The 87,061-nt window shown below is 62.3% G+C and carries 71 protein-coding genes and 1 other RNA gene; 30 read left to right on the forward strand and 42 right to left on the reverse strand.

Annotated elements, in window-relative coordinates:
• Positions 1-156: 156 nt before the first annotated feature.
• From G5134_RS17325 to G5134_RS17340, 4 genes are all read right to left on the reverse strand, one after another.
• Entirely contained in the window at positions 157-1,227 is a 1,071-nt protein-coding gene (locus G5134_RS17325) for a hypothetical protein (RefSeq protein ID WP_156559881.1), read from the reverse strand.
• Between the two features lie 68 nt (positions 1,228-1,295).
• Positions 1,296-1,670: a hypothetical protein gene (locus tag G5134_RS17330; protein ID WP_156559878.1), complete on the reverse strand. Its 375-nt coding sequence runs from the start codon at positions 1,668-1,670 to the stop codon at positions 1,296-1,298.
• Between the two features lie 245 nt (positions 1,671-1,915).
• Entirely contained in the window at positions 1,916-2,482 is a 567-nt protein-coding gene (locus G5134_RS17335; protein ID WP_156559875.1) for a hypothetical protein, read from the reverse strand.
• A gap of 378 nt (positions 2,483-2,860) precedes the next feature.
• Positions 2,861-4,264, reverse strand: coding sequence for a GumC family protein (locus G5134_RS17340; RefSeq protein ID WP_065018126.1), 1,404 nt, complete (start codon positions 4,262-4,264; stop codon positions 2,861-2,863).
• 160 nt (positions 4,265-4,424) lie between these two features.
• Between G5134_RS17340 and G5134_RS17345 the strand changes: the two genes are divergently transcribed.
• The 3 genes from G5134_RS17345 to G5134_RS17355 are packed head-to-tail and all read left to right on the forward strand — an operon-like array spanning position 4,425 to position 7,395.
• The gene (locus G5134_RS17345) at positions 4,425-5,525 is read left to right on the forward strand and encodes a glycosyltransferase (protein ID WP_065018125.1); all 1,101 of its coding nucleotides are present in this window, start codon (positions 4,425-4,427) and stop codon (positions 5,523-5,525) included.
• A gap of 44 nt (positions 5,526-5,569) precedes the next feature.
• Positions 5,570-6,763: a glycosyltransferase family 2 protein gene (locus G5134_RS17350; RefSeq protein ID WP_065018124.1), complete on the forward strand. Its 1,194-nt coding sequence runs from the start codon at positions 5,570-5,572 to the stop codon at positions 6,761-6,763.
• Positions 6,760-7,395: a sugar transferase gene (locus G5134_RS17355; RefSeq protein WP_005301410.1), complete on the forward strand. Its 636-nt coding sequence runs from the start codon at positions 6,760-6,762 to the stop codon at positions 7,393-7,395. The genes G5134_RS17350 and G5134_RS17355 overlap by 4 nt, the downstream gene beginning before the upstream one ends.
• Before the next feature lie 491 nt (positions 7,396-7,886).
• On the opposite strand, the gene G5134_RS17360 is transcribed toward G5134_RS17355, so the two are convergent.
• The 6 genes from G5134_RS17360 to G5134_RS17385 all read right to left on the reverse strand — a co-directional run bounded on the left by G5134_RS17360 (position 7,887) and on the right by G5134_RS17385 (position 14,015).
• Positions 7,887-8,888 (reverse strand): glycosyltransferase family 4 protein, encoded by a 1,002-nt coding sequence (locus G5134_RS17360; RefSeq protein ID WP_065018123.1) that lies wholly within the window; start codon positions 8,886-8,888, stop codon positions 7,887-7,889.
• 75 nt (positions 8,889-8,963) lie between these two features.
• Positions 8,964-10,451 (reverse strand): SpoIIE family protein phosphatase, encoded by a 1,488-nt coding sequence (locus G5134_RS17365; RefSeq protein WP_421232094.1) that lies wholly within the window; start codon positions 10,449-10,451, stop codon positions 8,964-8,966.
• Positions 10,452-10,461: 10 nt separating this feature from the next.
• Positions 10,462-11,130: a CpsD/CapB family tyrosine-protein kinase gene (locus G5134_RS17370; protein WP_005301417.1), complete on the reverse strand. Its 669-nt coding sequence runs from the start codon at positions 11,128-11,130 to the stop codon at positions 10,462-10,464.
• Position 11,131: 1 nt separating this feature from the next.
• A complete protein-coding gene (locus G5134_RS17375; RefSeq protein ID WP_010633833.1) occupies positions 11,132-13,237 on the reverse strand; it encodes an SLBB domain-containing protein in 2,106 nt (701 codons plus the stop codon).
• Positions 13,238-13,254: 17 nt separating this feature from the next.
• Entirely contained in the window at positions 13,255-13,671 is a 417-nt protein-coding gene (locus G5134_RS17380; protein ID WP_010633832.1) for a hypothetical protein, read from the reverse strand.
• A complete protein-coding gene (locus tag G5134_RS17385) occupies positions 13,668-14,015 on the reverse strand; it encodes an STAS domain-containing protein (protein ID WP_005301420.1) in 348 nt (115 codons plus the stop codon). Before G5134_RS17385 ends, G5134_RS17380 begins: the two co-directional genes overlap by 4 nt.
• 341 nt (positions 14,016-14,356) lie before the next feature.
• Between G5134_RS17385 and G5134_RS17390 the strand changes: the two genes are divergently transcribed.
• Positions 14,357-14,848 carry a molybdopterin-dependent oxidoreductase gene (locus G5134_RS17390; protein WP_005301421.1) on the forward strand — a complete coding sequence of 164 codons (492 nt, stop codon included), beginning with the start codon at positions 14,357-14,359 and terminating at the stop codon, positions 14,846-14,848.
• A gap of 8 nt (positions 14,849-14,856) precedes the next feature.
• Entirely contained in the window at positions 14,857-16,680 is a 1,824-nt protein-coding gene (locus G5134_RS17395) for an ATP-binding protein (RefSeq protein WP_242441267.1), read from the forward strand.
• A 108-nt stretch (positions 16,681-16,788) separates the two neighbouring features.
• Here G5134_RS17395 and G5134_RS17400 read toward each other — a convergent pair whose 3' ends face one another.
• Positions 16,789-17,817 (reverse strand): MBL fold metallo-hydrolase, encoded by a 1,029-nt coding sequence (locus G5134_RS17400; RefSeq protein ID WP_231939790.1) that lies wholly within the window; start codon positions 17,815-17,817, stop codon positions 16,789-16,791.
• Between the two features lie 119 nt (positions 17,818-17,936).
• Positions 17,937-18,920: an aldo/keto reductase gene (locus G5134_RS17405; RefSeq protein ID WP_065018120.1), complete on the reverse strand. Its 984-nt coding sequence runs from the start codon at positions 18,918-18,920 to the stop codon at positions 17,937-17,939.
• Between the two features lie 193 nt (positions 18,921-19,113).
• Between G5134_RS17405 and G5134_RS17410 the strand changes: the two genes are divergently transcribed.
• Positions 19,114-20,094: a LysR family transcriptional regulator gene (locus tag G5134_RS17410; RefSeq protein ID WP_082970103.1), complete on the forward strand. Its 981-nt coding sequence runs from the start codon at positions 19,114-19,116 to the stop codon at positions 20,092-20,094.
• Between the two features lie 48 nt (positions 20,095-20,142).
• On the opposite strand, the gene G5134_RS17415 is transcribed toward G5134_RS17410, so the two are convergent.
• From G5134_RS17415 to G5134_RS17425, 3 genes are read right to left on the reverse strand one after another with little or no spacing between them, the layout of a single operon-like run.
• On the reverse strand, positions 20,143-20,781 hold the full coding sequence (locus G5134_RS17415) for an SDR family oxidoreductase (RefSeq protein ID WP_065018119.1): 639 nt from the start codon (positions 20,779-20,781) through the stop codon (positions 20,143-20,145).
• Positions 20,782-20,830: 49 nt separating this feature from the next.
• Positions 20,831-21,760, reverse strand: coding sequence for an alpha/beta hydrolase (locus tag G5134_RS17420; RefSeq protein ID WP_065018118.1), 930 nt, complete (start codon positions 21,758-21,760; stop codon positions 20,831-20,833).
• A 49-nt stretch (positions 21,761-21,809) separates the two neighbouring features.
• A complete protein-coding gene (locus G5134_RS17425) occupies positions 21,810-22,727 on the reverse strand; it encodes an alpha/beta hydrolase (RefSeq protein ID WP_421232095.1) in 918 nt (305 codons plus the stop codon).
• 123 nt (positions 22,728-22,850) lie between these two features.
• Between G5134_RS17425 and G5134_RS17430 the strand changes: the two genes are divergently transcribed.
• Positions 22,851-23,771 carry a LysR family transcriptional regulator gene (locus G5134_RS17430; protein ID WP_065018116.1) on the forward strand — a complete coding sequence of 307 codons (921 nt, stop codon included), beginning with the start codon at positions 22,851-22,853 and terminating at the stop codon, positions 23,769-23,771.
• Between the two features lie 389 nt (positions 23,772-24,160).
• Here G5134_RS17430 and ffs read toward each other — a convergent pair.
• The 9 genes from ffs to G5134_RS17475 all read right to left on the reverse strand — a co-directional run bounded on the left by ffs (position 24,161) and on the right by G5134_RS17475 (position 33,707).
• Positions 24,161-24,257, reverse strand: an RNA gene (gene ffs, locus G5134_RS17435) — signal recognition particle sRNA small type.
• A 102-nt stretch (positions 24,258-24,359) separates the two neighbouring features.
• On the reverse strand, positions 24,360-25,148 hold the full coding sequence (locus G5134_RS17440) for a sulfite exporter TauE/SafE family protein (protein WP_017779682.1): 789 nt from the start codon (positions 25,146-25,148) through the stop codon (positions 24,360-24,362).
• Positions 25,149-25,239: 91 nt separating this feature from the next.
• Positions 25,240-26,676, reverse strand: a complete 1,437-nt coding sequence (gene arcD, locus G5134_RS17445; protein ID WP_065018115.1) for an arginine-ornithine antiporter — start codon at positions 26,674-26,676, stop codon at positions 25,240-25,242.
• 389 nt (positions 26,677-27,065) lie between these two features.
• Positions 27,066-27,827 carry an SDR family oxidoreductase gene (locus G5134_RS17450; protein ID WP_065018114.1) on the reverse strand — a complete coding sequence of 254 codons (762 nt, stop codon included), beginning with the start codon at positions 27,825-27,827 and terminating at the stop codon, positions 27,066-27,068.
• A 71-nt stretch (positions 27,828-27,898) separates the two neighbouring features.
• Positions 27,899-28,819, reverse strand: coding sequence for a 3-hydroxyisobutyrate dehydrogenase (mmsB, locus tag G5134_RS17455; RefSeq protein WP_065018113.1), 921 nt, complete (start codon positions 28,817-28,819; stop codon positions 27,899-27,901).
• Between the two features lie 27 nt (positions 28,820-28,846).
• The gene (locus tag G5134_RS17460; protein WP_065018112.1) at positions 28,847-29,950 is read right to left on the reverse strand and encodes an enoyl-CoA hydratase/isomerase family protein; all 1,104 of its coding nucleotides are present in this window, start codon (positions 29,948-29,950) and stop codon (positions 28,847-28,849) included.
• A 70-nt stretch (positions 29,951-30,020) separates the two neighbouring features.
• Positions 30,021-30,818: an enoyl-CoA hydratase gene (locus tag G5134_RS17465; RefSeq protein ID WP_005301473.1), complete on the reverse strand. Its 798-nt coding sequence runs from the start codon at positions 30,816-30,818 to the stop codon at positions 30,021-30,023.
• Between the two features lie 139 nt (positions 30,819-30,957).
• Positions 30,958-32,115, reverse strand: coding sequence for an acyl-CoA dehydrogenase family protein (locus tag G5134_RS17470; protein ID WP_054544797.1), 1,158 nt, complete (start codon positions 32,113-32,115; stop codon positions 30,958-30,960).
• An 80-nt stretch (positions 32,116-32,195) separates the two neighbouring features.
• On the reverse strand, positions 32,196-33,707 hold the full coding sequence (locus tag G5134_RS17475; protein ID WP_065018111.1) for a CoA-acylating methylmalonate-semialdehyde dehydrogenase: 1,512 nt from the start codon (positions 33,705-33,707) through the stop codon (positions 32,196-32,198).
• A 246-nt stretch (positions 33,708-33,953) separates the two neighbouring features.
• Here G5134_RS17475 and G5134_RS17480 point away from each other — a divergent pair, with 246 nt between their 5' ends.
• The 9 genes from G5134_RS17480 to G5134_RS17520 all read left to right on the forward strand — a co-directional run bounded on the left by G5134_RS17480 (position 33,954) and on the right by G5134_RS17520 (position 46,030).
• Positions 33,954-35,102 (forward strand): isovaleryl-CoA dehydrogenase, encoded by a 1,149-nt coding sequence (locus G5134_RS17480; RefSeq protein ID WP_065018110.1) that lies wholly within the window; start codon positions 33,954-33,956, stop codon positions 35,100-35,102.
• Entirely contained in the window at positions 35,099-36,700 is a 1,602-nt protein-coding gene (locus G5134_RS17485; RefSeq protein WP_065018109.1) for a carboxyl transferase domain-containing protein, read from the forward strand. Before G5134_RS17480 ends, G5134_RS17485 begins: the two co-directional genes overlap by 4 nt.
• Positions 36,701-36,709: 9 nt before the next feature.
• Positions 36,710-37,549, forward strand: a complete 840-nt coding sequence (locus G5134_RS17490) for an enoyl-CoA hydratase-related protein (protein WP_065018108.1) — start codon at positions 36,710-36,712, stop codon at positions 37,547-37,549.
• 109 nt (positions 37,550-37,658) lie between these two features.
• Positions 37,659-39,623 (forward strand): acetyl/propionyl/methylcrotonyl-CoA carboxylase subunit alpha, encoded by a 1,965-nt coding sequence (locus G5134_RS17495; protein WP_065018107.1) that lies wholly within the window; start codon positions 37,659-37,661, stop codon positions 39,621-39,623.
• Positions 39,620-40,588 carry a hydroxymethylglutaryl-CoA lyase gene (locus tag G5134_RS17500; RefSeq protein ID WP_017786943.1) on the forward strand — a complete coding sequence of 323 codons (969 nt, stop codon included), beginning with the start codon at positions 39,620-39,622 and terminating at the stop codon, positions 40,586-40,588. The genes G5134_RS17495 and G5134_RS17500 overlap by 4 nt, the downstream gene beginning before the upstream one ends.
• An 11-nt stretch (positions 40,589-40,599) precedes the next feature.
• Positions 40,600-41,022, forward strand: coding sequence for a MerR family transcriptional regulator (locus tag G5134_RS17505; RefSeq protein WP_005301493.1), 423 nt, complete (start codon positions 40,600-40,602; stop codon positions 41,020-41,022).
• 38 nt (positions 41,023-41,060) lie between these two features.
• Complete coding sequence (locus G5134_RS17510; protein WP_065018106.1) at positions 41,061-41,822, forward strand: substrate-binding periplasmic protein; 762 nt, start codon at positions 41,061-41,063, stop codon at positions 41,820-41,822.
• Between the two features lie 48 nt (positions 41,823-41,870).
• The gene (locus G5134_RS17515) at positions 41,871-44,771 is read left to right on the forward strand and encodes a DUF748 domain-containing protein (RefSeq protein ID WP_065018131.1); all 2,901 of its coding nucleotides are present in this window, start codon (positions 41,871-41,873) and stop codon (positions 44,769-44,771) included.
• A gap of 662 nt (positions 44,772-45,433) precedes the next feature.
• A complete protein-coding gene (locus tag G5134_RS17520; protein WP_010633807.1) occupies positions 45,434-46,030 on the forward strand; it encodes an acetate uptake transporter in 597 nt (198 codons plus the stop codon).
• 82 nt (positions 46,031-46,112) lie between these two features.
• Here G5134_RS17520 and G5134_RS17525 read toward each other — a convergent pair whose 3' ends face one another.
• Positions 46,113-46,922 (reverse strand): zinc-dependent peptidase, encoded by an 810-nt coding sequence (locus G5134_RS17525; RefSeq protein WP_065018105.1) that lies wholly within the window; start codon positions 46,920-46,922, stop codon positions 46,113-46,115.
• A gap of 18 nt (positions 46,923-46,940) precedes the next feature.
• Positions 46,941-47,378: a GNAT family N-acetyltransferase gene (locus G5134_RS17530; protein ID WP_065018104.1), complete on the reverse strand. Its 438-nt coding sequence runs from the start codon at positions 47,376-47,378 to the stop codon at positions 46,941-46,943.
• Between the two features lie 316 nt (positions 47,379-47,694).
• Here G5134_RS17530 and G5134_RS17535 point away from each other — a divergent pair, with 316 nt between their 5' ends.
• The gene (locus tag G5134_RS17535; RefSeq protein WP_017764317.1) at positions 47,695-49,194 is read left to right on the forward strand and encodes an alanine/glycine:cation symporter family protein; all 1,500 of its coding nucleotides are present in this window, start codon (positions 47,695-47,697) and stop codon (positions 49,192-49,194) included.
• 63 nt (positions 49,195-49,257) lie between these two features.
• Here G5134_RS17535 and G5134_RS17540 read toward each other — a convergent pair whose 3' ends face one another.
• Positions 49,258-50,064 carry a crotonase/enoyl-CoA hydratase family protein gene (locus tag G5134_RS17540; protein WP_065018103.1) on the reverse strand — a complete coding sequence of 269 codons (807 nt, stop codon included), beginning with the start codon at positions 50,062-50,064 and terminating at the stop codon, positions 49,258-49,260.
• Between the two features lie 167 nt (positions 50,065-50,231).
• On the opposite strand from G5134_RS17540, the gene G5134_RS17545 reads away from it, so the two are divergent.
• The 5 genes from G5134_RS17545 (at position 50,232) to G5134_RS17565 (ending at position 56,548) form a co-directional block, all read left to right on the forward strand.
• Positions 50,232-52,019, forward strand: a complete 1,788-nt coding sequence (locus G5134_RS17545; protein WP_065018102.1) for a putative nucleotidyltransferase substrate binding domain-containing protein — start codon at positions 50,232-50,234, stop codon at positions 52,017-52,019.
• 1 nt (position 52,020) lies between these two features.
• Entirely contained in the window at positions 52,021-52,647 is a 627-nt protein-coding gene (locus G5134_RS17550; RefSeq protein ID WP_065018101.1) for a 3'-5' exonuclease, read from the forward strand.
• A 109-nt stretch (positions 52,648-52,756) separates the two neighbouring features.
• Positions 52,757-53,068, forward strand: coding sequence for a DUF485 domain-containing protein (locus G5134_RS17555; protein ID WP_005301514.1), 312 nt, complete (start codon positions 52,757-52,759; stop codon positions 53,066-53,068).
• Positions 53,065-54,720, forward strand: coding sequence for a cation acetate symporter (locus G5134_RS17560; RefSeq protein WP_017779662.1), 1,656 nt, complete (start codon positions 53,065-53,067; stop codon positions 54,718-54,720). Before G5134_RS17555 ends, G5134_RS17560 begins: the two co-directional genes overlap by 4 nt.
• Before the next feature lie 235 nt (positions 54,721-54,955).
• On the forward strand, positions 54,956-56,548 hold the full coding sequence (locus tag G5134_RS17565) for an ABC-F family ATPase (RefSeq protein ID WP_010633798.1): 1,593 nt from the start codon (positions 54,956-54,958) through the stop codon (positions 56,546-56,548).
• Positions 56,549-56,798: 250 nt separating this feature from the next.
• Here the strand turns inward: G5134_RS17565 and ppiD are convergent, their stop codons facing one another.
• The 6 genes from ppiD to tig all read right to left on the reverse strand — a co-directional run bounded on the left by ppiD (position 56,799) and on the right by tig (position 65,314).
• The gene (gene ppiD, locus G5134_RS17570; protein ID WP_065018100.1) at positions 56,799-58,712 is read right to left on the reverse strand and encodes a peptidylprolyl isomerase; all 1,914 of its coding nucleotides are present in this window, start codon (positions 58,710-58,712) and stop codon (positions 56,799-56,801) included.
• A 151-nt stretch (positions 58,713-58,863) separates the two neighbouring features.
• The gene (hupB, locus tag G5134_RS17575; RefSeq protein WP_005315375.1) at positions 58,864-59,136 is read right to left on the reverse strand and encodes a nucleoid-associated protein HU-beta; all 273 of its coding nucleotides are present in this window, start codon (positions 59,134-59,136) and stop codon (positions 58,864-58,866) included.
• Positions 59,137-59,376: 240 nt separating this feature from the next.
• Positions 59,377-61,731 carry an endopeptidase La gene (gene lon / locus G5134_RS17580; RefSeq protein WP_065018099.1) on the reverse strand — a complete coding sequence of 785 codons (2,355 nt, stop codon included), beginning with the start codon at positions 61,729-61,731 and terminating at the stop codon, positions 59,377-59,379.
• A 141-nt stretch (positions 61,732-61,872) separates the two neighbouring features.
• Entirely contained in the window at positions 61,873-63,147 is a 1,275-nt protein-coding gene (gene clpX / locus G5134_RS17585; protein ID WP_005301524.1) for an ATP-dependent protease ATP-binding subunit ClpX, read from the reverse strand.
• A 146-nt stretch (positions 63,148-63,293) separates the two neighbouring features.
• A complete protein-coding gene (clpP, locus tag G5134_RS17590) occupies positions 63,294-63,917 on the reverse strand; it encodes an ATP-dependent Clp endopeptidase proteolytic subunit ClpP (protein ID WP_005301526.1) in 624 nt (207 codons plus the stop codon).
• Positions 63,918-64,003: 86 nt separating this feature from the next.
• Positions 64,004-65,314 (reverse strand): trigger factor, encoded by a 1,311-nt coding sequence (tig, locus tag G5134_RS17595; protein WP_065018098.1) that lies wholly within the window; start codon positions 65,312-65,314, stop codon positions 64,004-64,006.
• 428 nt (positions 65,315-65,742) lie between these two features.
• Here tig and G5134_RS17600 point away from each other — a divergent pair, with 428 nt between their 5' ends.
• Positions 65,743-66,177: a YccF domain-containing protein gene (locus tag G5134_RS17600; RefSeq protein WP_005301529.1), complete on the forward strand. Its 435-nt coding sequence runs from the start codon at positions 65,743-65,745 to the stop codon at positions 66,175-66,177.
• A 73-nt stretch (positions 66,178-66,250) separates the two neighbouring features.
• Positions 66,251-66,841 carry a 5'-deoxynucleotidase gene (gene yfbR, locus G5134_RS17605; RefSeq protein WP_065018097.1) on the forward strand — a complete coding sequence of 197 codons (591 nt, stop codon included), beginning with the start codon at positions 66,251-66,253 and terminating at the stop codon, positions 66,839-66,841.
• Positions 66,842-66,923: 82 nt separating this feature from the next.
• On the opposite strand, the gene lolE is transcribed toward yfbR, so the two are convergent.
• The 3 genes from lolE to G5134_RS17620 are packed head-to-tail and all read right to left on the reverse strand — an operon-like array spanning position 66,924 to position 70,139.
• The gene (gene lolE / locus G5134_RS17610; RefSeq protein ID WP_005301531.1) at positions 66,924-68,165 is read right to left on the reverse strand and encodes a lipoprotein-releasing ABC transporter permease subunit LolE; all 1,242 of its coding nucleotides are present in this window, start codon (positions 68,163-68,165) and stop codon (positions 66,924-66,926) included.
• Positions 68,165-68,863, reverse strand: a complete 699-nt coding sequence (gene lolD / locus G5134_RS17615; protein WP_065018096.1) for a lipoprotein-releasing ABC transporter ATP-binding protein LolD — start codon at positions 68,861-68,863, stop codon at positions 68,165-68,167. The genes lolE and lolD overlap by 1 nt, the downstream gene beginning before the upstream one ends.
• Before the next feature lie 40 nt (positions 68,864-68,903).
• Complete coding sequence (locus G5134_RS17620; protein ID WP_065018095.1) at positions 68,904-70,139, reverse strand: lipoprotein-releasing ABC transporter permease subunit; 1,236 nt, start codon at positions 70,137-70,139, stop codon at positions 68,904-68,906.
• 76 nt (positions 70,140-70,215) lie between these two features.
• On the opposite strand from G5134_RS17620, the gene G5134_RS17625 reads away from it, so the two are divergent.
• Together G5134_RS17625 and mfd are read left to right on the forward strand one after the other, a co-directional pair.
• Positions 70,216-70,791 carry a hypothetical protein gene (locus G5134_RS17625; RefSeq protein ID WP_010633791.1) on the forward strand — a complete coding sequence of 192 codons (576 nt, stop codon included), beginning with the start codon at positions 70,216-70,218 and terminating at the stop codon, positions 70,789-70,791.
• A gap of 9 nt (positions 70,792-70,800) precedes the next feature.
• Positions 70,801-74,265 (forward strand): transcription-repair coupling factor, encoded by a 3,465-nt coding sequence (mfd, locus tag G5134_RS17630; RefSeq protein WP_421232096.1) that lies wholly within the window; start codon positions 70,801-70,803, stop codon positions 74,263-74,265.
• 86 nt (positions 74,266-74,351) lie between these two features.
• Here mfd and fbp read toward each other — a convergent pair whose 3' ends face one another.
• Positions 74,352-75,386: a class 1 fructose-bisphosphatase gene (gene fbp / locus G5134_RS17635; RefSeq protein WP_017764306.1), complete on the reverse strand. Its 1,035-nt coding sequence runs from the start codon at positions 75,384-75,386 to the stop codon at positions 74,352-74,354.
• Positions 75,387-75,770: 384 nt separating this feature from the next.
• On the opposite strand from fbp, the gene G5134_RS17640 reads away from it, so the two are divergent.
• Positions 75,771-77,387 carry a peptide ABC transporter substrate-binding protein gene (locus tag G5134_RS17640; protein WP_065018093.1) on the forward strand — a complete coding sequence of 539 codons (1,617 nt, stop codon included), beginning with the start codon at positions 75,771-75,773 and terminating at the stop codon, positions 77,385-77,387.
• A gap of 48 nt (positions 77,388-77,435) precedes the next feature.
• Here G5134_RS17640 and G5134_RS17645 read toward each other — a convergent pair whose 3' ends face one another.
• From G5134_RS17645 to sixA, 3 genes are all read right to left on the reverse strand, one after another.
• A complete protein-coding gene (locus tag G5134_RS17645; protein WP_065018092.1) occupies positions 77,436-78,353 on the reverse strand; it encodes a DMT family transporter in 918 nt (305 codons plus the stop codon).
• Positions 78,354-78,554: 201 nt separating this feature from the next.
• Positions 78,555-78,761, reverse strand: coding sequence for a DUF1107 domain-containing protein (locus G5134_RS17650; RefSeq protein WP_005301545.1), 207 nt, complete (start codon positions 78,759-78,761; stop codon positions 78,555-78,557).
• Positions 78,762-78,894: 133 nt separating this feature from the next.
• Positions 78,895-79,362: a phosphohistidine phosphatase SixA gene (gene sixA / locus G5134_RS17655; RefSeq protein ID WP_065018091.1), complete on the reverse strand. Its 468-nt coding sequence runs from the start codon at positions 79,360-79,362 to the stop codon at positions 78,895-78,897.
• Between the two features lie 162 nt (positions 79,363-79,524).
• Between sixA and G5134_RS17660 the strand changes: the two genes are divergently transcribed.
• Complete coding sequence (locus tag G5134_RS17660) at positions 79,525-82,299, forward strand: insulinase family protein (RefSeq protein ID WP_065018090.1); 2,775 nt, start codon at positions 79,525-79,527, stop codon at positions 82,297-82,299.
• A gap of 306 nt (positions 82,300-82,605) precedes the next feature.
• On the opposite strand, the gene G5134_RS17665 is transcribed toward G5134_RS17660, so the two are convergent.
• The gene (locus tag G5134_RS17665; protein ID WP_065018089.1) at positions 82,606-83,259 is read right to left on the reverse strand and encodes a thiopurine S-methyltransferase; all 654 of its coding nucleotides are present in this window, start codon (positions 83,257-83,259) and stop codon (positions 82,606-82,608) included.
• A 216-nt stretch (positions 83,260-83,475) separates the two neighbouring features.
• The gene (locus tag G5134_RS17670) at positions 83,476-84,825 is read right to left on the reverse strand and encodes a leucine-rich repeat-containing protein kinase family protein (protein ID WP_065018088.1); all 1,350 of its coding nucleotides are present in this window, start codon (positions 84,823-84,825) and stop codon (positions 83,476-83,478) included.
• Between the two features lie 301 nt (positions 84,826-85,126).
• Here G5134_RS17670 and G5134_RS17675 point away from each other — a divergent pair, with 301 nt between their 5' ends.
• Together G5134_RS17675 and G5134_RS17680 are read left to right on the forward strand one after the other, a co-directional pair.
• Entirely contained in the window at positions 85,127-85,891 is a 765-nt protein-coding gene (locus tag G5134_RS17675; protein WP_065018087.1) for an SDR family oxidoreductase, read from the forward strand.
• 51 nt (positions 85,892-85,942) lie between these two features.
• Positions 85,943-86,770, forward strand: a complete 828-nt coding sequence (locus G5134_RS17680; RefSeq protein ID WP_065018086.1) for a bifunctional transcriptional activator/DNA repair enzyme AdaA — start codon at positions 85,943-85,945, stop codon at positions 86,768-86,770.
• Positions 86,771-87,061 lie beyond the last annotated feature (291 nt).

Here is an 87,061-nt window from a genome sequence, read left to right on the forward strand (position 1 = left end):
GAAGGAAGTGCGCACTAAAGTAGCGTAAACAAGACACCGGTTTGAGGCCGGTGTCAGGTGATAACTAGATCTGTACAATTAGGGAGCCATGGCTCCCTGATTTTTTATCTGTACGTATATTTTTCCTACAGCATCAGATTTGATCGTTTAATTGACTCATTTTTCTCCACTGTACTTTATATCAGTTAGTGATTCATATTTTCTGATTAACTCATCTCTATATGAAGGAGACCACTCCTTCGAATGATAGGCTCTTTCAAAATATTTATTTGGCTGAAGAGTGATTTTCTCCAAATAAAGAACTATATCTTGTGGGAGGAAATTCATAAAACTATCTAAGCAACCCGTTTGTTGTACCTTAATTGAGTTTCTTAGCACTGAATTGAATGCTTTATCACCACTAGCAAACATACCCTCTTGCTCGGATTCTCGTTCAGTCCACATTCTGAAGTAACGATTTAAATTATATAAGTCCCATGTCATATTAAATGCACTGCGTTGTTTTGAATATGGGTCATCTGACACTTTATATTTCATCATTCGCTTCATGGGTGTTTCACTGAAATAAATAGCCGCAAAAGTAATACCCACAAGAGATAACATAAACTCGGTAATCATCCACTCAACCACTTTTTTTAGCTTATCCAGTCGGCTAATATTTGGAATGTGAGATACATAGATAATATACAAAACAATTAAATATAGTGAATCCCACTCACGTAGGCGCCTATATTTAATGAGATTGCTCCTGATAAAGGGTGCATCCATAGCATAATAATCTGCAGGAGTTATTGTGTCTATCTCACCCAATGCAAAATCTATTATTGATGAGTTATTTATATTGTTAATGCGGTGAAACAATTCCAAGTCAGATAAAACTTCATCAAGAACTTCATCATCATTTCTATAGTTTATTTTTTCATATACGGCATAAGTTGGGTCTAACTCGATCTCGGCACATTGACAAAAAGCAACAAGTGCAATTGCGTCACGAAACTCTTGCTTAGGCTTATTTTTCTTAAATGCATTCAAAATAAATTGATAGACATTTAAATCAAGATGTATAGTGTAAGTAACAGAATTAATTTGCTTATTATATAGATAGTTAGAGACGTTATATACATCTGAGTCATCAACCAAGTTGAAATTATGAACAATCCAGTCTCTATCAATCAAATTATTGATGATGCTATCTAAATATTCAGGGAAAGTATATAAAACTTTCATTCTCACACATCCACTTAATCAAATAATACCCAAAGCCGTAGGATCGACTAGCGAAATCGTAATATAACCTACGAACTTACAACATGGAATATTACCCCATCAGGATTCATAGGCTGAATCTCACAAGAGAAGTTATACTTTTTTTCATAGTCAATTTCTATGCACCAACTTTTAATTTTGGCCTTATTAGTCTTTACGAAAGATGATATACCTTTCCGAATGTGTTCATCTATAAAGGAAAAACATTCTACATTTTTAAAACTTTGCTTCTTACAACCAACAGCATCTAAAATCTGATTTTCACTTGCGGGCTTTAGCTTTGCTCTAAAAATAGCCACACCCTCTTTAAGTTCTACTTCTGCCGCTTCGGCACCGATCGTGTCTGCACCGTATTCATGGTTTAGCTCTAAGTGAAAATATCCTTTCCTGAGACTTTTTTTCATGACTTACCTTTAATATTAAGTGTGAAAGTTAGGGCCATAGTTTCGATTAGCGAAGCGTAAGCAGACATTCGCAATCTCTCTGTAAAATATTCTTTTAACTCGCCACTATCCAACCACTTTGCCCCCCAAAAACACTTTAACTAACAGGAAATTAAAAGAACTTGACAGAACGTACTTACTACATTGGTGGTTAGTTTCATCGTGAGCACCAATTACACCCATCGGCTAATCGAACCTACAAGCTCTCACTTCTGAAATAAGTATAAAAGCCTTAACCAATAGTATTTTATTTTAGCCTTAATTTTAGAGTCAAAATCATACCTTTTCTCCATGCCAAAAGTTTGTGTTTTACCAGTCATATCCACTATTATAATTTTGTTACACCAAGTTCGATGATAACCATGCGAAGTTTGGATAGAGAACAACAGCTTTTTTATCTCCTTGGATAAATTCTTCCCAGAAATACGAATATCGGTATGACCATTTGCGCCTATCTCAAAAGTATCATTATTAATAAATAAGCTATCTGAAAGGGATAATGTATCCATATATTCTGGTTTTTGATTATTCTTTTTCTCAACTTTGTATGAAGCTTTAACATAACAAGATGTCGACTTTATTTTTACCGGATATGCTTTCCTGTTTTTTATAACAATAATATATGTACTTTCACTTTCTTTATTGTGGATAACTAATCTTTCAATTGTTAAAGGCATTTGAGAATTCTTAAACCAACTCCACAAGACAGTAATTATTGCGATTAATGCTGCTGTAGAAGATAATGCATCTACGAAATATTTATAATTATCCATACATATCCTTGAGAGCCAACATTAATTAGTTGAAAGACATAACTAACGCTTTAATATAGTCTTCCATCTAAATCCGGCCTAGCGCTCGTCATCACAACCAATAAATCATTTTAAAACCATTGTGTTGGCAACTGATTTATATCCTTGTTATCAACACCCTATACAAGATTCACTTGTACCACTGGATAAAACCACAGTCAATAAGCGAAATAAGAAACTGCCACCAGCCCTTAGCTTTATCACATCCCAATTCGATGCAAACCATAGTCGTTGGTCAAGGGGCTCTCTGAGTGACATAAAAAAGGCCTCATTACGAGGCCTTGCTTGGAAATATTCAGGTTCAGAGTGGTGGCCTGCCTTGATGGCCATGGGTGAATATCAACCCGGCACCTCTACCAGTGACGGCTGGGCATGGGCTGCCTGGCCGCTGTGGGCATGCACCGGTTCGCAATAGGGAATGCGACTGAGCACCGGCGCCTTGATAAGCGCTGCCAGCTGATCGGTGCGGCGCAGGCTGGTATCCGCCAGTTCAATGAGCAGCGCCAGACCGCAGCCGAGCCCGAAGCCCCCCACCATGCCGGCGATCAGAAACAGCCAGAGCGGGTAGTTGCTGGGCTTGCTCGGGGCGAAGGGCCTGTCGATCACCTTGATCCGCTCGCCAGGCTCAAAACTGCCGAGCGCCCCGGTCACCTTGGCCTTTTCGTAGCGCAGCAGCAGATCCTGATAGAGGGAGCGCTTGACCTCGAGATCGCGCTCCAGCTCCGCCAGCTGGCTCTCCGTTTCACCCTGGGAGGCCACCACCTTGTTCAGATCGTCGAGCTGGGCCTGCAGCGCGGCGGTATTCTGCTCGGCCTCGGCCAGCTGGGCCCTGGCCTGATCCCATTCGGGCCCGACTGCCACGCCGGGTTGGCTCTTCTGCTGTTCCAGCTCCTGTTGCAACTGCTCAATCTGGTAGCGCAGGCTCTGCACCTCGCTGTGCTGATCGCTGTAGCGCACCCGCAGCAGGGCCAGCTCGGTTTGCATCTGCTGCAACTTCTCCTCCAGGCTGCGGGTCGTGGCCCCCTCCTGGCCGTGGGAGAGCTGCTCGACCCGGGTCTTGGCCTGCTGCAACTGAAGCAGGCTCTCGGCGTGGCGATCTTTCAGGCCGTAGAGCCGGGCGGCGTTGGCATTTTGCTGATCCGGCAGGGCGCTGGCATGCTCGCGCTTGAAATCCGCCAGCAGCTGTTCGGCCCCCTGCAGCTCGCTGCGCCGGCTGTCGAGCTGGCTTTGCAGGAATCGCTCGGAGGACTCGGCCGACTGGCGCCCCTTGTTCAAGAGGTTGAAGAAGAAGCGACGCGAGACGGCCTCCAGCAGGCCGGCACTGCTCTCGGCCGAATCGGCCTTCACCTTCAGCTCGATCACCTCGTCCCCGATGAGACGGATGGAGACGGACGCCGAGAGCCAGTCCATGATGGCGTCGCGCTTGGCGGGCGGGGTGTTGTCATCCACCAGCTTGCGGTCCCGCGCCACCCCGTCCATCACGTAGCGGCTGCGCAGCATGGCCTCCAGCACCGCGAAGCGATCCTTGAGGCTCTCCTGGGTGATCAGATCCTTGAGGGTCGGCGTCTGGTTGGAATCCTGCGGCACCATGAAGGTGGTGCGGCTCTCGTACACCTTGGGGCTGAGCACACCAATCCCCACCCCCACCAGCGGCATGACCAGGGCCGGCATCAGGATGAGATAACGGCGCCGCCAGGCGGCGAAGAGGATGATGTAGAGGTTGTAGTAGAACTGGACCGGCATGGCGTCACTCCCCTCAAGACAGGTATGGCATTCCACGAATGGAGGAGGAAATGCAAGGGTAATGCCAGCAAGCGGGCCAACATGGCAGACGTTGTGGTACAGGATTCGCATAGTCCCGCCAAGGGGCCCAGGAAGGGCCGACAACTGTGAGGAGAGCGCCATGCCCATCACCGCCCGGTCAGCCAGCACCGCCATCGTGCAAATCGTCCAGCACCTGCAGCCAGGGGGGCTGGAGACCATGGTGCTCAACCTCAGCCAGGCCAACGAGTGCCACCAACCCATGCACATCGTCTCGCTGGAGGGGAGCAAGGAGGCGCTGCTCGCCGCCTGGCCCGCCCTGGGGCTGTTCGCCTCGCGGATCCACTGTCTGGACAAGCCCGCCGGCTGGTCGCTGGCCACCCTCTATCGCCTCATCCGCCTGCTGCGCCAACTGCGGCCGGCAGCGGTGCACACCCACCATCTGGGCCCGCTGCTCTATGGCGGGCTGGCTGCCAGGCTGGCCCGGGTGGCGAGCCTTATCCACACCGAGCATGACGCCTGGTATCTCGATGATCCCCGCCAGCGCCAGCTGGCCGGGCTGGGGCTGCGCACCTTGCGGCCCACCCTGGTGGCAGACGCCACCCCGGTGGCGCACCAGCTGCAGGCGAGGCTCGGCGCCATCCAGGCCCAGGTGATCCCCAACGGCATCGACGAGGGGCGCTTCGTTCCGGGCCCTGCCGAGCTGGCGCGCCAGGCGCTGGGCTTGCCCCTCGGGGTGAGGCTCATCGGTTGCGCCGCCCGTCTTGAGACGGTCAAGGGTCATCACCTGCTGCTGGAGGCTGTGGCGCGGCTCTCCCCCGAGGTGCATCTTGCACTGGCCGGGGTGGGCAGTTTGCAAAATGCGTTGCAGCAACAGTGCCGACTGCTGGGGATTGCCCATCGGGTGCACTTTCTCGGCCTGGTGGAGCTGATGCCCCGCTTCTATCAGGGGCTGGATCTCTTCTGCCTGCCGTCGCTGGCGGAGGGGATGCCCCTGTGCGTGCTGGAGGCCCAGGCCTGCGGCGTGCCGGTGGTGATGAGCGCGGTGGGCGCCGCCGCCGATATCGTCTGCCCGGCCAGCGGTCAGCTGCTGGAGACGCGAGATCCGGCTCTGCTGGCGCAACTTCTGGCACAGGGGTTGCTCAACTCTCGTGGCCTGCGCACCGTCACCCGTGAATTTGTCTGTGAACAGGGCAGCCTGAGCCGGATGGCTCAAGCCTATCAGGCGCTGTACGCCCGCTGAGGCGATGCCACCGACACGCGAAGAGACAGCAAAAGGAGCCTCCCATGGAATGGATCATGATCGTGTTCTGGCTGTGTGCAGCCCTGGTGGTGTACCACCATGTGGGTTACCCCCTGCTGCTCAAATGGGTCGGCAAACGGGCCTGCTCACGCCAGCACCAACCGACCCCGCACCAACGGGGTTTTCGGGAAGAGGTCGGCGATGAGCAGCTCCCCGCCATCACCTTGGTGATGCCCATCTACAACGAGGCAACCACCCTGGCGGCCAAGCTGCAGAATCTGGCCAGCCTCGACTACCCGGCCGACAAGCTGGCGGTGCACCTGCATTTTGATGGCTGCACCGACGACAGCTATGCCATTGCCCTCTGCCAGCTCGGGGATCCCGCCCTGCTGCAGCTGCAGATCCGGCTGTTCGAGCACCCACGAAATCGCGGCAAGGTGGCCGTGCTCAACGAGGCGATGACCCATATCGACACGCCCCTGGTGGCCTTCAGCGATGTGTCGGCCCTGCTGCCCATCGACAGCCTGCTGCTGGCCGCTGCCCACTTTCAGGATCCTGCCGTCGGCGTGGTGGGCGAAGCCTATCGCTTCTGGCAGCCAGGCTCCCAGGGTGAGGCCAGCTACTGGCGCTATCAGAGCCAGATCAAGCTGTGCGAATCCGCCCTTGGCAGCATGCTGGGGGCCCACGGCGCCTTCTATGTGATGCGCAGTGACTGCCTGGCTCCGCTGCCATCAGACACCATCAACGACGACTTCATCCTGCCGATGCAGGCCATCGCCAGGGGCTACAAGGCGGTCTATGACAATCGCTGCGCCGCCCTTGAGCTGGAAGTTTCCGATGCCCTGCTGGAGTCCAAGCGCCGCAAGCGCATCGGTGCCGGCAACACCCAGCAGTTGCTGCGTCTGCTGCCGCTGCTGCACCCCAGATTCGGCTGGGTGGCGTTCAACTTCGCCAGCGGCAAGGGCTTGCGGGTGCTGATGCCCCTCTGCCTGACCCTGCTGTGGCTGTGCGCCATTCCGCTGGCCATCCACTCGCCCCTGTTCGTGGCGCTGCTGGCCGGTCAACTGCTGGGCTATGCCCTGGTGCTGCTGATCCAGCTCACCCCGCTGCACAACTGGCCCGGTCTGTTTCGCAAGATCCACTATCTGGTACTCGGACACTGGTACAACGGCATCGGCTCCCTGCGCTACGGCCTGCGGATGCTGACCCGCCCCACCACACAGGAGAGAGCAGCATGAAACACCCCATCCCCAAAGCGACCCTGGTGCTCAAGCGCATCATGGATCTGGCCGGTGCCAGCCTCGGCCTGCTGCTGACCCTGCCCCTGTGGCCGCTCATCATGTTGGCCATACGGCTCGACAGCCCAGGCCCGGTGTTCTTTCGCCAGCTGCGCATTGGCCGCAGCCACGCCAGCCACACCGAGCTCTTCTTCATGATCAAGTTTCGCACCATGCGCGCCGATGCCGAGGCGGGCACCGGGCCGGTCTGGTGCGGCAAGGCCGACAGCCGGATCACCCGCAGCGGCAACTTCCTGCGCAAGACCCGGCTCGACGAGCTGCCCCAGTTCCTCAATGTGCTCAAGGGGGAGATGTCGCTCATCGGGCCGCGGCCGGAGCGCCCCGGCATCGCCAACCGGCTGGAAGATGCGGTGCCCTTCTTCATCGAGCGCACCTATGAAATAGCCCCCGGCATCACAGGGCTGGCCCAGGTCAATCAGGGCTACGACGAGTCGCTTGACGATGTGCGCAGCAAGCTCGCCTTCGATCTCGCCTACTCGGTGACCCTGCTCCACCCCTGGCGCTGGCTGCTGCAGGACATGCAGATCATCGGCAAGACGGTCGCCATCATGGTGGGCAAGAAGGGGCGCTGAGTCGCCCCTGCTGCCGGTTCTCGGGCCACTGCCTTGGCGGTGGCCCGATGCTTTTCACCTTCAGCCACGCCAGCCTGTCGGGCCTACATCCCCATTTCATCTCATTGCTGACAGCGAGCCACGCCAACGCGGCCCTCACTCGCATCTCTTACCAGAGCGACGCCCCTCGCCATCCCGAGCGGTTTGCGCCGCCCCCTTTCCCCGGCCCCTGCAGTGGCTCACTGCCAAGGGGAGCCAGAGGTCGCGGCCTGCTTCTTTAGTGAAGTGTTCGTGGGCAAGCGGCTTGGCGCTGCCTGCGCTGTGCCACCTCGTCAGGCGCCTGGCGGACTGAGGCATCCAGCCGCACCATCTGGCCGGCGCCAGATAGGCAGAGCAGAGAGCGCGAGGCTGACAGGGAGAAGGGTTGACCGAAGGTGCGTCGCACAGCCATAAAAAAAGCGAGTGGCCTGGCCACTCGCTGCGCTTGCTGGCTGTGTGCCGGCGGCCCGGGATCAGCCGCCATAGACCGCCAGGATATCGCTCACCCTGTGGTTGACGCTGTAACCCCGGGCGATGGTCTGGCGGGCAGCCCGGCTCATGGCGCCCCGCGCCTGCTCGTCGCGGCTCAGCCAGTAGTTGACGATGGCCGCCATGTCCTGCACCTGGCCCGGCTCCACCAGCCAGCCGTTGGACTTGTGGTCAATCAGCGACACCAGCCCCCCCACCGCAAAGGCGCAGACCGGAATGCCGTGGGCCATGGCCTCCAGCGCCACCAGCGGCAGCCCCTCGAAGCGGGAGGTGATGCAGAGCAGATCGATATGCTGCCACTCGTCGGCCATCCGGCGAAAACCGTGAAACTCGACCCGATCTCCATACTGCATGCTGAGATCCCCCATCAGCGGCCCCTCACCATAGAGGTGAAAGCTCCCCTCCGGGCAAAAGGCGGCCAGCTGACAAAACGCCTGCGGCCCCTTCTCGGCGGAGAGGCGACCGACGAAGGCGATGCGATTGCCCGCCACCGCCACCGGGGCGGCAGGCATGGGGACAAAATTGCTGATGACGGTGCTCGGCACAGGCAATCTGCGGGCGATGGGCTCGCTCACTGCGATGCACTTCGCAAAGCGTGCCGTGAACCGATCGAGCCAACTGTAGAGTTTCAGCAAGCCCTCCCCGTCATCCCCGCTGTGAAAGGTGGAGACCACGGGCTTGCCGCTGCACCAGGCGGTGAGGCGCCCCAGGATCCCGGCCTTGTAGCCGTGGGTGTGCAGCAGCACGAAGCCGGGCTGGCCTGCCAGCACCCGGACGAAGTCACGGCTGTTGCGACAGACCCGGTATGGCAGCCCCTGTTGCCTCAGCAGAGTGACAAAGGGGGTCATACCGTGATCCGCCACCAGCACTATGGTGGTGTTCAGACCCCGCGCCAGCAGATCGCGGGCAAGGTGGGTTATGTGGATCTCTATCCCGCCGACCTGGCGGGCATCAATGGCGAGCCAGACCTGATGTGTTGGCAACATGGGCAACCTCCTCTGGTGGCGTCGGGCCACCTGCAGCGGGGGTTTTGCATAGAGTGTGCCAGCAGTTTTGGCGCCTCAGTCGGCAGGAAATGCCACCAGCAGCAGGGTCATGTCATCCGGGGCCTTGTCGGCCCGCTCGTCAAACCAGGTGGCGATGGCCAGGGCCAGCTGCTCCAAGCCGGGTGCGGGAGTGAGACAGATCTGCTGCAGCTGCGCCTCCCACAACTGACGCTCGGCGGGATCCCGGCTCTCCAGCAGGCCATCGGTCCAGAACAGCAGGCGCTCGCCCGGCTGCAACTGATGCTCGCAGGTCTCGAAGTGGGGATCCGGTCGCAGACCGGGCAAGGGGCCGGTGACGCCGAGCGGGTGCATTCCGTCCGCCCCGATGAGCCAGGGGGCCGGGTGCCCGGCGCTGGCCCAGCGAACGCGGCCCGCCTCCCCCAGCTCGATGCAGAGGGTGGTGAGCAGGGTCGCCCCCAGCAGGGGATCGCTGTGCACGGCGGTGGAGAGGGTGGTCAGCAGGCTGGCAGGGGATCGCTGCTCGCTCTGGGCAGTCAGCAGACCGCACAGATAGCCCGCGTAGGCGTGGGCGAAGAACTTGGCCTCGGCATCGTGCCCCATCACGTCCCCGAGCCACAGCACCCGCTCCTTCACCAACAGGAAATCCCCGCCCCCCACGGCGGCGGCGCGGGTCTGCAGCGCCAGCTGATAGCCATGCAGCTGGTTGGCCGGCAGCAGGGGGCGCAGGGCCGAGGTCATCCGCTGATCCAGCTGATCCCCCCACTGGGCCTTGAGCTGGGCCGACCGCTTGAGCACCCGGGCGACCGCCAGCTGCAGCGCCTGCTTGGTGATGGGCTTGATCAGAAAATCATCGATGCCAAGGGCGCCGGCCCGGCTCTGGGTCCATTGATCATGGTGGCCGGTCAGAAAGATGAAGGGGACCCCGCGCATCTTGGGATCCTTCATCAGCTGCTGGCGCAGGGCGAAGCCGTCGATCCCCTCCATCTCGATGTCGGAGAGCACCAGATCCGGCGGCTGGCGTCCCAGCGCCTGCAGAGCCGCCAGGGGATCGGCAAAGCTGTCGACCTGATAGTGGTCGTGCAGATAGCCGGTGAGCAAGGTGCGCATCACCTTGTCATCGTCGATCACCGCCACCATGGGCATCCGCCGGGGAGCGTGCCGGGCCCGCAGGATCACCCGGTTGCGCCCCTGCTGGTGGCTGAAGCTCACTTCCTCAAACAGGCTGTGCACCAGCGCCAGACCATAGCCCCCCTCCTGCGGCTCTGCCGGCAGGGGGTTGGCCGCCAGCGTTGGCTGGGGCCCGCCGTCATCATCCAGTTGCAGACTCAGGCCCGACTCATCCTGCTGCAGGGTGAGCCAGAGCTGGCTCGCCGGCGGCTCCCCATGACGCACGATATTGGTGGCGAGCTCGCTAAAGCAGAGCAGCCAGTTGGCCTGCTCCTCGGGGGCCACCTGAAACAGCGCCAACCCTTGCGCCAGACGGCCGCGCAGCTCGCGTACCGACTGCAGGGTGGCGGGGGCGGATCGCAACCACTCTTTCATATCGTCTCCCTCAGATCCGGAAGTTGAGCAGCATACTGCGCCGGCACCAGCGTTTGAGCCACTCGGTCAGCCGGTTGCTCGGCAGCCGGTTGAGTTCGCGCAGGATCTCGCTGGCCAGCCCCGGATTGACCCTGTCGTTGAACACGGCCCCCAGCAGATTGGCCTCGGCCCGGGTCAGCTTCTCCACCGCGCTCTGCACCATGGTGGTCGGCGTCACGCCGGCCAGCACCACCAGCAGAGCCCCCTCGCAGGCGGCGCACACCTGATCCGCCGGGATATTGCCCCGGTTGAGGGCGTTGAGGGGGGAGGTATCGAACAGCACAACATCATAGTGCTCGAGCCAGCGTACCAGCAGGGCGCGCAGGGTCTCCTTGTTGCGAAAGGCCATCAGATCCTTGCCCGGCGCCGGCAGCACCGCCAGGGCGTGACCCTGGTGCTGGGGCTCGGGCACGTCGTTGGGCCCCCAGGCCTGGCCGGCGGGCCGGCCCGGGTGATAGAGGTTGAGATCCACCAGCAGGGTCTTGAGGCCGTCAGCCTCGGCGCGCCGGGCCAGCGCCTCGCAGATGGTGCTGACCCCCTCCCCCCCCTCGGCCGAGGTGACCGCCAGGGAGCGGATCCCCCGCGCCAGGGTCGAGGCGTAGAGCGACTCCAGTTCCAGGTACTGGATCGGGATGCTCACGTTACAGGGTTCCCACCAGAGCGACCACCGAGATGGTGGTGAGAATGTCGCGCATCCCATCCATGAAGATGGCCCAGTTGCTGCTCTTGCTGTCGGGGATGAAGACGGTGTCCCCTGCCCTGAGCACCGGCAGCTTGCTGAAATCAGGCTCCTTGGCAAAGCCGTCCAGATCGAAGGTACGCGCCTGATCCCCCTGGCCGCTGACGGCCATGTTGATCACCACGATCTTCTTGATGTAGGCCGAGCTGGTGGGCCCGCCGGCTTCTGCCAGCAGATCCAGCAGGGTCATGGAGGAGTTGAAGCGATAGCGGCCCGGCCGGGCGATGGCCCCCAGCACCCGTATGGTGTTCTCCTTGGGCTCATCGAGCCAGGGGCGGTTCTTCTCCGGCAGGTAGATGGAGTCCCCCGGCAGCACCTTGGGCAAGAGTGTTTCGTCGCCGGTCTCGAAGTAGAGGGAGAGATCCAGCTTGCTCACCCGCGCCGTGCTGCCGTTGCGATGGGCGATGCGCACGTTGCGCAGGTCCGCCGCCTGGGTCGGGCCGTCTGCCGCCGAGAGGATGTCGATGAAGCCCATCTCCTCGTTGAAGGCGTAGCGACCGGGGGCGCCGACCTGGCCGAAGATGTAGATGGAGCTGTCCGGCGACTGGCGTACCCACTGGGACTTGTTGTCGCTGGGATCGGTGGGCAGCTCGGGGATCATGATGGTGAAGCCGGCGTGGATCCTGGGCAGGCTGCCAAGGGCCCCCCCCTGATGGAGAAACTTGTCGAGATCGAAGATGGTCGGGGTCGCCATGCCCCCCTCCGAGGTCAGGATCTGTACCTTGGCGATGTCGGCCCGCTCGTTGGGGCCGCCGGCATGGGCGATGAGATCGAGCAGAGACATCTCGTCAGACCATTCATAGCGGCCGGGAATGCGCACCGCCCCCATCACCATCACCGCCCGCCCCGGCGCCACCTTGAGCCAAGACTTTTCGTTGATGTCGGTCTTCTCCGGCACGAAGATGGCGTCACCCGGCCTTATCTGCGGCAGGTTTTTCTGCATGCCCTCGGTATAGGCCTGCAGATCGATGGGTTCGACCGCGCCATTGGTGCGCAGCAAGCGGATCTGGCGGCTCTCGGCATAGCGGGTCGGCCCGCCGGCGTTGGCCAGGATGTCGAGGAAGGTATCCCCCTCCCGTCCCTCGTAGGCGCCGGGCTTGAACACCTCCCCCATGATGTAGATGGTGCGCGCCCCGCGCTTGATCTGCTCCTCGTCCTTGGGCACGAAGATGGTGGCGCCGGGGGCCAGTGCCGGCAGCAGCTTGTTGTTGCCCGAATCGAGGTAGGCCTTGAGATCGAACAGCTCGGGGGCATCCCCGTTGATCACCCGGATCCGCTCCACCCCGGCAAAGCGGGTCACCCCGCCGGCCCGCATCAGCAGATCGACGATGGAGTTGCCACTCTTGAAGCTGAAGGCGCCCGGGCTGTTCACCTCGCCAAACACCTTGATTGCCTTGCCGGTGTCGCCATCCCCGCCGGCGGCCAGGGTGGCGGCATCAAAATCGATCTGGACGTTGCCGATGAGGGGGGATGCGGGCACGAAGACCACGTCGAGGGATTGCAGCGGGGGCAAGAGGCCGGCATCGCCGGTATCGAGATAGCGCTTGTAGTCGAAGCTGGAGACGGTGTCGCCGCGGCGCACCTGCATGTTGTTGAGCTGGGCCCCCGGCACCAGGCCGCCGGCCGCATCCAGCGCCATCTGCACGTTGCCATCGGGGGCCAGATCATAGCTGCCGGGCTTTTTGACATAGCCCATGACGCTGATGAGCAGCCGCTTTTCCAACAGGGTGATGGTCAGTTGAGAGAGGTTGTTGTAAACAGGCTTGAGGGCGGTGCGAATGATGGCGTCCGCCTCTGGGAGCGTCTTGCCGCCCACCACCACGGTACCCACCTCGGGCAGTTTGATTTCACCCTGCTTGTCGATCTGGAAGGGCTTGTCGAAGGCGGCCTCCCCCGGCTGCACGATTGAGAGCCGATCGCCCGGCGCCAGCAGGGTGCTTGCCAGCAGCGGACAGGTAAACAAAAACAGAACAACCGCGATAAATCCCTTGATAGCGCCCCGATCCATAGACATCCTTTTTATTGTTACGTTTGCCTCCACTGACGCAACGGAAGTCCAGACCAGCTCCGGCTACAACCCCCACTGGTGGTCTTTTCCAGCTGCAAACGCACCTGCTTCAACGACTCGGCCAGCATGGCCTGACGCCAGGCTACGTCGGCCCAGAGTCGGCCATGTACATCCCGTACTATATCAACTCGTTGAGATTGTAGCTGTTTTAGCCCAGCCGGCATGCAGTCGCGCAGACCCGCCTGCTGCAGGCTGACCAGTTGCTGATCGAGCTTCTGTTGACGCTCATCATAACCTGACAGCAGGCGTTGTTCATCCTCATTTAACGGTAACCAGGTGGGTCTCAGCTCGGCCATTCCCCCCTTGCCCTCGGATGGCCATTGCGCGCAACCCGCCATCAGCAGCGAGATCCCGAGCACAAGCCAGTGCTTCATGATGCCACCACCATGCCGGATGACTGCATATAGGCTTTCACGTTCTCATGACAGGGAATGACCCGGTTGATGTGCAGCATGTCCAGCAGATCGCGGGGCTGACCGGGACCACAGATGATCTCCAGATGATGCCCATTCATCACCAGCCGCTTGTGGAGAAACACCAGGGCACCGATCCCCGAGGAGTCGATGAAGTGCACGTCTCGCAGATCCGCCAGCACATCACCTGTGTACTCCGACAGCTTTTCAAATAAGGGGCGCAATTCACTGACGGCCATCGCATCAAACTCGCTTTCCAATGCCACAACCTGAGTGTCGTTAAGGGTGTAGGTCATGCTTTCCATGTTGAAGCTCCTTGTCTATGCCAGGACGGTTTCGTTCCATGCCATACCCAGTAAAGCAAGAGCCGTGCCTGGCAAGAAAAAGACCCAAAGAAACCCTGTTTTTCACCTTAACTAGAGAAGCACATCGGCCACGGCAAGGGGAGAATTCCTTGCCAATTTGCAACATGGCTCATCCTTCTCATTGCAAAATGCGATGAAAAGGCACTCTCACCCCCTCTTCACCCCCGTCTAAGCCACGCCAGCTGCCGCTTTCCACTATCAGGCACGCTTATTGCCTTGCCTCTATGCCAGGCCCGCCGTTGCCCTGGCATCTGCTTCTCACGGTTCCATGGAGGAAGGTTATGAGACTCAATTTTTATATGGCTCCCCTGCTGGCCATTCTTTGCGCTACCGCCCAGGCGACTCCCGATCCCGACAGCGCCCAGCTCAGGGTGGAAGGCGCCATTACCCAGCCCAACTACCAGCAGGACGCCCTGTGGGACACCGCCATGCTGGATCAACTGCCCGAGTACGAGATCAAGACTCACACCCCCTGGTATGACGAAGAGAAGACCTTCCGCGGCCCCCGTCTGAGCGATCTGCTGGCCAAGGTGGGCGCCAGCGGCAAGCAGCTGACCATCACGGCGCTCAACGACTACTCGATCCAGGTGCCCACCAGCGATGCCGCCCAGTATCAGGTGATCCTGGCCCGCAGCATCGATGGCAAGCCGCTGTCGGTGCGTGACAAGGGGCCCCTGTTCCTCATCTACCCGTTCGATCAATACCCCGAGCTTCGCAACAAGCTCTATTACGGCCGTGCCATCTGGCAGATCAACAAGATCAAGGTGGAGTGAACCGCATCATGCAATCCATGGCAGCCAGTCAGCGCTCCCTGTTCGTCGTGCTCTGCGTGCTGTTGCTGGCGTTTGCCGGTATCGGTACCGTCCAGTACCGGCAGTTCGAAGAGCTGCAGCACAGCACCAGTCAGGGTGAAGACAACGTCATGTGGAACTATTTCCAGCTCTACAACGAGGCGCTGCGCTTTCAAAATGCCCTGAAAAATGAGCCGCAGGTCAAGTTCCAGCTCAGATACGACATTCTGGTCAGCCGGATTGAGCTGGTGCTGGAGAGCAAGGATCGCAACCTGCTGCAACATACCCAGATTTATCAGCAGGCCAGCAAGGAGATGCGCCGCTTCATCGCCCTGGCCGATCTCTGGCTCGGGCCGGTCCAGCACAAGCCGCTGGATCAGGCGGCCCATCAGCAACTTGATCAACAGCTGACCTCCCTGCTCCCCCAGCTCCACCAGCTGACCCTGGAGGTCAACGAGCAGGCGACCCTGCTTGACGTCGCCCGCCGCGAGGGGGTTCGCCAGCAGATCATCACCACCAGCCTGATCGCGGCCCTGCAGTTTGCCCTGCTGTTCGTGCTGGCCCTGCTCATCTGGCGGCAGATGAATATCTCGTTCCTGCAGCACAAGCTGATGCAGCAGCTCAACGAGAAGCTGGTGCGGGCCAACCGCGAGGCCGAAGCGGGTCAGCGGGCGAAAAGCAGTTTTCTGGCCAACATGAGCCACGAGATCCGCACCCCCATGAACGGCATACTCGGCATGTTGTCGCTGCTGGCGGATCGCACCATGGCCCCCAGAGAGCGGGAGTACCTGGAAACGGCCCGGGAGTCAGCCAACCATCTGCTGGGGCTGCTCAACGACATTCTGGATATCTCGAAACTGGAAGAGGGTCGCATCGAGCTGCAACTCGTGCCCCACCATCTGCCCAAGCTGCTGGAGGACATCCGGGCCCTGATGCAGAGCAATTGCGATGCGAAAGGGATCAAGCTCAGCCTGACCCTGGCCCCCAACACGCCGGAATGGCTGATGATGGATCCCCTGCGGGTGCGCCAGATCCTGTTCAACCTGCTCAGCAACGCCATCAAGTTTACCCACCAGGGCGAGGTGAACATCAGGGTGGACAGCCAGCCGCTGGACAAGGAGCGTCATTCGATTCGGATCGCGATTCAGGACACCGGCATCGGCATGAGCAAGTACCAGATGGGCAACCTGTTCCAGCGCTTCTCCCAGGCCGACATCTCCATCACCCGCCAATATGGTGGCTCGGGGCTGGGCCTCGAGATCTCCCGCAACCTCGCCCGCCTGATGGGGGGCGACATCTCGGTCGAGAGCCACGAGGGATTCGGCAGCACCTTTACCTATCTCTGGCCTGCCCAGGCGACCACCCCGTCGATGACCAGCCTGCCCAGCAAGCCGATCAGTCAGGAGAGCTATCGCATCTTGCTGGTGGACGACAACGCCACCAATCGCAAGGTCATCGGTGCCATGCTCGCGTCTGCCGGCCATCGGGTGACGCTGGCACTGCAGGGGGAAGAAGCGCTGGCCAGACTGGCGCAAGAGACCTTCGACATCGTGCTGATGGATGTGCAGATGCCGGTGATGGACGGGCTGGCGGCCACCACCCATATCCGCGCCTCGCGCCAGAGCTGGGCCGACATTCCCATCATCGCCCTGACCGCGGATGCCATGCCCGAATCGAAGCAGTACTACCTGTCTCACGGCATGAACGGCTACATCACCAAGCCCATCAGCAAGGAGACGCTGCTGGGGGAGATCAACCGTCACCTGGTGCGCGAACAGCGCAAGCGCACCATGACCCTTGGCAATCAGGCTTGAAGCGGCGCCGTGCGCCCGAACGCAGCGGCGTGAAGGTAGCAGGCGCTGACTCGACGATGCGGGCGCCCGCCATGGGTGCCCGTTTTCACGCTTGAGCCAGGCCCAGGTTCACTCCCGCCACCAGGGGCTGCCACCATGGGGGGCCTGCAAGGTCAGCGGTTCCCCCATCATGGGGGTGGTCAGCGGGATCTGCTGCTCGGCCGCCAGCCGGGTGATCTGCTCCAGCGGCTCATCCCATGGGTGCATGGCGAGATCGAAGGTGCCGTTGTGGATGGGATAGAGCCAGGCTGCGCGCAGATCGTGAAACGCCTGCGCGGTCTGGGCCGGAAACATGTGCACATGGGCCCAGCGCTCGTTGTAGGCCCCCGTCTCGAGAAAGGCCATGTCAAACGGGCCATGGCGCTCCCCTATCTCCTTGAAGCCGGCGAAATAGCCGCTGTCGCCGCTGAAGAACAGGTTGAAATCATCGCTGCGGATGACCCAGGAGGCCCACAGAGTCAGGTTGCCATCGCTCAGGCCGCGGCCGGAGAAGTGCTGGGCCGGCGTGGCGATGAGCTCAATGCCATCGACCCGGGTCTGCTGCCACCAGTCCAGCTCCCTGATCTTGTGCGCCGGCACGCCCCAGGCGCGGAGCCTGGCCCCGACGCCGAGCGGGGTGATGAAGTGCGCAACCCGCCCCTGCAGCGCCACTATGGTGGCGTGATCCAAATGGTCATAGTGATCGTGTGAGAGGATCACCCCGGCCAGGGGCGGCAGATCCTCAAGGGCCATGGGCGGGGCGTGCCAGCGCCTGGGGCCCAGCCATGAGAGCGGTGAGGCGCGCTCGCTGAAGACGGGATCGGTCAACCAGAACTGGCCGCGCAATTTGAGCAGCAGGCTGGAGTGACCCAGCCGCCAGACGCTGAAATCCGGAGCCGCCATGACATCCGCAAGGGTCATGGCCTGCACCGGGATGGCGCGATCCGGCAGGGTGCCGGCGGGCTTGCCAAACAGGAAGTCACGCCAGATCCCGACCTCTTTCCAGACACTGCGCGCGGGGGGCGCCACCAGATTGTGAAACCGGCCTGCCCGATACTGGGTTGAGTCCTGGTGTTCGGGCAGACCCGATTGCAATACAGACGAGATAATACCGGCCATCGCGGCTCCTGTGAGTCATAACAACATAAGGGCCCCGGCGAACCGGGGTGACACGAGCGTAGCCAAGACTCGCGGCAGTGGCCGGGTGCCTTGCACGACTCGCTTTCAAACAGGGCGCCTCAGCGCCCCACCAGTTTTCCCAGGTGCGCCGGGTAGCGCCCCCCTTCCAGCTCGATGCCTGCCACGGCGGCGTCAATGTCGGTCAGCTCGCTGCTGCCGAGCCTGATGGCGGCGGCCCCCAGGTTCTCTTCCAGCCGGTGCAGCTTGGTGGTACCCGGAATGGGCACGATCCAGGGCCGCTGGGCCAGCAGCCAGGCAAGCGCAATCTGGGCCGGCGTCACCCCCTTGCTGGCGGCCAGATCCCCCAGCACCTCTACCAGGCGCAAGTTGGCGGCGCGGGCCTCCTCGGCAAAGCGCGGCACTATGCTGCGAAAATCGTTCGCCTCGAAGCGGGTATCGGCCTTGATGGCCCCGGTCAGAAAGCCCTTGCCAAGCGGGCTGAACGGCACGAAACCTATCCCCAGCTCGTCGAGCAGCGGCAGGATCTCCTGCTCGGGCTCACGCCACCAGAGGGAATATTCACTCTGCAGCGCCGCCACCGGCTGCACCTTGTGGGCACGGCGGATGGAATCGACGCCGGCCTCGGACAGACCGAAGTGGCGCACTTTCCCCTCGCGGATCAGGTCCTGTACTGTGCCGGCCACCTCTTCCATCGGCACCTCGGGATCGACGCGGTGCTGATAGAAGAGATCGATGACATCGGTGTTGAGCCGGCGCAAGGAGGCCTCGGCCACGGCGCGGATATTCTCCGGCCGGCTGTCCAGCCCATCGGGTACCTTGCCGTGCTTGAAGCCGAACTTGGTGGCGATCACCACCTTGTCGCGAAACGGGGCCAGCGCCTCCCCCAGCAGCAACTCGTTATCGCCCGGGCCATAGGCTTCGGCGGTATCGAAGAAGGTGACCCCGAGCTCATGGGCGCGCCGGATCAGGGTGATCGCCTCCGCCTTGTCGGTGGCGGGGCCATAACCAAAGCTCAAGCCCATGCAGCCCAGACCGATGGCGGATACCGTCAGCCCGCTGTGACCCAATTGACGTGTTTGCATGCTTGCTCCTTTTCTCACAATGCAGCCGAAACTGCCCTGGTAACCATGGATGCACGGCCCCTTGTCTCAACCAACCCGAAGGGGAGTCAAGCGCTAAAGGCTGGCGCGGTCGATGGACACACTATAGAGATGGGATAAACATCGAACTAGACGGTAAATGACGGAATCAGTTACAACCAAATGATGTAAATCCATGAGCCAGACCATGATCAACGAATTGCGCTCCATCACCACCTTCGTACACACGGCCGAGCTGGGCAGCCTCAGCAAGGCGGCCGAGGCCCAGCAGATCTCTCCCCAGGCCGCCAGCAAGGCGCTCGGGCAGCTGGAAAGCTATCTGGGGGTACGCCTGTTTCATCGCACCACCCGCAGCATGTCGCTGACCGAAGAGGGGCAACGATTTCTGGAGGCGGCGCAGCCTGCCCTGCTCGGCCTGCAGCAGGCCCTGACGGCGGCGCGCCAGACCCGTGAGGAGTTCGCCGGCCCGCTGCGAATAGTGGGCCCGCGCTCCGTGGTGCAGACGGTCATAGGGCCGCTGCTGGAGGAGTACTGCCGCAGCTATCCCGATGTGCAGCCGGATATCCGGCTCGATGACAGGGTCGGCAACTGGGTGGAGGAGCGGGTCGATGTGGGGCTGCGCATCGGCATCTCGCCCCAGGAGGGGCTGATCGCGCGCCGCCTGTTCCCCATGCAGCTCATCATCTGCGCCGCCCCCGCGTATCTGCGCAAATATGGCGTCCCCCTCACCCTGCACGATCTTGCCCTGCATCGCTGCAGTGCCTTTCGCCACGCGGGCAACGGGCGCCTGATCCCCTGGTACGTCAAGATGGGGGACGAACTGCAGGAGCATCCGGTGCGCCCGGCACTCTCCACCAACGACGAGATGGTGGAGCTGGGGGCCGTGCTGGCCGGCGATGTCATCGGCCAGCTGGCCGGGCCGACGGCGGCGGCGCATATCCGTGCCGGCCGCCTGGTTCCCTTGCTGCTCGAGCACATGACCCAGAGGCTCGGCCTGTTTCTCTACTACGGCAGTCGCGCCGCCCAGCCCGCCCGGGTACGCCACTTCATCGATCTGGCGATCGCCAGCCTCGCGGACAACCGCGCCTATGTGCTCGACCAGGATGAGCTGGAGCAGGCCCATCGGGCCGGCATGGCGTCGCTGCAAGCGACATGATGCCCGCGCCCCCGTTCCGGCACCACAGACCAGCGCCCTCGCCTCCCCCTACATGAAGTACGGCTTGTCGCCCTCGCTGCCGGGTTGGTGGATGCCAAGGTTCTCCCTCAGATGCAGTTCGGGCGAGACCAGGATCCGGGTGATGAGATCCCCCACGCTCCTGCGCGACACCACAGTGCCCAAGAAGGGCTGGCCCTTGGCGGTCAGCTCGTAATCCACTTCATCCTCATCGGTCAGCCAGGCCGGGCGCAAAATGGTGTAATCCAGCCCCGATGCCTCGATGGCGTCTGCGGCACGGCGGTAGGGTTTGAGCTCCTCGCCGATGATCCCGCGATTCCACTCGCCGAACTTGCCGGGCACCTCGTCGTAGATCCCAAGCGACAGCACGAAGACCAGGCGCTTCACTCCGGTGGCCTGCATGGCGGTGATGACCGCCTGGGCCTGCTTGTCCAGATTGTCGCCACTGAGGTTGGCGTAGACGATCTCTTGTCCTGCCATCGCCTCCTTGAGCAGCGGCTTGTCCAGCACGCTGCCGATCACCACCCTGGCGTTGGCCGGCTCACGGCCGCTCAACTTCGTTGGGTCGCGCAGCAGCAGGGTCTGGCGGATGTCGCCCTGCCCGGCGAGCCCCTTGACCACCCACCGGGCTATCTGGCCGCTGGCGCCGAGGATCAGTACGTTTCGCATATCGGTTTACCTTGTCGCTTGAATGGGTGGGGATGCCCCCACCGCGGGATCACAGGGTGCGCTGGAAGAAGGGCACCACGCTTGCCATGGCGATGGCCACCGGCTCGGCTTTGTCGTAGAGGTCGTAATGGGACCAACCTTCGGCCACGACAATGTGCTTGTCGGTGGAGGCGGCGCGGCCGTAGATCTCCCAACCATCCCGATAGGCGCCAAAGCCCCCCGCCTTGTCGCCGATGACCACCATCAGCGGCTGGGTCAGCAGCACCTCGGCATGGAGGAAGGCATCCCACCCCATGGCGGCGCCGGTGAAAGACATCAGCTGGCGGGTCGCGCCGTGAGGTTGCTGACCACGCGCCGTCTTGTAGTACTCGGTGGCCTCCAGCACGTCGATGTCGGTGATGCCTGCCGCGGTGGCCGCCGCCACGGACGCCGGCAGCAGATCGGCGGGTTCCGTAGCGTCACCTTGTGCCTGCGCCGTGCGCATCCGGGCGATGCCCTGGGCCAGCTCAAGAGGTTTGAACTGGGCGAAACCTTCGCGGATCAGGCGGCCATAGTTGACCCCTGTGATGGAGACCAGCGCCTTGAGGCGGTGATCCGTGATGCCCGCATGGATGGTGTAGGCGCCGCCGCCGCACACGCCGATGGCGCCGATGCGATCGCTGTCCACATAAGAGAGGGATTGCAGGTAGTCCACCGCGAAGCGGATGTCGGAGACCCGAATGGCCGGATCCTCGATAAAGCGCGGCTCACCGCCGCTGGCGCCCTGGAAGCTGGCGTCGGGCACCAGCACCACGAACCCCGCCGCGGCCAGCCCCTTGGCGTAGACATTGCCGGCGGTCTGCTCCTTACAGCTGCCGATGGGGTGGGTGCTGACGATGGCCGGGTAGCGCTTTTGCTCGTCGAAATCGGGCGGCAGGTAGAGGTCGGCCGCCGTCTGCCAGCCCAGGTTCTGATAGGTCAGGTTCAATACATGGCTCATGATGATGCTCCTCGATAAGCGAGAGGGGTCTCCCCCTCTCGCGGGCCGATTAGTTCAGGGTTCGCAGGAAGAAGGGGGCCAGCTTGGCGACGGCCTCGTCGACATAGCGGGGCACATCGTAGAGGGACATGTGGTTGGCCCCCTCCACCACATGCAGGGTCTTGTCTGTGCTCGCGGCGCGCGCCAGCAGGTCATCGCTCATCCACTTGCTGCCGGCCACACTTCCTGCCACCGCCAGAATGGGCTGGGTCAGGAAAGCCTCCGCCTTGTGATAGGCGTCGTAGGTGATGATCTGGTTCAGGTTGCGGGTCAGCGCAAAGCCCGGCGCGTTGGGGTGCTCGCAGCGCGGGGTGTGGTAGTACTCCCAGGCTTCGCGCAGCTCCTCGTTGGGGGCATCCTCTTCACGCAGGGGCGCCAAGGGGATGGTGGCGTAGGCGGTGCCGGTCGCATCTGCGGTGCGGGCCTGGGAGCCGAACGCCAGATAGCCGGTGGCATCGGCATCCTTGACGCTGTTGTCCCAGCCATTGCGGAACATCTGGCCGATGTTGACCGCGCTGACCATGCCGAGCGCCTTGATGCGGCGATCCTGGATGGCGGCATTGGCGCTGTAGCCGGCGCCGGCGCAGATGCCCATGGCCCCGATCCGGTTCTGATCGACATAGGGCAGCGTGGTCAGGTAGTCTACCACGGCGCTGACATCTTCGGTGCTGACGTGGGGATTCTCCAGCTGACGCGGCTCGCCCGAGCTCTCGCCCTGATAGGAGCGGTCAAAGGCGATGGCAACGAGGCCCTGCTCGGCCAGCTTGCTGGCGTACAGGCCCGCGGTCTGCTCCTTCACCCCGCCACCGGGGTGGGAAACCACGACCGCCGGGTACTGCTTGCGCTCATCGAAGTGCGGCGGGAAGTGAACGATGGCAGCCATGGTGATGCCTTGGCCGTTGCGATTGGGGAAGGTGACGTGGGACATGGTCGGGCTCTCCGTTAGGTTCAGGGGCGTCATGCTTGACGCGAGTTCGAGCTAATAGTAGTAAGTCTATTGAGCTAGATATACGCACCTATCAAGACATGACTGATTAGCCAGGCTAAACAAATGCCCATAGAACCTTCACTCGTCGCGTCACTGACGTGGTTTGCCCACATCGCCCGTCACCGCAGCTTCACCAAGGCCGCCACCGAGATGGGGGTGACCCGCGCCGCCCTCTCCCAGCACCTCAAGGGGCTGGAGCAGCAGCTGCAGGTGCGGCTGCTCAACCGCACTACCCGCGACATGTCGCTGACCGAGGAGGGGCAGCGCCTGCTGGATGTGCTGCAACCCTCCCTCACGGCCATCGAGCGGGTGGTGAGCGAGCTCAATGACTCCCACCTTGAGCCCTCGGGCCTTATTCGCATCAACAGTTCGCGCATCGCCGCCAGGCTGCTGCTCGAGCCGCACATGGGGGAGTTTCTGGCGCGCCATCCCAAGCTGCGGCTGGAGCTGGTGATGGCGGACGGGTTTTCCAACATCATCGCCGACGGGATGGATGCCGGTATTCGCCTGGGAGAGAGCCTGGATGAACACGTGGTGGCGGTGCCCATCACCCCGCCTTTGACCATGGCCATTGTCGGCTCACCCGACTATTTCAGGCAGCATGGCACGCCGCAGACCCCGGGCGACCTCACCCGGCACAACTGCCTGGCCTACCGCTTCACCTCCAGCAACACCATAGACCGCTGGTCGTTCACCTCCCCCGATGAGGAGCAGCACACCCAGATCGTCGATCCCAAGGGCAACGCCGTGTTCAACGACGACGACAGCATGCTGCAGGCGGCCCTGCAGGGGGTGGGGCTGGTCAAACACCTGGATCTGCGGGTGAGCCAGCACCTGAGTGACGGATCACTGGTGCGGGTGCTCTCCCCCTGGTGCCCCCCCTTCCCGGGGTTTTATCTCTATGTGCCGTCGCGGGCCCAGATGCCGGCCAAGATCCGGGCGCTGATGGATTTCCTGATCGAGAAGCGAGCGCAGCTGGCCTGATGTCACTGCGCCGGCCGTTGCCCGTCAGGCCAGCAAGTGCATGGGATTGCCGACGGTCTGGCGCCTCCAGCGCTTGCCGTAGGCGTACGGCAAGCCCTTCTCTTTCAAAAAGGGGTTGTAGCGTGGTGAGAACAAAGAGAATGCAAAGGCAATAGAGGCCACGGAAAGCGACTGAGGGAAACATGATCCCAAGGGAACTGCGTGGAAGATCAAGGGGGGGACGTTCGCGATGGGTTCCAGGATCACCTTGCGGTCGCACCTGATAGCTTGTGGCAGAGAATCGGAAATATGGGATGAAGACGCCAGACTCATCCACATCAAGTGGATGACCAAGAGCTCTGCAGAGGGGTATTAGCTGTAACTTATTGAATGGCAGAAACAAGTGGTGGCCCTACCAGCCACATCCCGGCACTCGAGTCCCCCGCCTTGGCTGCTACCTTCCGGTCCTGACCAGGTCGACGGGTTATCAATGCGAGAGGACCAATAGGACCACCGGCGAGGAGAATAGGCAAACTGGCCCCTCAATGCAACGGCTTTCTGCCCTCGCCCGTGCCGTTCGCCTTATTTTTCAACAATCTGGCCAAGGGTTCAGCTAAACAGCATAAATTTGGCCCCCACCAGCAGCATCAGCAGGGCGAACGCCTGCTTGAGCCGCTGGGGAGAGAGCCGGTGCGCCAGTTTGGCCCCCACCCGGGCAAACTGGGTACTGGTGAGCACTATGCCAAGCAGCGCCGGCAGATAGATATAACCCAGGCTCCACTCTGGCAGATCCGGGTTGCCCCAGCCGGCGTAGAGGTAGCTGAGGCTGCCCGCCAGGGCGATGGGCATGCTGCAGGCGGCGGAGGCCGCCACGGCGTTGCGCATCGGCACGCTGTTCCAGCTCAGATAAGGCACGGTCAGCGAGCCGCCACCGATGCCAAACAGTGCCGACATCCAGCCGATGAGGGTGCCGGCGATGCCGGTACCGAGCGCTCCCGGCAGATGACGCTCCGCCTTGGGCTTGAGGTTGAGCCCCATCTGCAGTGCCATGGTCCAGGCGAAGCAGCCGATGATGATGTTGAGGGTGCTGGCGCTGAGCAGATTGGCGGTCATGCCGCCGAGCCAGGCCCCGACCAGCATGCCGGCGCCGAGCCGGCGGATCATCACCCAGTCCACCGCCCCGGCCTCCTGGTGGGCGCGCAGGGAGCTGAAGCCGGTGAAGATCATGGTGGGCAGCGAGGTGCCGAGTGCCAGATGGGTAATGATGTCGGGGGCGACGCCCTGGGCATGAAAACTCAATACCAGCACGGGCACTATGATGAGACCGCCGCCGATGCCGAACAATCCCGCCAGCATGCCGGCGAATGCCCCCAGCAGCAGATAACCCATAAACAGCATAAAAATTCCTTCCGAGGCTCTGCCGCGCACCAAGTCGTGTGCAGCACATAAAAAAAGAGATGGCCCTTGGGCCATCTCTTTATTGTGCCGGTTAACTCAAGGGAATGGTACCGTCCATCACCTTGTAGAAGGCCAGCACGGCGCAACCGAGCAGGGCCGCCGTCATCCCCTGCTCCAGCCGGTTGAGGCCGCGCAGCCCATGGTGCTGGCGCGCCTTCCAGTAGATGAAGATGCCGGGGCTGTAGAGCAGCGCCACCAGCAGCAGGTACTCCACCCCGGCGGCATAGACCAGCCAGCAGCCGTAGACGGTCGCCACCAGCGCCAGGAAGAGGTCACGCTTGCGCTGATGAGGCTGGCCTGCGTAGGTCTCCCCTTTCAGCGCCAGCTTCAGCCCGTAGGCACCGGAGAAGACGTAGGGTACCAGCGCTGCCGAGGTGGCGATGTTGACCAGCGCCAGATAGGTGCTGCTCTGGAAATAGATGATGATGAGGAAGGTCTGTACCAGGCAGGTGGAGCACCAGAGCGACACCTGCGGCGAGCCGTTCTTGTTCTCCTTGGCGAACCAGCCGGGGAAGACGCCGGTCTTGCCCGCGATGTAGGGTACTTCCGCCGCCAGCACGGTCCAGCTCAGCAGGGCTCCCATCACAGAGATGACCAGGCCGATGTTGATGAGCCAGGCGCCCCAGGGGCCGACCACGGCTTCCAGGATCATGGCGGTGGAGGGGTTCTTGAGGGCCGCCAGTTGCGGCTGGTTCATGACCCCCAGCGAGAACAGGGTCACCATGACGTAGAGCGTCAGGGCCCCCAGCAGCGCCAGCACGGTGGCCCGGCCCACGTCCTTGCGATGGCGGGCACGGGCGGAGACCACCACGGCCCCCTCGATGCCGATGAAGACCCAGAGCGTCACCTTCATGGTGGACTTGACCTGATCCATCACGGAGCCCAGCTCAGGGGTACCCTGACCCCAGATATCCAGGGTGAAGGTCTCCATGTTGAAAGCGAGCAGGATGGCCACGCAGAAGACGATGAGGGGCACCATCTTGGCGATGGTGGTGACTATGTTCACCAGCGCCGCCACCTGAATGCCGCGCAGCACCAGGGCGTGCACCGACCAGATGAGGATGGAGGCGAGCGTGATGGCCACCGGCGTGTTGCCGTCACCGAAGATGACCTTGTCCGGCGTGTCGAAGAAGTAGCTCAGCGCACTGAACACCACGATGGCGTAGGAGACGTTGGCCAGCAGCTGACAGAGCCAGTAGCCCCAGGCGGCATTGAAGCCGATGAAATCGCCGAAACCGGCCTTGGCATAGCTGAAGATGCCGCCATCGAGATCCGGGCGACGCATGGAGAGGTTCTGATACACCAGAGCGAGGCAGATCATGCCGATACCTGTGATGGCCCATCCCAAAGCGACGGCCCCGGCACTGGCATGAGCGGCGATGTTTTGCGGCAGACTGAAGACCCCGGCACCGACCATGGAGCCGATCACCAGCGAGATGAGGGCGCCAAGCCCCAGTTTCTTGTCCATCTCAATCCTGTTTAATTAGGCGGCGGCAGAGCGTCCGTATTCATACTGCGCGCAATATGGGAGGGGCTAGAAATCCATACCCCGTGAAAAAGGCGGCAACTATATTGCATGACTATTCCGACCGCAATCCCTCGTACCGTCAATCATGCACCGCCTTGACCGCGCGCAATTTTACAGCACTGACCCCGGGGGCCTGTGAGCTGGTTCAAATTAAGAAAGACCCGTTGATATTTCACATTTTTCCATGACCTGAGCCCCCTTTTTGCGGATAAGACCTGCATGAGAATGCAGCTTGCAGCCGAGCTCGGCAAACCTGACTGCTGACAAACGTTTCAATAAAAATGCCCCTGCGCCGAGGGCCAGGGGCATCTGCAAAAGAGAGCCGGAATCTAGAGGCGCAAGCCGCCGTCCAGCTCGATCATCCGCCCCGACAGATAGTCATTGGCGAGAATAAAATGCACCGTCTGAGCCAGCTGCGCCGCCTGCCCGAGGGTACCTACCGGGATGGCCTGCTGCATGCGGGCCATGGCTTCGGGCTTCATCGCCGCCGTCATGTCGGTGGCAAACACCCCGGGGGCGATGCCCATCACCCGGATGCCGTGGCGGGCCAGCTCCTTCCCCCAGGTGACCACCAGCGAGGCCACCCCTGCCTTGCTGGCGGCATAGTTGCTCTGGCCCATGTTGCCGGCGCGGGCGATGGAGGAGATGTTGATGATGACGCCCCCCTCCCCGCCGGTGGCCATCAGCGCCGCCCCCTCACGCCCGCACAGGAAGGTGCCGGTGAGGTTGACGTCGATGACGCTCTGCCACTGGGCCAGGCTCATCTTCTCCGCAAGCAACCCCTCCTTCACCTTGATCAACATGCCGTCGCGCAGTATGCCGGCGCAGTTGACGAGGCCGTGCAGGGCACCGAACTGATCCTTGATGGCGGCGAAGGTCGCCTCGACCTCCGGCTCGCTCGCCACGTTGCAGACGAACAGGGCGCAGCGGCCGTCACGGCTGCGCACCTCCGCCTCGGTCACCTCCAGATCGGTGCGGTTGACGTCGATGAGCGCAAGCTGCGCCCCCTGCTCCGCCAGACTCAGGGCGATGGCGCGGCCCAGCCCCCTGCCCGCCCCCGTGATGGCGATGACTTTTTGTTTGATATCCATAAATGCTCCTGGTGAGATGGCCGGTGACTATCGAGTCAAAGACTATCGGGTAAAAAGGTAGATAGCGGCCCTTAACCCGGCTCTGTCTTGTCCAGATAGAGTTCGACGATGCTGGAAAAATCCCGGGCACCTTGCCCCTTGGTGGCGTGCAGGTTGAACAGGTTGCGCGCCAGCGCCCCCATGGGCACGGCGCTGTGGGCATGCTCGGCCAGGGCCATGGCCAATCCTAAGTCTTTGACCATCAACCGGGTCATGAAGCCCCCCTGATAGTTGCGCGACGCCGGCACGTTCTCCATCACCCCGGGCCAGGGGTTGTAGCGCTCCAGGCTCCAGTTGTTGCCCGAGCTCTTGCCCATGATAGTGGAGAGCACGGCCGGATCCAGCCCCTCCTTGACCCCGAGCGCCAGCGCCTCGGCGGTGCCCGCCATGTGGATGGCGAGCAGCATGTTGTTGCACATCTTGGCGATCTGGCCGGCGCCGAGCGCTCCGGCGTGAAACAGGTTCTGCCCCATGCAGGCGAGCACGGGTCTGGCCGCCTCAAAATCCGCCTGTTCGCCGCCGACGATGAAGGTGAGCGTGCCCGCCGCCGCGCCGGCCACCCCTCCCGACACCGGAGCATCGAGAAAACGGATGCCGCGCGCCTGCGCCGCCGCCCCCACCTGGCGGGCCGAGGCCACGTCTATGGTGGAGCAGTCGATGACCAGGGCGCCGAGCGGCAGGGCCGCCAGCAGATCCTGCCCGCCCCGCTCACCGGCGCTCTCGCCAAGCCAGAGGCTGCGCACATGCTCGCCCGCCGGCAGCATGCTGATCACCAGCTCGCAACCGCTCACCGCCTCGCGGGCATCGCCGGCGGCGATACAGCCGGCCTCGATGGCCCGGGTCAGGCTCTCGGCCACCAGATCAAACACCTGCACTGTGTGTCCCGCCCGGGCCAGGTTGGCGGCCATGGGGCCCCCCATGTTACCAAGCCCGATAAATCCAATCCTTGTCATGGTCTGTTCCTTGTGTGTTATCCCGCGTCAACGGGGGCGCAAAGGGTTGTCCCCCTCGGGCCAGCGATAGAAGGCATCCAGCCAGGCCTCGCCCCTCTGCGGGGCCTGCCAGCGGGGGGATTTGTCCTTGTCGATGAGCAGAGCCCGCACCCCTTCGACGAAGTCCCCTCTGAGCACGCAGTTGACCGAGAGGGTCAGCTCGTCGGCAAACACCTCGGCCAGCGACTGGCGCCGTGCCTGCCAGAACTGGCGCCAGAGAATGGCGCGGCTGATGGGGCTGCCGCTCTGGCAAGTCGCCCGTGCCTGGGCTAGCGCCGGTTCGTCCAGCTCGGCGCCCTCGAGGCGTGCCAACACCCTTTGCAGGGAGCGACCGGCCAACAGCGTATCGATGCGGGCCTGGTGGGGCAACAGCACGGGGGTCGGCAGCGTCTGGCCAAGGGATCGCTGCAAACCGGCCAGCAGCCCCTCGATCTGCTCGCTGGCATCGACAGCGCCGGACCAGTCGAGGGCGGCGAGGCGCGCCGGCAGCTCCGCCCGCTCGTGGCTCGCCATGGCGTGATCCGCCAGACCCAGACCGATGGCGTCCGCCCCGTTGAAGCGAGCCCCGGTGAGACCGAGCCAGAGCCCGAGCCGGCCCGGCATGCGGCTCAAAAACCAGCTGGCCCCCACATCGGGGTAGAGGCCTATGGTCACCTCCGGCATGGCAAACAGGCTCTTCTCGGTCACCACCCGAAAACCAGCCCCGGCAAAGAGGCCGATGCCGCCCCCCATGCAGATGCCGTCCGCCACGCAGATGAGAGGCTTGCTGTAGCAGTGGATGTGATGATCGAGCCGGTACTCCTGCTCAAAGAAGTCGCGAGCATAGCCAAACAGTGCAGACTCGCTCGCCTCCTGCTTGCGGTAATAAAAAGAGCGGATGTCGCCACCGGCGCAAAACGCCTTCTCGCCGGCCCCCTGCAGCAGCACGCAGACGATGGCCGGATCCCGCTCCCAGCGGGTCAACGCCCCTTGCAACAACTGGATCATCTCAAGGCTCAGGGCATTGAGGGAGGCGGGGCTGTCCAGGGTCAGCATCCCGATGTGGCGACCATCCTCCGTGGGGTGGGTTTCGATGCGCACAGGCTCACTCATGGCTGGCCTCCGCAGACCGGGTATCAGCCCCTGCGACACGGCGGGCCGCCATCATTACCTCGTTCATCCTTCACTCCCTTTTCAACGGCGTGGGTTGGTCATAGTGCCAGCGCGGGGCCCGCTTCTCGAGGAAGGCGGCCACCCCTTCGCGCTGGTTGGCATCGTCAAACAGGGTGAGAAAGAGGCTGCGCTCGAGCGGCAGCGCCGCGTCCCGATGGCCGCTGCGCCCCTGATTGATGAGGGTCTTGCAGGCGCGCAGGGCGCTCGGGCTCTGACGCTCCACCAGCTGGGCCATCTGGTGCGCCGCCTCCCAGGCGTGGCCCTCCTTCACCACCTCCTCCACCAGCCCCATCTCGTAGGCCAGGGTGGCGCTCACCTTCTCGCCGCAGAGGATCATCCGCTTGGCCCAGCCCGGTCCCACCAGTTCGGTGAGGCGCTGGGTGCCGCCGGCGCAGGGCAGCAAGCCTACCGAGGCCTCCGGCAGGCCCAGCTTGGCCTGCTGCTCGGCGATGCGGATGTCGCAGGCCAGCGCTACCTCCAGGCCCCCCCCCATGGCGTAGCCGTTGATGGCGGCGATGCTGACCCCGTGAAAGCGGGCCAGCGCCTCGAAGGCGCGGCCAAAGGCCTCGGCCACTTCGCGGGCGTGCTCCAGGTTGCCGTCGGCAAACATGTTGAGATCGGCGCCGGCGCAGAAGAACTTGTCCCCAGCGCCGCGGATCACCAGCGCCACCACGTCGGGGCGGCCGTCGAGCTCCACCATCATCTGCAAGAAGGCCTGCAGGCTGGCGAGCGTCCAGGTGTTGGCGGGAGGATGGTCGAGGGTGATGTAGGCCACGTGACCGTGATATTCGAGCCTGATCCTTGTCATTGCGTTGTCCTTGTCAAAAAACCTGCCCCATGATGACAGGGTTGAATGGAGCCGACCTGCGGCTGGCTCACAAAGCCTGACGACGAGTCACGCCAACCGCGTCGTCAGGGCGGGCTCCGAGCACGACGACCCCACCTCGCTACTCCAGCGCCAGACCGGGCTCGGCCAGCAGACGGCGGGCGATGATGAGCCGCATCACTTCATTCGTCCCCTCCAGAATGCGGTGGACCCGGGTATCGCGCAGGTAGCGCTCGAGCGGGTACTCGCGGATATAACCATAGCCGCCAAAGAGTTGCAGGGCGTCGTCGCAGATGCGGTGGCCCACATCGGTGGCAAAGCGCTTGGCCATGGCGCACCAGGCGCTCTTGTCCGGCGCCCCGGCATCGAGTCTCGCGGCCGCCTGACGTACCAGCAGCCGGGCGGCCGCGAGCTCGGTGGCCATGTCGGCCAGGCGAAACTGCACGCTCTGGAATTCGCTGATCGGGTGGCCAAATTGCTGGCGCTGCTGCACATGGGCCAGGGCATCGTCGAGGGCCTGCTGGGCGGTGCCGACCGAACAGGTGGCGATGTTGATGCGCCCGCCATCGAGCGCCTGCATGGCGAACTTGAACCCCTCGCCCTCCTGCCCCAGCCGGTAACGGGCGGGAATGCGCACGGCGCTGAAGTTCACCTCCCGGGTCGGCTGGCTGTTCCAGCCCATCTTCTCCTCCGCCTTGCCGTAACTCACGCCGAGGGTCTGGGCCGGTACCATGAAGGCGGAGATCCCCTTCGCCCCCTCGCCACCGGTGCGGGCCATCACCACCAGCACGTCAGTACTGCCGGCGCCCGAGATGAACACCTTGCTGCCGTCGATGACGTAATCCTCGCCATCGCGCACGGCACGGGTCTTGAGGGCCGCCGCATCGGAGCCGGCCCCCGGCTCGGTGAGGCAATAAGAACCCAGCAGCTCACCGCTGGCCAGCCTGGGTACCCACTCCTCAGCCACCTCGGCAGGCAACCAGCTGCCCAGCATCCAGCTCACCATGTTGTGGATGGTCAGATAGGCAGTGGTGGAGGTGCAGCCCATGGCGAGGCGCTCGAAGATGAGGCTGGCATCGAGCCTCGGCAGACCGAGGCCGCCGTACTGCTCCGGGGTGTAGAGGCCGCAAAAGCCGAGCGCCGCCGCCTGCTTGATGGTGGGGACGGGAAATTCATGCTCCTTGTCCCAGCGCGCGGCGTGGGGCTTGAGCGCCTCCTCGGCAAAGGCACTGGCAGCCTCCACATAGGCCTGCTGATCCGGGGTCAGGTTAAAATCCATCTTGTTTGCTTCCTTGTACTTGTTCGGTCGTTCCGTTGCTGTCAATGAGTGCGCCCGGACAACCCGGGCTGCATCCGCCGTCAGCGCAGCTGGATGGTCATGTTGGGGCCGGTCGGGATGTCTTCGTCGAACCAGCGTTCGGTCACCGTCTTGGTCTCGGTGTAAAAACGCACCGCCTGCTTGCCGTAGGCGTGCAGATCCCCGTAGAAGGAGCCACGCCAGCCGGTGAAGGAGAAAAACGGCAGCGGCACCGGGATGGGGACGTTGATCCCCACCTGGCCCACCGCCACCTCGTGACGGAACTTGCGGGCGGCGGCGCCGCAGCCGGTGAAGATGGAGGTGCCGTTGCCGTAGGGGTTGTCGTTGATGAGGGCGAGCGCCTCATCGAGGTTCGCCACCTCGAGGCAGGCCAGCACGGGCCCGAAGATCTCCTCCTGGTAGATGCGCATCTCGGGGGTCACGCCGCGAAACAGGGTCGGCCCCACCCAGTTGCCCACCGGGTAGCCGGGCACGTCGCAGAAGCGGCCGTCCAGCAGGCACTCGGCCCCCTCGGCGATCCCCGCCTCGATAAGCCCCTCCACCCTGACTTTCGCCTCCGGGCTGATGAGCGGGCCATAAGCCGCTTCAGGATCGTGCCAGACACCGGGCTTCACCTTGGCGAACTCGGCGGCGAGCTCGGGGATCCACTCCCGGGCAGTGCCCACGAACACCGCCACGCTGATGGCCATGCAGCGCTGACCGGCGGCGCCGACCCCGGCCCCCACCAGGTTGCTCAGCACCTGCGCCTTGTTGGCATCCGGCATGATCACCATGTGGTTCTTGGCACCGACAAAACACTGGGCCCGCTTGAGCTGGGAAGTGGCGCTGCGATAAACGTGGCCGCCGACCCGGGCCGAGCCGACGAAGCTGACCGCCTTGATGTCGGGATGGGCCAGCAGGGCATCCACCTGCTCGGCGCCGCCGTGCACCACCGACAGAATGCCCCGGGGGGCCCCCGCCTCGGCAAACAGCTCGGCCAGGCGCATGGGGGTGAGCGGATCCTGCTCGGAGGGCTTGAGCACGAAGCCGTTGCCGCAGGCCACCGCCAGCGGGAACATCCAGAGCGGGATCATGGCCGGAAAGTTGAAGGGGGTGATGCCAAGGCAGACCCCGAGCGGTTGCACCCAGGAGTGGCCGTCGACCCGGCGGGCCACGTTGCCCATGGTCTCCCCCAGGGTTTGGCTGGCGATGGCGCAGGCCTGCTCCACCACCTCGATGCCGCGCCACACATCCCCTTTGGCATCCGCCAGGTTCTTGCCGGTCTCCTGAGCCAGCAGGGCCGCCAGCTCGTCGTGATGCGTCTTCAACAGATGCTGGTAGTTGAACATCACCCGGGCCCGCTCGGAGGCCGGCACCTCTCGCCACAGAAGATAAGCGTCGTGGGCGGTGCGCACCGCCAGCTCAATTTCTGCCGAGGTGGCCTTTGGCACTCGCGCCAGCAGGCTCTGATCCGCCGGGTCGGTCACCTCGATCCACTGCTCGCTCGCGGAAGGGTACGCCTCCCCGCCGATGTGCAGCGGTACGTCACCGAACCGGGTCTGATGGTTGTTCATGGGCACTCTCTCCTTGCTGGCACATCATGGGCCGTTTGCGGGCGGGCCATGGGCACTCCTGTGACGGGGGACCATCACGACCGGGCAATCGCCCTTGCCGTCATGGCGCAACAAATTTACCTTAGACTAACAATCAATTTACGTTTACGCTAACGTAAACTTAAATCGCAAATGGACTGACCAGTTTGGCCCCCTGTTTCGGCTCGGCCGCCAGGCTGTCACCCCCTTCATATGAGGAGAGCAAGGATGCATGCAGTGATGGACGAGACCCTGTGCGCCCTGACCGAGCAGGTCGAGGCCTTCTGCCAGAAAGTGATCGCGCCGCGGGCCGGCGACATCGATCAGAGCAACGTCTTCCCCCGCGATCTCTGGCCCCGCATGGGTGAGCTGGGGCTGCACGGCATCACGGTGGCGGAGGAGTATGACGGGGTGAACCTCGGCTATCTGGCCCACGTGCTGGTGATGGAGCAGGTGAGCCGCGCCAGCGCCTCGGTCGGCCTCTCCTACGGCGCCCACTCCAACCTCTGCATCAACCAGATCCACCGCCACGGCACGGCGGAGCAGAAAGCGCGCTACCTGCCGCCGCTGGTGAGCGGCGAGCATGTGGGGGCGCTCGCCATGAGCGAGCCGGGCGCCGGCTCCGACGTGGTGAGCATGCGCCTCACCGCGGTGCGCGAGGGGGATCACTTCGTGCTGAACGGCAACAAGATGTGGATCACCAACGGACCCGATGCCGACACCTTCGTCATCTATGCCAAGACGGATCCCGCCGCTGGGCCCAAAGGGATTTCTGCCTTTATCGTCGAGGCGGGGACTCCCGGTTTCTCCACCGCCCAGAAGCTCGACAAGCTCGGCATGCGCGGCTCCAGCACCTGCGAGCTGGTGTTCGACAACTGCCGGGTGCCGCAGGAAAACCTGCTGGGCCCCCTGCACGGCGGGGTCAAGGTGTTGATGAGCGGTCTCGATTACGAGCGGGTAGTGCTGGCGGCCGGCCCGCTAGGCATCATGCAGGCCTGCATGGACGTGGTGCTGCCCTATGTGCGCGAGCGCAAGCAGTTCGGCCAGCCCATCGGTGAGTTCCAGCTGGTGCAGGGCAAGCTTGCCGACATGTATACCCGCCTCGCCAGCAGTCGGGCGCTGGTCTATTCGGTGGCGAGCGCCTGCGATCAGGGCCGCACCAGCCGCAAGGATTGCGCCGCCGCCATCCTGTTTGCCGCCGAAAATGCCACCCAGATGGCGCTCGATGCCATCCAGCTGCTTGGCGGCAACGGCTACATCAACGAATACCCCACCGGTCGATTGTTGCGGGACGCCAAGCTCTACGAGATAGGCGCCGGCACCTCGGAGATCCGCCGCTGGCTCATCGGCCGCGAGCTAATGGGAGAGAATGCATGAGCAGGCTCCACTCCCGTCTCGACACCGCCAGTCCCGACTACGAGGCCAATCGGGCCGCCATGCAGGCTCTGGTCGACGATCTCAATGCCCGCCTGGAGGCGATAGCCTTGGGCGGCGGCGCGGCCAACAACGCCCGCCATCAGGCCCGCGGCAAGCTGCTGCCCCGCGAGCGCATCAACCAGCTGCTGGACCCGGGCTCCCCCTTTCTCGAGCTCTCGGCGCTGGCCGGCTGGCAGGTCTATGACGAACCGGTGCCCGCTGCCAGCATCCTCACCGGCATCGGCAGGGTCTCGGGGCGCCTGTGCATGCTGGTGGTGAACGATGCCACCGTGAAGGGCGGCACCTACTACCCGCTCACGGTGAAAAAACACCTGCGCGCCCAGGCCATCGCCGAGCGACTGCGCCTCCCCTGCCTCTATCTGGTGGATTCCGGCGGCGCCTTTTTGCCGATGCAGGACGAGGTGTTCCCCGACCGGGATCACTTTGGCCGCATCTTCTACAACCAGGCCCGCATGTCGGCCCAGAACATCCCCCAGCTGGCGGTGGTGATGGGGCTCTGCACCGCCGGTGGCGCCTACGTGCCCGCCATGGCGGACGAGTCCATCATGGTCAGGGAGCAGGCCACCATCTTTCTGGCAGGCCCGCCGCTGGTCAAGGCGGCCACCGGCGAGGAGATCAGCGCCGAGGCCCTGGGCGGCGCCGAGGTACACTGCGCCCACTCCGGGGTGGCGGATCACATGGCCCGCGACGATGCCCACGCCCTGGCCATCGCCCGCACCCTGGTGACCCACCTGGGCAACGAGCCGGTAGAGACCAACCCCGGCTACGAGCCCCCCTGCTACCCCATCGAGGAGCTTTACGGCCTGGTGGGCACCAGTCTCAAGCGCCCCTATGACGCGCGGGAGCTGATCGCCCGGCTGGTGGATGGCTCTGACTTTGACGAATTCAAGGCGCTGTTCGGCACCACCCTGGTCACCGGCTTTGCCCGGATCTGCGGCATGCCGGTGGGGATCCTCGCCAACAATGGGGTACTGCACAGCGACAGCGCCCAGAAGGGGGCCCACTTCATCCAGCTCTGCAACCGGCGCGCCATCCCGCTGCTCTTTTTGCAGAACATCACCGGCTTTATGGTGGGCAGCTCGGCTGAGCGGGAGGGGATCGCCAAGCACGGCGCCAAGCTGGTCACCGCGGTGGCCTGCAGCCGGGTGCCCAAGATCACCCTGATCGTCGGCGGCAGCTTTGGTGCCGGCAACTACGGCATGTGCGGGCGCGCCTACGACCCCGATTTTCTGTTCAGCTGGCCCAACAGCCGTATCTCCGTCATGGGCGGCGAGCAGGCGGCCGGGGTACTGGTGCAGGTGCGCCGGGACAAGCTGGCCGCCGAGGGCAAGCCGTTGAGCGAGCAGGAGGCGGCCGCCATCCGCGCGCCGGTGATCGAGCAGTATGAGCGTCAGGGTCACCCCTATTACGCCAGCGCTCGCCTGTGGGATGACGGCGTCATCGACCCGGCCCAGAGTCGCACCGTGCTGGCGTTGGCGCTGGCGGCCTGTCAGGGGGCCGAGACAGGCCCGGAACAGTACGGCATCTTCCGGATGTAAGGAGTTCACATGTCCGATCCATTCAGTCACGACGTCCAGCCCGGTTTTCGGCTGGAGCGACACGGCCCGCTGGCCGAGCTGGTGCTGTCGCGCCCGGCCCGCCACAACGCCTTCGACGCCGACCTCATGCTGGGGCTGCTGGACTGCCTCGACGAGCTGGCCCACACCCACGGCCAGGCCCTCGCCGACCGCCCCCACGCCTTGCTGCTGCGCGCCGAAGGCAAGCATTTTTGCGCCGGCGCCGACCTCAACTGGATGCGCAACCAGGCCCACGCCGATTTCGAGCACAACCGGGAAGACGCCCGGGTGCTGGCCCGGCTGATGCAAACCCTGGACGAGCTTCCTTTCCCCACGGTGGCGCTGGTGCAGGGGGCCGCCTATGGCGGAGCGCTTGGCCTCGTCTGTGCCTGCGATCTGGTGCTGGCCGCCGATGACGCACGCTTCTGCCTCTCCGAGGTGAGCCTCGGGTTGGTGCCCGCGGTCATCAGCCCCTACGTGGTGCGCGCCATGGGAATGCGCCAGGCCCGTGCCCTGATGCTCTGTGCCGAACCATTCGATGCGGTCACTGCCTGCCGCCTCAACGTGGCGCACCGGCGCTGCCCGCCGGATCAGCTGCTGGCCGAAGGGCGCGCGCAGGCCCTGCGTCTGTGCCGCAACGGGCCGGAGGCGATGAAAGAGACCAAGCGGCTGCTGGCCGCCCTCGAGAGCCACAGCGCCAGCCTGCACGAAGAGAAAACCGTCGAGACCATCGCCCGGGTAAGGGTCGGTCTCGAAGCCCAGGAGGGGATGCAAGCCTTCTTCGACAAACGCTCCCCCAGCTGGCGTCCCCGTTTCAAGGATGAGACATGACTCAATGCCACCCCATCAAGCACCTGCTGATCGCCAGTTGTGGTCAATATAACTGGAGTGTGGATCAACACGCTTCGCACTTGTGCGCCTTGAACGACAGGGAGCCAGCATGATCCATTACACTCCAATTAAGCGCCTGCTGATCGCCAACCGCGGCGAAATCGCCGTGCGGATCATCAAGACCGCCCGGCGCCTCGGCATTCACACCATCGCCCTCTACTCGGACGCCGACGCCCACGCCATGCATGTGCGCGAAGCCGACGAAGCCTGGCATCTGGGGCCGGCTCCCGCCCGGGAGAGCTACCTTGATACCGGCAAGGTGCTGAAGATTGCCAAAGAGGCGAACGCCGACGCCATCCACCCGGGCTACGGTTTTCTCTCCGAGAACAGCGACTTTGCCGCCGCCTGCGAGCAGCGGGGCTTTCGCTTCATCGGCCCAAGTGGCGCCGCCATTCTCGCCATGGGCGACAAGTCCGGCGCCAAGGCGCTGATGCAGGCCGCCGGCGTGCCGGTGCTGCCCGGTTATCACGGCGCGGATCAGCACCTGGAGTTTTTGCGCGATCAGGCGAGCCTGGTGGGCTTTCCGCTCCTTATCAAGGCTGCCAGTGGCGGCGGTGGCAAGGGGATGCGCCGGGTCGATCAGCTGGTCGACTTTGACGACGCCCTGGCGGCGGTCAAGCGGGAGGCAAGCGCTGCCTTCGGTGACGACCATGTGCTGCTGGAGCGCTATCTCGCCCGCGCCCGCCACGTGGAGGTGCAGGTGTTTGCCGATACCCTCGGCAACGCCATCTATCTGGGGGATCGGGACTGCTCGTTGCAGCGGCGCCACCAGAAGGTGATCGAGGAGGCCCCCGCCCCCGACATTCCTCCGGCGCTGCGCCGTGCCATGGGCGAGGCGGCCGTCGCCGCCGCCCGCGCCATCAAGTATCGAGGAGCCGGCACCATCGAATTTCTGCTGTGCGGGGAGGAGTTCTTCTTCATGGAGATGAACACCCGGCTGCAGGTAGAGCACCCGGTCACCGAGGCCGTCACCGGCCAGGATCTGGTGGCCTGGCAGCTGGCAGTGGCCGAAGGCAAGCCGCTGCCGCTCACCCAGGATGAAGTGGTGCTGCGCGGCCACGCGGTGGAGGCGCGCCTCTACGCCGAGGACGTGGCCGCCGGTTTTCTGCCCGCCAGCGGCCCCATCCAGTGGCTCAGCTGGCCCAAGGGGGTACGCATCGATACCGGGGTCAGCGCCGGCGATGCGGTGAGCCCCTATTACGACCCCATGATCGCCAAGCTGATCGCCCATGCACCGAGCCGCAGCGAGGCCTTTGCCAGCCTGGCCGACGCGCTGGCGGCACTGGATCTCGGCCCCCTGGTACACAACGGTCCGCTCTTGCTGCGCCTGTGCGAAGAGCCAGAGGTGCTGGCGATGGGCCACCACACCCAGTGGCCCATTCCCACCGATACTCTGCCCGTTCCGGCGCTCGCCTGGCCGCTGGCCGCCCTCTGGCTCGCCAGTCGCCAGCGCGATGCCTCCCCCTGGCAGCAGGCAACAGGCTTTCGGCTCGGCCCCACCCGCAGCTTCAGCGCAGCGGTGCGCATCGACGAGGAGGCCCGGGTGTTGACCCTCACCGAGCGAACCGGCGCCTTGCTCTGGCAGGGCGAGCAGATCCCCTTCGAGCTTGGGCCGGATCACATACGCCTGCAGCAGGACGGCAACTGGCTGCGCTACCCGCTGCAGTCCCTCGGCGAGGGCGACTATCTGCTGCAACTGGCGGGCAGACGCATCCGCTTCTCGGCCGATGATCAGCATCATCAACTGCACCATGATCACCAGGTGGGCGGCGCCGCCGGCATCCTGGCCCCCATGCACGGCATCGTCGTGGCGCTGCAGGTCGAGGCCGGCCAACCGGTCAGCAAGGGGCAGCCCCTGCTGGTGCTGGAGGCCATGAAGATGGAGCACGTCCTCAAAGCCGACCGGGATGGGGTGATCGAGGCGCTGCAGTGTCGCCAGGGTGAACAGGTGAGCCAGGGCGCCGTGCTGGTGCGCTTTGCCGAAGAGCAGACCGAGCAGGAGGTGCGCTCATGAACCGAGCACAGGAGAACCGGGACGACAAGGTCAGCCTGGTGGAGATGGGGCCGCGGGACGGCCTGCAGAATGAGGCCGCGACCCTCTCGCTGGTGCAGCGGCTGGAGCTCATCGCCCGGCTGGCCGAGAGCGGGCTGCAGCGCATCGAGGTGGGCGCCTTCGTCTCCCCCAAAAAGGTGCCGCAGATGGCGGATTCCGCCGCACTGTTCAACGCCCTGCCGCGCAAGGTTGCAACCCGTTACGGCGCCCTGGTGCCCAATCTGCAGGGGCTGCAGGCCGCCATCGCCGCCCGCGCCGACGAGATAGGCCTCTTTACCGCCTGCTCGGACGGCTTTACCCGGGCCAACATCGGCATCAGCGTGGAGGAGTCGCTGGTGCGCTTCGCTCCCCTGGTGCAGGAGGCACGCAGCCTCGGCATCAAGGTGCGCGGCTACCTCTCCACCGTCATCGCCTGTCCGTTCGACGGCCCGACCAGGCCCAAGCGGGTCGCCGCCATGGCCGAGCGACTGCTGGATCTGGGCTGCCACGAGATATCCCTCGGCGACACCATAGGCGTCGGCACCCCGGGCACGGTGGCCCCCATGCTGGATGCGGTGCTGCACGAGATCCCGGCCGGCCGGCTGGCGGTCCATTTTCACGACACCTATGGCCAGGGGCTGGCCAACCTGCTGCCGGCGCTGGAGCGTGGCATCCGCACCATCGACAGCTCGGTGGCCGGACTCGGCGGCTGCCCCTATGCCCCCGGCGCCTCCGGCAACGTCGCCTCGGAGGAGGTGGTCTATCTGCTGCACGGCCTTGGCATGAGCACAGGTGTCGATCTCGACAAGCTGGCCGCCACCGGCCAGTGGGTGAGCGAGCAGCTCGGCCGCCCCAACGGCTCGCGAGTCGGCCGGGCCCTGCATGCCAACGCCGAGCGGCTGCGCACGCGGCTGTGCCAACCATCTCCGCACTCATCCCCGCACTAAGGAGCCCCGCCATGCCCAACACCCTCGCCCACGGACTCGCCGGCAAGGAGGTGACCTACAGCATCTCCGAGCTGGCTCACGAGTTTGACATCACCCCGCGCACCATCCGCTACTACGAGGACGAGGGGCTCATCACCCCGACCCGGGAGGGGCAGACCCGCATCTACAGCCACAAGGACAAGATCCGCCTGAAATTGACCCTGCGCGGCAAACGCCTCGGCTTCAGCCTGGCGGAGATCCGCGAGCTGTTCGACATGTATGACACCGACCGCTCCAGCAAGACCCAGCTCAACTCCATGATCCAGCTCATCGAAACCAAGCGCCACTCCCTGCGCCAGCAGCTGGAGGATATCCAGATGGTGATGGCCGAGCTGGAGGCGGCCGAGCAGCGCTGCGTAAATTCCCTTAACGGCTTGAAAACTGGCGCAGATTAACCGAATCTGGGGTTATTTACCCCCTTCCGGGAGCCCCGATGAAACGCTGGTGCTGGTTGTTGCTGCTGCTCTGCTGCGGGGCATGGGGCCACCCTGTGATCCGGGTCGGCGGCTACCCCTATGCCCCCTTTGTGATCAAGGATGCGAACGACGGCTATCACGGGCTGACCCTGGATCTTATCGCCCAGCTCAACGACATCCAGCGGGACGTGCGTTTCGTCTTCGTGCCCACCTCCGCCACTCACCGCTACCAGGCGCTGGCCCTCGGTCGTTTCTCCCTGATCCTGTTTGAAGACATCCATTGGGACTGGCATGCCGATGAGGTGCTGATGACCCGTCCGCTGCTGCTGGGTGGGGAGATCTATGTTGCGCTCAAGGCGCCGGGGCGGGATCAAACTTTCTTTGATCATCTGGAGCAACGCCAGCTGATCGGGGTCAGCGGCTATCACTACGGCATCGCCGACTTCGACGCGACACAGGGCAACATGAAGCGACGCTTCAACATCACCCTGGTCAAGGACAACGTCAGCGCCCTGCAGGGGCTGTTCAAGGGGCGCGGCGAGGTGGCCATCATCAACCTCTCCTACCTCAACCAGTTCGAGAAAGAACAGCCGGAACAGGCCGCACGCCTGCTGCGATCGGACAAATGGGATCAGCAATACGCGCTGCGAGCCCTGCTCAGCCCGGATGGCAGGGTCTCGGTGCAGCAGCTGGAGCTGTGGCTGGATGCGCTTGAAAAGAGCGGAAAACTGGCAAGCCTCTGGACAAGGTACGGCGTACAGAATCAAGTGGCGCCATGATAATGACCTGAAAGTTTGTTACCCTATGCGCATCAATTGGAGACCCTCATGCCCAAGCCCCTGCGTGCCCGCCTGCTGCGCTACGCTCTCTACTTCTGCGCCGCCCTGCTCTGTTCTCTGCTCATTCTGTTATGGCAAGCCCCCGCCCTCACCCAGCGCCACCTGCCGGCCTGGCTGGCCAAACACTACGGTCTGCACCTGACCCTGGGGGAGATTGACGTCGGCCTGCGCCACCCCTCCCTCGCCATCGGCCCCACCACCCTGTTTGATGACCAGCAGCAGCCCCTCGTCGCCTTCGATCGCCTGCAGCTCACCCCCCTGATAGGGGAAAGCTGGCGCCAGCGCGCCCTGATCCTCGATGAGGCACTGCTGGTCAAGCCGACGGTCAATCTGGTGCGACTGGCGGATCGCGGCCAAGACGTTCGCTTCAACCTGACCGAGGCGCTGGCCAGCCTGCTCGCGCCGGGTGACGCCGCGACCACCGACAGCAGCGCCCCCCTGCTGGTGCAGATCAACCGGCTGGCGGCCGAGCAGGGTCACATCACCTATCAGGACAGCCGCAAGCAGAGCAGCCCCGGCTGGGAGCCCACCCTGACCCTGAGCGGGCTCGACCTGCAACTGCCACGCTTTTCCACCGCCCCGGGCCGCGCCAACCCTTTTGTGCTAGGAGCCACCCTCAACGAGCAGAGTCCGCTCAAGGCGAGCGGCGAGCTCGACATCATGAGCGGCGCCGGCAAGGGCAAGATCAGCCTCGGCAAACTGGCGCTCGCCCCCTTCGCCCCGCTCTGGGCCCCCTATCTCGATATCAAGCTTGCCAGGGGCGAGGCCAACGCCGAGCTTGCCTACCAGATAGCCGAGGGCAAGCAGGGGCTAGGTTGGCAACTCACCAAGGGCAAGCTGACCCTCAATGACTGGCAACTCCAGCGCCGCAAGGGCGGCGAATTTGCCCGCTTCAAGCAGCTGGCGCTGACCGGCATCGCGCTCGACGGCAGCAAGCAGGCGCTGCAGATCGACCGGGTGACACTCCAGGCGCCGGCCGTCAGTGCCGTGCTCGATGCCAACCAGCAGCTGGATCTGGCGACCCTGCTGATCCCGCAGCCGCCGGTCAAAACCAGTAAAGCCGCCAAACCGGCCACCCCGGCCAAACCCTGGCGCTGGAGCCTCAAGCAGACCCGCATCGAGCAGGGCCAGCTCAAGCTGACCGAATCGAGCAGCGGCAAGCCGCTGCTGCGCGAGCTCTCCGCCCTGACGCTGACCCTGGGTCCGCTGGGCAGCCAGAGCGGACAGCGCAGCCCGCTCACCTTGAGCGGGGCACTCAACAACCAGGCGAAACTGGACTTTGACGGCGACCTCGCCCTGGCGCCCTTCAGCCTCAACGGCGAGATCAAGCAACAGGGTCTGCCGCTCAGCTGGGCCCAGCCCTACCTGCAAGATCTGCTACGCATCAGTGTGCGCGATGGCCAGCTTGCCAGCCGCACCAAGCTGGCCCTGGCCACCGATGCCAAGGGGGCATTGAGCAAGCTGGAGCTGAGCGGCGGGCTCGACATCGATCGGCTCAACGTGCTGGATCGGGCCGACAACCAGCGCCTGCTGCAAATTGAGCAACTACAACTAAGCGGCCTGCACTACGACGGCATCAGCCAGCAGGTGAAGATCGACGACATCCTGCTGCGCAAACCCTTCGCCCGCATCGAGATCAACGAGGACAGGGTCACCAACGTGCAGCAACTGCTGCTGCCGCAACCGGCCACGGCCAAGCCCGCCAGCAGCGGCCCGGCCCCCCGCGTCAGCATCGCCCAGGTGCGCACCGAGCAGGGCAACCTGCGCTTTGCCGATCGCAGCCTGAGCCCGGAATTCGTGGTGGACATCGCCTCCCTCAGCGGCCAGAGTCGCCACATCAGCAATATCCCGGGCCAGCGCTCCGAGCTGGCCTTCAACGGCAAGGTGGACCGCTATGCCCCGGTAACCATTCGCGGCGGCACCAACCTGCTGATCGAGCAGCCGGTGCTGGACGTGGCCGTCACCTTCAACAACCTGGAGCTCACCACCTTCACCCCCTACTCCAGCACCTACGCCGGTTACGCCATCGACAAGGGCCAGCTCTCCATGAAGCTCAACTACCAGTTGCACGGCAACCGGCTGGAGGGGGACAACGACATCACCATCAAGAAGCTGCAGCTGGGGGAAAAGGTCAAGAGCGAGCAAGCCAAGGATCTGCCGCTGGGGCTGGCGGTTGCCCTGCTGAGCGATGCCAACGGCGTCATCCAGATGAACCTGAAAGTGAAGGGCAATCTGGATCAGCCTGACTTCAGCCTCGGCAACATCTTCTGGGACGTGCTTGGCAACACCCTGCGCAAGGCGGTCACCTCCCCCTTCTCGCTGCTCGCCTCCCTGGCGGGTGGCAGCGAGGATCTGGACGAGCTGCCCTTCCTGCCCGGTGAGCCGGATCTCACTCCCACTCAGCAGGAGAAGCTGACCAAGCTGGCACAAGCCCTCAAGGACAGACCCAAGCTCAGCATGAACATTCGCGGCAAGGTCAACTTCAACGAGGAGCGCCCCATACTGCAGCGCCAGAAGCTCGAACGGGTGCTGGCCAAGATCACCGGCAACCCGGTGGATCTCGATCTGCTGGAGCAGGACCCCGCCATGCAATCGGCACTGGCAGAGGCCTATGAGGCGCGCTTCAACGAAGATCTCGGGGATCTGGCCGATCGGCTGAAGCTCGATGAGGCGAGTCCGGCCCTGCGCGCCCATGCGGTGCTCCTGCTGCGGGATCAGCAGCTCATCACCGCCAAGTCCCTGCGCAATCTGGCCATGCGCCGTGCCCAGAACACCAAGGAGTTTCTGGTGGACCGCCAGGGGATCGCGCCGGAGCGGCTGTTTGTGCTGGACAGCCAGGTCAGGGAGGCCGACAAGGAGGCCAAGGTGGTACTGACCCTGGACGATTGAGCCGGTGACATCAGCAGGATGAGGGGGATGCTATTCCCCCCCTCTTCTTTGGGATTGAGCCCTTCTTTCGAGGGCTGTTGCCGAGCACATGCCCGCGTTCCTTCTTTCCCCCTTCATCCGGCCAGCCCTCTCGGCTATCCAGCAACAATCTGCGTCACTGCATAAGGCCAACTGCAGAACCCAAGCTCGCGTTCAACACTTTATCACCCCCATCCTGACCCCTTGTTTCAGATATCCACCTCGTCAGCTCACTCGCCCGGCGCAATGCCCCTTGCTCAACCATGCCGAAGCCGCGGACAGGCAGTCAGGTCGTTTGTATTGAACCGGTCATTGACGCCTCTTGTCTGATGGCATATGAGCGTATTTTTTGGCCTCAGGTGTGCTCAGGTTTGGCGATGAAAATATGGTAGACAGCGCGGCTCAGCCCATCGCCTCGAGCTGTATGAAACTTTCAGAAATGTTCCGCTCAATACAATTTATCAACCTTGTCCGCACCATTCATTCACCAGCCATCTACCTGGATCGCACGAATGGTCAGCCGGGTAAAAAAATCCGTTATTTTTTTACTGTTTCGTCCCTTCCACCTCTTGCCCGACGCCTAGAGCCTGCCTAAAATCGCGCGTCTTTTATCAACCCCCACCTCTATTTTTGGAGAACGCCACGTGAGCGAAAAATTGGCCAACCCTGCCCCTCTGGGTCTGATGGGTTTCGGTATGACCACCATTCTGCTGAACATCCATAACGCAGGTTTCTTCCCCATCAGCGCCATGATCCTGGCCATGGGCCTGTGCTATGGCGGTCTGGCCCAGATCATCGCCGGTATCATGGAGTACAAGCGCGGCAACACCTTCGGTGTGACTGCCTTCATCTCCTACGGCACCTTCTGGTGGAGCCTGGTGTTCCTGCTGGTGATGCCGACCATGGGTCTGGCCGAAGCCACTCCGCACGCCTACATGGGCTGGTACCTGCTGATGTGGGGCATGTTCACCCTGTTCATGCTGATCGGGACCGTCAACTACCCGCGCGTGAAGCAGTTCGTGTTCGCCTCCCTGACCGTGCTGTTCTTCCTGCTGGCCGCCCGTGACTTCACCGGCAGCACCCTGATCGGCACCATCGCCGGTTTCGAAGGCATCATCTGCGGCGCCAGCGCCATCTACCTGGCCATGGCCACCGTGCTGAACGAGCAGTTCGGTCGCACCGTGCTGCCGATCGGCGATCACAAGAAAGCCGCCGCCGTTCAGCTCAAAGCCGCTGCCTAAACACCCGGCCGACACAGCTGTCACGAAAAAGGCACCCCGCGGGGTGCCTTTTTGTTGGGCGCGATTTGCCAGGTTCACCCGGCTAGCCGTGAAACTCGGGCTCCCCCGCCAGCAGTCGGGTCGCCGGAAAACGCGTCACCGGCTGCTGGCCGAAGAAGCGGGTAAACTGCTCGTACACCGCCGGATAGGTGTCGCGCAGGCGCAGCGGATCGGTAAAAAAGCACTCGCTGCACACTGCCAAGAACTCGGCCGGGTGCGAGGCGGCGTAAGGGTCGATGGCGGTGGGTTCGTGGCGATCCAGCTGCGCCTGCATGGCATCGAATGCTGCCTGCAGCGCACTCGTCCACTGGCGCGGATCCATTCCTGCCGGCAGCGGCGGCGCCCCGTCGGCCTCCCCTCCCAGCATGTCGAGCTTGTGGGTCAGCTCGTGGATCACCAGATTGAAACCGTCCCAGTCCCCGTCCTGCTGCAGCTCGCTCCAGGCCAGTACCAGCGGCCCCTGGGGCCAGGATTCGCCGGCGTTCTCCTCTTCCACCTCTCTCACCAGACCGAACTCGTCCTGTACCTGCTGGCGGCGTACCACAGGTTCGGGGATCAGGATGATCTCGTGAAAGCCCCGATACCAGTCGAGCCCCAGATGGAGAATGGGCAGCACCGCCTGCAAGGCCAGCACCGCCTGCTGGCGGGGGGTAAGCGTCACCCCGAGCTGGGTGAGGGTCTTGCGGGCCAGCAGCTGCTGCGCCAACCCGATCAGGGTCTGCTCCTCCTCCCGGGAAAAGCCCTGCAAAATGGGCACTGCGGCTAGGGCCTGCTGCCACTCCAGGGCATCCGGCCCCTGCTCATCTTGCCGGGACGCACCACCAAACACACTTCGTAAGCGAGACCAGAACACACAGACTCCTCTTGCTGATCAGACTGTTTTCACAAACCGTTTCGGACACTCGACATACCCCTGAGCCAGATAGAAGCGATGGGCCCCTTCCCGCTTGAGGCTGCTGGAAAGCTCCAGCTGGCTGCAACCCCGCGCCTGTGCATGGCTCTCTGCCACGGCCAACAGGGCGGCCCCCACGCCGCTTCCCCTTGCACCCTCATCGACAACCAGCGCCGAGATCAGGCCCCACTCTGGTGCAACGTGCAGCGGGTTCAGGCAGTGCCACACCAAGACGCCTGCGATCCCCTCATCGAGGCAGGCCACCAGCACCTCGCGGGCCGGATCCGGCGTCAGCCAGCGGTCTTCCAGCTCCTGTAGGCTGACCGGGTAGCCCAGCTGGCCGAGCAAGTCGGCCATGGCGGCCACATCCCCGGCGCAGGCCGGGCGGATCACCGCCGTCTCTCTCTCTGTTTGCATCCTTGGCCTCGATTTTGCTCTGCTTCTCCCCCACGGGCATGCCGATGAAAGAGGAGATGATACCGGGTTGACACCGCATTTTGTCCAACCACATCACGATTTGTTAATGTCAATTCACAAATTAACAAGGTGACAACATATTTCGCTAGGAAGCCCTTGCACAAATCGATATGTTAAAACCCGCGGACTGGCCAGTGGAAACTTCCGCCACCGACCGGTCCCCAATCATAACGAGTGACTCCAGGGTCACCTGAAATTTAAGGGAGCGGGGCAGAGACCCCGCCAACAAGACAGCACAACAAAGGAGTTGTTGTACATGAATGAGATCGTCAATGCCATCAATGGTGTGATTTGGAGCCCTGCGCTCATCTACCTGTGTCTGGGGGTAGGCCTCTACTTCTCCCTGCGCAGCCGCTTTTTGCAACTGCGTCACATCAAGGAGATGATCCGCTTGATGTTTGATGGCAAGAGCACGGATGCGGGGGTCTCCTCCTTCCAGGCGCTGGCCATGACCCTGGCCGGTCGCGTCGGCACCGGCAACATCGCCGGGGTCGCCACCGCCATCACCTTCGGTGGCCCGGGCGCCCTGTTCTGGATGTGGATGGTAGCCTTCCTCGGCGCCAGCTCCGCCTTCGTGGAGTCCACCCTGGGTCAGGTCTACAAGGAGAAGATCAACGGCGAATACCGCGGCGGCCCGGCCTTCTACATCGAGAAAGGGCTCGGCATGAAGTGGTACGCCTGGACCTTCGCCATTGCCACCGTGTTTGCCTGCGGCGTGCTGCTGCCAGGGGTGCAGGCCAACTCCATCGGCGCCAGCCTGCAAAACGCGTTTGATATCGATCCGAACGTCACCGCCGCCGCTCTGGCACTGCTGCTCGGCTTCATCATCTTCGGCGGCGTCAAGCGTATAGCCAGCTTCGCCAGTACCGTGGTGCCCTTCATGGCGCTGGGCTACATCATCGTCGCCTGCGTCATCATCGCCCTCAACATCCATGCGCTGCCGGGCGTGATCCTGCTGATCTGGAAGAGCGCGTTCGGGATGGATGCCGGCTTCGGTGCCATTCTGGGTCTGGCCATCATGTGGGGGGTCAAACGCGGGGTCTACTCCAACGAAGCAGGCCAGGGTACCGGTCCGCACGCCTCCTCCGCCGCCGCGGTAAGCCACCCGGCCAAGCAGGGCCTGGTGCAGGCGTTCTCCGTCTACATCGACACCCTGTTCGTCTGCTCCGCCACCGGCTTCATGCTGCTCATCACCGGCCTCTACAACGTGCAGGGGCCGGATGGCGCGGCCCTCTACACCGGCATTGCCGGCGTGGCTGCGGGCCCGGGCTATGTGCAGACCGCCATGGAGAGCATGATGCCTGGCTTTGGCAGCATGTTCGTGGCCATCGCGCTGTTCTTCTTCGCGTTCACCACCATCGTTGCCTACTACTACATCGCCGAGACCAACATCGCCTACATCAACCGCAAGATGAATCGCCCCTGGCTCACCTTCCTGCTGAAGATTGCCCTGATGGCCGCCACTGTCTACGGCACCGTCAAGACGGCCGATCTGGCCTGGGGCATGGGTGACATCGGGGTCGGCCTGATGGCCTGGCTCAACATCATCGCCATCCTGCTGCTGCAAAAGACCGCCTTCACCTGTCTGAAAGACTACGAGGCCCAGCAGGCCCAGGGGCTGGATCCGGTGTTCCACCCGGAGAAGCTCGGCATCAAGAACGCCGACTACTGGTCTGGTCACCGCTCCGAAGACAACCTGGAACAGGAGAAATCCGGTCACTCGTTCGAGCCGGATCAGGATCGCAAGATCTCCTGATCGCGCACCACTCCCCAATAAAAATGGCAGCCTCAGCTGCCATTTTTTGTTTATCCCTGCCTCTCAGAGCGCGTTGCGGCGCGGCCCGAACGGCAGGCGCCAGCGAAACAGGCTGTTGAGGGTGGCGCGCCACTGGTTGGGGCGTCCCAGGATCTGCTTTTGCAACCGGGTCTCTTCTTTGAGCATCGCCTCGTCGCTGCGGGCCCAGGCCTGGTTGTAGAGCTGCTTGATCCCCGCCAGCGCGTCGGGGGACTTGGTGATGAGGGTCCTCGCGAACTCCCGCGCCTGGGCCAGCGGATCGTCGCAGACCCGGCTCACCAGCCCGAGGGACTTGGCCTCCGGCGCCGCCAGCTCGCGTCCGCTCATGGCCAGCTCCATGGCGGTGTCCACCCCCATCAGATTGCGCAGGGTGACGCTGCCGCTCATGTCGGGGATGATGCCCCACTTGATCTCCATCACCGAGAAGCGGCAATCGGGGGTGCTGAACCTAAAGTCGGCGCCAAGGGCGATCTGCAGCCCGCCGCCAAAACAGACCCCCTGGGTCACGGCGATCACCGGCACCGGCAGTTGATGCCAGCCATAGGCCACCCGCTGGGCCAGGTTGGTGGCTTCGTCCGCCTCGCGTTTTAAAATCTCGAGCGCCGCCACCGGCTGCTTGAGCATGGATTTCACATCCAACCCGGCGCAAAAGGCCCGCCCCTCTCCATGCAGGATCACCGCCCGCAACCCCTTGTGCTGGCGCAACTGCTCGAGCACCTCGTCGATGGCGCTGAACATGGCCCTGTCCAGCGCATTGAGCTTGTCACCCCGCGCCAGCATCACCTCGGCGATGCCGTCCCGGATCTCGCATTTGACCCTTGGTTTTTCCATTTTCCCCTGTCCTCTCCTGAGCTCACACTGGTCATACCACCACGTTATCAGAGTGTTATCATCAGGTACAGCGGCCCATGGGATCGGCTGGCCGTGCGACTAAAGTCGGCTGGCCGGCAGCACGCCGCTTTGTCAGACTGATTTGACGCCACCGGCCAAGGATTGCCATGACCACTCTGTTCAACTTTGCCCGTCCGCCGTTTGACTGCCTGAGCGAGCCTGAGCGCCAACAACTGGGGCAGGCCCTCTCCATCTGCTACTTTCGCGCCGGCCAGCCTGTGCTCAAGGCGGGCGATGTGCCCCCCGGCCTCTACCTCGTCATCAAGGGGGCGGTGGAGGAGTCGACCCCCCACCATCAGTTCGGCGACTACGGCGAGGGGGACATGTTCGACGTGCGCGCCCAGTTCGACGGCCACTGTCGCCACCAGTTCAACGCGCTGGAAGATCTGCTCTGCCAGCTGATCCCCCGCGATACCTTCCTGGCCTTGTGTGAAGGCAACGACGCCTTCACCCGCTACTTCACCGCCAGCCTAGCACAGCGACAGCAGCTGCAGGAGCAGCGCGCCCAGCTGGGCCAGAAGAATCTGGCAGAATTCATCCTGACCCGCATCGAACCCGGCCATCTGCAGCCGGCGCTCATCGTCGACAGCCGCCTGTCGCTCCTGGCCGCCACCGAGGCCATGGTGGCCAGGGGCACCGACTGCCTGCTCTACCCCGCCACGGACGGCAGTCTGAGCCTGGCAACCCGCAAGACCCTGCTGCACGCCCTGACCCTCAAAGGATTGCCGCTGACGGCGCCGCTGGCAGTGCTGACCCCCACCCCGCTGATCGGGCTGGCCCAGGGCAGCTATCTGTTCGATGCCCTGTTGCTGATGACCCGCCACCGCATCAAGCGGCTGGTTGTCTGGCAGGGACAGGAGGTGGCGGGGATCCTGCACCTGACCCAGGTGCTCGGCCTCTTCTCCACCCACTCTCACGTGCTGACCCTGCGCATCGCCCGCGCCGACACCCTGCCGGCGCTGGAGGCGGTGGCCCGTGAACAGCAGCAGCTGACCCGCTCCCTGTTCGCCCAGGGGATCCACACCGCCTTCTTGATGAAGCTCATCGCCACCATCAACGAGCAGCTGATCGCCAAGGCCTTCGCGCTGGTGATCCCGCCCGAGGTGCAGGAGCGGGTCTGCCTGCTGATGCTGGGCTCGGAGGGGCGCGGCGAGCAGATCCTCAAAACCGATCAGGACAATGCCCTGATCCTGCCCGCCGACCTGTCCTGGCCCACCCAGCAGGCCGATCTGGCCGCCTTCAGCGAGCTGCTAGCCAGGCTCGGCTACCCGCCCTGCCCCGGCCGAGTGATGGTCAACAACCCCGCCTGGGTCAAACCCCTCGACGGCTGGCTGCAGGAGATCGAGCGGGCCTGCGTCGAAGCCAGGGAAGAGGATCTGCTCTGGCTCGCCACCCTGGCCGACGCCCACCCCATCGCGGGCGATCGCGCCCTTCTTCCCCCCGTTGCCCGCAAGTTGCGCGAGCAGCTGGCCGAGCGGGGAGATCTGCTGGCGGAGATGGTGCGGCCGGCGGTCGCCTTTCACGCCCCCCTCACCCTGTTTGGCCGGCTGGAGCGGGCACCGGAGGGGCTGGATCTGAAACGTGGCGGCCTCTTCCCGCTGGTGCACGGCATCCGCATGCTGGCGCTGGAAGCTACCATCCTGGAAACTTCCACCCTGGGGCGGATCGAGGCGCTGGTGACGGCAGAGCGGCTCAGCGCCAGCTTTGGCGCCGATCTGGCGGAGGCGTTCAGACTGTTCGTGCGGCTCAGGTTGCGCAGCCAGCTCAAGGAGGGGGAGAGCCGGGTGCAGGTCAATGATCTCAGCCATGGCGAGCGGGACCTGCTGCGCCAGGCGCTGCATCAGGTGAAGAAATTCCAGCAGTGGCTCACCTTGCACTTTCGTCTGAGACAATAGCGTGTTGAGCCGCCTGCGTCGTCACTGGCTTGGCCACCGCTTTCACACCTCGGCGTTCGCCCCGCTCTTTGCCGCCCCCCCGGCCGATGAATGGGTGGCCCTTGACTTCGAGACCACCAGCCTGGATCCCGACCGGGCCGAGATCGTCGCCATCGGGGCGGTGCGCATTCGGGGCAACCGGCTGCTGACCGGCGAAGCGCTCTCCCTGCGGGTGTTGCCACCCGGCGGCCTCACCGCCGAGTCGGTGGTGATCCACGGTCTGCGCCATCAGGATCTGCAACAGGGCATGGAGCTGGAAGCCGCGCTGCATCAGCTGCTTGCCTTCATCGGCCCCCGTGAACTGGTGGGGTATCACATCGCCTATGATCTGCGCATCCTCAACCTGGCCTGCCGCAAGTTGTGGGGGTTGACCCTGGCACAGAGGGGCATAGAAGTGAGCCGGCTCTATCACGATCACCTCTATCGCCGCTATCCTGAGGCCGTCATCGATCTTCATCTCGCGGCGATCTGCCGCCATCTGGCGCTTCCCCCCCTGCCCGCCCACGACGCCCTGAGCGATGCCATCACCGCGGCCCTCATCTTCCTGCGCCTGCATCAGGGCGGGCCACTGGCTTATCCCAAAGTCTAATTGTCCACAAATAACATTTGATTCACATTTTGATTACATGGGCGGCTTAGGCTGCCCGGTAGGGAACCCCCTCATCCACCGCTGACACTCAACGTCATGGAGCACTGCAATGGAACAGCAACCTTATCTTCGGATCCAGCAAGATCCCAACTTCCAGGCGCTGGTCGCCAAGCGCCAGCGCTTCGCCTGGTCCCTCTCCATCCTGATGCTGGGGCTCTACCTGGCGTTCATCCTGCTCATCGCCTTTGCCCCCGGCTGGCTTGGCACCCCCTTGAGCGAAGGATCTTCCGTCACCCGCGGCATCCCGGTCGGAATAGGTCTCATCCTGTCCGCCTTCGTGCTGACCGGTGTCTACGTGTTTCGGGCCAACGGCGAGTTTGACGAACTGAACCAGAAGATCCTCAAGGGAGTGAAATCATGAAAGGCAAGTTCCTGCTGCTGCCGGCCCTGCTGGCATCGTTCCCCCTGCTGGCAGCCGATGCGCTGACCGGCGAAGTGCATCGCCAGCCCCTCAACATCCCGGCCATCATCATGTTCGTGGTCTTCGTGGCGGCCACCCTGTTCATCACCTACTGGGCCTCCAAGCGCAACCGCTCGGCCGCCGACTACTACGCCGCCGGCGGGCGCATCACCGGCTTCCAGAACGGTCTGGCCATCGCCGGTGACTACATGTCTGCCGCCTCCTTCCTCGGCATCTCGGCGCTGGTCTACACCTCCGGCTACGACGGTCTTATCTACTCCATCGGCTTTCTGGTGGGCTGGCCCATCATCCTGTTCCTGATCGCGGAGCGGCTGCGCAACCTCGGCAAGTACACCTTTGCCGACGTGGCCTCCTATCGCCTCAAACAGACCGAGGTGCGCACTCTCTCCGCCAGCGGCTCGCTGGTGGTGGTCGCCCTCTACCTGATCGCCCAGATGGTCGGTGCCGGCAAGCTGATCGAGCTGCTGTTCGGCCTGCAATACCACGTGGCCGTGGTGCTGGTCGGCATCCTAATGGTGCTCTACGTGCTGTTTGGCGGCATGCTGGCCACCACCTGGGTGCAGATCATCAAGGCGGTGATGCTGCTCTCCGGTGCCAGCTTCATGGCCATCATGGTGATGAAGTCGGTCAACTTCGACATCGGCACCCTGTTCAGTGAAGCGGTCAAGGTGCACGAGAAGGGCATCGCCATCATGAGCCCGGGCGGCCTGGTCGCCGATCCCATCTCCGCCATCTCGCTGGGTCTCGCCCTGATGTTCGGTACCGCCGGCCTGCCCCACATCCTGATGCGCTTCTTCACCGTGAGTGACGCCAAAGAGGCCCGCAAGTCGGTGTTCTATGCCACCGGCTTCATCGGCTACTTCTATATCCTCACCTTCATCATCGGCTTTGGCGCCATCCTGCTGGTCAGCACCAACCCCGACTTCAAGGATGCCACCGGCGCCCTGCTGGGCGGCACCAACATGGCTGCCATTCACCTGGCCGATGCGGTGGGTGGCAGCCTGTTCCTGGGCTTCATCTCCGCCGTGGCGTTTGCCACCATACTGGCGGTAGTGGCCGGGCTGACCCTGGCCGGCGCCTCTGCGGTCTCCCACGACCTCTATGCCAGCGTCATCAAGAAGGGCAAGGCCAACGAAGCCGACGAGCTGCGCGTCTCCAAGCTCACCACCATAGTGCTGGGTGTGGTGGCCATCGGGCTGGGCATCCTGTTCGAGAAGCAGAACATCGCCTTCATGGTGGGACTGGCCTTCTCCATCGCCGCCAGCTGCAACTTCCCGGTGCTGTTCCTCTCCATGTTCTGGTCACGCCTGACCACCCGCGGCGCCGTCTATGGCGGCTGGCTGGGGCTGGTGAGTGCAGTCAGCCTGATGATCCTGGGCCCGACCGTGTGGGTCAAGGTGCTGGGGCACGCCCAGGCCATCTTCCCCTACGAGTACCCTGCCCTCTTCTCCATGGGGCTGGCGTTTGTCGGGATCTGGTTCTTCTCGGTGACCGACAAGTCACAAAATGCCGCCGACGAGCACGCCAAGTTCTTCCCGCAGTTCGTTCGCTCCCAGACCGGGCTTGGCGCTGCCAGCGCCAGCTCCCACTGAGCCTTCCATTGACAGTTGCAAGCCGGCCTCAGGGCCGGCTTTTTTCATGTCGACAGGCTACGGTTAGCGCCCGTTGCAGTCCGATCGATGCGGCCATGGCCGCCAGGGTACGCGAGTGCCCAGCACCACCATCCAAATCCCCCCTGCAATAGACCCGGATCACAGTTCTTGCTAAAACTTTCGGGGGATCTGTGCCATAATGCGCGCCATTTGACAGATCAACCGGGACATTCCAGTGCTTTCAAGCAACAACATCACCATGCAGTTCGGCGCCAAGCCGCTGTTTGAGAACATCAGCGTCAAGTTTGGCGGCGGCAACCGCTACGGCCTCATCGGCGCCAACGGCTGTGGCAAGTCCACCTTCATGAAGATCCTCGGCGGCGATCTGGAGCCCACTGGCGGCAATGTGAGCCTGGACGTCAACGAGCGGATCGGTAAGCTGCGTCAGGATCAGTTCGCCTACGAAGAGATGCGCGTGCTGGACGTGGTCATGATGGGTCACACCGAGCTGTGGGCCGCCATCGCCGAGCGCGATGCCATCTACGCCAATCTGGAAGCGACCGACGACGACTATATGAAGGCCGCCGAGCTGGAAGGCCTGGTCGCCGAGTATGACGGCTATACCGCCGAAGCGCGCGCAGGCGAGCTGTTGCTGGGTGCCGGCATTCCCATCGAGCAGCACAACGGCCCGATGAGCGAAGTGGCGCCGGGCTGGAAACTGCGGGTGCTGCTGGCACAGGCGCTGTTCTCCAACCCTGACATCCTGCTGCTGGACGAACCGACCAACAACCTGGACATCAACACCATTCGCTGGCTGGAGCAGGTGCTCAACGATCGCGAGAGCACCATGATCATCATCTCTCACGACCGTCACTTCCTGAACTCCGTCTGCACCCACATGGCGGATCTGGACTACGGCGAGCTGCGCGTCTACCCGGGCAACTACGACGAATACATGACCGCCGCTACCCAGGCCCGTGAACGCCTGTTGGCCGACAACGCCAAGAAGAAGGCCCAGATCGCCGATCTGCAATCCTTCGTCTCCCGTTTCAGCGCCAACGCCTCCAAGTCCAGCCAGGCCACCTCTCGCCTCAAGCAGATCGACAAGATCAAGATTGAGGAAGTGAAGGTCTCCAGCCGTCAGAACCCCTTCATCCGCTTCGAGCAGGAGAAGAAGCTCTACCGCAACATCCTGGAGATCGAAGGCGTTTCCAAGGGTTATGGCGACGGTCCCCTGTTCAAGGGCCTCAACATGATGCTGGAAGTGGGCGAGAAGGTCGCCATTCTGGGTACCAACGGGATCGGTAAATCCACCCTGATCAAGACGCTCGTTGGGGCACTGGCACCGGATACCGGCACCATCAAGTGGTCCGAAAACGCCCAGATCGGCTACTACGCCCAGGATCACGCCGAGGACTTCGACACCGACCTCAACGTGTTCGACTGGATGGCCCAGTGGAAACAGGAGAACGAAGACGAGCAGGCCGTACGCTCCGTGCTGGGCCGTCTGCTGTTCTCCCAGGACGACATCAAGAAGCCGGTCAAGGTGCTCTCCGGTGGTGAACAGGGCCGCATGCTATTCGGCAAGCTGATGATGCAGCGCCCCAACATCCTGATCATGGATGAACCGACCAACCACCTGGACATGGAATCCATCGAATCCTTGAACCTGGCGCTGGAGATGTACAAGGGCACCCTGATCTTCGTCTCCCACGACCGTGAGTTTGTCTCCTCCCTGGCGACCCGCATCCTGGAGCTGACCGAAAACGGCATCCGCGATTTCGGCGGCACCTACGAGGATTACCTGCGTACCCAGGGCGTGGTGTAACCCCCCTGCCCGCATATCCCGTCAATGAAAACCGGCACCTGAGTGCCGGTTTTTTTATGCCTGTTGGCAAGACTCCCTGCCTTGGAATGCAGACCAGAAGAGCCAAGGGTTCGGCTCCCGCAACTGACCTTCCGCCAGGCAGCTTATCTTCGGCCAGAAGGAGCAGCACATCCCGCCCCTTCTGCCGCGTGCAGATAAAAAAACGGCCCCATCAAGGGGCCGTTCTCATATCGACTGGGATCGGTTCGACTTATTCGACCGTGGCTTCCACGTCGGTGAAGTACTCAATCTTGGCAGACTTGCGCAGCTCGTCGATGAGAGACTTGTAGCTCACCTGAGCCTTGCCCTGACCCAGCTGGCCTTGCAGCAGCTTGGCCATGCCGGACGGCTCCTTGGCGACGGTCACCTTGTCCAGGGCCACCACCACGCGGTCGCCATTGGCTTCGGTCACCAGCTCGACGCTCGGCTTGCCATCGACCGGATGAGGCATACGGAAGGCCTGTGCCACTAGGTTCTGATCCAGATCCTGGGCGAAACGGGCGACGCCATCGTGGCTCTCCACCTTCAGACCCAGTGCAGTCAGCTCGGGCTGGATGTTCTCGCCGGCCTTGAGCTTGTCCAGCAGACCCTGCGCCTTGCCACGGGCCACTTCACTGGCCTTGTCGTGCTTGATGGCGGCAATCACCTGCTCTTTCACCTCCGCCAGCGGCTTGGCCGCTTTCGGCTGGTGACCGGTGATGTGCATCACCAGCGCCTTGCCGTCAGCCAGTTCGATCACGTCGGAGTTGGTGTTGTCATCGCGCAGCTGCTCGGAGAAGGCCGCAGAGAGCGCCTTGGGATCATTGAGCGGTGCCGGGGCATCAGCCTGGCTGAAGTAACCGGTGGACTGCACCTTGAGGCCCATGGTCTCGGCGGTCAAGTCCAGCGAGTCCGGGTTCTCGAAGCTGCTGTCGGCCATCTTCTGCTGCTCGGCAAAGAACAGCTCCTTGGCCTTGTCGCTCTGCAGACGGCTGATGGTCTCTGCCTTCACATCGGCAAACGGCTTGGTCTGGGCCGGTTCAACCCCCAGCAGCTTGATGACGTGGAAGCCGAACGGGCTCTTGACGACGGCGGAGAGATCGCCGGCCTTGGCCAGGGCAAATGCCGCCTTCTCGAAGGCCGGATCCATCACCCCTTTCTCGAACCAGTCCAGCTCGCCGCCCTTCTTGGCGGAGAAGGTATCGGAGGAGTCGGCCTTGGCCAGCGCGGTGAAGTCGTCACCCGCCTTGGCTTTCGCCAGTACGGCTTCAGCCTTCTGCTCGGCGGCTTTCTCGTCCTTGCCAAACGGGATCAGGATATGAGCCACGCGGCGACGCTCGGCACGCTGGAACAGATCCTGGTGCTGATCGTAGTAGTCCTGGGCATCCTGCTCGCTCACCTTGACGTCTTTGCCAAGGGTGGCGGCGTCCAGCAGCAGATAGTCGACCTTGACCTGCTCGTCGTTCATGAAGCGGTTGCTGTTGGCCTTGTAGTACTGCTCCACCTCTTCATCGGAGACTTTCACGTCCCCCAGATAGGCGGAGGCGGCCAGGCGCACCAGACGCAGATCGCGAGTCTGGTTGTAGAGCTTGTCCAGTTGCTCGGCTTCACCCTTGAGCGCAAATTCGGTGCCCAGCAGGGCGCCCATCAGTTGCTGACGCACCATGTCCTGGCGCAGGGAGTCACGGAACATCTCGGGGGTCATGCCGGCACGGCGGATCAGCTGCAGGTAGCGATCGTTGTTGAACTTGCCCTCTTCGGCAAACTCGGGCATGGCGACGATGGCCTGCTTGATCTGCTCATCGCTGACCCGCAGACCCAGTTCACGGGCCTTGCTGTCAAAGAGGGCCTGATCGATCAGACGGTCCAGTACGCCGCGACGGAACTGCTTCATGTAATCGGGATTGGCGGCCAGCTGATTGAAGGACTCCCCCATTTGGGACTCCATGCGGGCGCGCTCGTTGCGGTAGGCATTTTCCAGTGCCGCGGCAGTGATATCCGTGCCGTTGACGGTGGCGGGGGCGGTACGGGCCGGACCGTTCAGATAGCTACCTACACCGGCCAAGGCAAAGGAGAGGATGATCAGGCCCAAGATAACCTTGGCCACCTTGCCCTGCGCCCCTTCGCGTAGTTTATCCAACATCATGTTTGTACTTATGCTCCCGAACTCGATGGGCGTAAATAATGAAAAGGCGCACCGATTGCGATGCGCCTTGGTCAATCAGTATGAGGGAGAGCCCTCTCACTTGTCTGGTCTGTGACCAAGGACGGTAGCCGATGTAGAATCAGCGCCCGGCTTAGTTGACCGCGTCTTTCAGGGCCTTACCGGCTTTGAAGGCAGGAACTTTACCGGCGGCGATTTCGATGGTCGCGCCAGTTTGCGGGTTACGGCCAGAACGGGCAGCACGTTCGCGCACGGCGAAAGTACCGAAACCAACCAGAGCAACCTGGTCACCCTCTTTCAGAGCTTCACCGACGGCGTCAATGAAAGCATCCAGCGCACGGCCAGCAGCGGCTTTGGAGATATCAGCACCGTCTGCAATCTTGTCAATCAGTTGAGATTTATTCACTCTTATATTCCCCTTTTATCGAACATCGCTGCGGCGCCGATTTCCCTGGCCACAACAAGTGGAGGTTTTATAGCAAGCCTCCTGATCAGTTGCAAGTGACAATCTGGCGCAAACCCGCGCCACATCACGCCTTGCGACTCATCATGAGTTCCCGATCGGTGGTCAAGGCTACTTCCGTTATCCGGAGCATGCAAGCCTTAACCACCGCCCGAATGCGCCAAATTTGCGGCGCATCAACATTTATACGACAGAAACGCGCTCAAACCCTTGCGGATTGTCCTGCAACGCCAGTTCCAGCACCTCATCAATCCAGCGAACCGGATGAATTTCAAGGTCTTGTTTGACGTTGTCCGGGATCTCCTCGAGGTCCCGCTCGTTCTCTTTCGGGATCAGCACACGCTTGATGCCACCACGATGAGCCGCCAGCAGCTTCTCTTTGAGACCGCCGATGGGCAGCACTTCGCCGCGCAAGGTGATTTCCCCCGTCATGGCCACATCAGCACGAACCGGATTACCGGTCAAGCTGGAGACCAGGGCGGTACACATGGCGATACCGGCGCTAGGACCGTCTTTGGGGGTGGCCCCTTCCGGTACGTGCACGTGGATGTCGCGCTTCTCGTAGAAGTCGGCATTGATGCGCAGCTTCTCGGCACGGGCCCGCACCACCGTCATGGCGGCCTGGATGGACTCCTGCATCACGTCACCGAGGGAGCCTGTGTAGGTGAGCTTGCCCTTGCCCGGCATGTTGGTGGTCTCGATGGTGAGCAGATCGCCCCCCACTTCAGTCCACGCCAGACCACAGACCTGACCCACCTGGTTCTGGTCGGTCGCCTTGCCGTAGTCGAAGCGCTGTACCCCGAGGAACTCCTTGAGGTTGGCCTGATTGACCTGAACATGCTTGATGCTCTTGTCCAGCAGGATGCGCTTGACCGCTTTGCGACAAATCTTGGAGATCTCGCGCTCCAGGCTACGCACCCCCGCCTCGCGGGTGTAGTAGCGGATCACCCCGACCAGGGCGGAATCCTCGATGGTGATCTCGGACTCTTTCAGGCCGTTGCGCTGGATCTGCTTGGAGACCAGGTGCTGCTTGGCGATGTTGAGCTTCTCGTCTTCGGTGTAACCGGACAGACGGATCACTTCCATCCGGTCCAGCAGTGGACCCGGGATGTTCATGGAGTTGGAGGTGGCCACGAACATCACGTCCGACAGGTCATAATCCACTTCCAGGTAGTGATCGTTGAAGCTGTTGTTCTGCTCGGGATCCAGCACTTCCAGCAGGGCGGAGGCGGGATCGCCGCGCATGTCCGAGCTCATCTTGTCGATCTCGTCGAGCAGGAACAGCGGGTTCTTCACGCCGACTTTGGCCATCTTCTGGATGAGTTTGCCGGGCATGGAACCGATGTAGGTACGACGATGACCGCGGATCTCCGCCTCGTCACGCACGCCGCCGAGCGCCATGCGCACATATTTGCGACCGGTGGCCTTGGCGATGGACTGACCGAGCGAGGTCTTGCCCACACCGGGAGGCCCAACCAGACAGAGGATGGGGCCCTTGAGCTTGTTGACCCGCGCCTGCACCGCCAGATACTCGAGGATGCGATCCTTGACCTTCTCCAGGCCATAGTGATCGGCATCCAGCACATCTTGCGCCTTGCCCAGGTCTTTCTTGACCTTGGAACGCGCCTTCCACGGCACCTGCACCATCCAGTCGACGTAGCTGCGCACCACGGTGGCTTCCGCCGACATGGGGGACATCATCTTCAGCTTGGCAAGCTCGGCCTGCGCCTTCTCACGGGCATCTTCCGGCATGCCGGCCTCTTCAATCTTGCGATTGAGGGCCTCGAACTCATCCGGGCTGTCTTCCAGCTCACCCAGCTCTTTCTGGATGGCCTTCATCTGCTCGTTGAGATAGTACTCGCGCTGGCTCTTCTCCATCTGCTTCTTGACCCGGGAGCGGATGCGCTTCTCGACCTGCAGCAGGTCGATCTCCGACTCCATCATGGCCATCAGAAACTCGATGCGCTCGGACACAGAGGCGATTTCCAGCACCTTCTGCTTGTCTTCGAGTTTGAGCGGCATGTGGGCAGCCATGGTATCGGCCAGGCGCGCCGCGTCGTCGATCGCCGAAATCGAGGTGAGCACCTCGGGCGGGATCTTCTTGTTGAGCTTGATGTAACCTTCAAACTGACCGATGGCAGAACGTACCAGCACGTCCTGGTCCTTCTCGTCGATCGCCTTGGAGGCGATGTACTGCGCCTCGCCAACGAAGAAGTCCCGGTCGTCGATCATCCGCTCAAGGCGGGCACGCTGGCCCCCTTCCACCAGCACCTTGACGGTGCCGTCGGGCAGCTTGAGCATCTGCAGAATATTGGCCACTGTCCCGACGGAGAAGATCTCCTCCACCGTCGGCTCATCGGTTGACGCATCCTTCTGGGCCACCAGCAGAACTTTCTTGTCCTGCTCCATGGCCGCTTCCAGACAGCGAATGGATTTTTCCCGCCCCACAAAGAGTGGAATGACCATGTGGGGATAAACCACCACGTCACGAAGAGGCAGGACGGGAATCTCGATGCGTTCTGAACGCTCTAGGTTCATATATGTCCTCTCGGCTTGTTATACCGTTGGCAAAGCGCTTGGCTGAGTATATGGGGGCGCTTAGATGAGATTCAATCGCCGAAACCGCAAAAAGCATGAAAGGGGCAAAAAGCCCCTTTCATTTGATTAAAAATCAGACATTTACTCTGATGCGGCGGCCTGGGTCTCGGGATTTTCGTAGATCATCAAGGGCGCGGAGTCCCCCTTGATCACGGTCTCGTCGATCACCACCTTGCTGACACCGTCCAGCGACGGCAGGTCATACATGGTATCCAGCAGCACGGCTTCCACGATGGAACGTAGACCGCGAGCGCCGGTTTTGCGCTCCATCGCCTTGCGGGCAATGGCGTTCAAGGCGTCGTCACGGAACTCCAGCTCCACCCCTTCCAGATCGAACAGCGCGGCATACTGCTTGGTCAGCGCGTTCTTCGGCTCTTTCAGGATCTGGATGAGGGCAGCCTCGTCCAGCTCGGTCAGGGTCGCGACCACCGGCAGACGACCGATGAACTCGGGGATCAGACCGTATTTGATCAGATCTTCCGGCTCCACCTTGGCAAAGCTCTCGCTCAGGGTCGCCTTGGCGCTCTTGGACTTGACCTCGGCACCAAAGCCGATGCCGGTGCCCTTGACGGAGCGCTGCTCGATCACCTTGTCCAGACCGGCAAAGGCGCCACCGCAGATGAACAGGATCTTGGAGGTATCGACCTGCAAGAATTCCTGCTGCGGGTGCTTGCGACCACCTTGCGGCGGCACGGAAGCGATGGTCCCTTCGATCAGCTTGAGCAGGGCCTGCTGTACCCCTTCCCCGGAGACGTCGCGGGTGATGGAGGGGTTGTCCGACTTGCGGGAGATCTTGTCGATCTCGTCGATGTAGACGATGCCGCGCTGGGCCTTCTCCACGTCGTAGTCGCACTTTTGCAGCAGCTTCTGGATGATGTTCTCCACGTCCTCGCCCACGTAACCGGCTTCGGTCAATGTGGTGGCGTCGGCCATGGTGAACGGCACATCCAGCAGACGAGCCAGGGTTTCGGCCAGCAGGGTCTTGCCGCTGCCGGTCGGACCGATCAGCAGGATGTTGGATTTGCCCAGCTCCACACCACCGGACTCGCTGCCGCTGCGCAGCCGCTTGTAGTGGTTGTAGACGGCCACCGCCAGCACCTTCTTGGCGTACTCCTGCCCGATCACATAGTCATCCAGATGAGCGCGGATTTCATGAGGGGTCGGCAGCTCGCTACCATCGCGCTTGGGCGAGATCTCGCGGATCTCCTCGCGGATGATGTCGTTGCACAGCTCGACACACTCATCACATATGTAGACGGAAGGGCCAGCGATCAGCTTGCGCACTTCATGCTGGCTTTTGCCGCAAAAAGAGCAGTAGAGCAGCTTATCACCCTCACCCTTGCGTTTTTCTGTCATTCAGCAACCTCGTTTTATCAATAGAGGATGGATTGTCCTGTTGAGTTTACAACAGTCCGGAACACCCTGCCCATGCCTGATCTGCCGATTGAGGGCATCACCAAATCAGATGATGTCCTCAATGATGGTACGGGCTAGCTCGTGGCTCAGCCGCGGCGGCTCAGGACACCATCAACCAGACCATAGGCCACGGCCTGCTCGGCGGACATGAAGTTGTCACGGTCGGTGTCACGCTCGATGGTGGCCATGTCCTGTCCGGTATGGAAGGCAAGACGCTCGTTCAGGGTATTCTTGATCTTCAGGATCTCCTGGGCGTGGATCTGGATGTCAGATGCCTGGCCCTGGAAACCGCCCAACGGCTGGTGGATCATCACCCGGGCATTGGGCAGGCAGAAACGCTTGCCCTTGGCACCACCGGCCAGTAGGAAGGCGCCCATGGAGCAGGCCTGCCCCATGCACACAGTGCTGACGTCCGGCTTGATGAACTGCATGGTGTCATAAATGGACATACCGGCCGTGACGGCCCCACCCGGAGAGTTGATGTAGATGCTGATGTCCTGATCCGGATTTTCGGACTCCAGGAACAGCAGCTGAGCCACCACCAGATTCGCCATGTGATCTTCGACCTGACCGGTCAGGAAGATCACCCGCTCCTTCAGCAGACGAGAATAGATGTCGTAGGAACGCTCCCCTTTCGCGGTTTGCTCTACCACCATCGGGATGAGCGCATTGCGTGGGGATTCAGTCACATCGTTATAGTTCTTGTACATAAGGCATTGTCCCTAAAATAAAATGGCCCGAGTGGAGATCACACGAGCCATTATACTTAACAGTCTTGACCTTAAGTCAAATGTTCTTAGGCAGCGGCACCGGACTTGTTGATCACTTCGTCAAATGCAACTTCTTTCTCGGTCACCTGGGCCTTGGAGAGGATCAGGTCGATGGCTTGATCTTCTACCGCCAGGTTGCGAACGCCGTTCAGCATCTGCTCGTTCTTCTGGTAGTACTCGATCACTTCCTTCGGATCTTCGTAGGCAGTGGCCATGGATTCGATGATGCTGTTGACGCGGGCGTCGTCAGCCTTGATCTCGTTGGTACGGATCACGTCGCCCAGCAGCAGACCTACGCGTACGCGACGCTCGGCCTGGGCCTGGAACAGCTCGGCCGGCAGTTCAGGTGCGTTGCCGCCCTGGAAGCCGCCGAAACGCTGCAGCGCCTGCTGACGCAGGGCATCGATTTCCTGAGCAACGGCAGCCTTCGGCAGATCGATCTGGTTGGCTTCAACCAGACCGTTCAGCACCTGCTCTTTCACGCTGTTTTTCAGGGCTTGAGCCAGTTCGCGCTCCATGTTCTTGCGCACTTCGGCTTTCAGCTCTTCAACGCTGCCGCTCTCGATGCCGAAACGCTTGACGAACTCTTCGGTCAGCTCAGGCAGGATCTGCTCTTCCACCTTGTTCAGCTTGGAAGCGAACTTGGCAGCTTTGCCTTTCAGGTTTTCAGCGTGGTAGTCAGCCGGGAAGGTCACGTCGATGGTGAACTCGTCGCCTGCTTTCTTGCCCAGGATGGCGTCTTCGAAGCCAGGGATCATGCGGCCGGCGCCCAGCACCAGGTTGAAGCCTTCGGCCTTGCCGCCGTCGAACTCTTCACCGTCGATGGAGCCAACGAAGTCCATGGTCACACGCATGCCATCGGCAGCGGCGGCGTCCACGTCACTCCAGGTAGCGTGCTGCTTGCGCAGGGTGTCGATCATGTTGGCCAGATCTTCATCCTTCACGGTAGCAACCGGCTTCTCGACCTTGATGGTCTCCAGACCGGCAACTTCGAACTCCGGGTACACTTCGAAAGTGGCGGTGAATTCGAAATCCTGACCCTCTTTGATCTCTTTCGGATCCATGGTCGGGGCACCGGCCGGGCTCAGTTTGTTGTCGATGATGGCCTTGATGAAGTTGCTCTGCATCATTTCGTCAGCAACGCGAGCATGAGCCATGGCGCCGAACATTTTCTTGATGATGGCAACCGGAGCCTTGCCAGGACGGAAACCGTCGATGCGACGGGTTTTGGCCAGGCCGTTCAATTCTTTGCGCACGGCGGCGTCAACGGTAGCGGCCGGTACGGTGATGGTAAGACGGCGTTCCAGACCCTGGGTTGTCTCTACAGAAACTTGCATTCTTCTACCTCGTTCAACTCAGCACTGCGTGCTGACCCTTTATTGCCCCTGGGCAAAGCCCGGAGTCTTCCTGTTTATAAAGACAACGACTGTCTTTGTGATGAGAAAATATGACGCGACATTATAGCGGCGCACTTTGATCGAGTCGAGCCACACGTCCCCAAACCGGGCTGGCAATGGCACAATTCGCGCAAAACTGCACCTTATATGGGGAAAACCGAGCCCGACTTCAAGGATGCAGACTGCAAGAATTTGCACTTGCTCACCTTTTTTCGTGCAAGAGCCTACTTTTTCAGCTCATCAGCTGGCAGACCGGCCGCGGCGTGCAGGCTGCGACCCAAATTGTCCGCCCCGCCCCTTCAACCATTGCGTCCATGACCATCGCTCGTTATGGTGGCAGCCATCTTGATAAGTCTGGAGTCACCGACATGGCCTTTTTCCGCTTCTTGTTCAATCTGCTCTGGTTCGTACTGGGAGGCGTCTTCATGGGGCTGGCCTGGTGGCTGGCCGGACTGCTCTGTTTCATCTCCCTCATCGGCATCCCCTGGGGACGCGCCTGCTTTGTCATCGGCACCTTCACCTTCTTCCCGTTCGGCAAGCAGGCGGTCAACCGCAAGACCATGACGGGGCTGAGCGACATGGGCACCGGCACCATGGGACTGATTGGCAACATCATCTGGTTCGTGCTGATCGGTATCTGGCTGGCCATCGGCCACATCGCCTCGGCGCTGGCCTGCTTCGTCACCATCATCGGCATCCCGTTCGGTATTCAGCACCTCAAGCTGGCGCTCATCAGCCTGGCCCCCATCGGCCAGATGATCGTCACCAATCAGGAGGCCGAATCCGGTCGCTATATTCGTTAAGGGCGATGCCGCCAGCCGCAAAAAAGGGCAGACTAGGGTCTGCCCTTTTTCATTGCCATCTTTGAGGTACCCCATGCTGCCCAGCCACTTCTTCGCCAATCTCGCCCGCATGAAGCTCATCTACCGCTGGCCGCTGATGCGCAACATCCAGTCCGAGAACATCGCCGAGCACAGCCTGCAGGTGGCCATGGTGGCCCACGCTCTCGGCCTCATCAAAAACCGGCTCTTTGGCGGCAGTGTGGATGCCGATCGCGCCGCCGTGATGGCCCTTTATCACGACAGCAGCGAGGTGCTGACCGGCGATCTGCCCACCCCGGTCAAGTACTTCAATCCCGAGATTGCCCGCGAATACAAGAAGATTGAGCTGGCGGCCGAGCAGCGCCTGCTTGGCATGTTGCCGCCGGAGCTGGTCGAGGATTTTCGCCCGCTGCTGGACTCGGGTGCTCAGGACGGGGAGCTGGCCAGGCTGGTGAAGGATGCCGACACCCTCTGCGCCTATACCAAGTGCCTGGAGGAGATCAACGCCGGCAACCGGGAGTTCGAGCCGGCACGCAAGCGCCTCGAGCAGATGCTGGCGGCCCGGATGAGCGACGAAATGCGCTACTTCATCGACATCTTCGTGGCGAGCTTCTCCCTGCCGCTGGATGAACTCAACGCTCACTGAGCCAGCTCCCCCCAAAACAGGAGGACCCGCCGGTTTGCGTCGGCGGGTCCTTCGTTTTTCTCAGCAGACAAGATGTCGCGTATCAGTGCCCCAGCTCGCGGGACGGCACCAGCCCGCTCGCCCGCCAGGCGGGGTAAAGGGTCGCCACCAGGCTCATCAGGATGGCGGCGCCGGTCACGATGAGCAAGTCCTGCATGTGCAGCTCGGTCGGCAGAAAGTCAATGAAGTAGATGTCCGGATTGAGGAAACGGTGCCCGATCACCCCTTCGATGGCGCTCAGGATCTGGGTCAGCTTGCTGGAGAGCAGGCCGCCCAGCAGGGCGCCGAGCAAGGCGCCCGCCACCCCGTTCACCATCCCCTGAATGACGAAGGTGAGCCGGATCTGGCCCGGGCTCGCCCCCATGGTCTTCAAGATGGCGATCTCGCTGCGTTTCTCGTTCACCGCCATCACCAGGGTGGAGACGATGTTGAAACAGGCCACCGCCACCACCATCAGCATCACCACGTACATCACGGTGCGCACCATCTGGATGTCCTGATAGAGATAGCCCTGGCGGCTCATCCAACTGCTGATGTAGACGTAGTGCGGAAACTTCTGGGCGGCCGCCACCGTGATGGACTGCGCCTTGAGCACGTCGTTCACCTTGAGACTGAAGCCCTCTACCGCACTACCCATGCCGGTGATGGCCTGGGCATCGGCCAGATGCATGAAGCCGAGCACCCCATCGAGCTGGCCGCCGATCTCGAGCAGCCCCACCACCTTGAGGGTCTCCCGCTTCGGGTTCTTGATGCCGGTGGCATCGCCCCCCTGAGGCAGCAGCAGGGTGACCGTGTCCCCTATCTTGACCCCCAGCTTGTCGGCGATGGTTTTGCCGAGGATGAGACCGTGCTCGCCGGCTTGCAGTTCGCGCAGGCCGCGCCCCGTCATGTAGTTGCCCGCATCGGAGAGATTGGCCTCGAGCTCCGGCAGCACGGCGCGCACCTGCAGCCCCTTGAGGGCGCTGCCGTGCTCCAGTAAGCCGTCGAGCCTGATCACCGGGGCGGCAGCCTCCACCCCGGGCTGGGCCAGCAGGTAATCCCGCAGTTTGGGCCAGTTGGGGAGCGGCGCTTCCATCCCCATCAGCTCGCCGTGGGGCACCACGGAGAGCACCCGGTTTTTGAGCTCCCGCTCAAAGCCGTTCATGGCGGAGAGCCCCAGGATCAGCGCCATCACCCCGAGGGCGATGCCGATGAGGGAGGAGGCGGAGATAAAGGCGATGAAGCCGTTGCGACGGCGGGAGCGGCTGTAACGCAGGCCCAGAAACAGGGGCAGCGGTTTGAACATCAGGCGACCTCCGCCATCACGCCGCTCACCAAGGTCACCCGGCGATGGAGCTTGGCCGCCAGGCTCAAGTCGTGGGTCACCACCACGAACGCGGTGCCGAGCTCGCGGTTGAGCTCGCAGAGCAGCTCATAGACGGCGGTGGCGCTGGCGTGATCCAGGTTGCCGGTGGGTTCGTCCGCCAGCACCAGGCTGGGTTCGTTGACCAGGGCGCGGGCGATGGCCACCCGCTGGCGCTCACCACCGGAGAGCTCGGACGGTCTGTGGTTGAGACGATGGGAGAGCCCCACCCGCCCCAGCATCTTGCTCGCCTTCTCTGTGGCGCTCGCCACCGACTCGCCGGCGATCAGCAGCGGCATGGCGGCATTTTCCAGCGCACTGAATTCGGATAGCAGGTGGTGGAACTGGTAGACAAACCCCAGCTCCTGGTTGCGAAACTTCGCCTGGGTGCGGCTGTCCCAGCGATGGATGTCCTGCCCCTTGAACAGCACGGCGCCGCTGGAGGGGTTGTCGAGCGCCCCCATCAGGTGCAGCAGGGTGGTCTTGCCGGAGCCCGAGCTGCCCACCACCGCCAGCATCTCGCCGGGCGCAACACAGAGATCAATCCCTTTGAGGACCTGGGTCTCCAGATCGCCCTCTTTGTAGACATGATTGAGGGCCTGACAGCGCAGCAGCGGCTCGCAGGAGACGGATTGATTCATAAAGGGGGCTCCACTTGCACCAGTAACAACAGAAGATGAATTATTCATAGCGCAGCGCCTCCGCCGGTTTGACCCGGGCCGCACGGGCTGCCGGATAGAGGGTGGCGCTGAAGCTGAGCAGCACGGCGCCCAGCAAAATGGTCACGACTTGGGCGGGTTCGACGATGACCGGCAGGCCCGAGCCGCCGGCTGTCATATAGAGGTTGAGCCCCACCGCATTGAGCAGGGGGTTGAGCCCCATAGAGAGCGCCAGCCCCGCCAGCCCCCCGAACAGGGCGCCGATGACGCCGCTGGAGGCCCCCAGCACCATGAAGATCTTGACGATGCCAGCCTCGCTCATGCCCATGGTGCGCAGGATGGCGACCTCCCCTTCCTTGTCGGTCACCACCATCACCAGGGCGGAGAGGATGTTGAAGGTGGCGACCGCGATGATCAGCACCAGCATCAACCCCATCATCCGCTTCTCCATGGCCACGGCCTGGAACAGCTCGCCGCGCTCGCGGCGCCAGTCCTGCCACTCCAGCCCGTCAGGCAGCGCCGTCTTCACCACCTCGTCGGCGGCGAAGGGATCATCCAGCCAGAGGCGGATGCCGCCTACCTTGTCCGCAGGCAGGCGCAGCAGACGCTGGGCATCTCCCAGCGCAATCAGGGCAACCTGGCTGTCCACGTCGGCGCCGACCCCGAAGATGCCGGAGACGGTGAAGAGGCGCTGGGCCGGCACCCGGCCAAACGGGGTGAAACGGGTGCCTTCGGTCAGGATCAGACGGACCTGGTCGCCCATGGAGACCTTGAGACGATTGGCCACCCCCTGCCCCAGCACTATGTGGTATTCACCGGCTTGCAGGCTGTCCAGACGCCCCATCTGCATCTGGGCGTGCAGGATGTCATCCTTGGGCCACTGGGCGGGATCGATCCCCTGCACGCTGACGCCGGTGAGCTGACCGGGGCTTTGCAACATGCCTTCGCTGTCGAGCATGGGGGCATGGGCGATCACGTGGGGCAACCTGGCCAAGTCCGGCAGCCCCTGCGGCGCGGCGTCGATGCGCCCCGCCGGGCTGGTCACCACCACATGGGGGATCACCCCGAGGATGCGCCCTTTGAGCTGCCCTTCAAAACCGTTCATCACCGAGATGACCACCATCAGGGCCGCGACCCCGATGGCAATGCCGAAAGTGGAAAACAGGGAGATAAATGACACGAAGCGATTGCTGCGTCGCGAGCCTGCGTAACGCAGGCCGATGGCCAGCGACAGTGGCTGAAAAAGTCCAGTCTTCAAGGATATCTACGTTGCCAACAAAATAAGATACCGGATAATAAAGGGAAACCGTCTATGACAACAAGGGATAGCCTCCATGCAGGAACAGTTCTTCAGTGTCACTCATGCCACGCCGGTCAATGTGATCCCCATGCCCGGCGATTTTCACCTGCCCTCGCTGGAGGCACTGGAAGCCGAGCTGCCCGAACCCTTTCGCATCGCCTCCTCCATCACCTCCATCGACATGGTAACCAGCCGCCTGCTCCGCAACCAGAGTGAGTCGATGCACGATCTGGTGGAGATCATCAACCAGCAGTCGCGCAAGATCGACATGATCATGGGCTATGTGCTGTCGGTGCAGGATCACCCGGAGCACCGCTTCCACACCCTGCGCTTTGGCGCCGGCCAGCTCACCTATCTGCACCCGCGCCAGGGCCACGGAGAGGCACCGCACCTGCACCAGATAGTGCGGCTCAAGATCTTCCTGCGCGAAGAGGCCTCCGCCATCTACTGCTACGGCCAGGTCAAGCAGCTGGAACCGAGCGAGCACGGCACCCAGGTGGTGCTCGACTATGTGCGGATCCGCGAGGATGACCGCGAACTGCTGGTACGCGCCAGCCTGCATATCCAGTCCAAACAACTCAAACTTCGTGCGCAAGACCGTCAACGTTAAAAGAATCGAATGATGCCAATGAAGCTCCCCGCCTTGCCCGCCAAGGCGGGCCAAAAGTCAACGCTCGGCCAGCTGACAGGCAGCAGCCTCTCGCTGATAGCCGCTCGCCTCACCGAGGAGGCTCATCGCCCCGTCCTGCTGGTGACCGCCGATACCCCGAGTGCCCTGCGCCTCGAACAGGAACTGCAGTACCTCTTGGCCGACAAGGGCTGCTCGGTGCTGCTGTTCCCGGATTGGGAGACCCTGCCCTACGACACCTTCTCCCCCCATCAGGACATCATCTCCCAGCGGCTCGAGACCCTCTACAAGCTGCCGCAGATGAGCAGCGGCGTGCTGATCGTGCCCATCTCCACCCTGATGTTGCGCACGGCGCCCCGGGTCTATCTCGACAAATACAGCCTGATGGTGAAGAGCGGCCAGCGCCTCAACCTGCAGCAGCTGCGCGCACGCCTGGCCGAGGCCGGTTACGTGGCGGTGGAGCAGGTGCTGGAGCACGGCGAATTTGCCGCCCGCGGCTCCCTGCTCGATCTCTTCCCCATGGGCAGCAGCAGCCCCTATCGCATCGATTTTTTCGACGACGAGGTGGACTCCATCCGCCCGTTCGACCCCGAGACCCAACGCTCCAGCGAGCCGGTCAAGAGCGTCAGCCTGTTGCCGGCCCGGGAGTTTCCCACCGATGAAGCCGCCATCGAGCTGTTTCGCGGCCAGTATCGCGAACAGTTCGAGATCTCCCGCGCCGAGGGATCCATCTATCAGGATGTGAGCAAGGGACGCTGGCCGGCGGGCATCGAGTACTATCTGCCGCTCTTCTTCCAGCAGACCGCCAGCCTGTTTGATCACCTGCCGGACAACACCCTGCTGCTGACCGTGGGGGAGATCTACCCCGCCGCCCAGCGCTTCTGGAACGACATCGGCCAGCGCTACGAAGACAGGCGCTGGGACAATACCCGTCCCCTGCTGCTGCCCCAGCAGATCTACCTGCCGGTGGAGCAGCTGTTTGCCGCTCTGGGTCAGTACGCGGCCGTACGGCTGCAGGAGGCCCCCACCGCCGGTGATGCGGGGCAGCACGACCTGCCTCTCTCGGCGCTACCGGATCTTCAGCTCGATCACAGCAAGGAGCAGCCGCTGCTGGCCCTCAGCCAGTTCCTGCAAGGTTTTACCGGCCGCACCCTGTTTGCGGTGGAGTCCGAAGGACGGCGCGAGGTGCTGGGGGATCTGCTGGCGCGCATCGCGCTGCAGCCCAAGGAGTTCACCTCGCTCGATGCCTTCATCACCAGCAAGGCTCGCCACGGCCTGCTGGTGGCACCGCTCGAGCGCGGCTTCTTGCTGCGAGAGCCGGGGCAAGAGGAGCTGGCGCTCATCACCGAAATCGAACTGCTGGGCGGCAAGATCCGCAGCAAACGGCAACGGGAGAAGAGCAAGAACTTAAGCTCGGATGCGGTGATCCGAAACTTGGGCGAGCTGACCCAGGGTCAGCCGGTGGTGCACCTGGATCACGGGGTCGGTCGCTATCTGGGGCTGGAAACCATAGACGCCGGCGGCCTGCCCACCGAGTTTCTGACCCTGGAATACGCCGGTGGCGACAAGCTGTTCGTGCCGGTCACCAGCTTGCATCTCATCAGCCGCTACACAGGTTCCGACAATCCGCCCAGCCACAAGCTCGGCGGCGAGGCCTGGGTCAAGGCGCGGCGCAAGGCGGCCGAGAAGGTGCGCGACGTGGCGGCCGAGCTGCTCGATGTCTACGCCCACCGCGCGGCCCGCGCCGGCTTTGCCTTCAAGCACGACCGCGAGGCCTATCGCCAGTTTGCCGCCGGCTTCCCGTTCGAGGAGACCGACGATCAGCTCAACGCCATCAACGCCGTGCTCGGCGACATGTGCCAGGCCAAGAGCATGGACCGCCTGGTGTGCGGCGACGTGGGCTTTGGCAAGACCGAGGTGGCGATGCGGGCGGCGTTTGTGGCCGTGCACGGCGGCAAGCAGGTGGCCGTGCTGGTGCCCACCACCCTCTTGGCCCAGCAACACTACGACAACTTCCGCGACCGCTTCGCCAACTGGCCGGTGCGGGTGGAGGTGCTGAGCCGCTTCCGCTCCGCCAAGGAGCAGAGCGCCGTGATGAAGGAGATGGCCGAGGGCAAGGTGGACATCATCATCGGCACCCACAAGCTGCTCGGCGCCGAGCTCACCTTCAAGGATCTCGGCCTGCTCATCGTCGACGAGGAGCATCGCTTCGGGGTGCGCCAGAAGGAGAAGATCAAGGCGCTGCGCGCCGATGTGGATATCCTCACCCTTACCGCCACCCCCATTCCGCGTACCCTCAACATGGCGATGTCGGGCATGCGGGATCTCTCCATCATCGCCACCCCGCCCGCCAAGCGCCTGGCCATCAAGACCTTCGTGCGCCAGCATGAGCCGGCGGTGGTGCGCGAGGCGGTGCTGCGGGAATTGAAGCGTGGCGGTCAGGTCTACTACCTGCACAACGACGTGGAGAGCATCGAGAAGTGTGCGGCGGATCTTGCCGAGCTGGTGCCGGAGGCGCGCATCGGTATCGCCCACGGCCAGATGCGCGAACGGGAGCTCGAGCGGGTGATGTCGGACTTCTACCACCAGCGCTTCAACCTGCTGGTCTGCACCACCATCATCGAGACCGGCATCGACGTGCCAAGCGCCAACACCATCATCATGGACCGGGCGGATCATCTGGGCCTGGCCCAGCTGCACCAGCTGCGGGGCCGGGTCGGCCGCTCCCACCACCAGGCCTATGCCTATCTGCTCACCCCCCATCCCAAGCTGATGACCAAGGACGCGGCCAAGCGACTGGAGGCCATTGCGTCGCTCGAAGATCTCGGCGCCGGCTTTGCGCTCGCCACCCACGATCTGGAGATCCGTGGCGCCGGCGAGCTGCTTGGCGACGATCAGAGCGGCCAGATCGAATCGGTCGGCTTCACCCTCTACATGGAGATGCTGGAGCAGGCGGTGGAGGCGCTCAAACATGGCAAGGAGCCGTCGCTCGAGCAGCTCATGAGCCAGCACACCGAGGTGGAGCTGCGCCTGCCGGCCTTGCTGCCGGACGACTACATCCCGGACGTCAACATGCGGCTCTCCATGTACAAGCGGATCGCCAGTGCGGCGGACGAGCAGGAACTGCGCGAACTCAAGGTGGAGCTCATCGACCGCTTCGGCCTCTTGCCGGAGGCGACCAAAACCCTGATGGAACTGGCCGCCTTCCGCCAGCGCGCCACGGCGCTGGGCATTCGCCGGGTGGAGATGAGCGAGCGCGGCGGTTACCTGGACTTTACCCAGGAAACCCGCGTCAACCCGGCCTATCTGGTCAAACTGCTCTCCGAGCAGCCGCGCATCTACAAGATGGACGGGCCGACCCGGCTGCGCTTCCAGGTGCCAACCCAGGAGCGGGCTATGCGCCTCAAGCTGGTGGACGGCCTGCTGGCGGATCTCGCCAGCCACGCCAGCCCCTGAGGTGGCATTCCTTGAGCGGCTAGCCGCTCACCCAAATAAAACGGGAGCCATATTGGCTCCCGTTTTTTATCCCGTGACACTGGCCGTTAAGATTGCTCGGCCGGGTTCTCGTGGGCGGAGAACTCCCGCATGAAGGCCTCGGCCCGCTCAACCATCTTGGTGGAGCCCACGAAATAGGGGGTGCGCTGGTGCAGTGCGGTGGGCTGGATATCCATGATGCGGTTGAAGCCGTCGGAGGCTCTGCCACCCGCCTGCTCCACCAGAAATGCCATGGGGTTGCACTCATAGAGCAGACGCAGCTTGCCGTTCGGCGAGTTGGTGCCGGACGGATAGATGTAGATGCCACCCTTGAGCAAGTTGCGATGGAAGTCGGAGACCAGAGAGCCGATGTAACGGGAGGTGTAAGGACGGTGGGTCGCCTCGTCCCGTTCCTGGCAATATTTGAGGTACTTCTTCACCCCGTCCGGGAACTTGATGTAGTTGCCCTCGTTGATGGAGTAGATCTTGCCCTCCTCCGGAATGCGGATGTTCTCGTGGGAGAGGCAGAAGCAGCCGATGGAGGGGTCGTAGGTAAAGCCGTTGACGCCAAAACCGGTGGTGTAGACCAGCATGGTAGAGGAGCCATAGACCACGTAACCGGCGGCGACCTGGCGGTTGCCCGGCTGCAGGAAGTCTTCCAGGGTGACGCCAGCACCCGGCTTGCTGACCCGGCGATAGATGGAGAAGATGGTCCCGACGGAGACATTGACGTCGATGTTGGAGGAGCCGTCGAGGGGATCTATCAGCACCACGTACTTGGAGTGGCGGGAGAGCTCGGAATCGAAGGAGACGAAATCCTCCTCCTCTTCGGAGGCCATGCCACACACCTCGCCACGGGCTTCGAGCGCCGCCTTGAAGCGCTCGTTGGCGTAGACGTCCAGCTTCTGCTGCACCTCGCCCTGCACGTTCTCAGCACCCATGGAGCCGATGATGTCCGCCAGCCCCGCCTTGTTGATCTCCCGGTTCACCACCTTGGCAGCCAGGCGAATGGAGCTGAGCAGGGAGGTCAGCTCGCCGGTCGCAGTGGGATAATCCGCCTGCTTTTTGACGATGAACTCGCCCATGGTGATCATGTTTCGCATTATGGTTCCTTTAAGATCGTTTCCGTTGGCATTGAAAACGTTTGCAAGCATCAGCAAAAAAAGTGCCGATCCTCGGCAGCGTTGTTTTGTAACCTAATGTAACGTCTGTTTTTTGTTTTTGCAGCGAATTAAGCCGCTTGATAAATGCGCATTTCCGTCATTTTTTCTGCCCGACGCTCGCCATAAACTGGTTTCAATCGGTAACTTTTTGAATGTTAATTCGTGGCAAAAAATCACGAAGATGTTGCCATGAGGGCGCCAAGATCCCCGCTCTGCCCCCTATCTGGGGCGCATGCCAAAGGAGACCGGTCTGCCTCTTGAGATCTCGCCATCAATCCCGCACACTGGCCAGGCTTTGGAAGCAAAAAAACATAAGGATATTCAATGAAAAGGACTCTCATTGCCGGCACGGTGGCCGCTCTGTTCGCACTCCCCGTCCTGGCGGCCCAGGTACCGGCCGGTACCAAGCTGTTACCCGCAGAACAGCAAACCTTCATCCGCAACATAGGTACCGAACCCGCCTCCATCGATCCCCAGATGGTGGAAGAGAGCGCGGGCAGCGAAATCGTCAACGATCTGTTCGAGGGGCTCTACACCCTGGACGGGGACGGCAAGCTGCAACCTGCCGGCGCCCTGGGTTACCAGCTCGATCCCACCGGCACCGTCTACACCTTCAAGCTCAGACCAGATGCCAAGTGGTCCAACGGCGAGCCGGTGACGGCAGCCGATTACGTCTATGGCTGGCAGCGGGCGGCGGATCCCAAGAACGCCTCCAACTACGCCTGGTTCATCGAGCTGACCGGCGTCACCAATGCCGCCGAGGTCATCCAGGGCAAGCAGAGCCCGGATACGCTGGGCATCAAGGCGCTCGATGCCCATACCCTGCAGATCACCCTGAAAAACCCGGTCCCCTTCTTCCTGAAGACCCTCTCCCACTACACCACCTTCCCGGCGCCCAAAGCGACCATCGAGAAGTTCGGTCATGAGTGGGTCAAGCCGGGCAACATCGTCTCCAACGGGGCCTTCGTGCTCAAGGAGTGGACCCCCAACGAACGCCTCATCGCCGAGCGCAACCCCCATTACTGGGACAACAAGAATACGGTGCTGAACAAGGTGTTCTATCTGGAGATCGTCTCCGACACCGCCGCCTACAACCGCTACCGCGCCGGCGAGCTGCACTACACCAGCTACCCGCTCGAGCAGTACAAGCAGCTCAAGCAGCAGAGCCCGCAGGAGCTGGTGAGCGTGCCAACCCTGGCCACCTACTACTACGTGTTCAACACCCAGCGCAAACCGTTCGATGACCCCAAGGTGCGCAAGGCGCTGTCGCTTGCCATCGACAGGGACACCATCACCGAGAAGATCCTGGGACAGGGTCAGATCTCTGCCTTCAGCCTGACCCCGCCCATCGTCGACGGCTTCGAGCTCAAGCGACCGGCCAGCGAGCTGATGAGCAAGGAGGAGCGGATCAAGCAGGCCAAGGCGTTGCTCGGCGAGGCGGGCTACGGCCCGGACAAGCCGCTGACGGTGGACATCCTCTACAACACCAACGAGGGGCACAAGAAGATAGCGCTGGCCATCTCCTCCATGTGGAAGCACAACCTGGGTGTCCAGGCCAAGCTCAACAACATGGAGTGGAAAACCATGGTCTCGGCCCTCAACGAAGGGGATTTCGGGGTCAGTCGCTACTCCTGGAACGGGGACTACAACGATGCGTCCACCTTCCTCGATATCCTGACCTCCAGCAGCAGCGCCAACAGCGGCAAGTGGTTCAACAAGGAGTACGACGCCCTGCTGAGCAAGGCCCACGACTCGCAGGATGGCGCCGAGCGCAACCGCCTCTATCAACAGGCGGAAGCGGTGATCGAGGCCGACGCCCCCATCGCCCCGGTCTACTTCTACGTCAAGTCCCGCCTGCTCAAGCCCAACATCAAGGGCTACCCCTACCAGAATCCGCAGGATCTGGTCTACTCGAAGGACCTCTACCTCACCGCGCAGTGAGGCTAGCTATCCCGCATAAAAAAAGACCGCCATTCGGCGGTCTTTTTTTCAATCCTCCCGGCAGGCGGCCAGCGCCACCCTGCGCCGGCGCAGCACCACAGGTTGCACCAGCAGCTGGGCCAGCAAGACCCCAAACAGGGTCATGCCGCCGCCGATCAAGTGATAGCTGGTCAATCTCTCGCCGAGCCAGCTGATGGCCAGGCCCGCTGTCATCACCGGCAACAGGTTCATGAAGATGGCGGTGCGGCTCGCCCCCAGCAGAGCGATGCCCTGCATCCAGAGCCAGGGGGACAGGGCCGAAGTCGGGATCCCCGCATAGAGGATCAGCCAGAGCGCCCGCCCGTCCGACCAGTGTCCGTCCACCAGCAGATAAAACGGGGTGAGAAACAGCAGGCTGCAGAGCACCTGGCCGTAGAGCATGGACCAGTTGTCGAGTCCCAGATCCCACTTCTTGAGCAGCACGCTGTAGAGCGCATAGGTGCCCGCCGACAGCAGCATGTAAACGGAGCCGATGTGGATGCCCTGAGTAAAGAGGCGGGCGGGATCCCCCTGCCCCAGCAAAATGGCCAGTCCCAGAATGGAGATGACGCCGCCTAGCAGCGCCCCCCAGGTGGGACGCTCGCGCAGCAACCAGATGCTGAGCAGCACAGTCATCAAGGGGGTGAGCCCCATCATCAGGCCGATTTCGGTGGCCCCCAGGGTCTGCGCCGCGTAGTAGCCGAAGGTCTGGTTGAGCACCATGCCAAGCAGGGCCAGCGCCGCCAGCTGATAGAAACCGGCCCGCAGTTTGGCTCGCTCGCGCCAGGCCCGATGGGCCAGAAACGGGGTCAGCACGATGGCGGCCACCATCCAGCGTGACCAGGCCAGCGCCGCCGGCGAGAGCACCCCCACCGCCAATTTGCTGACGATGGCGTTGCCGGCCCAGATGGCCATGCAGGAGAAGGGAAACAAGAAGGCAAGGGGCATCGCTATATCCAGAAAAAGCCAGCGGGTATTTCAGGCGGGAGTATAGGGAGGCCGGCAGGATTAGCAAGCATCAGGCCGTCCGGGGTGGATTGCCTGACAAAAAGGGGAACCGAACAGCGCCAAAGAGGCCGGAATGGCCCCAAAAACAATCATGCCCGCACGGTGGCGGGCATGATACGGATCAGCGAGGTGACGAAGCTATCACGCCGCATCCATGTGCAGTCTCGAGATCAACGCGTTGACCTCGACCACGGTCTGGCGGTGGGGAATGTCCGCCGACGTGGGCATCATCAGCAAGCCGGACTGGAAGTCGAAGCGTCCTCTGCCGTGGATGTAAATCCGCCCCTTGAAGAAGGTTTTGACATGTTTTGCCACCATCAATGGCAGGTACTTCTTGAATACTCTCATCGTTTGCAACCTCTTGCAGTTGTATCCGTATGACAGCAGCTTCTGCGAAATAATTCCGTCAAATCTGTATAAAAATCCGGAAAAATCGCAACTCTCTTCCCCAAAAAACCAATCTATAACTTTTTATTAACTTTTAGCGTATTGTATGTGGTCCTTCCAACCAGAGCAAGGCCCCCTTGCCATCCTGCCACTCGATACAGGCCAGGCCCGAGGTGGCAAACATGGGGGCACCGGCTGCCGGACAGAGGCTCTGCACCAGGTATCCCACCAGCGGCAGGTGGCTCACCATCAGGATGCAGTCGTGCTTGGCTGCCAGCGTGGTGAGGTAGCTCGCCACGAAGGCCGGATCGCCGTAAGGGGTGATGTCACCGCTCTCTTCGACTGCCCCCGCCTTGGGTAATTCACTGCATATGCTCTGCCAGGTTTGTCTGGCGCGCAGATAGTTGCTGTGGATCACCCGATCCAGCTTGCCGCCAAGCTGGGGGGCCAGCCAGCGGGCCATGTGGATGGACTCTTCGATTCCCTGCTCGGTCAGTGGACGCTGTTCATCTGTTTTCGCATTCATGCCAGCCTGGCCATGACGCATGATGTAGATTTTCATTACAACCTCGCCCAACGGGCCTGTTTTGATAGCGGGGGGATCTTACCCCGCCATGCCGGGGGAAACAATTGCGCTACCTCTCAGAAAAGGGTTTGCCTCACCGGGTAGCGGGGTCGATAATCATGTTTAAATTCAAATAAATCCAACAAGAGTCACGCGCCAATGAGCCCATATGCCAGTCCCAACGACCATCGGCAATACCACTATCTGGAGCTGGCGAACCGGCTCAGGGTCTTGTTGATCTGCGATCCAGACACCGACAAGTCCGCCGCCTCCCTGGCTGTCAACACCGGCCACTTCGACGATCCAGCGGACCGGCAGGGGATGGCTCACTTCCTCGAGCATATGCTGTTCCTTGGCACCTGCACCTATCCCAAGCCTGGTGAATACCAGCAATTTATGAGCCGTCATGGCGGCAGCAACAACGCCTGGACCGGCACCGAGTTCACCAACTTCTTCTTCGAAATTGACAACGGCTTCTTCGAGGCAGGGCTGGATCGCTTCTCCCAGTTCTTCATCTGCCCCACCTTCGATCCCGAGTGGGTGGACAAGGAGCGCAACGCGGTCGACTCCGAATACCGCCTCAAGCTGCAGGACGACGTGCGCCGCAGCTACCAGGTGCACAAGGAGACGGTCAATCCCGCCCACCCCTTCGCCAAATTCTCGGTGGGCAACCTGGATACCCTGGCCGATCTGCCCGGCCGGGATCTGCGCTCCGACCTTATCCGGTTTTACGAAACCCACTACAGCGTGGATCGCATGGCGCTGGTGATGATCTCGCCAGCCACCATCGAGACCCAGCTGGGTTGGTGCGATCGCTTTTTCGCTCCCATTTTGAATCGCAATTTGGGAACGCCGACCCTAGACATGCCCCTCTACCGGCTCGATGACCTGGGCATTCGCATCCAGATCAACCCGGTCAAGGAGACCCGCAAGCTCGCGCTCACCTTCCCACTGCCCAACGTGGATGAGTATTACGACAAGAAGCCCCTCACCTTCCTGAGCCACCTCATCGGCTACGAAGGAGACGGCAGCCTGCTCTCTCTGCTGAAAGCGAAGGGTTGGGTCAACCAGCTCTCCGCCGGCGGTGGCATCAGCGGCGCCAACTTCAAGGATTTTGGCGTCAACTTCGGGCTAACCCCGCTCGGGCTCGAACACGTCAACGAGATAGTGACGGCCCTGTTCGGTTACTTGAAGCTCATCGAGCGCGGCGGAGTGGAAGCCTGGCGCTATGACGAGAAGCGCACCGTGCTCGAATCAGCCTTCCGCTTCCAGGAGCGGGGCCGGGCACTCGACACCGTCTCCGGGCTGGTGTTGAACCTGTTCAGCTACGCTCCCGACGACCTGCTCTACGGCGACTACATGATGCGCGCATACGACGAGCCGCTCATTCGCCGCCTGCTCGCCAAGCTCACCCCGCACAACCTGCGCATGACCGTCACGGCGCCGGAGCTCGGCACGGACCGGCTGGCCCGCTGGTATCAGACCCCTTACAGCGTCTCCATCATCACCGAGGCGGAGAAGATCCGCTGGCAGCAGAGCGAACCGGATCCGGCGCTTGCCCTGCCGCTGCCCAACCCCTTCATCAGCAACCGGCTCGACGTGCGCACGCCCGAGCTTGCCGCTGACATGCCCGCCTGTCTCATCGATCGGCCCGGCTTTCGGCTCTGGCACCTGCATGAGCATCAGTTCAGCGTGCCCAAGGGCAACCTCTACATCTCCATCGACAGCGAGCACGCGGTCAAGAGCCCGCGCCACATCGCCATGGCACGCCTGGCGGTGGAGCTGCTCACCGACCACCTCAACGCCCTCACCTACCCGGCGGAGCTGGCGGGGCTCGGCTATCAGATCTATGCCCACCAGGGCGGCTTTACCATCAACCTGAGCGGCTTTGCCGACAAGCAGCCGCTGCTGCTCGACATGATCCTCGGCAACCGCACCCTGGGTTATCCGGATCCGGCCCGCTTTGCCGAAATCAAGGAGCAGCTCATCCGCAACTGGGACAACCAGTCCAAGGCGCGCCCCATCTCCCAGCTGTTCAACCAGCTCACCAGCCTGCTGCAGCCCAACAACCCGCCGTTCGAGCAGTTGCTGCGCCACCTGCGCAGTGTCGAGCTGGGCGAAATGCCCGCCTTCGTGGCGAGCCTCTTTGCCGAGGTACACGTAGAGACCCTGGTGCACGGTGACTGGACCGCCGCCGAGGCCCTCGAGCTTGCCGCCCTGCTGGAGCGCCACCTCGGCGTCAACAGCCAGCCCAGTGCCGAGACCCGTCGCCCGCTCATCTCTATCCAGGACAGGGGCACCCTCATTCGTGAACAGGGCTGCGAGCATGAAGACTCGGCCCTGCTGGTCTACTACCAGTCGCGCACCACCCGGGCGCGGGATCTGGCCTGCTTCACCCTGGCCAACCACATCATGTCCTCCACCTTCTTTCACGAGCTGCGCACCCGTCAGCAGCTCGGTTACGTGGTGGGGGCTGGCAACCTGCCCCTCAATCGCCATCCCGGCCTCATCTTCTATATCCAGTCGCCGGTGGCCGGGCCGCAGATCCTGCTGGATGCGGTGGAGGAGTTCATCGATCTGTTTCCGCTGGCCATGCTCGAGCTCACTGCCCAGCAGTGGCAGGACAGCAAGGCGGGCCTGCAGGCCCAGCTGAGCGAGCGGGATGCCAACCTGCGCAGCCGCGGCCAGCGGCTCTGGGTCAGCATCGGCAACAAGGATCTGGGCTTTGATCAGCGCGAAAGGGTGTGCGAGGAGGTGGGCAACCTGAGCCGCGCCGACCTAGTGCGCTTTATCACCCAGCTGAGATCGAGAACGTCGGATCGGCTGATCCTCTGCAGCTATGGTCAGGGCCACGAGCACGACGAGCGCATCACCGGCCAGTTTATCGATGACCCGCGTGCATTTCGGCTCAACGCCGCTACCTTCGAGGCCTGATCAGGCCTCCTTTTCCTCTGTTGCAGCCAATAAAAAGCCGACCCCGTGGGGTCGGCTGGAAAAACCATAATCAATTGCGACCAGAGCCGCCAAAAGTGAACATGAGCGTGAAAATCAGACACTGAGTTGATGGTCGGCGGGCAGTCCAAACCAGAGCGCGCCTGCCGATGACAACAGTGATTGAGAAACAGGCTCATCTTAGGCACTCCCCTCCCTTGTCACGTTGATCTATGTCAAAGGAGGTAATAAAGAGTCAACCAGCTGCAGCTTTATGGCGAGTTTTATGGCCTCAGCTCACGCTTTTGGTCAAGCCTCTGGACGGCGGATCAGCCGGTAGGCCACCTCGTCGAAGTAGGAAAGTTGGCCCGACAACACCCTGGGGTGATCGAGCTCCGCCGCTCGCCCCAGCACCTCCACCTGGAAGTGGCGCTCGAACAGGGTGCGCACCTCCATCTCCCCTACCGAGAACGGCGGCTGACGCTGCTGCTCCGGCTGATATTCCAGAGTCACCAGCAGGATCTGACCACCCACCTCGATAAGCCGGCTCATCAGCTCGGCATATTGACGGCGCATGGCGGTCGGCAGCGCAATGAGGGACGCCCTGTCGTAAGCCAACCGATAACGGCGGCCAAGTTCGGGGGCGGCGAAAAAATCCCCCTCATAAATGCGCAGGCTGTCGTGCTGATGGCACTGATAGGGCCCCTCGGCACTCACAGTTTCACTCAGTTTGTTCTCGCTGAAAAAGCTGTTGATGGCGACGGACGAGAGCTCGAACCCGTCGACCGGATGGCCCTGCCCGCTCAGCCAGAGCATGTCGCGGGACTTGCCGCACAGGGGCACCAGCACGGGCTCGCCCTGCTGCTGGGCCGACCACCAGGATTGCAGCCAGCGATTGAAATCCGCCTGATGAAAGCCGATCCGGTTCTCTTCCCAACGCTGATGCCAAAAAGCCGCTTCCATCCTGTCACCCCTGTCATGTAAAGATGCCTCAATATCACAACTTAGCCCGCTGCACGCAAGCACCAACAGGGCCCCAGCCACAACTTTTACCCAAAAAAGCACAGCAAAACAAAAAAGGGCCCGAAGGCCCCCTTTTGACATCTTTTTGTCATCCACTCCTGCTCTTGCTCGCCTGTTTTCCGCCCGCTTGCTACCGCGACGGCAAGGCGAGCCGGATCAGAGCAAAACTGGCTCGGCGCAGATGACCGCGGCCACCGCAGTAAGCCTGGCTGCAATCTCGGTAAAATCTGGGCGCGCCGCCACCGCCTCGGCGAGACAGTCATCCACCAGGGCATGCAGGGCATCCAGCCGGTCATCATAAGGGGCGCAGCGGGCCAGCAGCTCTTCCAGCAGGCAGCCGAAGGCCCTCACTTCCAGTCGCTCCAGCAAGCCAGCCAGCTCGCCGTTGGTTCGCTCATAACAGGAGGCTGCGCCGAAATCCCCGAGCAGCAACCGCCCCTCCCCTTGCGAGGCGTGCAGCATGTTGTGGGCGTAGAGATCGCCGTGCAGGATGCCGCGCCCGTGCAGATGCAGCGCGGCGCTCGCCACCCCCTGCGCCATGGCCAGCAGCACAGCCGGGGTAAAGCGGGCATCGGCCGGGTAGATGTCGCGAGTGCAGGAGTCCAGGCTCGGCGGTCCCGCCAGGTTGATAAAGTCAGGGTCTATCAGCGCCATCACCAGCGCCGGGATGCCGGAGGGGTGATCGCCCACCCGCCCCTCGACCCCGACCAGATGGGGATGACAACCAGCCGCCAGCGACACCGCCAGCTCGCAGCGGGGCAGCCCATCGCTGGTCACGGCCCCCTTGAAGCACTTGACCGCTACCGCCCGCGGCCCCGCCGGCGTTGCCAGCTCGGCGCGATGGATGACACCGGATGCCCCCTGCCCCAGCAGCTCCCCCACCGTCAGTGCAGCCCACGGGATGTCGGCCACCGAGGCACACTGGCCCAGCCGCTGCTCCTGATTGTCGCTGAAGGGGTTGCCCGCGTACGCCAGCCAGGCGAGACGCGGCAGCCTCGCCAGCCAATTCGGGAGCGAGTCGAGCCGGTTGGCGGCGATACGCACCAGCTCCAGACGCTGGCAGTTGGCCAGGCTTGCCGGCAGCTCGCGCAGGCGATTCCCCGAGAGCATCAGCTTTTGCAGGGCGCCGCATTGACCCAGCTCATCGGGCAACTGCTCCACCACGTTGTCGGTCAGGATCAACCAGCGTAGCCCCACCGGTAGCGACGCAGCGGGCACAGTGGCGATCCGGTTGGCCTTGAAGCCCACCATGGTAAGCGCCGGGCAGCGCCCCAGCACCTCGGGCAGCTCGGTGAAGCGGTTTTCGGAGCAGAAAATGATGCGTAGCTTGCTGAACCCGGCAAGCTCGTCAGGCAGCCGACTCAACTGGTTGCCGGTGAGATCCAGCACCTCCAGCGTCTCTTTGAGAGCCAGGATCTCGGGCGGGAACTCCGTCAGGTTTTCGGCGAGTTTGAGGTGGCGGGCGCCGCAGAGTTCACCTGCGCGCAGCTGTTCCAGGGTATGCATGACATCGTCTCTATCTGGTGGCCGACTCGCGGCCAACGGCGCTGTCGGTGGTTGGCCCAGCAGTAAAAAAAAGAGGGGGCATTATAGAGAATGACGGCCGAAGATCCCCTGTTTTGTTGCCGCGAGGGTCTGCACCGGCGCACGGTGCCGTGATACGGGGGCAAAGAGAGCAAGATCCGGGTCGTGTCAGCGAGGGCCGATTGCCATAGTGGGACCGAACCAGAGTGGGGTCGAACCTATTGAGGGTCGAATCCATTACCAACCCTGTGCGCCCGCACAACACACCTGCGAGGGAACTGCCATGTCATTACTGTCCAACAAGGTCGCCATCATCACCGGCGCCAGCTCCGGCATCGGCCGCGCCAGCGCCATCCTGTTTGCCCGGGAAGGAGCCAGCGTCGTCGTCGGCGCCCGCCGCCAGCCCGAGCTGGATCTGCTGGTGGAGGAGATCCGCCATGAGGGGGGCCTGGCGGTGAGCCTGGCGGGGGATGTGAAAAGCGAAACCTATGCCCGCGTCCTGGTGGATCTCGCGCTGACCCGTTTCGGCGGGCTCGATATCGCCTTCAACAACGCAGGCATCACGGGGACACCGGGCAGCGTGCCGGCGCTTGAACTGGCGCAGTGGCAGGAAACCCTGGATACCAACCTCACCAGCGCCTTTGTGGGGGCCAAGTACCAGATCCCCGCCATGCAGGCACGCGGCGGCGGCTCGCTTATCTTTACCTCCACCTTCGTCGGCCATACCCTGGGGCTGCCCGGCATGGCGGCCTATGCCGCGAGCAAAGCCGGCCTCATCGGCCTGACCCAGGTGCTGGCTGCCGAATATGGGGCACAAGGGGTGCGGGTCAACGCCCTGCTGCCGGGGGGTACCGACACCCCCATGGGACGGGCCTTTACCGATACGCCGGAGAGTCTCGCCTTTGTGCAGAATATGCATGCCCTCAAACGGCTGGCCCAACCGGAGGAGATCGCCCGCTCGGCCCTTTATCTCGCGTCCGATGCATCCAGCTTTACCACCGGCATTGCCCTGCTGACCGATGGTGGGGTATCTATTTGTCGCACATGACCTTGTCGCACCCCATATCCTGCGGCTGCAAACCTATCGTGAGAGCGCCTTATGTCTGATTACGCCCGCATCGCCGATGCCATCCGTTTTATCGCAAGCCAGGTGGCGCGCCAGCCCACCCTGGACGAGATAGCGGCGCACGTGCACTTAAGCCCCTTTCACTTCCAGCGGCTGTTCAGCCGCTGGGCCGGGGTGACGCCCAAACGCTATCTGCAGGTGCTGACCCTGGAGCGGGCCAAGACGCTGCTGCAGGAGTCACGCCCGCTGTTGGAGGTGGCCGATACCCTGGGCCTGAGCAGCGGCTCGCGGCTCTACGATCACTTCGTGCAGCTCGAAGCGGTGACGCCGGGCGAGTACAAACAGCGCGGGGCCGGGCTGGTTATCGATCACGGGGTGCACGACACCCCCTTCGGTCAGGCGTTCGTCGCCCTGACCCCTCGGGGGGTGTGCAACTTCTCGTTTCTCGATGACCAGGCGCCACAGGCGCCGCTGACCGCCCTCGCCCAGAGCTGGCCCGAGGCAGAACTGAGGGAGGCGCCATCACGCACCCAGGGGGTCATCCACACCATGTTCGATGGCAGCAAGACACAGGATCGCCCCATCTCCTTGCACGTGAGCGGCACCAACTTCCAGATCAGTGTCTGGCGGGCGTTGCTGCAGATCCCGCCCGCCAAGGTGGTGAGCTACGCCCAGGTAGCAAGCGCCGTCGGCAATCTCAAGGCCGCCCGCGCCGTGGGGTTGGCGGTGGGCGCCAACCCGGTCGCCTTGATGATCCCCTGCCACAGAGTTATCCAGCAAAACGGCAAACTCGGCGGCTATCACTGGGGCGAGACCCGCAAACAGGCGATACACGCCTGGGAAGCGGCGAGGTATGAGTGAACCTTTATGTTATGCCCGATGGAAGAAGAACGAAGCCTGCTAGTAAGACAACAGGCGACCAGATATCACCGGCAACAATTCGGTAATATAAAGCCGAGGTCATGAGAAGAGCGGGACACACATCGCCCATTTTGTTGCCTGATTACGAGGTATTGCGCTCAACATCATCACCCCAGCAAATTGACGGAGAGACATAGGGTGTAATAAACGACGCGTGTACAGATCTAGTTATCACCTGACACCGGCCTCAAACCGGTGTCTTGTTTACGCTACTTTAGTGCGCACTTCCTT

The sequence above is a fragment of the Aeromonas sp. 600276 genome (assembly GCF_049175815.1).
Taxonomy (GTDB): Bacteria; Pseudomonadota; Gammaproteobacteria; order Enterobacterales; family Aeromonadaceae; genus Aeromonas; species Aeromonas dhakensis.

Bases quoted from the DNA above. Each gene is read 5' to 3' on its own strand.
- G5134_RS17325 (WP_156559881.1), bottom strand. From the start codon at position 1,227: ATGAAAGTTTTATATACTTTCCCTGAATATTTAGATAGCATCATCAAT.
- G5134_RS17330 (WP_156559878.1), bottom strand. From the start codon at position 1,670: ATGAAAAAAAGTCTCAGGAAAGGATATTTTCACTTAGAGCTAAACCAT.
- G5134_RS17335 (WP_156559875.1), bottom strand. From the start codon at position 2,482: ATGGATAATTATAAATATTTCGTAGATGCATTATCTTCTACAGCAGCA.
- G5134_RS17340 (WP_065018126.1), bottom strand. From the start codon at position 4,264: ATGCCGGTCCAGTTCTACTACAACCTCTACATCATCCTCTTCGCCGCC.
- G5134_RS17345 (WP_065018125.1), top strand. From the start codon at position 4,425: ATGCCCATCACCGCCCGGTCAGCCAGCACCGCCATCGTGCAAATCGTC.
- G5134_RS17350 (WP_065018124.1), top strand. From the start codon at position 5,570: ATGGAATGGATCATGATCGTGTTCTGGCTGTGTGCAGCCCTGGTGGTG.
- G5134_RS17355 (WP_005301410.1), top strand. From the start codon at position 6,760: ATGAAACACCCCATCCCCAAAGCGACCCTGGTGCTCAAGCGCATCATG.
- G5134_RS17360 (WP_065018123.1), bottom strand. From the start codon at position 8,888: ATGTTGCCAACACATCAGGTCTGGCTCGCCATTGATGCCCGCCAGGTC.
- G5134_RS17365 (WP_421232094.1), bottom strand. From the start codon at position 10,451: ATGAAAGAGTGGTTGCGATCCGCCCCCGCCACCCTGCAGTCGGTACGC.
- G5134_RS17375 (WP_010633833.1), bottom strand. From the start codon at position 13,237: ATGGATCGGGGCGCTATCAAGGGATTTATCGCGGTTGTTCTGTTTTTG.
- G5134_RS17380 (WP_010633832.1), bottom strand. From the start codon at position 13,671: ATGAAGCACTGGCTTGTGCTCGGGATCTCGCTGCTGATGGCGGGTTGC.
- G5134_RS17385 (WP_005301420.1), bottom strand. From the start codon at position 14,015: ATGGAAAGCATGACCTACACCCTTAACGACACTCAGGTTGTGGCATTG.
- G5134_RS17390 (WP_005301421.1), top strand. From the start codon at position 14,357: ATGAGACTCAATTTTTATATGGCTCCCCTGCTGGCCATTCTTTGCGCT.
- G5134_RS17395 (WP_242441267.1), top strand. From the start codon at position 14,857: ATGCAATCCATGGCAGCCAGTCAGCGCTCCCTGTTCGTCGTGCTCTGC.
- G5134_RS17400 (WP_231939790.1), bottom strand. From the start codon at position 17,817: ATGGCCGGTATTATCTCGTCTGTATTGCAATCGGGTCTGCCCGAACAC.
- G5134_RS17405 (WP_065018120.1), bottom strand. From the start codon at position 18,920: ATGCAAACACGTCAATTGGGTCACAGCGGGCTGACGGTATCCGCCATC.
- G5134_RS17410 (WP_082970103.1), top strand. From the start codon at position 19,114: ATGAGCCAGACCATGATCAACGAATTGCGCTCCATCACCACCTTCGTA.
- G5134_RS17415 (WP_065018119.1), bottom strand. From the start codon at position 20,781: ATGCGAAACGTACTGATCCTCGGCGCCAGCGGCCAGATAGCCCGGTGG.
- G5134_RS17420 (WP_065018118.1), bottom strand. From the start codon at position 21,760: ATGAGCCATGTATTGAACCTGACCTATCAGAACCTGGGCTGGCAGACG.
- G5134_RS17425 (WP_421232095.1), bottom strand. From the start codon at position 22,727: ATGTCCCACGTCACCTTCCCCAATCGCAACGGCCAAGGCATCACCATG.
- G5134_RS17430 (WP_065018116.1), top strand. From the start codon at position 22,851: ATGCCCATAGAACCTTCACTCGTCGCGTCACTGACGTGGTTTGCCCAC.
- G5134_RS17440 (WP_017779682.1), bottom strand. From the start codon at position 25,148: ATGCTGTTTATGGGTTATCTGCTGCTGGGGGCATTCGCCGGCATGCTG.
- arcD (WP_065018115.1), bottom strand. From the start codon at position 26,676: ATGGACAAGAAACTGGGGCTTGGCGCCCTCATCTCGCTGGTGATCGGC.
- G5134_RS17450 (WP_065018114.1), bottom strand. From the start codon at position 27,827: ATGGATATCAAACAAAAAGTCATCGCCATCACGGGGGCGGGCAGGGGG.
- mmsB (WP_065018113.1), bottom strand. From the start codon at position 28,819: ATGACAAGGATTGGATTTATCGGGCTTGGTAACATGGGGGGCCCCATG.
- G5134_RS17460 (WP_065018112.1), bottom strand. From the start codon at position 29,950: ATGAGTGAGCCTGTGCGCATCGAAACCCACCCCACGGAGGATGGTCGC.
- G5134_RS17465 (WP_005301473.1), bottom strand. From the start codon at position 30,818: ATGACAAGGATCAGGCTCGAATATCACGGTCACGTGGCCTACATCACC.
- G5134_RS17470 (WP_054544797.1), bottom strand. From the start codon at position 32,115: ATGGATTTTAACCTGACCCCGGATCAGCAGGCCTATGTGGAGGCTGCC.
- G5134_RS17475 (WP_065018111.1), bottom strand. From the start codon at position 33,707: ATGAACAACCATCAGACCCGGTTCGGTGACGTACCGCTGCACATCGGC.
- G5134_RS17480 (WP_065018110.1), top strand. From the start codon at position 33,954: ATGCATGCAGTGATGGACGAGACCCTGTGCGCCCTGACCGAGCAGGTC.
- G5134_RS17485 (WP_065018109.1), top strand. From the start codon at position 35,099: ATGAGCAGGCTCCACTCCCGTCTCGACACCGCCAGTCCCGACTACGAG.
- G5134_RS17490 (WP_065018108.1), top strand. From the start codon at position 36,710: ATGTCCGATCCATTCAGTCACGACGTCCAGCCCGGTTTTCGGCTGGAG.
- G5134_RS17495 (WP_065018107.1), top strand. From the start codon at position 37,659: ATGATCCATTACACTCCAATTAAGCGCCTGCTGATCGCCAACCGCGGC.
- G5134_RS17500 (WP_017786943.1), top strand. From the start codon at position 39,620: ATGAACCGAGCACAGGAGAACCGGGACGACAAGGTCAGCCTGGTGGAG.
- G5134_RS17505 (WP_005301493.1), top strand. From the start codon at position 40,600: ATGCCCAACACCCTCGCCCACGGACTCGCCGGCAAGGAGGTGACCTAC.
- G5134_RS17510 (WP_065018106.1), top strand. From the start codon at position 41,061: ATGAAACGCTGGTGCTGGTTGTTGCTGCTGCTCTGCTGCGGGGCATGG.
- G5134_RS17515 (WP_065018131.1), top strand. From the start codon at position 41,871: ATGCCCAAGCCCCTGCGTGCCCGCCTGCTGCGCTACGCTCTCTACTTC.
- G5134_RS17530 (WP_065018104.1), bottom strand. From the start codon at position 47,378: ATGCAAACAGAGAGAGAGACGGCGGTGATCCGCCCGGCCTGCGCCGGG.
- G5134_RS17535 (WP_017764317.1), top strand. From the start codon at position 47,695: ATGAATGAGATCGTCAATGCCATCAATGGTGTGATTTGGAGCCCTGCG.
- G5134_RS17540 (WP_065018103.1), bottom strand. From the start codon at position 50,064: ATGGAAAAACCAAGGGTCAAATGCGAGATCCGGGACGGCATCGCCGAG.
- G5134_RS17545 (WP_065018102.1), top strand. From the start codon at position 50,232: ATGACCACTCTGTTCAACTTTGCCCGTCCGCCGTTTGACTGCCTGAGC.
- G5134_RS17555 (WP_005301514.1), top strand. From the start codon at position 52,757: ATGGAACAGCAACCTTATCTTCGGATCCAGCAAGATCCCAACTTCCAG.
- G5134_RS17560 (WP_017779662.1), top strand. From the start codon at position 53,065: ATGAAAGGCAAGTTCCTGCTGCTGCCGGCCCTGCTGGCATCGTTCCCC.
- ppiD (WP_065018100.1), bottom strand. From the start codon at position 58,712: ATGATGTTGGATAAACTACGCGAAGGGGCGCAGGGCAAGGTGGCCAAG.
- lon (WP_065018099.1), bottom strand. From the start codon at position 61,731: ATGAACCTAGAGCGTTCAGAACGCATCGAGATTCCCGTCCTGCCTCTT.
- clpX (WP_005301524.1), bottom strand. From the start codon at position 63,147: ATGACAGAAAAACGCAAGGGTGAGGGTGATAAGCTGCTCTACTGCTCT.
- clpP (WP_005301526.1), bottom strand. From the start codon at position 63,917: ATGTACAAGAACTATAACGATGTGACTGAATCCCCACGCAATGCGCTC.
- tig (WP_065018098.1), bottom strand. From the start codon at position 65,314: ATGCAAGTTTCTGTAGAGACAACCCAGGGTCTGGAACGCCGTCTTACC.
- G5134_RS17600 (WP_005301529.1), top strand. From the start codon at position 65,743: ATGGCCTTTTTCCGCTTCTTGTTCAATCTGCTCTGGTTCGTACTGGGA.
- yfbR (WP_065018097.1), top strand. From the start codon at position 66,251: ATGCTGCCCAGCCACTTCTTCGCCAATCTCGCCCGCATGAAGCTCATC.
- lolE (WP_005301531.1), bottom strand. From the start codon at position 68,165: ATGTTCAAACCGCTGCCCCTGTTTCTGGGCCTGCGTTACAGCCGCTCC.
- lolD (WP_065018096.1), bottom strand. From the start codon at position 68,863: ATGAATCAATCCGTCTCCTGCGAGCCGCTGCTGCGCTGTCAGGCCCTC.
- G5134_RS17625 (WP_010633791.1), top strand. From the start codon at position 70,216: ATGCAGGAACAGTTCTTCAGTGTCACTCATGCCACGCCGGTCAATGTG.
- mfd (WP_421232096.1), top strand. From the start codon at position 70,801: ATGATGCCAATGAAGCTCCCCGCCTTGCCCGCCAAGGCGGGCCAAAAG.
- fbp (WP_017764306.1), bottom strand. From the start codon at position 75,386: ATGCGAAACATGATCACCATGGGCGAGTTCATCGTCAAAAAGCAGGCG.
- G5134_RS17640 (WP_065018093.1), top strand. From the start codon at position 75,771: ATGAAAAGGACTCTCATTGCCGGCACGGTGGCCGCTCTGTTCGCACTC.
- G5134_RS17645 (WP_065018092.1), bottom strand. From the start codon at position 78,353: ATGCCCCTTGCCTTCTTGTTTCCCTTCTCCTGCATGGCCATCTGGGCC.
- G5134_RS17650 (WP_005301545.1), bottom strand. From the start codon at position 78,761: ATGAGAGTATTCAAGAAGTACCTGCCATTGATGGTGGCAAAACATGTC.
- sixA (WP_065018091.1), bottom strand. From the start codon at position 79,362: ATGAAAATCTACATCATGCGTCATGGCCAGGCTGGCATGAATGCGAAA.
- G5134_RS17660 (WP_065018090.1), top strand. From the start codon at position 79,525: ATGAGCCCATATGCCAGTCCCAACGACCATCGGCAATACCACTATCTG.
- G5134_RS17665 (WP_065018089.1), bottom strand. From the start codon at position 83,259: ATGGAAGCGGCTTTTTGGCATCAGCGTTGGGAAGAGAACCGGATCGGC.
- G5134_RS17670 (WP_065018088.1), bottom strand. From the start codon at position 84,825: ATGCATACCCTGGAACAGCTGCGCGCAGGTGAACTCTGCGGCGCCCGC.
- G5134_RS17675 (WP_065018087.1), top strand. From the start codon at position 85,127: ATGTCATTACTGTCCAACAAGGTCGCCATCATCACCGGCGCCAGCTCC.
- G5134_RS17680 (WP_065018086.1), top strand. From the start codon at position 85,943: ATGTCTGATTACGCCCGCATCGCCGATGCCATCCGTTTTATCGCAAGC.